Below are 110,871 nucleotides of genomic sequence, written 5' to 3' on the forward strand. Positions count from 1 at the left end.
CGGCCGCCGTGCTGGACGCGGTGAACGAAGGCAGCCGCAGCGTCGGCCGGCCGAGGCGACGGATCGCCTGGGACAGCGAGAGCACGCCGTCACCAGCCAGGTTGAAGGTCCCGGGAAGATCGTTGACGGTCGCGTGATGGATCGCCTCGACGCCGTCGTCCTCGTGCAGGAACTGCAGGCGGGCGTCGTACCCGAACACCGTCGGTACGACGGGCATCGCGAAGTAGCGCGTGATCGGCGAATCGGTCTTGGGGCCGATCCAGTTCGCCATCCGGAGCGTGCTGACGCAGACGTCGGGGCGGCGCCGGGCGAAGCCGCGCACGTAGCCCTCGACCTCGACCGCGTCCTTGCTCAGGCCGTGGTGATGGATCGCCCGCGGCGCCATCTCCTCGGTGAACATCGCCGGGTCCCGCGCGCCCGCGCCGTACACCGTGGTGGACGACTTCACCACCAGCTTGGCCACGCCGGGCGCCTTCTGGCACGCGGCGAGCAGCTGCATGGTGCCGATGACGTTGATCTCCTTCATCGACGACCGGCCGCCGGCGCTGCCTGGCGTGGCCACCACGCCGGTGTGCACGACTGTGTCCACGTCCTCGGCGGCGATCACCTTGGCGATCACCGGGTTGCGGATGTCGGCCCGGACGAACCGGACCCGTCCGAGCTCCGCGCGCGGCGGAACCACGTCGACACCGAGAACAGTGTCGATCGACGGGTCGTCAGCCAGTCTGCGGGCACAGCGAGCACCGGCGTCCCTTGAGACGCCGGTCACCATCACTACCTGTGCCACGAGCTACCCCCAGCCGGACCGGGCGCGGCAGAACGGACTACTTGCCGAGCTTGCGGCGCTGCACCCGCGTCTTCTTCAGCAGCTTGCGGTGCTTCTTCTTCGCCATACGCTTGCGGCGCTTCTTGATTACGGAACCCACGTCGGACCATCCAAACTCAAAGAGAACGTCGGCAAAGCTTACCCGTAGGTCACTGTCCCGACCTAAAGCAGGCTCCATCAGTAGACTGGGACCCTACCTGGGGAGGCTGGATGCGGGCTCGGTACGACGGACTGGCGGAGTGGTACGACGAACGGTTCGTCATCGGTTCCGACGATCATCAACCGGGTCTGCTGGAGCTGCTGGGCCCCGGATCCGGGCCGTGCCTGGACATCGGCTGCGGCACCGGGCGGAACTTCGAGACCATCCGGGCCAGCGGACGCAGCGTCGTCGGGCTGGACTTCTCCGGCGATCAACTGAGGCTCGCCCGGACCCGGACCGACAGTCCGCTGATGCGCGGTGACGCCGCGGCGCTGCCGTTCGCGGACGAGACGTTCGACACCGCGATCACGCTGTGGATCTCCACCGATGTGGACGACTTCGGCGCGGTCCTCCTCGAGGCAGCCCGGGTACTGCGTCCCGGCGGGGTGCTCGTCGCGTACGGCGTACACCCGTGCTTCAACGGACCGCATGTCCTGTACGCCGACGACGGCACACGTATCGTGCATCCGACGTACCGCCAATCCGGTTGGCACGAGGCGTCGCCCTGGTGGAGCGATGAGGGAATCCGGCGCCGGATCGGCATGCGGCACGTCCCGCTCCCCGAGTACCTGAACGCGATCGTCGCCACCGGCCTAGTCATCGACCGCTTCGAGGAACCCACCGGCCAAGACATCCCACACTCGCTGGCGGTCCGGGCGCGTAAAGCAGGCTGAGGTTGTCGGTAGTGCCTTTGCTAGGCGAGGTGTTCCCAGGTGAACAGCGTCAGCTCGCGCCCCTTGTCCACCACTTGCTCCGGCGGTAGATCGGTCAGCCGATAGCCAGCTGCCCGCGCCACCGCGGAACTCGCTGCGTTGTCCGGCTCGATCTCGAGAATCACCCGCGGCAGACCGGCCGTTTCGTGCGCGTAGGCGGTCAACAGCTTCAGCGCCCGCGCCCCGAGACGCTGCCCGCGATGCGCCGGCCCGATCGCGTACCCGAGCGAACCCGTTGTGAGGTTGAGCATGACTTCGCCCAGGGGCTGCACACCGTCCGTCGTGATCGCCAGCTGGAGCTTGTCCGTCGCCTTGCGCGCGTTCTCGACGTACTCCGTCGCGACGGCGAGGTCGAAGGGGGACTTCAGGGTGTCCAGTACGCGACCTCTGGGTCGTCGAACAGTTCGACCATCGCCGGCGCATCCGCCGACTCCCAGGGGCGTAGCACCAGTCCGTCGGCGACCACTCGTGCTGTCATGCGGTCAGGATCTCAGGCGGCCTTGCGGACGGCGACCGGGACGACTGGCTTGGTGAGGACGGCCAGGTGCGGGGTGGTCGTCTTGGTGGTGGTGCTCGCGTAGGCGGCGGGAGTGAAGGCGACGGCAGCGAGCCCCAGGGTCGCGATGGTGCCTACAGCAACGGTCTTGACGATTCGGATCGGCATCGGGAGCCTCCTTCAGGTTGGTGATTCCATCCTGATCGCACGGTCTGCGACGGCCCTGCCAGATTCCTGGGAGTCGGCTGGGAGCGCCAGGTAGCGTAGAGAAATGGCCTACGTGGTGTTTCTCGCTGGACTCGCCGTAGTGCTCGCGGGGCTGACCTGGTTCGCCTCGTGGGCGAAGCGGCGCGGTCGCGGGTCCGGGGTGGCCGGCGCTCTCGCGGCGTACGAAGAGGCGTACCGGACGACGGCGCACCAGTCACACTACGAGCTGCGGCAGCAGGCCGACCGGAAGTCCGAGAGCGGCTCTCCGGACGATCTCTAAGGCAGGTAGTCGGCTCCTTTAGCGCAGGTAGTCGGCGATCGGGCCGAGGGTGAGTAGGCCGCTGCCTGCGGCGTGTTCGTTGGCTGCCGGTGCTAGCGCGGCTTGGGCCTTCGCGAGTAGCTCGGGGTCCTGGGTGTTGTGGGCGGTCAGGGCCCAGTACGCCTCGAACAGCAGGCCGGGCGGCGGATCTGGTGCTCCGCGCACCCACGGGGCGTGCGGGCCGTAGTCAGCCGTCGGGATCGGTTCGCCATGGCGTACGGCGTGCGCTGCCAACGCCAGCGGGAGGAGCCCGGCGCTCAGACCGGGCATGCCCGCGTCGTCGAGTAGGGCGGCTGCGGCGCGGTACGACTCGGGGGTGTCGGTGCGGAGAGCGGCGTACCAGCGGGTGAAGACGGCGACGAGCGGGAGCTCGTGCCGGGCGGCCAAGGCGTCGGCGGCTGCGGCGTGTTCGTCGGCGGCGGTGTGGTCGGCTCTTGCGCAGGCGGATTGCAGCCGGATCAGGTGGCCGAGAACCTCGTAGGTCAAGAGGTTGTGGCGTTGCGAGAGGGTGATGAGTTCGGCGCCGATCGCGTCGCGTTCTGGGGCGAGGCCGGCGCGGTGGCAGGTTTGCATGAAGACGCCGTTGAGCGTGAACGCCAGGAGCGCGGGGTCGTCGAGACCACGCGCGAGTTGCTCGGCCTCGAGCGCTGCATCGCGTGCTCGCGGCGTACGGGAGCCTCGAGACTCGAGCGCGATCGTGGCGAGAAGTCGGGCGCGGATGCTTGGGTGATCCTGGGTCGGCAGTGCGCGTTCGGCGGCCGCGACGATGGCGGCTGCTTGCGCTTCGTCGTCGGAGCAGGTCCAGATCGCCGGTACGTCATACGCACCGATCACGCGGGCGGTGAGATCCGGGTCGCCGAGCTCTTCGGCTGCGGCGATCGCAGCGAGCCGGTGCCGACGAGCAGCCTCCAGACCCCCGCCACCGGTCACCGCAAGATTGCGAAGCAGCCCAACTGTCGATTCAATCCGAGCCCGCGTCCCCCCGACAACCCGGTCATACGCCACAGCCGTCTCCGCCCACAAACTCCCACTCGAGCCCAGGCGCTCCCCCGAGGCCAGATGCACGGCCGGGGTGGGATGTGCGGGTGGGGTTAGGTGTGGGGCCTGGTTGAGGATGTCGGTTTGTAGGCGGCTGAGTGTGGGGCCGGGGTCGACGCCTAGCTGGCCCACCAGGGTTTGCCGGGCGCGATGCAGTACGGCGAGAGCGTCGCCTTGCCGCTGGCTCCGGTACAGGGCGAGGGCCAGCAACCGCCACGCGTCCTCGCGCCACGGGTGCTCGGTGACATGCGCGTCGAGGTCCGGCACCGCCTCCGCCGCTAGGCCCAACTCCAGGCGCGTTTCCGCTACCTGTTCCACCGCGTGCAGTCGCAACTCGGTCAGTCGGGCACGTTCGGCCCGCGCCCACGGTTCGTCCACGAACTCGGCGTACGCCGGCCCACGCCACAACCCCAACCCAGCCAACAGCTCCGCCAACCGCTCCTCCGCCGACCCACTGCTCGGGGCAGGTGGTCGTACTGCTTTCTCGAAGTGGCAGGCGTCGATGTTTGTGGTTTTCAAGGCGTAGCCGGGGCCTGAGGTCACCAGGAGGCCGGCTGGTTCGCGCGGGGCGCGCTCCGGCTCGATCGCTCGACGGAGGGCGGCTACGAACGTCCGCAGCGCGCTGAGCGCACCCGCCGGCGGATCGATCCACAGGTCGTCCACCAGCACCTGCGCGGGCACGACCCGCCCCCGCGCCACGATCAGCCGCGCCAACACCGCCCGATGCCGCAGCCCCCGCAAATCAACCGGCGCGGCCCTCAGGTCAGCCGTCTCGCCCTCCCAGGCGATCACTGGTCCCAGTACGCCGAACTCCACTTGGTCACGGTAGCGCTCATTCGTTGCTCATCCGGGGCGGCGAGGCTGGGGGGTATGGAGATTGAAGGGTTTGAGTACCGGCGGATCGCGGGTGCGGAAGGGGTTGTGCTGAATGTTGCGGTTGGGGGCTCGGGGGCTCCGGTGGTGTTGTTGCACGGGTTCCCGCAGACGCATGTGATGTGGCGGCGGGTTGCGGCTGAGTTGGCGGGGGATCACACCGTGATCTGTCCGGATCTTCGGGGGTACGGCGCGAGCGACAAGCCGGTCGAGGGGTATTCGAAGCGGAGCATGGCTGCCGATGTTGTCGCGGTGGCGGGGGCGTTGGGGTACTCGCAGTTCGCGTTGGTTGGGCACGATCGGGGTGCGTTGGTGGCGTTTCGTGCTGGTCTCGATCACCCGGACGTGGTCACGCACCTGATGTGCTTGGACGTGCTGCCGACGCTCGACATGTGGGACGTGATGCAGGGGACGAGCGCCACGGTCGGGTTCCACCTGTATCTGATGGCGCAGCCCGTCGGGTTGCCGGAGCGGATGATCGCGGCCAGCTCGGATGAGTTCTTCGGGTACTTCCTCGATCTGTGGGCGAGTGATCCCGCGGCGATCCCTTCCGACGTCCGCGCGGCGTACCTGGAGGCCTGTCGCCAAGCGGTGCCGTCGATTGTCGCGGACTACCGTGCCTCGGCGACCGTCGACGTTACGCACGACCAGGAGGATCTTGCCCAGGGCAACAAGCTGCGGATGCCGGTGACGGTGATCCAGCAGGACTGGGGCGCCGCGCTCGGCTTCGACGCCGCGGCGCGCTGGAAGAGCTGGGCACCCGATATGCACCATCAAACCACCACCTCCGGACACTTCATGGCAGAACAGAACCCCACCGAAATCACCACCGCCATTCGCCAGCTCCTCAGGCGTTAGAGGGTGCGGCGAGGTAGGCCGTTGATTCGGCGAGGTCGGCGAGGGCCGCCGGTAGTAGCGGACTCAGAAGTCGGCCGTCTCGTTTGACCTGTGTGCCTCCGACCAGGACCGTGTCTACGTTGCCCGGGTGTGCGGCGGTCACCACCGTCGCGACCGGGTCGTGCAGGCCGCCGACCAGGTTGAGGTCCGTACTGCGGAGGAGCACGACGTCGGCCTTGTTACCGACGGCGAGCGACCCGACGTCAGGTAACCCGAGCGCTCGAGCTCCGCCGTACGTCGCCAACTGCAGCACGTCAGCGGCCGTGAAGGCCTGGTAGCCAAGGGAAAGCACCTCGTGCATCGCCCGGAACATGTCGCCGCCGGCCGTGGTCACCACGTCGATCCCGAGGCTGAACGGAACCCCGGCCTCGCGGAGCCGGCCGGACAGCGGAGGCCCCATCTGCATCCGCGCCTCGACCGTCGGCGTGACCGAAACGGCCGCGCCGGTCTCGGCGATCACCTTCAGCTCGGAGTCGGGCAGGTTGTTGCCGTGCACGTACAACGTGTTCGGCCGCGCCAGCCCAGCATCCCGCAGCCGCGTGATCGGATCGGAGGTCTGCGACGTGCTACTGACGTGGACGACCACCGGCACCCCGAGCGAATCGGCCAGCTCCCAGTCCTCGCGGACGGTCTCGAACGGCGCGTACGCCGGCCCGATCGCCGCGGCGGCCAACTCGAGCCGCTCGGACCGGCGCGCCATGATCCGGCGCATCTCCCCGGCGTCGACAGCGGCAGCACCCAGCGGCGACGGACCGTACCCGAAGACGGCCCGGAGGCCGCTGCGTTCCAACGCGTCCAACGCCGCATCGGCCTGCTCCGGGGAGCGTTGCACGTGGGAGTAGTCCTGGACCGTGGTGACGCCCGCGTCCAAGCACTCCAGCGCGCCGACAAGGTTGCCGACCGCAACATCTTCCGCTCGGAACCGCGATCCGTAGGCGCCCAGCACCCGCTCGAAATACACCCCGAGACCCACATCGAGGGTGATGCCGCGTAACGCGGTCTGCCACAGGTGCCGATGTGTGTCGACGAACCCGGGCAGCACGATCCGCTGCCGCGCGTCGATCACCTCGGCGTCCGCGGTCAGCCCGGCGCCGACCGCCGCGATCCGCCCGTCCTCGATCAGTACGTCGGTGTCGCGCCGTACGACGACCTCCGGGAAGGTGTCGATCACCGTCCCGCCCTTGAGCAACAGCCTCACGGCGATCTCCCTCAGTAGAAAGCTTTACAGAAAGCTATCATCAAAGACAGATAGGCTGTCAACCGTGACCGACGACCCTGTGGACCGGCTGATCTCGTCCTGGGAGCACGAGCTGCCCGAGGTGCTGTATCCGACCAGCGAGCTGACGAAGCGGATCATGCTGCTGGCCGGCGAGCTGAACGCGTCGACGCGGCGGGTGCTGCGCGATCTGGAGCTGACCATGGCCGAGTTCGACGTACTCGTCTCGCTGCGCCGGTCCGGTACGCCGTACCGCCAGAAGCCGTCCGACCTGGTCCGGAGCCTGCTGCTGTCGTCGGGCGGAACCAGCAACGTGACGAATCAGCTGGTCCGCCGCGGTCTGGCTGTCCGCGAATCCGATCCGGACGACGGGCGCGGGACGCAGATCCGCCTGACCCCGGAGGGGATCAGCCTCGCGGAGCAGGCCGTGAAGGCGAGCTCGGCCGCCCACCACGAGCTGTGGGCCGACGTGCCGGACGAGGCCGTCGCACAAGCAGCGAAGGCGCTACGGGCGCTGAACAGGCCCGGGACATGACGAAGGGGCCGGTCCTGATCGGATCCGGCCCCTCCGGCTTCTCGTGGTTATCCGGCCTGGAAGAAGGCGCCCTTGAGGTAGTCGTGCACGGCGTCCTCCGACACCCGGAACGAACGACCCACCCGCACCGCGGGCAGCTCACCGGAGTGCACCAACCGGTACACCGTCATCTTGGACACGCGCATGGCCGTGGCGACCTCCGCCACGGTCAGGAACTTCACCTCGGCGAGCGGCTGCTCACCACCGGACTTCTTTGATGCCATTTGCGCACCGCACTTCCAGCACGGATCGTGCGCCGGCTTCCCCTCCGGCACCTCCGTCCGTGCATAGAACGAGCGTAGTGGCTGTTGGTACGAATGGGAAAGAGGGGGACTCCTGTGACTCAGTAGGTCGGATCAAGACCTAACAAAGGAAAGCTGGCGTCGCGGGTGGCTTTGATGGAGCGGTCGAGCCAGGTGTCGGGGTTGTAGCCGCTCGACCAGTCGACGTACGACGCGTCGCGGCCGTCGGTCATGCGCACCGGCGCGACCCGGCCGAACCGCAGCTGGACCTCCTCGCGCCAGGCCTCCGGCACCGGCGCCGCGGGGTCGATCGGGTGGCCGGCGACGATCGCCAGCAGGTGCGTCCAGGCCCGCGGTACGACGTCGATGATCGCGTACCCGCCGCCGCCCGTGGCGACCCACTTCCCGCCGGTCAGCTCGTGCGCGAGATCGTGCAGGGCCACGTACGCCGCACGCTGCCCGTCGATCGTCTTCGTCAGATGCGCCAGCGGATCCTCGACGTGCGAGTCGCATCCGTGCTGCGTGACCAGGACGCTCGGACGGAACGCCTTCACGACGTCGGGGACGACTGCGTGGAACGCCCGCAACCAGCCCGCGTCCCCGGTCCCGGGCGGGAGCGCGACGTTGACCGACGTACCCTCGGCGTCCGGTCCACCCGTCTCGCCGGCGCTCCCGGTGCCCGGGAACAGCGTGGTCGGCGACTCGTGCAGGCTGACAGTCAGGACGCGCGGGTCGTTGTAGAAGACGGTCTGTACGCCGTCCCCGTGGTGAACGTCCACGTCGACGTACGCGACCCGCTCGGCGCCGTGGTCGAGCAGCCACTGGATCGCGATCGCCGGGTCGTTGTAGACACAGAAACCGCTGGCCTGGTTGGGCATCGCGTGATGCAGGCCGCCGGCGACGTTCGCGGCGTGCAGGACGTCGCCCTCCCAGACCGCGCGGGCCGCCTCGACCGAGGCGCCGGCGATCCGCGCGGAGACCTCGTGCATGTGCGGGAAGCAGTACGTGTCCGACGTACCGAGTCCGTGCGCGGGATCGGCGTCGTCGGGGTTCTCGCCCGCGCGTTTGACCGCCGCGACGTACTCGGCGGTGTGCACGGTCTCGAGCAGCGCGTCGTCGGCGGTCGGCGCGGGCACGACCTTGAGCTGGTCGAGGACTCCGAACTCCCGGGCGAGCTTGATCGTCAGCTCCACCCGGATCGGACTCATCGGGTGCCCACGACCGAAGTCGTACGCCGTCAACCCGTCGTCGAAGACCAGCAGCGCCTCACCACTCATGCCCTTGACCATAACCTTCGGCCGTCGGGTTGTGAGGGTCCAGCCTGGGCAGAACCGAACGGGCGGCGCGACACCCCTCCCAGGTCGCGCCGGCCCGTCAGTGGTCCAACAGTCGATTTATCGGTGGTGGACTGCAAAGCGTTACAGAATTTGCAGTCATTGACAGAAAAGCCGCAATTTCTGGCCCGATCGTGCCGTCGGCTGACTGCGGACAGTGAGATTCGGACTTGCGAGTACGGGCTCCGGCGGCCAGAGTTCTCCGGTGAGGCAAATGAAACCGAACCGGCGGCAGATCTTTACGGTAGGAGCCGCCGCAGCGGCTGCCGCCACGGTCGCCGCCTCCACCGAAACCGCATCCGCCACCACCGCGTCCACCACCGAGGCCGGGTCCACCGAGTTCGCGGTGACCACGTCGTCGTCCACCGGGCCGTACGGCTCCGGCCTGCTCGGCTCCTGGGCCGGTGCGCAGCGCGCCATCTCGACGCCGGCGCAGATCCAGCACACCCGCGAAACCAACGGCGTCTTCATGTTCGGCGACAGCATCTCCGTCCAGGACGGCAAGGCGCTGGCGATCCGGCTGCTGAACCGCAACGGCACCCAGCTCGCCGTCCACAACTGGTCCAGCCGGCCCACGTCCGGCGCCGTCGACGCGCTGCAGCAGTGGGCGTCGACGTACGGCCTGCCGCGACGGATCCTGATGGCGAGCGGGTCCAACGACATCTTCGACCCGCCGAAGTTCGCTGCCCAGGTCGCCCGGGCGATGAGCATCGTCGGCCAGAACCGGACGCTGTACTGGGTCAACATCCAGGTAGTCCGCAAGAGCGTGGCCTCGACCGTGCAGCTCGCCGACCAGCGCAACAGCTCGTGGCTCAACATGCAGCTGTACGACCAGCAGGAGAAGTACCCGAACCTCAAGATCATCCGCTGGGCCGAATGGCTCTGGGTCAAGCCGTACCGCCTGGTCAACTACCTGCGCGACGGCGTGCACCCGACGGTGCCGCTGGGCCAGGACGCCCGCAACGAGCTGATCGTCCAGTCGCTGGTATCCTGACCACGTGAACACGAACTTGCAGCTGTGGTGGGCCGCCTAGGGCGGTCCACCCGGCGTGTTCGCACGCAACCAGAGGCCGTCTCGCCGAGGCGGCCTTTTCTTATGCCCTCGGTGGGACCTCCACACCGAAAGGGCAAAATCATGACCTCGCTTTCCGGCATCACCCCGTCCGGCCGTCTGACGCTGGGCAACCACCTCGGCGCGCTGCGCCGGTTCACCGACCCGGACGGGTTCTACTTCGTCGCGAACCTGCACGCGATGACGACCAGGCACGATCCCCGAAGACTCGCCACGCTGACCCGCGAGTTCGCGACGCTGATGCTCGCGGCCGGTGTCCCCGAAGGCACGGTCTTCATCCAGTCCGACGTACCCACGCACGCGCAACTCGCGTACCTCCTGGAGTGCACGTCGTACGTCGGGGAGCTGTCCCGGATGATCCAGTACAAGGAGAAGGGCAATGGGCGCCCGATGACGCGGGCCTCGCTGTTCACGTACCCGTGCCTGATGGCCGCGGACATCCTGCTGTACGGCGCGGAACGCGTCCCCGTCGGCGGCGACCAGGACCAGCACGTCGAGCTGGCCCGGGATATCGCGATCCGGTTCAACCGCGAGTACGGCGATACGTTCGTCGTACCGCAGCTCAACAAGGCCGCGCTCGCGACCCGGGTCAAGGACCTGCAGAACCCGACCGCGAAGATGAGCAAGTCGAACGCCGACGACGCGGTCGGGACGATCCGGCTGCTCGACCCGCCGGACGTGATCCGCCGGCAGATCATGCGCGCCGTGACGGACTCGGACAACGAGGTCCGGCACGACGAGGCGGCCAAGCCGGGCGTCACCAACCTGCTGGAGATCCTCGCGGCGTGCACCGACGGCGACCCGGTCGAGCTTGCGACGTCCTACGCGTCGTACGGCGCGCTGAAGCAGGACGTCGCGGACGCGGTCCTGAGCGTCATCGAGCCGCTGCAGAAGGAGTACGCGCGCCTCGCGACCGACCCGGGCGCGATCGAGAACCTGCTCGCGCACGGGCGCGACCGGGCGCTCGAGGCGAGCACTCCCCGACTCCAGGCGGCGACCCGGGCGATGGGTTTGGCAGGATCTACTCTATGAGGATCCGCGCCGCCACGTTCAACATCCGCAATTCCTCCGCACCCGACGGCGACAACGCCTGGCCGGTACGGCGGAAGGCGACGGTGGCGGCGATCGAACAGCTGGACGCGGACGTGGTCGGGCTGCAGGAAGTGCTGCCCGACCAGCTCGAGTACCTGCGCTGGCGGTTCCCGAAGTACGAGATCGTCGGCGCCGGCCGGGACGACGGCATGAGCGCGGGTGAGCACGCGGCCGTCCTGGTCCGGCCCGGCGACTGGCGGGTCGAGCGGCAGGAGACGCGGTGGCTGTCCGACGACCCGGGGACGCCGGGATCGATCGGGTGGGACGCCGACCTGACCCGGGTCGCGACCCTGGTGTGGCTGCGGCACCGCAACGGTACGACGGTCGGCGTCGTCAACACGCACTACGACCACGCGGGCGAGGTCGCGCAACTGCAGTCGTCGCGGCTGATCGCGCGCTGGGTCACCGGATCGATCCCGTGGATCGTGATGGGCGACCTGAACGCGACGCCGGACTCTCCCCCGGTGAAGACACTGGTGGATTCCGGTCTGCGGATCGCCGTACCTCTGTCGGAAGGCGGCAGCTGGCACGACTTCACCGGCGCCGTCGACGACGACCGCATCGACCACATCCTCGTCACCTCGACGTGGACAGTGACCGACGCGGCCGTCTCGCACTACCGTCCCGACGGGCGGGTGCCCAGCGACCATTGGCCCGTCGTCGCGACCTTAGATCTTCGCTAGTACTTCTTCGCGCAACCGCTCGAGCGCGTCGAAGCGCCGGTCGCCGTCGCCGAGGAAGCCGTCCGGTACCAGCAGCTCGTCGATCCCGGCTGCCGGGTACTGCGCGACCACGTCGAGGACCTCCTGCGCCGATCCCATGATCACGTGCGCGCCCTGGCTCTCCAGGCGCTCCTTGCGCTCGATCGCCTCGGTGTCCCCCGGTACGACGACCTCCAGGAACGTCTGCGCGGAACGCCGTACGGACTTGGGATCGCGCCCCACTCGCTCGCAGTGCTGGGCGAACACCTCGCCCTTCTGCGCGGCCAGCTCAGGACGTCCCCAGTGGTTCCACTCGTCGGCGTACTTCGCGACGATGCCGAGAGCAACCTTTTCGCCGGAGGCGCCGATCAGGATCGGGAGGTTGGCCGGCTTCGGTTCACAGGGGGCGTCGGTGAGCTGGTAGTACTTGCCGTCGAACGTCGTCCGCTCCTGGGTGAGCAGGCGCTTGATCACCTGACAGGCCTCCTCGAAACGCTTGAGGCGCGGGCCGATCGGCGGCAGCTCGATGCCGTATGCCTCATGCTCGTTGACCTGCCAGCCGGCGCCGATCCCCAGCACGAACCGGCCGTTCGACATCTGGTCGATGGTCGCGGCCGCGTTCGCGACCACGGCCGGATGCCGGTACGTGTTCCCGAGCACCATCGTGCCGACCCGCACCCGCTCGGTCCGCGCGACGACGCCGGCGATCAGCGCCAGTACCTCGTTGACCGGGACGCTCAGGTCGTCCCCGTTCTTCATGAAATGGTCAGCCATCCATACGCCGTGCCATCCGGTCCGCTCGGCGTACTCAGCCCCTTCGAGCACACCCTGCCAGGTCCGAGCCGCCGCAGGCCACAAAGAAAAGTCCATGGCCTCATCCTCCCTCTTGGGCCGCGAGGACGGCGTCTCCGTTCTGCTCTGCCCACTCAGTGAGCATGCGGACCGGGCCCATCAGGGTGCGGCCGAGGTCGGTGAGGTCGTACTCGACGCGGGGTGGGACGCCGCCGTGGTCGGTGCGCGTGACCAGGCCGTTCGCCTGGAGCCGGCGGAGGGTCTGGGTGAGGACCTTCTTCGAGATCCCGCCGATCAGCTCGATCAACTCCGAGTGCCTGCGGGCGTGGTCGTTGAGACCCCACAGCACGACCACGGCCCACTTGTCCGCGATCACCTCGACCGCGAGCCGGGCCGGGCAATCGGCCAGGAAGACATCACCGGGTTCTACTCCGTGCACAGCGGTCAGGGTACCCAGAGGTTCCCACGGCGCTGTCTAGCGTCTGCTGCATGAACCTTCCCGAGAGCACTCATCGGCTCTTCGACGAGCCCAAGGACGCCACGCTGATCACCATCGACCCGGACGGGTCGCCGCACGCCGCGATGGTGTGGGTCGGGCGGGACGGTGACGACCTCCTGATCGGTGTCGAGGAGAAGCACCGCAAGACCCGGAACCTGCGCCGCGATCCACGGGTGACGCTCGTGGTGCAGGACGACCGGATCAGTCCCCGCGGGCTCACGCAGTACCTGGTCGTGAGAGGTACGGCGAAACTCGAACGGGATCCTCAGCGGTACAAGGAGTTGATGGACCGGCTGAGCAAGAAGTACCTCGGCCGCGACGAGTTCCCCTTCTGGAACGAAGACGTGTCCGCCGGTGCCACCGTCGTACGGGTGGTCGCCGATCGGGTGACGGGCGAAGGGCCGTGGACCGTCAGATAACTCAGATTACTCAGATGACGATGTGCCAGCGGAGGAGGAAGGCGCCGATGGAGAGGATGACGTAGAGCAGGACGAGCAGGGTGCCGATGCCGGGGCGCGGCCGGTGGCGCTGGACCTTGACCTCGAGGGACTGCTCGCGCAGCACCTCCATCACCGCGGCGACCTCGGCGGTGCGGTCCTTCGGGATGCCGTTGATCTCGTGCTCGTCCGGGCCGCGGGTGAGTACGACGTTGTCGTCGCCGACCTCGATCTTGCCGACGTCCTGCCAGGCAAGGCTGCGGATCAGCATGCTGGTGCGGGCCTTCAGGCCGCTCGGGAACAGCTCGACGCGGTACAGCACGACGCCGCCCGCGACGCGGACGACGGACGCTCCGATGATCGTCAGCAGACCGACCGCGAGCATGTCGCGGGCGCCCATCCAGAGCCACGAGTTCAGCGCCGGTACGACGACGAACGGCAGCACGAACAGCGCCCAGGCCCACCACGGCGCCGGGTCCAGCGGCACGCGCCACGGAAGCGGCGGCACTTCGCGTTGCTGAAGGTGCGCAGGCCGATCCTCATGCTGCGCAGGCGTCGTCGCCGGCTCGACCGAACCATTACCCATGGGCGGACTCATATCCCTCGAACATGGCAGGAAACCTCGGCGCCCAACCATAACGCCACCCACGCGACAGGTGTTATTCGGCCGCCAGGTCCCGCTGTTACTCGGCAGCCAGGTCGCGCGAACGGTTGCGGGCGGCCTCGATCGCGGACAGGAACGCGGCGCGGACCTTGTGGTCCTCGAGTTCCCGGACCGCGGCGGCCGTCGTACCGCCCGGGGACGTCACGCGCTCCCGCAGTACGGTCGGGTGTTCGCCGGTCTCCCGCAGCAGCTTCGCGGACCCGACCACGGTCTGTACGACGAGTTCGGTCGCCGTACCGCGCGGCAGGCCCATGTGGACGCCGGCCTCGATCATCGCCTCGACGACGAAGAACAGGTACGCCGGACCGGAGCCGGAGATCGCGGTGACCGCGTCCTGCTGCTTCTCCGGCACCCGGATCACGCGACCGGTCGCGGCGAGCAGGCTCTCGGCCAGCTCGAGGTGGCTCTCGTCGCAGTGCGCGCCGCGGGAAATCGCCGCCATGCCCTCGTCGACCAGAGCGGGGGTGTTCGGCATGACACGTACGACGGCAACGCCTTCAGGCAGCCGGGACTCGACGAAGCTGGTGGTGATACCGGCCGCGAGCGAGACGACGGTCTGGGTCGCCTGCACGGCCGGGGCGATCTCGGCGAGCAGATCCGGCATGTCCTGCGGCTTCACGACCAGGACGAGCGTGTCCGCCTGCTTCGCCGCCTCGATGTTGGACACGACGTCGACGCCGTACCGCTCGCGCAGTTCGGCGGCGCGTTCCTCCCGGCGCTCGGTGATCAGGAGGTCCTCCGGTCGCCATCCGGCCCGAATCAGCCCGGACAGCAACGTCTCCCCCATCACTCCGGCCCCTAGAACGGCCACCTTTGTACTCATGTCCACAGGTTAGCCGGGTCGGTCGATCCTATTTCTTGCTGATCAAGGAGCGGGCGAAGAACTGCAGGTTGGCGGGGCGCTCGGCGAGGCGTCGTACCAGGTAGCCGTACCAGTCCTCGCCGTACGGGATGTAGACGCGGACCGTGTGGCCCAGACCGGCCAGGCGGAGCTGCTCCTCGGGGCGGATGCCGAACAGCATCTGGTACTCGTAGCTGCCCGGTTTGCGGTTCGCACGGTCGGCCAGTGCGCCGGCGATCGAGATCAGCCGCGGGTCGTGCGACGCGATCATCGGGTAGCCGTCGCCGTTCATCAGGACCTTCATCGCGCGGACGTAGCCCTTGTCGACCTGGCGCTTCTCCTGGAACGCGACCGACTCGGGCTCCTTGTACGCGCCCTTGCACAGGCGGACGCGGGAGCCGGCGTACGCGAGGTCGCGGCAGTCGGACTCGGTACGGCGGAGGTACGCCTGCAGGACCGCACCCGTCTCCGGGAAGTCCTGGCGCAGCTCGCGCAGGATCCCCAGCGTGGAGTCGGTCGTGGTGTGGTCCTCCATGTCCAGCGTCACCGTCGTACCGGCGTTGCGGGCGGCGAGGCAGATGGTCCGCGCGTTCTCCAGCGCGATCTTCTCGCCGTCGCCCTGGAGCGCCTGGCCGACGGCGGACAGCTTCACCGAGACCTCGGCGTTCTTCGTCAGGCCGGCGGCGGAGAGCTTCCTCAGCAGGTCCAGGTACGCGTTGGCGGTCGCGGACGCCGCGGCCTGGTCTGTGACGTTCTCACCGAGGTGGTCGAGGGTGACGTTCAACCCGTTGCTGACCAGCTTCTCGGTGGCCAGGACGGCCTCCGGGGCGGTCTCACCGGCGACGAACCGCGCGACGATGCCGCTGGACACCGGCAGCGACGACACTGCCTTCTTGATCTGGGGGCTGCGGGACACGCCCAGCAGAACTCGCCGAAGCACTATGTGTTCCTCCTCAACCCAGGGTTACTGGTTCGATGGTCGCACCCCTGCTGGTGGAAGATGCGCCCATGCCCATCTTCAAGCGTCGCCGCCGGAACGCCGTGGAGGCGGACCCGATCGGCGCGTTCTGGTCCTGGTGGTCGAGCGCCGGCGCGGCGAGCGTCGCGGACGCCGTCGCCCGCCGGGAGCCGACCGACGCGAACGCGGAACTGAACGAGCGGGTCGCCCGCATCCACCCGGACCTCGAGTGGGAGCTCGGCCCCGGGCTGCACGCCCAGCACGTGCTGATCGTCACCGCCGCCGGCAACCCGGCGCAGCGCGCGGTCGCTCGCCGCTGGCTGCGCGCTGCCCCGCCGTCGGACCAGGTCTGGGAGTACGCCGACCTCCGCCGGCCCGGGCCCCCGGTGACGATCCAGTTCGAAGGGCTCCCGCCTGTCGCGGTCGACGAGTCGGTGGTGTCGATCGAGCCGGATTCGGCCTCGGTGCACGTCGGCGTACACCATCCTGTTTTCTCGTCGCTGTCGGTGGATGTGCAGCGGCGGGTGACGTTCCTGATCCTCGATCTGGTGCTCGGCGAGGAGATGGTGGAGACGTGGGTCGGCGCGATCGACACGCTGGACGCTGCGCCTGTCGACGCCGTACCGGTGATGGAGTTGTTGCCTGCGGTGGCTGGGTTTGCTGCGGAGCACACGCTCGAGGACGGTAGTCCGGCGTGGAAGATGCTGGAGGGTACGCGCGACGGGCAGCGGGTGATCGCGACGGCGGAGTACCCGCTGCGCTCGATCCGGCGGCCGCACCTCGATACGCATGTTGCGGTCGCGATCCACTATCCCGTGGTGCGTGACGACGGCCTGCCCGAGTCCGAGATGCTCGACGAGCTCCGGGCGTTCGAGGACCACCTCACCGACCGCCTAGGCGGCTCCGGCAACCTCCTCGCCCACGAAACCTCCGCCGGCACCCGCATCCTGCACTACTACACCGACGGCACCACCCCCGCCGACGCCCAACTCCAAGCCGCCACCACCGGCTGGCCCCACGGCAAAGTAACCCTCACCGCCACCCCAGACCCCGCCTGGCACAACGTCGCCCATCTGTCGGGCTGATGTGATCGACCCGGCTGCACTGTCGGGCAGTACGCACCATACTGCCGACATCGGTAGAATTGTGCTGACATCGGCACTATAGTGTTACGATGGATATGTCTCGCCCCATCAGCACCGTGATACCGACGCTCGATGGTCCAGTGCTGGCAGTGCTGGCCCGGACCTCCAAGCCGCTTACCGGCCGGAAGGTCCACCAGTTGGCGGCCACCGGGAGCGAGACCGGGACGCGCAACGTCCTGCGCCGCCTGGCCAGCACTGGGCTGGTGACCGCGTCGGAGGTCGGTAGTGCAGTCCAATACGCACTGAACCGCGAGCACCTGGCTGCGGCCGCTGTGCTGGAGTTGACCGCGCTGCGGCAGCGATTGTTCCAGCAGATCGGCGAGGTGATCGAGCAATGGTCGCAGCAGCCCGTCCATGCGAGCGTCTTCGGCTCGACGGCCCGCGGTGACGGGGATTTGCGCAGTGACGTCGATCTGCTCCTCGTTCACCAGTTCACCGATGACCCGCCAGACAACTGGGCCGCCGATGTCGACGCACTCGGCGACCAGGTCTTCGCATGGACTGGCAATCACCTGCAGATCTACGAGCTCAGCGAGAGCGAACTCGCCGATCACCTCCGTGTCGGCGAGCCCATCGTCGACGACTGGCTGCGCGATGCCTTTGCGGTCTACGGGCCAGATTTCCGCAACCTGCGCAACCGGATCGTTCAGGCCGTGATGCCGCGATGAACCCATCGACATCAAAGACGGCGCACACTACGGGATGATTTACGTCGGAGCCACCAAGGCCAAGGCCGCGATCCGGAACGCGAGGACGCTGGTCGACGGCGCCGCAAAGCTACTCGTGTAAGCCCGAACCGCGTGAACCCGGGCTGGATGCAACCTGGGCGTTCAGGGCTTCCGTCTTGAGGGGGAGATGGAGAGTGGAGGCTCGGATGGTGGAGCGGGACCGGGAGTTCGTCGAGTTCGTCGAGGGGGCGGGGGCGGCTCTGCGGCGGACGGCGTTTCTGGTGTCGGGGGATCGGCATCGGGCGGACGACGTCGTCCAGGACGCGCTGTACAAGCTGTACCTGGCCTGGCCGAAGGTACGGCGGGTCAGCAACCCGTTCGCCTACGCGCGCCGGATGGTGGTGAACGCGGCGTACGACGGGAAACGCCGGCCGTGGCGGCGGGAGGTGACGATCGCCGACGTACCGGACCAGGTCGGGTACGACGACTTCGCGGCGGGGCATGCCGAGCGGGACGAGGTGCTGGCGGCGCTGCAGTCGCTCGGGCCGCGGCAACGCGCGTGCGTCGTACTGCGGTACTACGAGGACCTGTCCGTCGAGCAGACCGCGGAGATCCTCGGCTGTTCCACGGGCACCGTGAAGAGTCAGGCGGCACGTGGTCTCGACACTCTCCGACGAGCCATTGACCAGCGGCGGGCGAGCCGGGCGCTGTGAAGGAGAACGAGATGGAAGACGTACGAGAGGTCAGCGCCGAACTCCACCGACTCGCCGAGTCCGAGGAGCTGGAACCCTTCGACACCGGCGCACTGCTCGCCCGGGGGCACCGCGGACGACGCCGGCGGAAGATCGTCGCCGTGGGCGGGGCAGTTACCGGAGTCGCAGCCATCGCGTTGGCCGCGACCCTGCTGCCCGGGCTCATCCAGGCCGGCGGGAAACCACCGGTGGCCGGCGATCAGAGCAGTACCGCGCTGTTCGAGTCCGTGCAGGGGATTCCGCGCGGGGAAGAGGGTGTCGGTCAGCGGATGACGATGGCGGAGGCCCAGCGGCGGTGTGCCTTGCGGTTCCCGGACGAGAAGCGCGGGTTCGAGAAGCCGTACGACGGACCCTTCGTCGGGCAACGACTGTCCTACACGATCACGATCGGCCAGCGGATGCGGATGTGCACAGTCCCCGGCGGTGACAAGCCCACGGCGGCCCTCCTGGCACAAGTCGCGAAGGATCCGCTGCCGACGACCCCGGCCGGCCAGTTGCGGCACTGCTCGGTGCAGACCTGGGTGGACGTCACCGGGTGGCGGGTGACGGCGTCGGCCCGGTCGAGCGAAACCGGGGCCTCGTTGCTGACCGCTGTCTCGCCGAGCGGCAAGACCGCGATCGCCTGCGAGATCGACAAGAGCACGCTGGACGGCGGAATGATCACCCAGGGCACGACGCTGATCCCGCTCGACCATCTGCGCTACGACAGCAACGTCTACACGCACGCGACAGCGACCGCCCCGGCCCAGCTGTGGACCGGGGTCAACATCGGCGGCAACAAGTCGGGATACACGACCTTGGCCTGGGGCCGGATCAACGGCAACGCGACCCGGATCCAGCTGCGGATGGACGCGAAGACGAAGACCGACGTACCGGTCACGGACGGCTGGTTCGCCTATTACTGGAAGACTCCCCCCACGCCGGCGAAGATCGCGGACCTCCGGATCACGGCGTACGACCGGAACGGAAGGATCGTCAAGGTCCTCCGCTGACCCGAATCGTTATCAACCAAAGGGCTGTGTCTCATGTCTCACCCATCGAGCTTCGAAGGGGGAGAGATGAGAAAACTGCGGACAACATTGACCTTGCTCGCGGCGGCCGGCCTGGCCGCCGCGGGCGCGACGACCGCCACCACGGCAACCGCGAGCCCATCCGGTACGACGGCAGCCTGCGGACTGAACCTCGGCTCGGTAACAGCCGGCGGCGACCAGACACTGCAACGCCTGACGGCATCGACTCCGCCGGCCGCCGGCGCGCGGAGCGTCGTACCGAATGTGTACTCCGACGGCGCGGTCCGGATGATCGGGTCGCTCGTCAACACGGCGACACCGACCGGCAGTTCGCGGTACGGGCGGGTCGTGCTCGGGGACACGATGTACCAGCACTGGCTCGAGCTCGACAAGGCCGGCAAGGTGACGTCGTCGCAACTGGCCCGGATCGGCGGCGGTTGGAGCAAGTTCGTCGACCACGAGACGTCGACGTTCAACAACGACCCGACGCATCCGCGGACCTACGAGTACGGGCTGCGTTCGGACGGCGTGCTGTTCCGGTGGGTCGTCGGCGACACGGGCAGCTGGAAGGCGTACGGATCAGCACCCGGGTTCGCGTCGGTCAAGTCGATGACGCTGATCAGCAAGGCCGCGGCGTACGACACGTTCCTCGCGAACACCCGCGGCGGCGCGCTCTACACCATCCGGATCCCGGTCAACACCCAGATGCGGCCGATCGTTACGAAGGTGCGGTCCGCGACCTGGCAGGGGTTCGAGTCGCTGGTCGCCGCCCAGTGCGGCAACTACGGGACCGTTGTCGTCGGCATCGACAAGGACACCAAGTCGGCGTACCTCTACACCTTCGGGCACGCCGACGGCGCGAAGACGTCGATCACCGGTCACGGCAAGGTGCCCGGAACCTTCGCCGATCCCAGCTACTTCCGCTGGGCCCCACCGGTGAAGTCCGACTGGCTGTTCGGCGAGTAGAAGATCCGGCGCGCGCCCAGCACGGCGCGCGCCGGACTCCCGCTCAGATCGGTCAACGGCGCACCTGATAGCGCAGGTGAAGCACCCGGTTGCCCTGAATCACGTCAGGATCCTCCAACAGGTGCTGCGCGTCGACCGACCCGAAGTAGCGCTTGCCGGACCCGAAGACGACGGGTACGACGTCCATGCGCACCTCGTCGACCAGGCCTGCGGCAAGCGCCTGGCCAGCGACGTCGCCGGCGGCGACCTCGACTATGCGGTCACCGGCCAGCTCCTGCGCCTTGGCCACGGCTGCCTCGACGCCGTCGACGAAGTGGAACGGAGCCTCGGGGTCCCAGCCCTCGGGCGCCGGCCGGTGCGTCACGACGACCACGTGGTCGACCCCGGCCGGAGGCTTCCCGTCCCAGCCGTCCGTCAGGTCGAAGACGTGGCGGCCGGCGATTGTCGCCCCGATCTGGTCCCAGTATGCCCGGGTGTAATCGTAGGAGATCTGCGACACCTTCACGTAGCCACTCTCGTCCAACGGGACGTCACCGCTGGTCAACCAGTCGAACAGCGGTCCGGGCTGGTCGTTCTCGTCCGCGACGAAGCCGTCCGCCGATACCGAGCCGTACATGACCACCTTGCCCACGGGGCTCTCCTTTGATTCGGGGTGCCCCCAAGTTAGCGTGTCGTGAGCTGTCGCTCTTGTAAGAAATCAATCGGCCGGCAGCGGCCAGTTGTCCAGCGTGTGGCCGGGGTGCTCGCGCAGGAACCGCCGCCGGACTTCGATGTACCGGGTCGGCGTGAGCCCGGTGAACGCCCGGAACTCGTGGCCGAAGTGGGCCTGGTCGAAGTAGCCTGCGCGAGCGGCGAGGTCGCCCCAGTCGATCGGTTCGGCGGGGTTGATCGCGAGCAGGGTGGCGGTGAAGCGGTAGCTGCGGGCCAGCCGCTTCGGCGTGACGCCGATGAGCTCCTTGAACCGCTGCGCCAGATGGGTGGTGCTGACACCGGCTGCCACGCTCAGGTCGCCGATCGACACCGCTCCGCTGGTCGCGGCGATGACGCTGCCCGTACGGCGGACCAGTCCCAATCCGGCGGTCTCGCCCAGCCGTCGCATCAGCTCGTCCTCGAGAAGCGTCAGCATCTCGTGCGGTCCGGACGCCGTGGCCAGCCGGTCTCGCAACTCGGCAACGGCGGGCCGGCCCCAAACCTGTTCTACAGTCACCGGCCGGTCACACAGCTCGGCCACGGGCATCGGCACGAACGGCGCCGCCCCCCACGGCTTGAAGTGCACCCCGACGGACCGGGTCCAGAGCGGGTAGCCGAAATCCAGCGCGCGGGTGGGCATGGTCACCACGCAGCCGTCGGCGTACTCGGCCGTCTCGAGGTCGGTGCCGCCGCGGATGCGGAACGGCGCCCCGAGGTTGACGATGAGCAACGCCGACGGACTCGGCGGCAGCATCAGCCGGGCGTACGGCGACGCACCCTCCAGGTAGTAGAGGTCGTCGATCAGCCCGTCCAGCGGCGGTCGCGGCACTCTGGACACGTACTCCATACCCACAGCATCACCGACGCCCCCGGGATGGTCCAGCCGCGCCACCGCCCTCCCTCATGCGGTACGGCGTTTGAGGGTTGCTGCGCCGAGTCCGAGGGCCGCGAGGATGAAGCCGAGGACGACCAGTGTGTCGCCGCCCGTGCCGGTGGTGAATCCGTTGCCTTTGGCAACTCCTAGGACGGCGTCGACCGCGTAGGACAACGGGAGTACGTCGCTCAGCGCGTGGAGGACCGTGGGGAGTTGATCGCGCGGGACCAGCAGCCCGCACAGCAGGATCTGCGGGATCATGACGGCCGGCATCATCTGCACGGCCTGGAACTCGGTCGCCGCGAAGGCGCTCGCGAACAGGCCCAGCGCCGTACCGAGAACGCCGTCGAGGACCGCGACCACGCCGAGCTGCCAGGCGGCGCCCTGGATATCCAGATCCAGGAGATACAAGGCGATCGAGACCACGGCGAGTGCCTGGACGACGGCGATCAGTGCGAACGCGAGCGCGTACCCGAGCAGGAAGTCCAGTTTGCCCATCGGCATCGTGAACAGCCGCGACAGCGTCCCGCTCGACCGTTCGCGCAAGGTCGCGACCGACGTGACGACGAACATGATGATCGACGGGAAGACCGCGAGCAGCGGACCACCGACCCGGTCGAAGACCATCGGGGAATCGGTGAACATCCACCACATCAGGCTGACCAGCAGAGCCGGCAGCACGATCAGCATCGCCACCGTTCGGTGGTCCCGCCGCAGCTGGGCCAGGACTCGGGCAGCTACGGCAAACGTCACACGCGGGGTCATCGCGCACCAGCTTTCCGGTCGATCAGGGTGAGGAACGCCTGCTCGATGTCGCTGGTCCCCGCCGACAGGAGCAGGTCCTGAGGCGTGTCGTCGGCGAGCAGGTCGCCGTCGCGCATCAGCAGGAGACGATCACATCGCGAGGCCTCGTCCATGACGTGACTCGACACGAGCAGCGTCGAACCGGCGTCGGCGAGTTCGTGGAAGAGGTTCCAGAGATCGCGCCGTAGAACGGGATCCAGGCCGACCGTTGGCTCGTCCAACACCAGGAGTTCCGGGCTGCCGAGCAGTGCGGCCGCCAGCGAGGCGCGTGATCGTTGGCCGCCGGACAGCTGGTCGACCCGGGCGTCCGCGTGCGACGTGAGATCGACCGCCTCGACGACCCGTTCCACATCGGACGACGGGACCCCGAGGACCGCCGCGAAGAAGCGCAGGTTCTCGGTGACGGTCAGATCGCCGTACACACTGGGCTCCTGCGTCACATAGCCGATCCGTCCGCGCAGCTTCGGCGCGCCGGCCGGCAGCCCGAGGACCGACACGTCCCCGGTCACCCGCGCCTGCAGGCCGACGATCGCACGGATCAGCGTCGTCTTGCCGCAGCCGGACGGCCCGAGCAGCCCGGTCACCGACCCGGCCCGGAGGTCGAACCCGACCCCGTGCAGAACCTCCCGGTCGCCACGCACCACGACGACGTCACGGCAACTCACCGCGTTTTTCATCATGTGATGAATTTAGCGCGTACGTCGCTCCTTGGCAACAGGTCGTCAGACGACGGCGTACCCCGTGTCCGCACTCAGCCCGGCCAGCACCGGGTCGCCGTAACGCGACCGCAGCGCAGCGAACCTCTGCACCTTGTCCGCCCCGAATCGGCCGACCTCGACGGCATACGTGGTGCCGGTGAGGAACACCGGCGGGCGCCGCTTGCTATGGAACTTGTCGGCGTACATGACCAGTTCCTCCTCCGGCGTCCGCGGAAGATAGTCGTCCACCGGGATCGGCAACGACTGCCGCACCACGTCGTCGCGCGTGATCCCCACCCCGGTGTGACACGAGGCGAACCGGCAGAGCTCGACCGGGAACCCCAGGGACGACAACAACGAGTGCCCCAGTACGCCGTGCTGGACGTACGCCGTCGACTCCAGGCGATACACCCCGATGTCGTGGAGCAACGCGCCCGCACGCACCAGGTCGGTGTCGACGTCCACGCCGGCAAAGAACTGCTCCGCGATCGAGCACACCAAACGGCAATGCTCATGGACCAGTTCGAACGCCTCCCGACTCGGCGCGTACTCCCGATGCAGCGCGCGGATCTCGCCGTCGGTCGGGATCTCCATCAGCCTGAGACGTACTGCTGGATCGCGGGCGCGATCCGGTCGACGAGGGTCTCCAGGTCGGCGGACGCGACCGGCTCGAGCTCGACCACGTAGCGGGTCAGCGCCATCCCGATCAGGTGGCTGGCGATCAACGCGACCCGCAGCTTCGCGTCCGGGACGTCGATGAACTGCGAGACCGGCTCGAGGATCATCCTGGTCATGCCCTCGCGCATCAGCCGGGCGACGTCGTCACTGGTGACCACACTGCGCAGCATCGCCTTCATCCGCTGCTGTCCCTCGTCCGACTCCCAGACGCCGAGGAAGACGGTCACGATCCGCCGGCCGAGGTCCTCGCGGGAGCCGTCCAGGATCGCTGCAGCCACCTGCCGCGGATCCAGCGGCAGCGCCATCGCCTCGATGAACAGCTCGTCCTTGCTGTCGAAGTAGTGGTGCACGAGGGCCGCGTCGACGCCGGCCTGGCGCGCGACGGCGCGGATCGAGGTGGCCGCGAAACCCTTGTCCGCAAAGGATTCCCGGGCGGCCCGCACGATCTCTCCCCGGGTATCCGGTCCCCCTGGACGGCGTCCCGGCGTACGGCCGGTAGCTGTCACGGAGTCAGCTCCGAGATCTCACCCTCCGGGGTGACCGCGAACGACGTACGCCGGGACCGGGAGGCTCCAGACCGGACGAAGTGCTTGCGGGTGAACTCCAGCGACTCGACCAGGTCGACCTCACGCTCGGAGCGGCTGGTCGCGCGGCGGGTGTTGATCTCGATGATGATGTGGCCGCGGAAGTCCTGCTGCGCGAGGACGCCCAGCAAGTCCGCGGCGCGCTGGGTGCCGCGGCCCGGGACCAGGTGCTCGTCCTTCGCGGAGCCGGTGCCGTCGGTCAGGTGCACGTGAGTCAGGCTCTTGCCCATCGTCGCGGCCAGCTCGACGCAGTCCTGCTCGGCGGTGGACGCGTGCGACAGGTCGAGGGTGGTGTGCGCGTACTCCTGCTCGGTCGGGTCCCAGCTCGGCGCGTACGCCTGCAGGTCGCGGCCGGGTGCGCGCCACGGGTACATGTTCTCCACCGCCAACTGCACGCCCGTCTCGGCCTCCAGCCGGGCGATCCCCTCGACGAACCCGCGCGCGTAGTCCCGCTGCCAGCGGAACGGCGGGTGTACGACGACCACGTCGGCGCCGAGCTCTCTCGCTGCCTCGGCGCTTCGCTCGAGCTTGGTCCACGGGTCGGTCCCCCAGACGCGCTGCATGATCAGCAGGGTCGGGGCGTGGATCGCGAGCACCGGCAGCTGGTGGTAGTCGATCAGCCGCTGGATCGCGTCGATCTGCGTGCTCAGCGGATCGATCCCGACCATCACCTCGACACCGTCGTACCCGAGCCGGGCGGCCAGCTCGAAGCCGCTCGCGGTGGACTCCGGATAGACAGAGGCGGTGGACAGGCCGATCTTGGCGGTCGTACGGGGGTTCATTCGTTCACCGAGGTTGCAGCTGGTCGAGCCGGGACAGGATGACGCCTTCGCGCAGGGCCCACGGGCAGACCTCGAGCGCGGGCAGGTCGAAGAGGTCCATCACGGCGTCGGCGACCAGTGCGCCGGCGGTCAGCTGGGACGCGCGACCGGCCGAGACGCCGGGCAGGGCGGCCCGCTCGGCGGCCGTCATCTTGGTCAGCTTCGGGATCCACTCGTTCAGGTCGGCCCGGTTCAGCGTGCGCGGCACGTACGGTCCGTCGGCGGACGGGGCCGCGCCGGCGATCCGGGCCAGCGAACGGAACGTCTTGCTGGTGGCAACCGAACGCTGCGGCTTACCCGCCCGCAGTACCGGACCGGCGACCGCGGCCAGCTCCATCCGGATCCGGCGACGCAGCGCCCGCACCTCGTCCTTGTCCGGCGGGTCCGCGGTCAGCCCCTCGCGGGTCATCCGGCCCGCGCCGAGCGGCACCGACTCCGCCACGGTCGGCTGCTCGTCCGACCCGGCCGCGATCTCCAGCGAGCCGCCGCCGATGTCGAACACCGCCAGGCGCCCGGAGGACCAGCCGAACCAACGCCGTACCGCCAGGAAGGTCAGCCGTGCCTCGACTTCGCCGCTCAGCACCTCGAGGTCCACGCCGGTCTCGTCACGGACCCGGCTCAGCACCTTCTCGCCGTTCGGCGCCTCACGCAGCGCCGAGGTGGCGAAGGCGAGCACCGACTCGCAGCCCTTGTCCTCGGCCAGCTCGACCGCCTGCTTGGTGAAATCGACCAGGCCGTCGGCGCCGGACTGGTCGATCTTGCCGTCCTGGTCCAGGTGCTCGGCCAGCCGCAGCTCGATCTTGTGCGAGTACGCCGGCAGCGGCGCGGCACCGCGATGCGCGTCCACCACGAGCAGATGGACGGTGTTGGATCCCACGTCGAGTACGCCGAGCCGCATACCCTCACGCTACTGGACAACCGGAGTAATCACGGTTCTGGAGTCGTCGTTCACAGATCACCGCGTCCTGCGCGTACGCTTTCCAGGTGCCTGAGGTTTCTCTCGATTTCCCCCGTGCCTGGGTCGAGTTCACCGACCCCGCCGACCCCGACCAGGTCTTCCGCTGCGACCTGACCTGGCTGACCTCCAACTGGTCCTGCATCTTCGGCGGTGGCTGCCAGGGGATCTACAAGGGCCGTCCGAACGACGGCTGCTGCACCCTCGGTGCGCACTTCTCCGACGCCGACGACGAGAAGCGGGTCAAGAAGTACGTCAAGGAGCTCGGCAAGGACGACTGGCAGTTCCGCAAGGAAGGCCGGAGCACCGGCTGGGTCGAGACCGACGACGAGGGCGAGCGCAAGACGCGGGTCTGGGAGGGTGCGTGCATCTTCCTGAACCGGCCGGGGTTCGAGGGCGGCGCCGGGTGCGCGCTGCACGGGCTGGCGCTGAAGCGCGGCGTGCATTTCGTCGAGACCAAGCCGGACGTGTGCTGGCAGCTGCCGATCCGGCGGACCTTCCGCGAGGTGGAGCGGCCGGACGGGACGACGTACACCGAGGTCGGGATCGGGGAGTACGACCGGCGCGGCTGGGGACCGGGCGGGCACGACCTCGACTGGTACTGCACGGGTAACACCGAGGCGCACATCGCGGTCGAGCCGGTGTTCGAGTCCAGCAAGGTCGAGCTGCAGACGCTGATGGGTCTCAAGGCGTACGACGTACTCGCCGACCTGTGCCGCCAGCGCCTGGAGTCCGCGCGGCCGCTACTGCCGCATCCCGCCTCTAAGTAGCGATCTTTCCGTTGTCGACGAGCCAGCTGATGCCGGACAGGGCTGCCTCGAACGCCGAGTAGCGCGGACGGAAGTCGAGCAGTCTGGCGGCCTTCTCCATTGAGCAGTTCGGGCTGCGGGCGATGTGGTCCCAGGTCGCTGCGGCCTGCTCCTTCGGCCAGGTGGTTCGCAGCTGGCCGATCGGCAGGAAGCCGAGGTTCGCCGGCTGCCCGAACCAGTCGGCGAGAGCGTGGGCGTACCCGCGGAGCGTCAAAGCGTCGGCGGCGACCGCGTGGAAGCTCTCGCCGATCGCGGTCGAGCGGCTCGCGATCGCGGCCAGGAACACGCCCGCGACATCGTCGGCGTGGACCGGGTTGAGCGTCTCCAGGCCGAGGTTCGGCAGCAGGACGTCAGCACCCTGGGCGAGCTTCTCGTAGACGGCGAGGTCGAAGTTGCCTGCCGGGTTGACCGGCGTCCAGCCGGGGCCGCAGATGTGACCGGGGTGGACGATCGTGACCGGGAAGCCGTCGCGGCGGGCCTTGGCGAGCAGGTACGCCTCGATCGCGGCCTTCTGCGTGCCGTAGTCGCCGAACGGCTTGCGCGGCGCGTCCTCGCGGGTCGGGACGCTCATGCTCGGGCCGTGGACCCAGATCGTGCCGCAGTGCAGCAGGTGCTGGATCTTCCCTTCGACCGCCTCGGTGAGCCGCCGGGCGCTGTCCTCGGTGAAACAGATCAGGTCGATGACGACGTCCGGATTCAGGTCCGCGACCCGTCGTCCGAAGGTCCCCGCGGCATCTTCCGCGGCCCGGTCGACCTGGACGAACTCCACGTCCTTCCAGGTCCCGTCCGAGTGGTACGGCGTACGCTCGCCGCGACTCAGCACCGTGACGTCGTGTCCGAGCCGGATCAGCCGCGGGACGAGATAGGTTCCGATATGACCGGTACCGCCGATGACGACTGTGCGCATGACACCTGAGCGTAGTCCGACACACCCCGGAGGCCGCGAGTGTCGGTGGAGGGCGTAAGAATGACTGGCATGCGTTTGGATCATCTGTCGTACGCGTGCGGGCCTGATGGGTGCCGGGCGACCGTCGAGCGGCTGTCGGCAGCGCTCGGCGCGGAGTTCGTCGACGGTGGGGTGCATCCGCGTTTCGGCACGGTGAACCACATCCTCCCGCTGGAGAACGACCGTTATATCGAGGTGGTCGACGTGCTCGACCACCCGGCGTCCGACAAGGCGCCGTTCGGTCAGGCGGTCCGTGCCCGCAAGGAGCTCGGCGGCGGCTGGCTGGGCTGGGTGGTGGCGGTCCGCGACATGGAGCGGATGGAGAAGCGCCTCGGCCGGCAGGCGGTCCCCGGCAACCGGCACCGCCCGGACGGGCTGAACCTGACCTGGCGGCAGATCGGCGTGAAGGGCCTGATGGCCGACCCGCAGCTCCCGTTCTTCATCCACTGGGACGACCTCGCCGAGCACCCGTCCATCGGCGGCAAGGACATCAAGCTCTCCGGCCTGGAGATTGCCGGCGACCCGACCCGGGTCACCGACTGGATCGGTCACCCCGCCGACCACCTCCTCGACGACCTCGACGTCGCCTGGGTCGGCCCGAACGGTCAGCCGGGGCTGGTCGCTGCAGTCTTCACGACACCGAACGGGATCGTTCGCCTGTAATCCGCCGTACCGCTTGACCTGTGGTTCACGTCGGCCTAACGTACAACCAAATGGTTGTAGATGAACACGTGGTCGATCGACTTCTCCACGCACTGGCCGACACCACGCGGCGCGACATCGTGCGGCGGTGCCTGGCCGGCGAGGCGTCGGTGTCGCGGCTCGCCGAGGCGTACCCGATGAGCTTCGCGGCCGTGCAGAAACACGTCGCCGTACTGGAACGGGCCGGGCTGGTGAGCAAGGAACGCAGTGGCCGCGAGCAACTCGTGCGGACCGACGTCGACGCCGTACGGCGGGCTCGGGACGCCCTCGACCAGCTCGAGGCGACCTGGCGCGGACGCGTGGACCGGATGTCGGACCTGTTGACCGAGAGGAATGAGAACGATGAGCGTGACCAGCCTTGACAAGGATCTCGACGCACTGAGCCTGACCCTGATCGCCGACTTCGACGCGCCTGCCGAGCGGGTGTGGGACCTGTGGGCCGACCCGCGCAAGCTCGAACGCTGGTGGGGACCGCCGACGCATCCCGCGACGATGGTCGATCACGACCTGACGCCAGGCGGTGCGGTCACGTACTACATGACCAGCCCGGAAGGCGAGAAGTACCACGGGCGGTGGAACATCACGGCTGTCGACGCACCGACGTCGCTGGAGTTCATCGACACCTTCGCGGACTCCGACGGGAAGCCGGTCGACAACATGCCGGTGAGTACGACGCGCATGCGGCTCAGCTCGTACGACGGGAAGACCCGGATGGAACTGCAGGCGGTGTTCGACTCGCGGGAGCAGATGGATCAGTTGCTCCGTATGGGGATGGACGAAGGGCTGAAGCAAGCCGTCGGGCAGATGGACGCGTTGCTCGTTTAATGAATGTTCTCGAGGTCGGCGAGTGAGGTCTCGAGGTGGGCGAGCAGGCGTTGCAGGTGCGGGACGGCGCGGCGGCAGCCGGTCAGGCCGAAGTGGAGCTCGTGGGCGTAGCTGGTGACGCTGATGTTCAGGGCCTGGCCGTTGAGGACGATGCTCGCGGGGTAGAGGCCGAGGAGGCGGGAGCGGTTCCAGTAGAGCGGGCTGTCGGCGGGGCCGGGCACGTTCGAGATGACCACGTTGTACGGCGGTGCCGTACGACCGGCGACACCGGGCAGGACCGCGGCGGGGCCGGCGACGCCGAAGCCGAGCGCGCCGACGATCAGGTTCTGCAGCGGACTGAGATCGGACAGGACGCGTTTGCCGTGCGCGGTCGACGCCATGATCCGGCGGATCCGGCGCTCGGGATCCGCCTGGTCGGTGGCCAGGTCCGCGATCAGTGTGGCGAGCGAGTTCCCACCTCCGGGCGCGTCATCCGACGTACGCAACGAGACCGGCACCATCGCCGTCAGCGCCTTGTCCGGCAGGGCGTCCAGCTCGAGCAGATAGTTGCGCAGGGCCCCTGAACACATCGCCAGCAGTACGTCGTTCAGCGTCGCGCCGGTGATCGCCCGGACCTTCTCCAGCCGTTCGATCGGCCACGACTGCGCGGCGAACCGCCGCGCACCGGTGACCGGCTGGTTGAAGATCGTCCGCGGCGCCTGGAACGGCATCGTCGAGTGCAGCAGGCTCTTCACGCCGGCCAGCGGGAGACCGGCCAGCCCGGCGGCCGTCTTCAGCGCGTCACCCGGCACCTTGGCCATCGCCTGCAGCAGACCGGTCTCCAGGCGCGGCTGGGCGACCTTCGGCGGCAGCGCGTACGTGGCCGGCATACCGGTGCGGGTCGGGTCGGTGGTCAGGGTGTCCTGCATCCATCGCAACGCGGTGACGCCGTCGATCATCGAGTGGTGGATCTTGCTGTAGATCGCGAACCGGCGGCCCTCGACGCCCTCGATCAGGTGCATCTCCCACAGCGGCCGGTGCCGGTCGAGCAGCGTCCCGTGCAGGCGGCTGGTGAGCTCGAACAGCTCGCGGTACCGGCCGGGACGGGGCAGCGCGGACAGCCGGACGTGGTACTCCAGGTCGATCTCGTCGTCCTGTTCCCAGGACCAGTAGCCGAGGTCCACCGGCCGGTTCCGCACCCGGCGTGCGAACACCGGATTCACCTCCGGCGCGGTCACCATCTCGTGGTACAGCCGCGACACGAAGTCCCGCGACGACTCCGGGAACACGTGATCCCGCCCGGCGCCTTCGGGGAGCTCGAACAACATCAGCCCACCGACGTGCATCGGCTGCTCCCGAGTCTCCCCACCCAAGAACATCGCATCCAGCGGGCCCACCACGGTCATGGTCCTCACCTCCCGGCAAACCATCGTGGTCGTCGTACGAAAGCGCGTCTACACCCGCACAACAGCCTTCACCGAGAATTGGTTACCCCGGCAGCAACTGAGGTATCAACTATCGGACGCGGGTCAGTCGAGGGGGCGGTAGTTGACGCCTAGCGCTTCGATGCGGGCCAGGTGCGGGCGGAGGCGGGTGAGGAACTCGTCGTACGACGTCTTCGGGGAGCCCCAGGCGCGCTCGGCGAACGCGGACAGGCGCGGCAGCAGCATGTAGCCGACCTGCTCCGGGCCTTCCATGTACTCGGTCCAGATCTGGCACTGCGTCCCGACGATCAGCGCCTTCTCTTCGTCGGACAGCGCGGACGGAATCACCTCGAAGTCGTACACCTTCTCCAGCGGAATGTTGCCGCCGATGGCGAGCGGCTCGGTCTTCGGGTCGCCCTGGTAGTAGTCGAAGTACACCGACTCGCACGGCGCCATCACGGTCTGGTGGCCGGCCTTCACGGCGACCTCACCGCGCTGCGCGCTCCGCCACGCCATGATCACCGCATCGCTAGGGCAGTCGGTGTCGACCATCTCGTCCCAGCCGACCAGCCGGCGCCCTTCCTCGGCCAGCACCTCCGCGACCTGCGCGGTGAACCAGCCCTGCAGCTGCCCCGGCTCGTCCAGCCCGAGCTCCGCCTGCCGCTTCTGCGCCGCCTCCGACTCGGCCCACTGGACCGACGGGCACTCGTCGCCGCCGAGGTGGATGTACGGCGACGGGAAGATCTCCAGCACCTCACGCAGCACGGTCTTCACGAACTCGACGGTCGCGTCGTTCACGTTCAGCACGTCGTCGCTGATGCCCCAGTACTGCCGGACCGTCAGCTGCTGGTCCGGGTGGTTCCCGAGCTCCGGGTACGCCGTGATCGCGGCCTGCATGTGACCGGGCAGGTCGATCTCGGGTACGACGGTGATCCCACGCTCCGCGGCGTACGCGACGATCTCGCGCAGGTCGTCCTTGGTGTAGAACCCGCCGTGCGGCGTGCCGTCGTACTCGAACTCGGTCTGGCCGCGCGACATCTTGCCGACCATGGTCTCGGCCCGCCACGCGCCGACCTCGGTGAGCCGCGGGTACGCCTCGATCTCGACCCGCCAGCCCTGGTCGTCGGTGAGGTGGAAGTGCAGCACGTTGAGCCGGTGCAGCGCGAGCACGTCGATGATCTTGAGGACGAACTCCTTCGGCATGAAGTGCCGCGCGACGTCGAGCATCATCCCGCGCCAGCCGAACCGCGGCGCGTCCGCGATGTGCGCCAGCGGTACGGCGACCTTCCCGTCGTCAGCCGGCTCCGCCGACTCGACCAGCTGGGCGTACGTCGTCTCCGCGTGCCGGAGCGCATCCTCGGAGCCGGCGGTCAACCGGGCTCCTTCACCGGTCACCTCGATGCGGTACTCCGTCTCGCCGAGGTTCTCGACCACGTCCCGGACGGCCTCGCCGACCGGATCGGCGGTGACCCACCGGCCTTCGTGGACAGTGAGTTCTCGCGGGGCAGGGACGATCGCGATGTCGGACATCGGGACTCCAGGGGAAGCGCAGTCGATTTATGTCAGGACCATCCTATAAGCGGCTTCCCTGTCAGGTTCATGAGAGGGTTTGCGCGTGACGAGCGAGCGGCAGCGGACGACCCTGAGGGTGCTGGTGGCGAGCAACGCGCTCGGAGGGGTCGCAACGGCGAGCGGATTCGCTGTCGCCGCACTGCTCGCGGAGAACGTCTCCGGGTCTACCTCCATGGCCGGTCTGGTCGCCACGTCGACCACACTGGGCGCTGCCGTTCTCGCCGTACCGCTGGCGAGTCTGGCGCGCTCCCACGGTCGACGGGTCTCGTTGAGCATCGGCTATCTGATCGCCTTCGTGGGCGCTGCGCTGACGATCGTCGCCGCCCAGATCGGCTCGCTGGCGCTGCTGCTGGCCGCGGGCTGTTTCTTCGGCAGCGGCTCGGCCTCCAACCTCCAGTCGCGGTACGCCGCCACGGACTCCGCAGAGCCCAGCCGCATCGCCCGTTCGCTCGGACTGGTCGTCTGGGCCACCACGATCGGCGTGATCGTCGGACCGAACCTGACCGGTGTCGGCGGCTCGGTCGGCACGTCACTCGGCATCCTGGCCCTGGCGGGTCCGTACGTGTTCTCGGTCGTCGCCTTCGGTCTCAGCGCGGCCACGGTGTGGGTGGGCATGCGCAGCCAGGTGCGACCGGGCAAGGTGGAGCGCCAACCACTGGCGGAGACGTTCCGGCAGGTCATCCGGATCCCGCACGCGCGTCTCGGTCTGCTGGCGATCGCGACGGCGCACGCGGTGATGGTCGGCGTGATGTCGATGACCTCGGTCCACCTGCGCCACCACGGCGCCTCGCTGACCATCGTCGGCTTCGTCATCAGCGGTCATGTGGCCGGCATGTACGCCCTGTCCCCGCTGACCGGCTGGCTGGCTGACCGGCTCGGCCGCATCCCCACGATCGGCATCGGCCTCGGCGTGCTCGCCGTCGCGATGACACTGGCCGCTGTCGCGCCGGACGACGCGCACGCGCTGACTGGACTGGCACTGTTCACACTGGGCCTCGGCTGGTCCGCCTGTCTGGTCGCCGGCTCTACCCTGCTGTCGCGGTCCGTGCCGGACGGCATTCGTACGTCGGCGCAGGGCCTGTCGGACCTGACCATGGGCGTCCTCGCTTCCCTTTCGGGCACAGCTGCCGGTCCGGTCCTCGCGTACCTCGGCTTCCACTGGCTGGCGGTCTTCTGCGGCATCCTCCTCATCCCGGCCGCCCTGCTCGCCGCAACGACCAAACAAGCTGTGGCTAGGGTCTAGCGGTGTGAGCATCGCGGAGGGCGGTATCCCGAGTCCGAACATCTGGCACCACCCGAAGGTGTACGAGGTCGAGAACCGGGCGGTCGACCCGAACGGCGTGATCGAGCCGGCGATGCGAGCGATCCGCGACTGGACCGGCGCGACGGTGCTCGACATCGGCTGCGGCACCGGCTTCCACTTGCCGACGTTCGCCGCGACGGCAGCACAGGTGATCGGGGTCGAGCCGCACGGAGCACTGGCGGACGCGGCCCGTCGACGTACGCAGGCGTTGCCGAACGTCGACGTACGGCAAGGTACGGCGCAACGCCTGCCGGTACCGGACGCGTCGGTCGACGTGATGCACGCGCGCTGGGCGTACTTCTTCGGGCCGGGGTGCGAGCCCGGGCTGGCCGAGTTGGACCGGGTGATGCGCCGCGGCGGGACCGCGTTCGTGATCGACAACGACGGGAGCCGGTCGACGTTCGGTGAGTGGTTCAGTACGTCGTACCCGGTGATCAAGCCGCCTGTGGTGGAACGGTTCTGGGCCGATCGCGGTTGGCACCGGACGCCGCTGGACATGGGTTGGCGGTTCGAGACCCGCGCCGATCTGGAGGCGGTGGTGAAGATCGAGTTCACCCCGAAGGACGCGCGCCGGATCCTCGCGTCGCACACGGGCGTCGAGGTCGACTACGCGATCAACCTGTGGAGCAGGACCTTCTGACGACACTCTGTGGTCTGCGGACAGACCTCCGGTCCTCATAGGGTTGACGGACCACTCGACGGGGCATTCCTGGGGAGGCACCAGCCACGGATGGACGGACTGCTGCTCGATCACGTGCCGGGGTTGCCGGGGCGGCTCCGGATCGACGTAGGTGAGCAGCGTGCGGTGGTGGTGCCTCAGGCAGCCGACCGCCGCAGGCTGGCCGACATCGTGACCGGACTGGATGATCCACCGCCCGGTGCGCTCGTTTTGGCCAGCGGAAGGGTCCGCCTGGTCCCTGCGGAAGGCGGTCTGCTCCCCCACCTCACTGTGCTTGGCAACGTGATGCACGGGCACCGCACGTCGCAGTCGATTACCAGACAGGCAGCCCGGGAAGCGAGCGTGGTCAAGGCGTTCGGCTGTGGGCTGGAAGACGTGCTGGACCGCTACCCGTACGAGATCACCGCAGGCCGTCGCCGCCTGGCCGGAGTGGCCCGGGCACTCGGCTCCTACCCGCGAGCGATCGTGCTGGAGGATGCGAACGGCCTACCTACCTGGGGATCACTCCTCTCGCTCCGGCCCAACCCCGACCTCGCGTCAGCCGCTCTGCTGCTCATCACGACCAGCGCGTCACGCACTGCGGGGTTTGTCGATGCTGAGTAGCCGCAGAGCGTTCCTGGGGACCGCAGCGACACTTCTGCTCGCCGGCTGTTCGAGTGACGTACTGGGACTGCGGCGTGCGGTCCGCGTGGCCGTGAGCTGGAGCGGCGAGGAGCTGCGTGCGTTCCACAAGGTCCTGGGCGGCCTGGGCACGTTGGACTACCCGGTCGAGGTCGTACCGCTCGGTGACGCCATCTCGACCGCCTTCGGCACCCGCTCCACCCGCAGACCGGACATCGTCATGCTGCCGCAGCCAGGTCTCGTCCCGCGCCATCTGGCTGACCTGGAGCCGATCCCCGACGACATCGCACCTCTCGGTCAGGCCCGCCTCTGGAAAGAGCTCCTGGTCCACGAAGGAACGACGTACGGCGTGCCGTTCAAGACAGCGCACAAGTCCGCGGTTTGGTACCGCCCCTCGGTGTTCCGGCAGGTCGGCGTACAACCGCCGCGGCTGTGGAGCGAATGGCTGACGCTGAACCAGACGTTGACACGGGCCGGCGTCACGCCGTTGGCGTTGGCCGCAGGGGACGGCTGGGTGCTCACTGACTTCCTGGAGAACGTCCTGCTGGGCATCGCACCGTCTGTGTACTTGGGTCTTGCGACGGCGACAGACCCGCGGCCGTCGCAGCAGCCACAGTTCGGGGCCGCTCTGCGATTGCTGGGCACTATGTGGTCGACACCTGGCCTTCTGGCGGGCGGAGTGAAGGAGTCCCTCGTCCAGCAGTTCCCGGATGCGCTGGTGGAGGTTTTCGGCCATCGCAAAGCCGCCATGGTGCTCGCGTCCGACTTCGCCGAACCAGTGGTGCGCTCCTTTGCCGCAGACCCCAACGACATAGGGCTTTTCACGTTTCCGCCGATGACTGCAGGCGCTGCTGCGCCCGTAGTTGTCGGAGGCGATGTGATGGTGCTGCAGAAGCCCACCTCGGACGACGCACGCGACCTGGTACGCCGCTTGTCCGCGCCGACCGCAGTAGACCCGTGGATCGCCGAAGGCGGGTTCCTGGTCGACGGACGGACCAGCGGGTACTCCCCCGAGCTCACCCGGCTGGCCGAGCAGCTGACCCGGCCTGGAGAGCAACTGCAGTTCGACCTGTCCGACCGGCTCGGTCGCATCGGAGACACCAACGGACTGTGGCGGGTGCTGACCGACTTCCTGATCGCGGTCGGCCGCTTTGACACCGCTCTACAGGATGCGGTGGACGACGCGATGACCGAGCTGCGGAAGGTGGAGGAGGGCTGATGGGCCTGCAGACCAACGGCCTGTCACTCGAGGTCGTCGGCCGGGAGATCACCGGCCGTCCGGTGCAGGGCAAACCACGCCGACCCGCTGGACCGTACCTGTTGGGGCTGCCGGCGTTGCTGTTGAGCTGTCTGCTGCTGGTACCGATCGGTGTGACCGTGGTGGCGGCGTTCCGGACGCGTAGCGGTTTCGGGTTCGGCAACTTCGCGGTGATGGGCGATCCGTCCGCGCTGCATGCCGTGGGCAACAGTCTGTTGTGGGTGATGGTCGCGTTCGGAACCGTGGTCGTCGGGTTCTTCCTTGCCCTGTTGAGTTATCGACTCCCGGCGGTCACGACGTTCCTGCAGCCCGCACTGGTCATTCCGTTCGCTGTGTCGGTGCTGGCGTCCGGTGCGACGTTCCGGCTGATCTTCGACCCGACACCGGAGCGCGGGACGATCACTGCTGTCTGGACGCGGCTGTTCGGCACCAGCCCGGTGTGGCTGGGTCCTGGTCTGTTCTGGCTGGTGCTGGTGTCCGCGTTCGGCTGGACCTGGCTCGGGTACGTCGTGTCGCTCTTCCGCGCCGGGCTGGACGCGATACCAGACGACGTGTCGCGGACGATCACAGCTGAGGGTGTGAAGGGCTGGAGACGCCTGCGGGCGTTGGAGATCCCGCTGCTGCGTCCGGTGACCGGTGTGGTCACGCTGACGTTGGTCATTGCAGCAGTGCGGGTTTTCGACCTGGTGCTGATCGTCGTACCAGGGTCGATGCAGCGGTCGGCCGACGTACTGGGGCTGAACTGGTGGCGGGCTACCACGACAGGTGATGACTCAGGACGTACGGCGGCGCTCGGTGTGGTGCTGTTCGCGATCGTGGCGGCGGTCGGGCTGATCGGCGTACGCGGACTGCGCCGGCGGCGGTGGGCGATGCCGGTGACCGTCGTACGGCCGGATCCGTCACTAGGGCGACCGAAGCCCGGCCGGGTGGTACGGCGGTTCGGCTGGCTCATCGGGCTCGCTGTCGCGCTGGTGTGGATCTTCCCGGCCGTAGTACTCGTCGCCACGGCGCTGCACTCGCCACGGGAAGCCGGTCTCCGCGGGTGGTGGTCGCTGTCCGGTCTGGGGTTCTCGTCGTTCGCGGCCGCGGCGAACGTCGGGTTGTTCCGAGCGCTGCTGTCCACGCTGGTGATCGCGGCCGCCGCCACAGCTGTCCTGCTCGTCATCGCCGTACCAACGGCCTACCTGGTCGCCTGGGGCGGTCTGCCGACGCGGGTCGGGCGGATCGCGATGGGTGTGTTCGTAGTGCTGGCCGTGACACCAGTGCAGATGTACGCCGCTCCGCTGCGGGATGCGATCGACACGGCCGGCTTGGCCGGGTCCCGGGTCGCACTGGCACTAGTACACGCGGCTGCCGGTCTACCGTTCGCCGTACTGCTACTGCGATCCGCTTTCGCATCTGCACCACCAGCGCTGGTGTCCGAGGCGTTGCAGGGCCCAGCGCGGCAGAGCGCCGTACTGGCAACTGTGCAGCGGACCTACCGGCCCGCACTGGTTGCTGTTGCGGTGCTGGAGTTCGCGCTGGTGTGGAACGACTTCATCGTCGGGTTTCTGATCAGTGGTCCGGGTACGACGCCGTTGTCGCTGGTGCTGTGGGGTGAGGCGCGGCAGTTCTCCACGTCGAGCGGACCCGTCGCTGCTGCGGCTGTAGTCGCGTCGGTAGTACCTGTGGTGCTGATGCTGTCGTTCTGGCGGACCGTCGTCCGCGGACTGACGACAGGGAGCCGGCCATGAGCGAGGAAAAGCCGAAGCCGGCGCAGGAGCCACCAGAGGAGCAGTCGCGGATCCAGGAGTTCTCCCTGGTCGTCGGCGGTGTCGCGTCCGCGTTGCTCACCGACCTCACCTCCCAGCTGCTCAACCAGAGCCTCGGCCAACGCGGCATCGTGCAGTGGGTCGGGTACTCCGTGGCCGCTCTGCTTGTAGTCATCTCCTACCTTCGGCTGCGTGCTCGGCGCCGACGTGCGCGCGACCGCCGCCTGCAGGGTGCGAGCGAACTCCACGCGGCCGCCGAGGAAGCCGAGCAGTGGATGATCTCGCTCGGATCGGACGCCGGCGGGATGGCGGCGGCCGAGTGGTTCACGGTCAACGAGGACTGGCTCCGCGACCTGGTCGCGACCGAGAACCCACAGAACGCGGCCGTCGACGACTTCGCCCGGATCTGCGACGCACTCGAGGCCTGGTACGTACGCCGTCCCGATCCCGACGCGCTCCTCCAACTGAGCGAGCTCCTGAACGCCACAGCCGAGGCCAGCGGGCGCCGCGGTCTCGCCGAGCTCGCAGCGGCCCGCGCGGCAACGGCGTACCGGATGCTGGGCGACCTGGACACCGCCAGCACTCGTCTGGGCCTCTCGGACAACATCGCGACCCACGGCCGTACGGCGACTGCGCTGAAGATGAGGCGCCAGGTCGAACGCGCCCTGCTGCACCTGGCCCGCGCCGAACGCGCACCGGCCGGCAACGATCGCGACGAGGCCGTCCTGAACGCACGCGACCGGCTGGACGACGCACGACTCGCCCGTCCCGGTCCGGACCTCGCAGCCGAGGTAGCGATCTCCATCAACCTCGCAGTCGTGCACCTCTACCAGCACGACGACGAAGGCGCTCTGGAGCAGCTGCGACCCGCCCTCGCCCGTGCGACGGCGGCCGGCGACCTGAGCGGACAGGCCCACGCGCTGGAGCTCATGGGCGTCGCCGCGTGGATGCGGCGCAACCAGCACGAGGCCGGCAGCCGGTGGGAGCACGCCGCCCACCTGTACGCCGAGATCGACGAACGCGAAGGCCACGCCCGCTGCCTGCAGCACCTCGGCTCCGCAGCCGTCATCGCCAACGACCTGGACACCGCACTCGAACTGCTCGAACGGAGCGCCTCGCTGCGGACCTCGGAGAGCGAGATCCTCACGAAGTACCTCGACGCGGCCCGCCGTACCTCGGACCTTCCCGTCGTCGCCGACGACCCACCACGCCGTACGGCAGGCACCCGACTGAAACGTGCCTTGAGACGTTTTGTCGGCGGGCTCAAATAGGTTGTCCTCATGGCGAAGGCGGCGACTCAGGCAAAGGGCAAGGCGGCGTACGCGTGCTCCGAGTGTGGTTGGACCGCGGCGCGGTGGATCGGGCGATGCGGCGAGTGCCAGGCCTGGGGCACGGTCGTCGAGGTCGGTGCGCCGAAGGCCGCGCGGATCACCGCCGGCCCGGTGACGTCGCCGGCGATGCCGATCGCCAAGGTGTCCGCGATCGAGGCCGAGTCCCGCCCGACCGGCATCGGCGAACTCGACCGCGTGCTCGGCGGCGGTGTCGTGCCGGGCGCGGTGATCCTGCTCGCGGGTGAGCCGGGCGTCGGCAAGTCCACGCTGCTGCTGGAGGTCGCGGCGCAGTCCGCCCGCGGCGGTCAGCGGACGCTCTACGTGTCCGGTGAGGAGTCGGCCGCGCAGGTGCGGCTCCGGGCCGGGCGGACCGACGCGCTCGTCGACGAACTCTTCCTGGCAGCCGAGACCGATCTGGGCGCGGTGGTCGGTCAGGTCGACGCGGTCGAGCCGTCGTTCCTGGTGATCGACTCGGTGCAGACGATGGCGCACCCCGAGGTCGACGGCGCGCCGGGCGGAGTGACGCAGGTTCGCGAGGTGACCGGCGCACTGGTCCGGCTCGCGAAGGAGCGGCACATCGCGGTCGTGTTGGTCGGTCACGTGACGAAGGACGGCGCGATCGCCGGTCCGCGGATGCTCGAGCACCTGGTCGACGTCGTGCTCGCGTTCGACGGCGACCGGCACTCGGGGTTCCGGATGGTGCGCGCGACCAAGAACCGGTTCGGCCCGTCCGACGAGGTCGGTTGTTTCGACATGGTCGACACCGGGATCGTCGAGGTCACCGATCCGACCGGACTGTTCGTCTCCGAGCACGCCGAGCCGGTCGCCGGCACCTGCGTGACGGTGATGATGGAGGGCCGCCGCCCGCTGCTGGCCGAGGTGCAGGCGCTGGTCGGTCCGTCCGCCGCACCACAGCCGCGCCGCACCACATCAGGACTGGAGTCGTCCCGGGTCGCAATGGTCCTCGCCGTACTGGGCAACCGCGCCGGCCTGAAGTTGGCCGACCAAGAGGTGTACGTCGCCACCGTCGGCGGCGTGAAGATCACCGAGCCGGTCGCGGACCTGGCGGTCGCGATCGCGGTAGCGTCCTCGGTGATGGACAAGCCGATCCACCCCGGGCTGGTCGCGATCGGCGAGGTCGGCCTGGCCGGCGAGGTCCGGCGGGTCGGCGGCCTGGAGAAACGGCTCGCGGAAGCCGCCCGGCTCGGGTTCACCAAGGCGATCGTCCCCGCCGACATCCCGAACCGGAGCAAGGACGTGAAGCCGATGGACATCCAGAAGAAGTACGGCCTCCGCACCTTCGCCGCCCCCGACCTCCGCTCCGCATTGCTGGCCGCAGGTCTCGCATAACGACCTGTGGCCAACGCCACAGGTGAGACGGGGCATCCACAGGCACGGGGTCGGGAACGTACCCTGGGTGCGCCCCCGCCGGGCTCATTGTGGAGCCCGGGTGTACGCCGATGACTGCAGGAGCACCCTGATGACCGGATCAAGAGTTGTCGCGCTCGGCCATTACCAGCCGGAACGGGTGCTCACCAACGACGAGCTCGCCACTATGGTCGAGACCAACGACGAATGGATCCAGAGCCGGGTCGGCATCCGGGAGCGCCGGATCGCGGCGCCCGACGAGCAGGTCGACGAGATGGCCTGGCGGGCCGCCGACAAGGCCCTCGCGAACGCGGGGATCGACACCTCGGAGATCGACTACGTCGTGGTCGCCACCTGCACCGCGATCGACCGGTCGCCGAACATGGCCGCCCGGGTCGCCGCGCGCCTCGGCCTCGGCACCCCGGCCGCGATCGACCTGAACACCGCGTGCTCCGGCTTCGCCTACGCACTCGCGACCGCCGACCAGGCCATCCGGGCCGGCGCCGCGACGAAGGCGCTGGTCATCGGCGTCGAGAAGCTCAGCGACTGGACGGACTGGACCGACCGCACCACCTGCGTGCTGATCGGTGACGGCGCCGGCGCGGCCGTACTGGTCGCGAGCGACGAGCCCGAGGTCGGTCCGGTGGTGTGGGGTTCGGTGCCGGAGATGTCGGACGCGGTCCGGATCGAGGGACGCGACGGACCGTTCGCCCAGGAGGGCCTGAGCGTCTTCCGCTGGGCCACCACGCAACTGCCGGAGATCGCCAAGCAGGTGTGCGCGAAGGCCGGCCTGAAGCCCGAGGATCTCGGCGGCGTCGTCCTGCACCAGGCCAACCTGCGCATCATCGAGCCGCTCGCGAAGCGGCTCGGCGCGGTCAACGCGGTCGTCGCCAAGGACGTCGTGGAGTCCGGCAACACCTCGGCCGCGAGCATCCCGATCGCCCTGTCGAAACTGGTCGAGAAGCGCGAGATTCCATCCGGCGCGCCGGTGCTGCTGTTCGGATTCGGCGGCGGTCTTTCGTACGCCGGTCAGGTCATCCGCTGCCCCTGACGCGGCAGGCGTCGTACCTTCACGTACCTCGTCCACGCGGGAAATCTGAACTGCACAGTCCGATGCACGGGCGAGTGCACGCGCATGCGCCGGTGCGGGCCGATCCGCGAGCTCCGTAGCGGGCGCTGCGGCAGATATCCGCACAACGGCTGGCGGCTGACCGCATAGACTCAGGTTCCGTGGCGGCGAACACGGACAAGAACAGCACCGGCGCCCGGCTCCGCGCGACGCTCGCGGCGGTGGCGCCCGGTACCGAACTACGCGAAGGACTCGAACGGATCCTGCGCGGGCGGACCGGCGCACTGATCGTGCTCGGTCACGACAAGGCGGTGGACGCGATCTCCACCGGTGGCTTCGAGATCGATATCGAGTTCACCGCGACCGGGTTGCGGGAACTCAGCAAGATGGACGGCGCGATCGTCCTCGACCGAGACGCCACCCGGCTGATCCAGGCCGCCGTGCACCTGATGCCGGACCCGTCGATCGTCACCCAGGAGACCGGCACCCGGCACCGCACCGCGGACCGCGTCGCGCGGCAGACCGGGTTCCCGGTGATCTCGGTGTCGCAGTCGATGCACATCATCGCGCTGTACGTCGACGACCAGCGCTACGTGCTCGAGGACTCGGGCGCGATCCTGTCCCGCGCCAACCAGGCCCTCGCCACGCTCGAGCGCTACAAGCTGCGGCTGGACGAGGTGTCCGGCACGCTGTCCGCCCTCGAGATCGAGGACCTGGTCACCGTCCGGGACGTGGCCGCGGTCGCGCAGCGGCTGGAAATGGTACGGCGGATCGCGACCGAGATCGACGGGTACGTCGTCGAGCTCGGCACCGACGGCCGGCTGCTCACGCTGCAGCTCAACGAGCTCGTCGCGGGCGTGGCCGGCGAACGAGAACTGGTCGTCCGTGACTACCTCCCGCCGGCCACGGGTCGCCGGCCCAAGACCGCGGACGACGTACTGCTCGAGCTGGACGCTGTCAGCCCGACGGACCTGCTGGACATCGGTCAGGTCGCCCGGGCCCTGCAGCTCGGAGGCGCCGAGCAGCTGGACGCAGCGGTCACGCCGCGCGGCTACCGGCTGCTGGCCAAGGTGCCGCGACTGCCGGGTGCCGTGATCGACCGGCTGATCGACCACTTCGGCCACCTGCAGAAGTTGCTCGCGGCAAGCATCGACGACCTGCAGACGGTCGAGGGCGTCGGCGAGAACCGGGCCCGCACGGTCCGCGAAGGCCTCTCCCGGCTGGCCGAGTCCAGCATCCTGGAACGCTACGTCTGACCACCTGCAGTAACTAGACGCCTCCGGTTCGTGAAAGAGCCGGAGGCGTCTTGCATTTCCTCACGCATCGACAAATACTCCATGTGGAACATTTCGCACGGAACAATCCAGGTGGAGGATCATGGCGGCCGAACTGACCCCGTTGGCGATCTCGGTCCTGGCGTTGCTCAAAGAGGAACCGATGCACGCCTACGAGATGTACCAACTGCTGGTCAAGCGACACCACCACTGGCTGGTCAAGGTCCGGCCCGGCTCGCTCTATCACACGGTCGAGCGGCTGGCACGGCAGAACTACCTCCGCGCCACCGGCACCGAGCGCGCCGGGAACCGCCCGGAGCGCACGACGTACGAGCTCACTCCGGAAGGGGACGCCGCCCTGACCCGGCGGGTGGAGACGGGCATCGAGGAGTACGTCCACGAGTACCCGCTCTTCCCCGTCGTGCTGAGCGAGGCGCACAACCTCGAGTCCGACGACGCCGTACTGCGGTTCCGCCGCCGGGTCGCGGACCTGGACAACTGGATCACCGAGATCGACGAGGCGCTCGCCGACGCCCGGGCGCGGCAGGTGCCGGAGGTGTACTGGATCGGCGGCGTCTACCTCCGGACCCAGCTGACCGCCGAGCGCGACTGGCTCGCCACCACCATCGAACGCATCGAGAGCAAGGACCTGGAATGGCAACCCAAGACACAGTGAGGCCGGAGATCCGGCCCTGGCCGGCATTGTGGGCCCTGGTGCTCGGCTTCTTCATGATCCTGGTCGACTCGACCATCGTCTCGGTCGCCACCCCGGCGATCCTCGAGGACCTCGGCGCCGACGTCGGCACGGTCGTCTGGGTGACCAGCGCATACCTGCTCGCGTACGCCGTACCGCTGCTGATCACCGGCCGCCTCGGCGACCGGATCGGCCCGAAGAAGCTCTACCTGACCGGACTGGCGTTGTTCACGCTGGCGTCGGTGTGGTGCGGGCTCACCAACTCGATCGAGATGCTGATCGTGGCCCGGGTGTTCCAGGGTCTCGGCGCCTCGATGATGACGCCGCAGACGATGGCGGTCATCACCCGGATCTTCCCGCCGAACCAGCGCGGCCGGGCGATGAGCCTGTGGGGCGCGACCGCCGGCGTGGCCACGCTGGTCGGCCCGATCCTCGGCGGTGTGCTGGTCGACGGGCTCGGCTGGCAGTGGATCTTCTTCATCAACGCGCCGGTCGGCGTGGTCGGGTTCGTCCTGGCGATGCGCCTGGTGCCGGACCTGCCGACGCACGAGCACAAGTTCGACCTGGTCGGTGTCGTGCTGAGCGCGGTCGGCTTGTTCCTGCTGGTGTTCGGGATCCAGGAGGGGCAGAAGTACGACTGGGGTCAGATCAAGGGCCCGATCTCGGTCTGGTCGCTGATCATCACCGGCCTCGTCGTCCTCGCGCTCTTCGTCTTCTGGCAGTCCCGCAACCGGGGCGAGCCGCTGCTGCCGCTGGGCCTGTTCAAGGACCGCAACTTCTCGCTGGCGAACGTCGCGATCACCACGGTCGGGTTCGCGATCACCGCGATGGCGTTCCCGCTGATGCTGTGGGCGCAGGCGGTCCGCGGGCTGACGCCCACGCGATCGGCGCTGCTGCTGGTGCCGATGGCGGTGATCGCGGGTGCGCTGTCGCCGTTCGTCGGGCGGCTGGTCGACCGGACGCCGCCGCGGTTCATCGCCGGGTTCGGGCTGCTGTGCTGCGCGGTCTCGATGTTCTGGATGAGTCAGGTGATCGAGCCCGATGTACCGATCTGGCAACTGCTGCTGCCGATCGCCTTGCTGGGTGTCGCGAACGGGTTCATGTGGGCGCCGATCGGTACGACGGCGACGCGGAACCTCCCGATGCACCAGGCCGGCGCCGGGGCCGGCGTCTACAACACGACGCGACAGGTCGGCGCGGTGCTCGGCAGTGCGAGCATCGCCGTACTGATGGAGTCGCGGCTGGCGCACAACCTGCCGGGGTCAGGTGGCGCCCCGGCGGGCGAAGGATTCTCCAGCGGCCGCCTGCCCGAGATGGTCCGGCAGGGGTTCAGTGATGCGATGGCGCAGTCGCTGATGCTGCCGGCGCTGGTGCTCCTGGTCGGGCTGATCGCCGCGCTGTTGTTCACGGCACCTAGCCACTTGCAGAAGCATCAGGTCGACGCTGTGCAGCCGGCTGATCAGACGACCTGAAAGGCCTGGGCGCCCGACAGACGGCCGTCGTACTCGGCCTTGACGACATAGGTTCCAGGCTTGGCGATCGGTTGACCCGGAAGGCAGCCTGGCCTGGACCGATGTCCGTTCCAGGGCACCGTGACCGCCGCTTGTTTGCCCTTGGCAACGACGAGGGTGGCGGTCTGGATCACCTTGTCGCACTGGGTCGTGCTCCAGATCTGGTCCGTGCCGGACGTCACGGTGACGGTCAGCTTGTCGGCGTTGACGGTCGCCTTGCAGCCGTCGCCGACCGGGTCGAACTGGATGACGAAGTTCAGCATCGAGCCGGAGACGATCTTCCGGTTCGCGGGCAGCGCGTCGATGCTGAGGTCCGAGCCCTTGCAGGTCAGGTCCGCGGGTGGCGTGGTCTTCGTCGGCTTCGGGGTCGGCGTCTGCGTCGTACTCGCCTTGGTGCTCGGCGTCGTGGACGGTGTGACCGGCGCGGCGCCGGTCGGGTTCGGCTGCGGGTCCGACGCGGCGGCGTTCTTCGTGTCGTCGCCACCGCCCGCGAACAGTCGCGAGATCAGGCTGACCAGCACCACTACGACCGCGAGCACCAGTCCACGCCGGAACCAGTACACGCTGGCGGGCAGGTGCCCGACCGGACGGAGCAGACTGCTCATGAAGCGCACTCTAATATCGGCTCCGTGCAGGACCACACAGGCTCGCCGCTAGCTCTCCATGACCCAGTACTGCGCTGGTACGACGCCAACGCGCGAGAGTTGCCGTGGCGGGAGCCGGGTGCCGGGGCGTGGGCTGTGATGGTCAGTGAGTTCATGCTGCAGCAGACACCGGTGAATCGGGTGCTGCCGGCGTACCGGAGCTGGCTGGAGAGGTGGCCGAAGCCGGTGGACCTGGCCGCAGAGGCTCCTGGTGAGGCTGTGCGGGCCTGGGACCGGCTCGGGTACCCCAGGCGCGCCCTCCGACTGCACGCGGCCGCTCAGGCGATTGTGGAGCGTCACGGCGGCGAGGTGCCGGACGACCACGCGGCTCTGCTCGCACTGCCCGGCGTCGGGACGTACACGGCCGCCGCGATCGCATCGTTCGCGTTCGGCCAGCGGCACGCGGTCGTCGACACGAACGTACGTCGCGTCCTCGCGCGCTCCCTCACCGGTGTCGCGCAGCCGAGCATCTCCCCCACCGCGGCCGACCAGCGTCTCGCCGTCAGCGCACTGCCCGTCGAAGAGCGCACCGCCGCCCGCTGGGCCGTGGCCTCGATGGAACTCGGCGCCCTCGTCTGCACCGCCCGTACGCCGCGCTGCACCGACTGCCCCATCCAGTCCCAGTGCGCGTGGGTCCTGGCCGGAAGCCCGCCGTACGACGGCCCGCCGCGCCGCGGCCAGACCTACGAAGGCACGGACCGCCAAGCCCGTGGCCGCCTTCTGGCCGTACTGCGAGCCGCATCGGCGCCAGTGCCGAAGACCGAGCTGGACACCTGCTGGCCGGACCCCGTCCAACGCGAGCGCGCCCTGGACGGGCTGGTGGCCGACGGCCTCGTCGAACCTCTCAGCCGCGGCCGCTACCGCCTGCCTGCGTGACACATCAAGAGGCCGGCTCGAAGAGTTCGAGCCGGCCTCTTCGACGTGGTGCTTCAGTTCTTCTTGCTACCGGCGGCTTGTTCTTCGTCGTCGGCCAGCAGGTCGAGCGGCATCGCCGGCTGGCCGGACAGCGTCGCCAGCATCTGGCGGACGTTGGTCAGCTGCGCGTTGATGCTGTCCCGGCGCTGCGTCGCGGCCGCGAGCTCGCGCTCGGACTCGGCACGGATCCGCTCGGACTTGTCCTTCGCGGCGGCGACGATCTCCTGGGCCTGCCGGTTCGCGTCGGCCAGCTGCTGCTGGGACAACCGCTCGGCCTCGGAACGCGACCGGTCGGCCTCCCGCTGCACCTGCGCGGCGCGGTCGGTGACGGCGGCCAACTGCTGCTCGGCGAGCGCCGTACGGGCAGCGAACTCCTGCTCGACCTTGCCCCGGCGCTCGGCCAGGGTGGTCTCGAAGGCGGCCGCGGCCTGCGCGGACTTGGCCCGCTCCTGCTCGTACAGCGCCTGGGCCTCGCTGCGGCGCGCGGTGGCGTCGCGCTCGGCCTCGTCACGCATGTCGTCGGCCTGGGTCCGGGCCTCCTCGAGGATCCGGGCGGCCTCGGCGTCGACCTCGCTCTTCCAGTCCAGGGAGTACTGCTCGGCCTCCTTGCGGACCTTCTTCGCGTGCGCCTCACCGTCGGCGACGATCGCCTCCGCATCGGTGCGGGCGCGGGTCACCAGGTCACGGGCCTCGTCGTCGGCCAGCGACAGGATCTTCGCGACCCGCTCACCGAACTCGGTGAAGGTGGGCGCGCGGTCCTTGGAGTCCTCCTGGGCGGAGATGACGGCCGCTTCCGCCGCGTCCGTGCGGGACTGCAGCTCCTGCACATGACGCTGCAGCTGCTCGGACTGCTGCTGCAGCGCGGTCAGCGAAGTGGTCAGCTCACGGATGTGCTGATCCACCTGGGCAGGCTCGTAGCCACGCAGAACGGTACGGAACGGGGTTGGGCTTTCACTGCTCATGTTTTCCGATGCTCACTTCGATGGGTGGGTGGATCACACATTGTCACTGACAAGGATCTGACTGTCACGTCCTCATCCTGATTCCCCCGTGGAACCCTCACTGGAGGACATTCCACCACCTGGGCGGAACCCCGGTACAGCGAGTGCCTCGATCACACCCGAAAGCTGGGTGAGCTCCTTGGTGATCTCATCACGGCGCTGGTTCAGCGCAGCGACCCTCGCCTCGGCGTCGGCGAGAAGTTTTCGGGCCTGCGCGCGCAGGGTATCGGCGTGCTCGCGGGCCTGAGCCTCGAGCTGCTGGGCCTCCGCGCGGGACTTGCGAATCAGCTCGTGCGACTGGCGCTGCGCCTCGGACAGGTCGTTGGCCGCGCGCTCCCGCAGTACCTGGGTGCTCTGCTCGGCCTCGGCCTCGCGGCGGTTGGCGCGCTCGATGATCTCCCGCGCGTCCTCGGCGGCCGAGGCCTTCAGCCGGTCGGCCCGGGTCTGCGCCTGGGCGGTGACCCGCTCGGCCTCCTGCTTGGCCGCGGCCAGGGTCGACTCCGCCTGCTCGCCGGCCGAGTACAGCGTGGTCTCGGCGAGCTGGGTCAGCTCGGCGTTCTCCTTGGCGATCGCGTCCTGGGTCTGCTTGAGCCGGGTGGTCGACCGGCCGACCACGCGACGCAGGTGCGCGCGCTTCTGCTTGAGCAGCTCGGCCGCGTCGACGGCGGCCTGGTCGCGGATCGCCTGCGCCTCGGACTCCGCGGCGCCGATCAGGTCGTCGACGGTCTTCTTGCTCCACAGCGTCTGCTTCTCGGCCTCGGCCATCGCCGCCTCGGCCGCCTTGTTCGCGTCCTCGACGATCCGCTGCGCCTCGCCCGACGCCGTCCGGCGGTCGGCCTCGATCGAGTCCACGACCAGCTTGGCCTGGGCCCGGGCGTCCGCCATCAGGCGCTCGTTGCCGGCCTCGGTCTCGGCCTTCCGCTCGGCGATCTCCGCGACCGCCTCGGCGCGCAGCTTGTCGATCTCCAGCGAGATCGCGGCCAGCTTGGCGCGCTCGGTCTCCTCGAGCTCCGCCGTACGGCGTTCCAGCTCGGTCCGGTTCTCGCCGCGCAGCCGCTCGATCTCGGCGTGCGCCTCGGCGATCTCGACGCGGGACCGCTCGCGGGCCGCCTCGACCTCGCGCTCGACCGCGGCGCGCAGATCGCCCGCCTCGGACTCGGCGCGAGAGATCAGGTCGGCCTCATTGCGGCTGGCCGCCTGCGATACCAGCGCGGCCTGCTCGCCGGCGTCGGCGACCAGCTGCTGCGCCTCCCGGCTGGCCCGCTCCACCATGGCCTGGGCCGACTCGCGGGCCATCCGCGCCCCTTCGAGCAGCTCGTCGGCCTCGTCCTTCACCCGGCGCGCTTCGACCTCGGCCGCCGCAACCCGCCGATCCGCCGCCGCCTGCGACTCGACCCGCAACTTCTCGGCGGCCGCCTCGCTCTCGACCCTTAGTCGCTCGGCGGTCGCCTCCGAGTCCGCCCGGCGCTTGGCCACCTCGTCGGCAACCACAGCCCGGAGCAGCTCGGCAGCGGACTCCGACTCGAACTTCAGCCGCTCGGCGATGACGGTCGCCTCGGCGCGGACGCGGTCGGCCTCGGCCGTGGACTCGGCGGTCAGTTTCTCGGCTGCGGCGGCAGCGTCCCGGCGTACCCGCTCGGCCTCGGCAGTCGACTCGGCGCGCAGCCTGTCTGCCGTCTCCTCGGCCTCGGAGCGGACGCGCTCGGCGTCGGCCTCGGACTCGGTGCGGAGTTGCTCCGCGGCGCGCTCGGCGTCGTTGAGCACCCGCTGGGCGGCCGTCATCGCGTCCGACCGGAGCTTCTTCGCGGCGGTCTCGGCGTCGGCCTTCAGGCGCTCGTTCGCGGCCCGGATCCGGCCGGCCTCGTCGCGGGCCAGGTCGTTCTCGTGCTCGGCCTGCTCGCGGAGCGTGTCGGCGATCCGCTGGGCCCGCTCGAGCACTCCACCAGCCTGCCGCACGCCAAAGGAACCGGTGTCGGCGACCGGTTCCTGGGTCAGCGGCAGACGCGGAGCGTCCATGCGACGAGATGATTCCATCCTCGGCCCCCTTTCCGACAGTCCGGGTCCGAACAGCGTGGTCACAGGGTTACAACGCGGCAGACGGGTGGTAAGTAACTGCTTCGTCAGCGGTCGCGCGATCTTCCCATCGATCCGTCGGCGGACGGAAGCCGTCTCCGTACCGAAGTGATCACGCTCCGCAGGACGATACGACCAATCAGTAGCCTTCGCATAAATCAGGCGTGTTTCCGGTACGCCGAGCCGCCTCGCAGTACTCGCACACCGGCCTGGACCAGTCCTCGGGCTGAATGCGCGAACGCCCGCCAACCCCGGAGGGCTGACGGGCGCTGTTGGCACGACCTGGATTACTTGCCGTTCCAGCTGGCGAGGACGCGCAAGTGTCAGCTCACTTGATGGCGGCGGGCGGCGCCTCCGGGGTGTCGTTGGTCCAGCCGGAGAGCAAGATCGAGCTGTCGCCGTTCTTCCCGCCGGTGTGGCTGCTGCTCAGGAGCTTGCCGGTCTTCGGGTCGACGATCAGCCGGAGCTTCAACTGGTACGCCGGGAACGAGAACCCGACCGCCGTACCCGTCCTGCCTCCCAGGTCCGTGACGTTCTGCTGGACCGTGGCGCCCTGCAGCCCCGCCAGTAGCCGGAACGCGGCTCCGCGGACCTTCGGCAGTGCCGGAGTGTCGCTGAGCAGACCGGCCGACAACTGCGCGAGGGCCGACACGTCGGTGGCGTCAGGAGCGGTCGCCGCCTTCACCTCGAGCAGCCGGGCGCGCAACTGCTCCGGGTCGGTCGGCAGCGCCAGCACGTCTTGCAGGGTGCCGTTCATCCCCAGAGCGGTGTAGCGGTCCGCGTCGTCCTTCAGCTCGAAGAAGGTGGCCTTTCCCGGCTTGGACGAGATGACCTGGTCGTGCTTGCCCGCGGTGTCGGTCGGACCGGCGTTCCAGGTCGCCGGCGCGCCCGCCTTTCGCCAAGCCGCCTCGTCGGCCGTCGTGGCCGGATGCGCACCCAGTGAGCGGGCTCCGAGCCAGGCGGTGCCGCCCTTCAGGCCGGTCCACGTCTCGGTCACCGTCAGCTCACGCAGTTTGTAGCCACCCGGACCGGCCGGGATCGACCCACAGCAGACGATCTTGCCGCCGGCCATGACGGTCCACTCCCTGCTCTGGACCTTCCTGACCCGGAAGTACTTGCCCGTCGTCGGTTCGGCCTGCTCCTCGTGGGCCGCCGCGACCAGGAGCACCTGGCCGGCCGACATCGCCGTCGCAGGGCCGGTCGCGGGAGGCGCAGCGAGGGCGGAGTCCGAGCCGCCGGAGTGCGGGCCTGGTGCGGACGCCAGCGGCACCGCGAGGGCGCCGATGACGACGGCCGCCGCGACTGTGGTGAGTCCGGCGCCGGCGAACCGGCGGCGACGGGCGGCACGCCGGCCACGGCTGAGGTCGGCCGCGACGTCGACGTAGGTGACGACCGGGTCGGTTCCGGCTGCGCGCTCGAGAAGGCTCTTCAGATCAGTCATCGCACATGCTCCAGTGTGTTCAGGGGTTCGACGATGAGGTCGCGCAGCTTGTCCAGCCCACGAGCGGTCTGGCTTTTGACGGTGCCCTGGCTGCTGCCCATCACCTCGGCGGCAGCGGCCACGTCCAGATCGCAGAAGTACCGCAGGACGACAGCGGCCCGTTGGCGCCTGGGCAGCCGTTCGAGCGCGGCCAGTACGGTCAGCCGGTCCTCCGGTCCGGAGCCGGCCTGCGGCCCGGGCTCGGAGACCTCGCCGGTCAACGTCTCGCGATGACGCCAGAACCGGCGCTTCTCGTCCAGGAACACGTTGACCAGGATCTTGTCGGCGTACCGCGCCGCTCCGATCTCGGGCCGGACCGCGCCCCACTTCACATAGAGCTTGGTCAGGGCGGTCTGCACCAGATCCTCGGCCCAGTGCGCATCCCCACTCGTGAGCAGACGTGCGATCCGCATCATCCGCCCGCGGTGGGCACTCACGTACTCGGTGAAGTCCTGATCTCGGTTGCTCGCCACGCGTCCTCCGGTCTTGGTTGGGCGCTTCCTCACCGTTAACTACCGGGTGAGGCGAGCACCCGGTTGCATCCCGGAACTGGCAGGCGTACGACGAGGGCCCCGCGGACATGGTGTCCGCGGGGCCCTCGTTACCGGCTACTGGCTCAGGTGTCCTGGAGACCTGTGGTGCCGGTCGTGCCGCCGGTGGTGAGGTCGGTGAGCTCCAGGTCGGAGGTCGTCGACTTCTGGTTACCGGTGAAGGTGAAGTACTCGGTCACTCCTTCGGAGTCGACCGTGCCTTCCGGTGCGGCGTCGACCAGGACGATCTGGCCGGGACGCAGTTCCCCGAACAGGATCTTCTCGGCCAGCACGTCCTCGATGTCGCGCTGCAGTGCGCGACGGAGCGGACGGGCGCCGAGGACCGGGTCGAAGCCACGCTTCGCGGCGAGTTCCTTCGCCGCCGCCGTGAGCTCGATGCCCATGTCCTTGTCCTTCAGCCGCTGCTCGATCTGGGCCACCATCAGGTCCACGATCTGGACGATGTCCGCCATCGTGTGCTGGTGGAAGACCACGATCTCGTCGACGCGGTTCAGGAACTCCGGCCGGAAGTGCTGCTTCAGCTCCTCGGTGACCTTCGCCTTCATCTTCTCGTACGACGACGTAGTGTCGCTCGCCTGCGAGAAGCCCAGGCTCACCGCCTTGGCGATGTCCTTCGTGCCCAGGTTCGTGGTCATGATGATCACGGTGTTCTTGAAGTCGACCACGCGGCCCTGGGCGTCGGTCAGACGACCCTCGTCCAGGATCTGCAGCAGCGAGTTGAAGATGTCCGGGTGGGCCTTCTCCACCTCGTCGAACAGCACCACGCTGAACGGCTTGCGGCGCACCTTCTCGGTCAGCTGGCCACCCTCTTCGTAGCCGACGTACCCAGGGGGCGAACCGAACAGCCGGGACGCGGTGTGCTTCTCCGAGTACTCCGACATGTCGAGGCTGATCAGCGCGTTCTCGTCGCCGAACAGGAACTCGGTCAGCGCCTTGGACAGCTCGGTCTTACCGACACCGGACGGGCCGGCGAAGATGAACGAGCCGCTCGGGCGGCGCGGGTCCTTCAGGCCGGCGCGGGTACGCCGGATCGAGCGGGACAGCGCCTTGACCGCGTCGGTCTGGCCGATGTACCGCTTGGCCAGCTCCTTCTCCATGTCGAGCAGCCGCGAGGACTCCTCCTCGGTCAGCTTGAAGACCGGGATGCCGGTCGCGGTGCTGAGCACCTCGGCGATCAGCTCCTCGTCGACCTCGGCGACCACGTCCATGTCGCCGGCCTTCCACTGCTTCTCACGCTCGGACTTCGCGTTGATCAGCTTCTTCTCGTCGTCCCGCAACCGGGCGGCGCGCTCGAAGTCCTGCGCGTCGATCGCGGACTCCTTCTCCCGGCGCACGGTGGCGATCTTCTCGTCGAACTCGCGCAGGTCCGGCGGAGCGGTCATCCGGCGGATCCGGAGCCGGGCGCCGGCCTCGTCGATCAGGTCGATCGCCTTGTCCGGCAGGAACCGGTCCGAGATGTACCGGTCGGCCATCTGCGCGGCGTTCACCAGCGCGGCGTCGGTGATGGTCACCCGGTGGTGCGCCTCGTACCGGTCGCGGAGGCCCTTGAGGATCTCGATCGTGTGCGCGATCGAGGGCTCGGCCACCTGGATCGGCTGGAAGCGGCGCTCCAGCGCGGCGTCCTTCTCGACGTACTTGCGGTACTCGTCGAGGGTGGTGGCGCCGATCGTCTGCAGCTCACCGCGAGCCAGCATCGGCTTCAGGATGCTCGCCGCGTCGATCGCGCCCTCGGCCGCGCCGGCCCCGACGAGGGTGTGGATCTCGTCGATGAACAGCACGATGTCACCGCGGGTGCGGATCTCCTTGAGCACCTTCTTCAGGCGTTCCTCGAAATCACCGCGGTAGCGCGAACCGGCCACCAGGGCGCCCAGGTCGAGAGAGTAGATCTGCTTGTCCTTCAGCGTCTCCGGGACGTCACCACGGACGATCTGCTGGGCCAGACCTTCCACGATGGCGGTCTTGCCGACACCCGGCTCACCGATCAGGACAGGGTTGTTCTTGGTCCGCCGGGACAGCACCTGCATGACCCGCTCGATCTCGGTCTCGCGCCCGATCACCGGGTCGAGCTTCGCCTCACGAGCGGACTGGGTGTAGTTCCGGCCGAACTGGTCGAGCACCAGGGAGCTGCTGGGTGCACCCTCCGGAGCCGTGCCCTGCGGCGACGACTCCTTCCCCTGGTAACCGCTCAGCAGCTGGATGACCTGCTGCCGGACCTTGTTCAGGTCCGCACCGAGCTTGACCAGGACCTGCGCTGCGACACCCTCACCCTCGCGGATGAGGCCGAGCAGGATGTGCTCGGTGCCGATGTAGTTGTGGCCCAGTTGCAGGGCCTCGCGCAGGGAGAGCTCCAGCACCTTCTTGGCGCGGGGAGTGAACGGGATGTGCCCGCTCGGTGCCTGCTGCCCCTGGCCGATGATCTCCTCGACCTGGGACCGGACGGCTTCGAGCGAGATACCCAGGCTCTCGAGAGCCTTGGCGGCGACCCCTTCACCCTCGTGGATCAGGCCGAGCAGGATGTGCTCGGTCCCGATGTAGTTGTGACTGAGCATCCTGGCTTCTTCCTGTGCCAGGACGACTACCCGACGGGCGCGGTCCGTAAATCGTTCAAACATCGCCAAAGCGCTCCTTGCCTCAGAGGAGTCGGACGTGCCGTGTTGGCCGACCCCCGTACATGCATGCTAGTCCCCGGCACCGACAGCCTCGCTCTCGGCGAACACCCGATCACGGGTCCATCGGCCGTCCGGGCGGCATCACAAGGGAACAACCGCACTGGTAACCAGCGTGTTCCCGGTGCACCGCGATCCGACAGCGTGTTCGCCACCAGCGAATTCCCAGAACTGCCTGCCGGGTCAGCCATCAGATCCGACACGCCGTGTCCCACTCTGTGAAACAACCGGAATGCGGACGGTCCCGGCACCCAATGCGGGTGCCGGGACCGGCGACAGCTGAAAACCCACACCACCCCGCCGAGCGGAGCGAGGCGGGACGTTACTTCGCTTCGTTGTACGCCGCGCGCACCTCGGCGGAGATCCGGCCGCGCTCGCTGACCTCGTAGCCGTTCTCCTTGGCCCAGGCCCGGATGTCCGCGGAGTCCGAGGCCGACCGGCCCCGGCCGCGCGCCCGGCCCGCCGCACCCCGGCGGCCGGCCACCCGGCGGCCCGAGCCGACATACGCGGCGAGTGCGTCGCGCAGTTTCGCGGCGTTCTTCTTGGACAGGTCGATCTCGTAGGTCGTTCCGTCCAGCCCGAAAGTGACAGTCTCGTCGGCCTTACCGCCGTCGAGATCGTCCTCGAGAACCACCTGCACCCTTTGCGCCATCGATGACAACCTTTCCGCGCCCGCCATCGGGCACAATCCCCCTGCTGAATTGTTAGCACCTGATTTGTACCGCACAAACCAGGTGCTTGTCATTCATCGACGCAGTGCAGTCATGGTGACCTTGCGTATTCATCCGGTTCGAACCGGCCGGTCCGGAATAAATTCGGCCCCTGGATTTGCGAAGGCCGTCCGTTGTGCTATGCAACGACCTGGAAAATCACTCCGGACGCAGCAACGGGAACAGAATCGTCTCCCGGATACCGGTCCCGGTGAGCAACATCACCAAGCGGTCCAGGCCCATCCCCATCCCGCCGGCCGGCGGCATCCCGAATTCCATCGCGCGCAGGAAGTCCTCGTCGAGATCCATCGCCTCCGGGTCGCCCGCGGCGGCCAGCAACGACTGCTCCACCAGGCGATCGCGCTGGATCACCGGGTCGTTCAGCTCCGAGTACGCGACCCCGAGTTCGACACCGTTGAAGAACAGGTCCCAGGCCTCCACCAGCCCCGGAATTTCCCGGTGCGGCTTCGCCAGCGGTCGCGCCGACTCCGGATAGTCGCGGACAAAGGTGGGCTGGATCAGGGTGTGCTCGCAGAGCTTCTCGAACAAGTCGACGGCGATCTCGCCGGCATTCCGGCCCGGCTGCAGCTCGACGTCGTGCTGCTCGGCCAACTTGGTCAGACTGGCCAGGTCGGTGCTCGCGTCGACACTCTCACCGACCGCTTCCGAGAGCAGCCCGAAAAGCGTCGCGTGCTGGAACGGCTGCTCGACGTCGATCGTCGAACCGTCGCGCCCGGTGATCGTCGTACGACCGATCGCACGGCCCGCGTTCCGGATCAGCTCCTGGATCAGCTCGGCCATCGTGTCGTAATCGCCGTACGCCTGGTACGCCTCGATCATCGAGAATTCCGCCGAGTGGGTGGAGTCCAGCCCCTCGTTACGGAACGTCCGGCCGATCTCGTAGACCCGGTCGACGCCGCCGATCATCGCCCGCTTGAGGTCGAGCTCGAGCGCGATCCGGAGCTTCATCTCCTGGTCGAACGCGTTCAGGTGGGTCGAGAACGGCCGGGCCGCGGCGCCGCCGTTGGTCAGCTGCAGCACCGGCGTCTCGACCTCGACGAAGCCGTGACCGTCGTACGTCGCGCGCAGCGACTTCAGGACAGCTGCCTTCGCGCGAACCATCTCGCGCGCCTCGGGACGCACGATCAGGTCGACGTACCGCATCCGGACCCGGGCCTCTTCGCTGAGCGGCTTGTGCTCGTTCGGGAGCGGGCGGAGCGTCTTCGCGGCCATCTGCCACGCGGTCGCCTGCACGGACAGCTCACCGCGGCGGCTGGTGATCACCTCGCCCTGGACGGACAGCAGGTCGCCGATGTCGACGAGTTGCTTGAACCGGGCCAGCTCCTCCTCGCCGAGGTCGGCGAGCGAGAACATCACCTGCAGCTCGGTCCCGTTCCCCTCGCGGAGCCGGACGAAGCAGAGCTTGCCGGTGTTGCGCAGGAAGATCACCCGGCCGGCCACGGAGACCTGCTCGCCGGTCCGGGTGTCGGGCTCCAGGTCCTGGGCGTCGTACTTCGCCCGCAGGTCCTTGAGCAGGTGCGTCCGGGGCACCGAGATCGGGTACGGCGGCACTCCTTCCGCCAGCAGGCGGTCACGCTTCTCCCGGCGAACCCGCATCTGCTCAGGCAGGTCGTCCTGCCCGCTGTCGGGGTTCACCGGGTCCACGTGTGCATCAGTCATGCCTAAAGGCTAGAGGCTGTCGTCCAACTACTTTTGGTCGACTCGTGTGGAGAAGTGTGCAACCGGAACAACGGGGCCACCGTGTACTGCAACGTCGACGCCGTGGACCAAACTGTCGGCGGCTTCGTAGAGCATGAGCGGCGATGACTCGGCACACGACCTTCCGCTTCTGCCTCGACCCGACGGCCGAGCAGCGGGCCGCGCTCGTCCGACACGCAGGAGCCGCGCGATTCGCGTTCAACGAGTGCCTCAGCCTCCACCTACGAGCCCGTGCCGGCCGGCGGCGCGATGCCTCCGAGACGGTCCCCTGGACCGGCTTCGATCTGGTCAACCTCTTCAACGCATGGAAGAAGACCGAGGCTGCCGGTCGTGTGATCGCTGTCGACGGCAGCAACACGGCGGCAATCGTGGTGACCGGGCTCACATGGCGGGCGAAGGTGTGTCAGCAGGTGTTCGAAGAGGCCGCCGTCGATCTCGGCAAGGCACTCCGGGCGTGGAGCGATTCGCGCCAGGGCAAGCGCCCGGGCCGAAGGGTCGGGCACCCGCAGTTCAAGAAGAAGAGCCAGAACGCCGGGTCATTCCGGCTTCGGAACAAGCATCCCAAGGGCGGTCGACCAGCGATCCGCGTGGGCGACAGCGTCCCTCGATCAGTGACCTTGCCCGGCATCGGGACTATGCGGGTGCACGACGACACCCGCCGCCTCCGCCGACTGTTGGCCAAAGGCCGAGGGAAAGTGCTGTTCGCCACCATCAACTGTCGAGCGGGGCGATGGTGGGTCTCGTTGAACGTCGAGGCCGCCGACCTCCACCCCAGCCAGCGGCACTCGGCTCGCGCTGCGGACGACGAAGGCGGCTGGGTCGGTGTGGACCGAGGTCTGTCGGCGCTCGTAGTGGCCGCCACAAGTGAAGGCGCCGAAGTTGCGCGGGTCGCCAACCCGCCGAAGGCCTTTGCGACCGGGATGCGACGGCAGCGACGGCTCGCGCGGGCCGTGTCCCGGAAATCCAGAGGTTCGAAGAACAGGAGGAAGGCCGCCGCTCGGCTCGGGCGGCACCACCGCCGCGTCGCGAACGTCCGCAAGCACTTCCTGCACCAGGTCTCGAACGAGTTGGTCAAGACCCACGACCGTCTCGTCATCGAAGACCTGAACGTGGCAGGGATGCTCCGCAACCACCGGCTCGCACGCGCTATCTCTGATGCCGGGTGGGCCGAGCTTGCCCGACTGCTCGCCTACAAGCAGTCGTGGCGGCACGGCGCGCTGATCAAGGCGGACCGCTGGTTCGCCTCATCGAAGACCTGCTCAGCGTGCGGGACAGTGGCACCAGCCCTGACCCTCGCTCAACGGACCTTCGAGTGCGCTCCCTGCGGGCACACCCTCGACCGCGACCTCAACGCCGCGATCAACCTCGCGATCTGGGCCGAGAAGACTCACGCCCGGACCCGGGACCCCCAAGCAGGAGGCCCGGTCACCAATGCCCATCGACAGGAAGGCACTGGCTCTCATCCGGATGAGAGTGAAACCGGCCTGGAAGACGTGGGAACCGACGCTCAGACAGTACCTGCTGCCTGAACAGAAGACGCCCGAGAAGGGCGGTGTCTCACGGCCTCTACCTGGTTGTTCGACACACGCTTCAGTGACTGAGTGCCTCCAGCTCCGAATCCTTTGTTCGGTCCTTGCTCCGGGCGACCAGGGCGCCGACGATCGCCGCGGCCGCCACGCAGGCCACTCCGCAGGTCACGAACGTCCCGCGCGGACCGATGAGCGCACCCGCCAGACCGCCGAGCAGCATCGCGAGAATGCTGAACGAGCGGACCGTGCCGTTCAGGGCCGCGATCACCCGGCCACGGACAGCTTCGGCAGACCTGGTCACTACCAGTGAACTCGTCGCCGCGTTCAGCATCCCGCTGCCGACGCCGATCGTGGTGGCCCCGATCAGCAGTGTCACGAGGTTCCCTGCCAGGCCCATCAGCACGCTCGACCCACCGATCGCCGCCATTCCGACGACGACTCCCACGGCCCGGGCCCGATCGCCGTTCAGCCGGCCGCTGTACCAGGCGCCGAAGATCGCCCCGCCCCCGGTCGCCGCACCCGCCGCGCCGTACAGAGCAGGCCCGAGGCCGAGCTCGCCGGTGATCAGGAAGACCTCCACGACGTTGACCGCCTCGCCCGCGACCACGAACAGCCAGAGCGCCGGAACCAGGATCTTCAGGATGTCGTCACCGAAGATCGCGCGCAGTCCCGCCGACACCCCGCCACGCTCGCGGGCGGCCCCAGGCTCCGGCCGACGACGGGTGCGGACCAGCTGGGCGACGACCACCAGAGCGAGGAAGGTCGCGGCGTCGACGAGCAGGGCGCCACGGCTGCCGACCCAACCGACCAGCACACCGCCGGCTGCCGAGCCCGCGAGCGTCGCGACCCCGATCAGCGCCTGACTGGTCCCGGTGGTGCGCCCGACGAGTTCCTCGCCGACGATCCGCGGGATCAGCGCACCCCACGCGGGCCCGGCGACGGCCTGGCCGATCTGAAGCACGCACACCAGAGCCAGCGTGTTGACCAGGTCGTGCACGAACGCGAGCCCGACGCCGGCGACCACTTGCAGCAGCCCTGACCAGACCAGGACTTTCCGCGAGTCGAACCCGTCCACGATCCGCCCGGCGAACGGGATCATCAGCACGGTCGGTACGGCGAACGCGAGCAGCAGCGCCGTGACGGCCGCCGGCCCATGCCCGTCGGAGACCCGCAGCATCAGGGCGATCAGGGCGATCGAGTCGCCCGCGTACGACAGCGCGCGAGCGGGCAGGACCAGCCGGATGTCCCGGGACGACCAGATCGAGGTCTGAAGTGTTTGCTTCATAGTTGTGAAGTAAACACTTCAGATTTCGCGGCGTCAAGCGGTTCGCTACGCTGACCTCGTGGCGAAGAAGAAGCGGCTGGTGATCACGGATCCGAAGGCGATCCGCGCCCTCGCGCACCCGGCCCGGCAGCGGGTCATCGACGAACTGTTCAACGGCAAGGTGCTGACCGCGACCGAGTGCGCGGAGCTGGCCGGGCTGACGCCGTCCGCGATGAGCTACCACCTGCGCGCGCTGGAGAAGTGGGGCATCATCCAGCGCGCCGACGAATCCGCCGACGGCCGCGAGCGGCCCTGGCAGGCGCCGGCCGCCAGCCTGGTGATCTCGTCGCAGTCCACCGGCGCCGGGCGGCTGGCCAGCCAGGCGATGATCAAGACCGCGATGGACGCGGTCCTCGACCAGTTCGTGGACATGGACGCGGACGATCCCTGGGACGGCGTCAGCTCGATGAGCCGGTCCCGGTTGTGGCTGACCCGTGACGAGGCAGAGCAGTTCAACCAGGACCTGAGCGACCTGGTCGACCGCTACAAGAAGACCCGGACGGCGGCGAGTCATCCGGCCGGGACGCGTGAGGTGACGTCGCTGATAGCCGTCGTACCGACCGGGGATCCGCCGGAAGGCAGCTGAACCGTTAGCTACGGATCTGCGTATGTCGGAGTACCGTCGAAGGTAGAGGTACTTTCCGCCGTCGGGTGGTCGCCATGCAGTCCTGGATCCTGTGGTTGATCGTCGCCGCCGTCCTCGGCACGGCCGAGTTGATGACGGCGACCTTGGACCTGCTCCTGCTCGCCGTCGCCGCGCTCGCCGCGGCCGGGATCGGCGCGCTCGGACTCGGTATCGCGTTCCAAGTGGTGGCCTTCGCGATCACCGCCGCGGCCATGGTCACGCTGGTCCGCCCGGTCGCGCGCCGGCACTTGACCGGGCACCCGAAGCTGCGGACCGGTGTCGCCGCACTGATCGGCCGGGAGGCCGTCGTACTCGCACCGTGTGACCGGGACGCCGGCCGCGTCCGGATCGGCGGCGAGGAGTGGAGCGCCCGCTCCTACGACCCCGATCTGCAGATCCCCGCGGGCACCCGGGTCGACGTGTTCGCCATCGAGGGGGCTACCGCCCTCGTCCATCCTCAGGAGGAACCATGGCCGAACTGATCATCGGAATCGTCGTCGCGTTGCTCGCCGTCGTGCTGGTACTGCGGACCGTGCGGATCGTGCCGCAGGCGCGGGCCAGCAACGTCGAGCGCCTCGGCCGGTACCTGCGCACGCTGGAGCCCGGGCTGAACGTCGTGATCCCGTTCATCGACCGGCCCCGGCAGCTGATCGACCTGCGCGAGCAGGTGGTGTCGTTCCAGCCGAACTCGGTGATCACCGAGGACAACCTGGTCGTGCACATCGACACGGTGCTGTACTTCCAGGTCACCGATCCGCGCGCGGCGGCGTACGAGATCCAGAACTACATCCAGGCGATCGAGCAACTGACCGTGACCACGCTGCGGAACGTGATCGGCGCCCTGGACCTGGAGAAGACGTTGACGTCGCGCGAGCACATCAACTCGATCCTCCGCGGGGTCCTCGACGAGGCGTCCGGCAAGTGGGGCATCCGGGTCAACCGGGTCGAGCTCAAGGCGATCGAGCCGCCGGCGTCGATCAAGGAGTCGATGGAGAAGCAGATGCGGGCCGAGCGGGAGAAGCGGGCCGCGATCCTGAACGCCGAAGGTCAGCGGCAGTCCCGGATCCTGACGGCCGAGGGTGACCGGCAGGCCGCGATCCTGCGCGCCGAGGGTCAGGCGAAGGCGATCGACACCGTCTTCGAGGCGATCCACCGCAACGACCCGGACCCGAAGCTGCTCGCGTACCAGTACCTGCAGATGCTCCCCGAGCTGGCCAAAGGACCCGGCAACACGTTCTGGGTCATCCCGTCCGAAGTCACCACCGCACTCCAGAACGTCACCAAGGCCTTCAGCGGCGAGACGACGACCCCAGCGACTCCGGCGATCCCGTCCGGCAACGGCCACGACCCTGAGATTTCCCGGAGTTAAGTCGTGGCTGGTCGTCCCACGCCGTAGCGAGGAGGTGCTCGGTGCGGTGCATCGGCGCGCGGGGGCGAAGGTCTCGATGCGGATCATCGTGGCCTTTGCCCCCGTGCGGCGAGGTGCCGTGCCGAGTGCCCCGCAGTAGGCGTGGGACGACCAGCCACGACTTCTAGTTGCCTGGTCACCAAATCGGTTGTCTGACGATGTCACTATGGGTGCATGGGGGAACCTCTGCTGATCGCGCAAGCGATCGCCATCCCGTCGGGGGTGGCCGTGCTGGCGTATCTGGTGGTCGGACTTGTTATCGGCGTGGAGAGCATGGGTGTGCCGCTGCCCGGTGAGACCACGCTCATCGCGGCCGCGCTGCTCGCGTCGCAGCAGCATCATCTGAAGATCGAGTTCGTGATCCTGGCCGCCGCCGCGGGCGCGATCATCGGCGACTCGATCGGGTACTTCATCGGCCGCAAGGCCGGCCGCCGGTTGTTCGAGCGGCTGGGCAAGCGGTTCCATCACTTCTCCGAGGACCGGATCGTCCGGGCCGAGAAGTACTTCCACAAGTACGGCGTCTGGACGGTGTTCTTCGGCCGCTTCGTCGCACTGCTGCGGATCTTCGCGGGCCCGATGGCAGGCATGCTGCGGATGCACTACCCGCGCTTCCTGGTCGCGAACGCCGCCGGCGGCATCGCCTGGGCGACCACGATCGGTGTCGTCGCGTACAAGATCGGCGACAACGCCGACAAGATCTTCGGCCGGGTGTCGGTGTTCGCGCTGATCGCCGTCGCGGTCGTGGCGGTCGCGCTGTACGTCGTCCACAAGGTCCGCAAACGCCGCCGCGAACAGGTTCCCGAGCCGGTACCGGCCGAGTCAGCGGACGTGTAGCTCAAGCCCCGGCGTGGTGATCCCGTCGATCGGCCGGCCGAACATCATCGCGCCGGGGATCACGAACCGGTAGACGAAGTCGCCCGGCTGCGCGGCCTTGAACGCCAGCGCGGCCGCGCCGTTGCGCATCGGCAGCGCCTTGGAGTCCACCCACCGCCGGGTCTGCCGGTTCCAGGCCTGCAGCATCACGGTCGTGTTCATGCCCGGCTTCACGGCGACGGACACGGTCACCGTCGAGCCCTTCGCCGTCGCCGTGTTCCCGTTGGCGAATCCGGCCGACGCGACCCGGACGATGCTCTTCGTGTACGCCGGCTTGCTGGTCGACGTACCCGTCTGGGTCCCGCCCTTGGTGTTCTCCGGCACGGTGATCTTGTACGGGCGACTGCCACCGGTCGGCACCGCGATGTCGTAGTACCCGCCGGCCGTCGTCGACCCGCGCGCCGCCGGCGTCCACCGCGCGCCCGGGGTGACCTGGGTCAGCACCACGACCGGTACGCCGGCCGGGGTCGCGCGCTTGCTCGTGCACGGCGCGTCGAGGTCGCAGCCGACCTGGTGCAGGATGACCCGCCCGCGGACCCGGATCGGCACACTGAACTGGGCCAGCCTCGGTACGGCCGCGTTGATCGAGCTGGTCAGCCCGAGCACCTGCCCGCCGATGCTGGTGCTCCACTCGTTCTGGGTGCGCAGCTGGAACGTGTACGGCGGTTTGACGCTCTTGATCACCTGGCGGTTCGAGGTCGTCGCCGGGCCGATCACCTTCAGCATCTGACCCGGCCGCCCGATCATCGGCACGTACCGCTGGGTCTTCTTGCCCTTCACGTCCAGCGGGTCGTTCGGCGTGAAGTCCTGCGGAGCGACCGGCACCGACCATCTGATCAGCACCCCGCGCCCCTGCTTCGCCACCGCCGCCGCGCTCGGCCGCACCGGACCGTCGGTGTCGAACACCGGCGACTTGGTGAGCTTGCTGGTCACGCCGCCCTGTGAGGTTCCGGTCCCGACGGCGACCTTGTAGTTCCCGTCCGGCGGGAACGCCGAGGTCGGGATCTCCCACCGGTTCGGCTCACCGGCCGGGATGTACTTCACGTACGACGGGCTCTCGCTGAGCACACCCTCGATCGTGACCCGGTTCGGCTGCCCGTTGTCCTTCCAGGTCACCAGCACCGCAGGACGCCCCTTCGGCGCCCACGCGACGGCGACCTCGGTCGGCGCCGGATCGGAGGCACAAGCAGTCAGCGAGGCAGCGCCCGCAACCACCGCCAGCGCTACGGCGAGCACGCGCCGCATTCCGACCACCCCTCGTCTCCTCACGACCAACCGGGTGAACCATACCCAGTCGCGGGTGCCCTTTCCCCATGGCCGTTGCCGGATCGGTATCGCGCACCTACCGTGAGGTAAGCCACTGAGGGGGGAACCACGATGGCATTCATCGGTACGCCGAACGACCCGGAGCTGTTCGCGGCGAATCGGGCGCCGGCCGGGCATGTGCCCAACTTCGTCCACACGTTCGCCGCGCGACCGGCCGTCTACGAGGCGTGGAAGCAGCTGAACGGCGCGATCAAGGAGTCCATGGACCTGCGCCGATACGAGCTCGCGACGCTGGCCGCGGCGACCGCGCTGAAGTCGAGCTACTGCAGCCTCGCGCACGGGCAGATCCTGGCCGACAAGTTCTACACCGCGGAGGAAGTCGCGGCGCTCGTCGACGAACCGGCGAACGACCCGGTCGACCGTGCCGTGATGGCCTTTGCGCGCCAGATCGCACTCGCTGCCGACACCGTGACCCAGGCGGACGTCGACGCACTGAAAGCAGTCGGCCTGACGGATGCCGACGTACTCGACGTAGCCCTGGCCGCCGCGGCCCGGGCCTTCTTCTCCAAGACCCTCGACGCCACCGGCACGCAACCCGACGAGGCGTTCAACGGCCTGCCCGAAACCCTCCGCAAAGCCCTCACGGTCGGCCGCCCGATCTACTCAGGCTGATTCTTCGGGGTGCCGCCGAGGTGGTGCTTCGTGGTGACGCCCGTGTACATCAGGTGGGTCACGAGGCCTTGCGCGGCGTGCGGAAGGTTGTGGCAGTGGTCCATCCAGATGCCCGGGTTGTCGGCCACGAAGGCGACCTCGTAGGTCTCCTTGTCCTCGACGTTGAGGGAGTCCGTCCGCCACGGACTCCCGGTCGCGCGCACCCCGTCGCGGCTCAGGACGACGACGTGGTGGCCGTGCAGGTGCATCGGATGGACCTGCCCTGAGGTGTTCTTGATCGTCATCCGGACGATGTCGCCCTCGCTCACCACGAACATCGGCACGTCCGGGTACTGATGCCCGTTGATCGTCCACCACAGCCCGGGTTTCCCGTCGAAGAACCCGATCCGCCGGCCGATGTCGTACCGGAACACCCGGGTCGCCTTCGCGGGATCGAACCCGAGCGGCTTCGGCTCCCCGTAACTCAGCAGGTCGACCCGGTCTCGCGGCTCGGTCCCGGTCGGCGCGTCACCGTCGCCGATCACCAGGGTCGTCGGTCCCCCACCGAGTCCGATCCGCACCGGCTTCGCCGTGGGGATCTCGAGGTCCACCCGGCCGCCCGCGGTGACGAGCACCGCTTTCCCACTCACCTCGGTCGGCGCGTTCACCTCGGTCCCGTCGACCGCGACCACCTTGTACGACGCCCCGTCGACCCAGACCGCCATCGGTCCGTTGTCCGTGTTGATCAACCGCACGCGTGCGATCGGACCGGGTGCCTTCAGGCGACGTTCGCCGTACTCGCCGTTGACCGTGCGGACCTTGTCGTACGTGTGCACCGCCGCGATCACGTCCGTCGTGGTCGGCTGGACGATCAGTACGCCGTACAGACCCTTCTGAACCTGCTCGTGCGAGACCTGGTGCGAGTGGTACCAGTACGTGCCGGCGTCCTTCGCGACGAAGCGGTACACGGACGACTTGCCCGGCGGAATCGCGTCCTGCGTGACGCCCGCGACACCGTCCTCGGCATTCGGTACGTCGACACCGTGCCAGTGCAGTGTGATGCCGTCGGCAACGTTCTCGTTGCGCAGTGTGACCTGGACGAGATCGCCTTGTTTCGCGACGATTCGCGGCCCCGGCGACGTGTGGTTCAACGTGTAGCCGTCCATCGATCCGCGGCCGGGGATCTCGAAGCGCTCCTTGCGCGCGACGAGGTCCACCGCGACGTCAGGCTTCTGATCGGTAGGACCGGTCAGCTGGCTGACGTCCGTACCGTGGTGGTCATGCGCCGACGCCGGTCCACCACCGTAGTCGGCGTACCCCATCGCCATCGGCGACAGGTCGCCAGGAACCAGGCTCCGCTGCCAGAAGAAACCGATCGGCGCCAGCACGACGATCGTTGCGACGATCGCGATCAGCACCCGACGAGGCGGCGGCCGCATCGTCACGACCGCCGCCTGTCAGTTGCCAAGGGCATCTAGGTGGTCGCCTCGGTCGTCGTGGCCGGGGACTCTACGGCCGCCGGACCGGCCGCTCGGCGCGACGCCATACCCGCGACTGCGAGCAGTGCGAAGGCGTTCAGGCCGTGCAGCGCGCCGATCACCGGCGCACCGAACGCCGCGGCAGCCAGGCCGAACTGCAACGCGACCAGGCCGAAGACGTACAGCGCCCACCTGACCCCGCCGTCGACCTTCGCGAAGAACGAGATGATCAGCAGCAGGATCGCGAGCAGCGGGATGACCCCGCTCCCGACGATGGTGTGGATCGTATGGCCGACGTTGGCGCCGGAGTCCTCGGTGAAGACCGAGCCGCCGTCGACGTCCTTGATGACCGTGAACCAGGCGAGTGCGATCGCCGCCGCCTGGACCAGGACACCGATCGCGATGAGCCCGGCCAAGGCACGATAAACAGACCTCATATTTCCCCCAACCCCTGAAGTCACCCCTTGGGGCTCATAGTGAGGCAGGTCACCTCAAGCGCACAAGAGGTTAACTCTCAGCCGTGGTTGCGGGCGAAGGCCTGATACAGACCGCGCAGGGTCAGCAACGGTTCGTCGCGGACCGGGGTGTTCAGCTGGCCGGCGAGGAGCGGTGCGAGGGCGCCGGTGAGGACGACCGCGACGTCGTCGTTCAGAGACTGTTCGGTCCGGATTCGCGCGACCAAACCGTCGACCAGGGCCGCGAAGCCGTGGATCGCGCCGGACTGCAGCGCCTCGACAGTGTTCTTCGCGACCACCGATCGCGGCCGGACCAGCTCGACCCGACGCAGTTGCGCGGCCGCCTGCCCGAGCGCGTCGGTCGCGGTTTCGATGCCCGGGGCAATCACTCCGCCGATGAAGGCGCCGGCCGGGTTGACCACGTCGATCGTGATCGCCGTACCGACATCGACGACCAAGCATGGCGCGCCGTGCAGCGTCACCGCGGCGAGCGCGTTCGCGATCCGGTCCGTGCCGACCTCTCGCGGGTTGTCGACCAGCACCGGCAGCCCGGTCTTCACACCGGGCTCGACGACGACACTCGGCACGCCTTGGTAGTAGCGCGACACGACATCCCGTAACTCGTGCAGCACATGCGGTACGGCGGAACACACAGCAATCCCGGACACCGGCGACTCACCGGTAAGCAGGCCTTGCAGCAGCACCGCCCACTCGTCCGCAGTACGACGTGGATCGGTCCCGACCCACCAGTGCCGCTTGACCGTGCCTTCGAACACCAGGCCGACCAGCGTCCTGGTGTTCTCGACGGCGACGGTGAGCAGCATCAGGCCTCTCGCAGGTCCAAGGCGATGTCGAGGACCGGCGCGGAGTGCGTGAGCGCACCGACCGCGAGGAAGTCGACACCGGTCTCGGCGACCTCTCGCGCCTTGTCCAGCGTCAGCCCGCCGGAGGCCTCCAGCCGGGCCCGGCCCGCGACCTTCTCGACAGCTTCACGCAGCAACGGGACGTCCATGTTGTCCAGCAGGATCAGCTCGGCGCCGGACTCGACCGCGATCACCGCGTCCTCGACCGAGTCCACCTCGACCTCGATCCCGATCTCCGGATACGCCTTGCGCACCAGGCGGAACGCCTCCGCGACACCACCGGCCGCGATCACGTGGTTGTCCTTGATCAGCGCGGCGTCCGAGAGACCCATCCGGTGGTTCTTCCCGCCACCGCAGCGTACGGCGTACTTCTCCAGGGACCTGAGCAGCGGCATGGTCTTGCGGGTGTCGCGGATGACCGCGCCGGTGCCGTCGACCGCGTCCACCCAGCGCCGGGTCAGCGTGGCGACGCCACTCAGGTGGCAGAGCAGGTTCAGCGTGGTGCGCTCGGCCGTCAGGAGCTGCCGCGTCTTGCCGCGGACGGTCATCAGGATGTCGCCCCGCTGCACGGCGTCGCCGTCGCGGACGGTGTGCTCGATCTCGATCTCGTCCTTCGCCGCGACCTGCCGCAGCACCAGCTCCGCGATCTCCAGGCCCGCCACCACGCCGTCGGCGCGGGCGACCAGCTCGGCGACCGACACCTGGTCCGGGTCGACCGTGGCGGTGGTCGTCACGTCGACGCCTCCGGCCAGGTCCTCCTCGATGGTCGCCCGCACGAGGTCCCCGACCCACTGCCGGTCGACTGTCTCATCCATGCCGGTCATTCTCCTCGGATTCGCGCGAAACAAACGTGGTCTGCGGCACAGCCTGGTGATCAAGTGTCACGTCCAGGCTTCCGAACCAGTGCAGATCATCGCGGTCCGGGTGGTCCTCGCGCCAGTGCGCGCCACGGCTTTCTTCGCGGGCGGTCGCCGCGGCGATCAGCGCGGAGGCGACCGTCACCAGGTTCGTCGCCTCCCAGCCCGGCGTCCCCGGCTCGTCGTACGGCTGCTCGATCAGCTTGGCGATCGCCGCACCCGCCTCCGACAGCCCGGTCGCGCTCCGGATCACGCCGGCGCCGACGGTCATCGCCCGCTGCAGCTCGGGTACGACGTCCGCGTCCACGAGTCCCGGCGTACGGCGGTCCACGACCGGCTCCCGCCGTTCGGGCAGCCCGTTCGCGAGGTGCGCGGCGATCCTGCGGGCGAACACGAGCCCTTCGAGCAACGAGTTCGAGGCGAGCCGGTTGGCCCCGTGTACGCCGGTGCACGCAACCTCACCGCACGCGTACAGGCCGGGCACCGAGGTCTGGCCGTTCAGGTCCGTCCACACGCCGCCCGACGAGTAGTGGCAGGCGGGGGCGACCGGGATCAGTTCGCGGACCGGGTCGATACCGTGCGAGCGGCAGGACGCCAGGATGGTCGGGAACCGTACCCGCCACTTCTCGTCGCCGAAGTGCCGGGCGTCGAGGTAGACGTGGTCCTTGCCGGTAGCAATCATCTGGCGCATGATCGCCTTCGCCACGATGTCCCGCGGCGCGAGGTCGGCGAGCTCGTGCCGGCCCTGCATGAACCGCTTGCCGGTGTGGTCGACCAGGAACGCGCCTTCGCCGCGGACTGCCTCGGAAACCAACGGCTGCTGGCCTTTCGCGCTCTTGCCCAGCCAGAGCACCGTCGGGTGGAACTGCACGAACTCCAGGTCCCGCACCTTCGCACCGGCCCGCAGCGCGAGCGCCATTCCGTCGCCGGTCGACACGCTCGGGTTGGTCGTTGCCGCATACAACTGTCCCAGGCCGCCGGACGCCAGGATCACCGCCCGGGCACGGATCGCACCGACGCCGTCCAGCTGACCCTCGCCCATCACGTGCAGCGTCACGCCGGCGATGGAGCCGTCGGAGGCGGTGAGCAGGTCGAGGACGAGGGCGTGCTCGATCAGCCGGATGTCCTTGGCCCGCTTGACTGCGGCAACCAGGGCACGCTCGATCTCGGCGCCGGTCGCGTCGCCGCCGGCGTGCGCGATCCGGTTGCGGTGGTGCCCGCCCTCACGACCGAGCGAGATCTCGCCATCGGCCATGGTGTCGAAGCGCGCGCCGAGGTCGATCAGGTCGCGGACGGCGTCCGGGCCTTCGGTGACGAGCACCCGGACGGCCTCCGGGTCGCTCAGTCCGGCGCCGGCGACGAGCGTGTCCTGCAGGTGCTCCTCGGGGGAGTCCTCCGGGTCGAGGGCAGCGGCGACGCCGCCTTGCGCCCACTGCGTGGAGCCCGAGGCGACGACGTCCTTCGTCACCACCAGGACGGTGCCCAGCTCGCGGGCCTTGAGCGCGGCGCTCAGCCCGGCGACGCCCGAGCCGATCACCACCACGTCAACTGTGTCGGTCCAGCCGGCCTCCGGCGCGGCCAGCCGTTGCGGGACTGCGGATCCGGTCACGGGGCCTCCCGTCCTGGACTGAGGAGCGGAGGGAGCGAAGCGACCGGAGCGACGAGGGAAGGACGGGAGTTACAGCCCCGTGGCCCGCCGCGCCGGAGGCGTGGCATCAGCACTGTCATTCGGTGACCGTATCAACCGATTTCATCTGAGCGTGATGGAAATGTTGTCAATGAGACGGGTCAGGCCGACGCGGGCGGCGATCAGCATCCGGGCCTCGCCGGGGCCGATCACCGGGCCGAGATCGGGTGCTCGCAGGGCGAGATAGTCGATCTTCACCGACGGCACCGCCTCGAGCTCGGCCTGCGCCGCGGCCAGCACCGCGTCCGGCCCGTTCATCCCGGCCTTCGCACCGGCGCTCAGCGCGCGGTACAGCACCAGCGCCTCGTCACGTTCGGTCTCGCTCAGGTACCGGTTGCGTGAGGACAGTGCGAGACCGTCCGCCTCCCGCACGGTCGGCACCGGCACGATGTCGACGTCCATGTCGAGGTCGCAGACCATCTCGCGGATCAGCGTCAACTGCTGGTAGTCCTTCTCGCCGAACAACGCCAGGTCGGGCGCGGTCAGGTGCAGCAGCTTCGACACCACGGTCAGTACACCGGAGAAGTGGCCGGGCCGGAACACGCCCTCGAGCTCGTCGGCCAGCGGGCCCGGATGCACGGTGATCGACGGCTCGTTCGGGTACAGCTCGTCCCGGGACGGGTTGAAGACCAGGTCGACGCCCTCGTTCTTCGCGATCGCCAGGTCGCTGGCCAGCGTCCGCGGATACCGGTCGAAGTCCTCGGTCGGCCCGAACTGCAACGGGTTCACGAAGATCGTCAGGACCACGCTGCCGTCCGGTCCGACGCGTTCGCGGGCCTCGGCCAGCAGCGCGGCATGGCCGTCGTGCAGGGCGCCCATCGTCATCACGACCGCCCGCGGCCGGATCGCGGCCGCTGCTCGCAGTTCGGCCTTGGTCTGGGTGAGTCTCATCGCGGTGCCTCCCCTGTCCGGTCTGCCCGGTGCCCGTCCAGTACGTCGGTCAAGCGGCGGATCGTCTCCGCGTCCAGCCGCCCGTCCGTCGCCAGTTCCACAGTCGCCCGGGCCAGTTCGGCGTACGTGCGCCGCGTGCTGCCCCGAAGTACTGCCAGATGTGCTGCCACCGTGTCGACATCGCCCCGGGCGATCGGCCCGGTGAGCGCATGATGACCGGATCGCAGCGTGTTGTCGAGGGTTGCGACGAGCAACGGCCGGAGTGTCGCCACCGGATCCGCTACGCCCGCCTCCCGCAGTACGGCGACTGCTTGCGAGACCAGTGTGGTGAGGTGGTTCGCGCCGTGGACCAGACCGGCGTGGTAGCGCGCACGCTGGTCGTCGGCGACCCACTGCACCTGTGCGCCCAGCGCCTTCACCATCCGCTCGACGATCGACCGTGCCGCATCCGGAGCGGTCGCGGTGAACATGACCCCGTCCAGGCTGACCGGACCGCCCGGAAAGGTCATTGACGGGTGCAGCGCGACAGGTGTCGCAGCAAGCCCGGTCAGCGGGGCCAGACCGTGTGCCCCGGACAGGTGCACGACGTACTGCGCACTCGTCAACGGCAGCGTCTGCGCGACCTCGTGAATCAGGTCGTCCGGTACGGCGACCAGTACGACGTCGGCGCGCCTCGTGACCTCGTCAGCGGTCAGCACGGGCACAGCGGGCAGAAGGCGGGCGGCGCGGTCCAGGGACGCGTCCGAGCGCGCGGTGACTCCGACCAGGGGATGTCCGGCTGCCGCCAAGGCTGCTCCCAGGGCGGTCCCGGCCCGGCCGGCTCCGATCAAGCCGATCCGTTCCATCACTCACTCTCTTCTCGTTCCAGTCCCGCTTCCGGGTACCAGACGATCTACCTATGAGCGTAGGTGATGAGAGCATGTGTGAGTGAGTGATGCGTGGGCAGCTGGTGCCGAATTGACCGCGATCCTGATCACAGTTCCCGAGCTGGCGGAGTACACAGAGCGTTGGCGTTCGGTGTCACGGTCGACTGCGCGACCACAGGTCCCGTTGACCGAGCTCATCCCGCCGCACGTGACTGTGCTGGTCCCCTGGGTTGCCGAACCCACCGACACCGACCTGGCCCGGCTACAGGCGGCAGTGGCGTCGATCGAGCCGTTCGAGCTCAGCTTCCCGACCGCGGGCCAGTTCCCGAACGGTACGGTGTGGCTGAAGCCGGAGCCGTTCGACAAGGTCCGCTCGGTGCTCCTGTCCGTCTTCGACGCTTTCCCCGAGTGCCCGCCGTACGGCGGTGAGTTCCCGGACCCGCATCCGCACCTGACGATCTCGTCGTCCGCCCAAGGCGGTCCGGCTGTTGTGGCCGAGGCGGACGCCGCCCTGACCGCGGCACCGGCTCCGACCGTCCAGCTGACCGAGCTCGAGCTGTGGCGCGAGGACGCAGAGGGCGTGTGGCACCAGCTCGGCGGCGTACCGCTGGGGTCCGCTACTTCCTGATCTGGAAGCCCACCGCGCCGGCAGCCTTCTTGGCCTGCCAGTCCGCCGGTACGTCGGCCGGTGTCAGCTCACGCAACTGGTCGACGCTCGGGTCGGTGAGCGCACCGATCCGGACGGCCTGCTCGGACACCGTGGCCTCGAACAGGTTCCGCACGTCCCGTCCGTTGCCGAACTCCGCCATGTGCCGGATCCGGTCCAGCAACGAGCCGACCCGCTCCACGATCCCGTCTGCCAGCAGATACCCGGCCTTGCCGCTCAGGTACTGGAAGATCTCCTGCAGCTCCGGCAACGAGTAGTCCGGGAACTCCAAGGTCGTGGGCACCCGCGAACGCAGCCCGGGGTTCTGCAGGAACAGGCCCTCCATCGGTTCGGTGTACCCGGCCAGCACCACGACCAGGTCCTCGCGGTGCTCCTCCATCAGCTTGATCAGCGTGGCGAGCGCATCAGCCCCGTAGCCGCGCGCGTCCGCCAGCGTGTACGCCTCGTCGATGAACAGCACCCCGCCCAGGGCCTGCTCCACCAGGCGTTTCACCTTCGGCGCGGTCTGGCCGACGTACTGTCCCATCAGCTCGTTGCCGCTCGTCTCCACCAGGTGGCCGACGCCGAGCAGGCCGAGGTCGCGGTAGATCTCGGCGAGCAGCCGGGCCACCGTGGTCTTGCCGGTGCCCGGGTTGCCGCTGAACACCATGTGCCGCGATCGCTCGGTCGGCGGCATCCCGGCCTTGGACCGCAGTACGTCGGCCTGCGCCTCCGCGGCCAGCCTTTCCACGGTCGCCTTGACCTCAATGAGCCCGGTCATCGCCGCGAGTTCGGACCGCGGGTCGTCGTGGCGTGGCAGATCACCCAGGTTCTCGTCGGCCAGGTCGGCGACATCGGACCGTTCGATCGTCCGGACCTGCTCCATGGTCGGGGACTCCAGCGTGGACAGCCGGACCGCCTGCAGCGTCGCGATCCGCTCCAGCAACGTCCGTACCGTCCGCGCGTTGCCGAACCCGGGTGCCCGCGGCGCCTTGTGCAGTGCGGCGAGCGCCTGCTCGGACACCCCGTCACCCAGCACGAACCCGGCCTGCTCGGCCGCCTGCAGGAAGATCTGGTGCAGCTCGGCGTCGGTGTAGTCCGGGAAGTTCACGAACGTCCGGATCCGCGACTTGAGGCCCGGGTTGCTGTCCACCAGCGAGTACATCTCGTTCGGGTAGCCGGCCATGACCACGACCAGGTTGTCGCGGTGCGTCTCCATCAGCTGGATCAGGGTGGCGACGGCCTCGCGGCCGAAATCCCGCCCGGAGGTGTTGAACAACGAGTACGCCTCGTCGATCAACAGCACGCCGCCCAGCGAACGCTCGACCACCTCGGTCACCCGCGGCGCCGTCTGGCCGATGTACGACGCGATCAGGTCGGCCCGCCCCACCTCGACCAGATGGCCCGACGAGAGCATGCCCAGGTCCCGGTAGACCTCGGCGAGAATCCGGGCGACCGTGGTCTTGCCGGTGCCCGGGTTGCCGCTGAAGACCAGGTGCCCCATCGGTTTCGGCAGCCGCAGCCCGGCTTCCGCTCGCAGCTTGGCGACCTTCGCCTCCGCGACCAGCTCGTGCACGCGGGCCTTCACCACGCCCAGACCGGTCATCTCGTTCAGGTCGGCGATCGGGTCGCCGGCCGCCGGCACATCCGCCCGCAGCTTGTCCGGCGCCTCCGCCTCGACCACGGCCTTCGGCGGCCGGAACGAGTGCAGGTCGCGCAGGCCCCGGAAGAAACCGGCGACCATGTACAGCTCCTTCGACGCCTTCGCCTTGTCCGGAAGCCCGTTGAGGCTGGCGCCGACCTGGTACATCGCGGCCAGGTACTCGCGGGCGTCGTACGGCGCTCCGGCCTCGACCGCCCGGATCATCCAGGCCTGCCGCCGGCGTCGCCATTCGGCCGGATCCGGCCGCGTCTTCGCCTTGTCGAGCGCCGCTTGGACCTCGGCCGTCCCGGACGGGCCCAGTGCCGAGAACGAGAGCCCAGCAGGCAGGTCGGTACGTCCGATCTGCTGGAGCAGGCCGGCGATCTCCTCCGCGAACGGCTTCTCCGCCTCGGGCGTCACCGCCGCGATCCGCGCGTACGCCGCCTGCAGCCGGTTCACGCCGTACACCATCAGGTCGAGCGGGTTGCCGGACAGGTTCGGGTAGACCTGGCGGGTGTCGTCGTCGCCGAACTCCTCGATCCAGCGCCTCAGCACCGCCTGCCGGGACTGGGTGAGGTGCAGGCCGAGCAGCTCCGGACTGGCCAGGACGTGGTCCAGCATGGACGCCATCGCCTTCCGGCGGGCCTCCAGTCCCGGGATGCCGATCAGCAGGTCCAGCATCTCCCGGCAGGCCCGGATGACCTCCTCCTGCGAATCCCGGTCCCGCCGGAGCGGGTACGGAATGTCGAAGGACGCGCCGGTCTCGCGCCAGTTGGCGATGTCAGTGTCGATCTCCTGCGGCTCCTCGCGCCACTGGTTGAGCAGCAGGAAGTGCAGGTTCCGCGCACCGCCGACGAGGATGCCGAGCGCCGGCCACAGGCTCTTGAACACGAAGTAGAACGTGTCCACCAGCAACGGTGAGCCTTCGATGAAGTACTTGTTGCTGGCCGACACCTTGCCCAGCGTTGGGCGGTCCACCAGATCCGCGACCTTGGCCTTCGTCGCGTCGAGCCACTCCGGAGTGACGACGTACGGCGGTTCGGCGCCGACCACATCGAACGCCGGGTCACCCTCGAACAGGACCCCGAGCTCCTCCGGAAGTTTCGCCACGATGCCTGATCCTAGGATCGTGGCGGTCCAATCCTCTCCGAACGGCACCTGATGACCGAGACCTTCCGAGACGCCTGGCAACAGGCTCTGTACGGCCCTGGCGGTTTCTACCGCCGGGAGCGCCCGTCTGCGCATTTCCGTACGTCGGTGCACGCATCCGCCCTGTTCGGGCAGGCCATCGCGCGCCTGGCCGGTGAGCTCGGTATGTCCACGGTGGTCGATATCGGCGCCGGGTCCGGCGAACTGGGCAAGGTCCTGCGCGGCGAAGGTCTCTCGGTGCTGGACATCGAACTCGACGACGAGCTACCCGCTGAGTTGACCGGGCTGGTGATCGCCAACGAGTGGCTCGACAACGTCCCGTGCGAGGTGGTCGAGTGGGACGACGACGGCATTCCTCGCTACCTCCTCGCCGACCTCACCCCAGGACCGGTTGTGGAAGGCAACGATCTGCTGTGGCTCGAGCAATGGTGGCCTGGCGAGCCCGGTGACCGGGCGGAGGTCGGAACCTCTCGCGATCAGTCCTGGGCCGACGTGGTGAGTCGGCTGACACGCGGGAGTCTCGCCATCGCCATCGACTACGGGCACGTGAAGTCGAGCCGACCGCCGTACGGGACTCTGACTGGCTTCCGCGACGGCCGTGAGTGTTCACCTGAACCCGACGGCAGCTGCGACATCACTGCTCATGTGGCCCTCGACTCGCTAGGCGGCACCATCCTGAGACAGCGGGACGCCCTGCGAGCTCTGGGCGTCAGTGGAGCCCGGCCGAGCCTGGAGCTGGCTCAGACCGAACCGCTGCGCTACCTGTCCGAGCTGTCGTCAGCCGGGGAGGCAGCCGAGTTGCTGGACCCGTCCGGACTCGGCGGGTTCGGCTGGGTCTGGACGGCGACCGACGCGGCCACCGTACGGCGGGCCTCGCGCGCCCTGTCCGCCTGAGCTTCCACCAGCGCCGCAGCCTCCGCCTGGTCGCGGTGCAGCGCGGTGGCGTCTGTCGGACCCAGTGGGGTGTCCACATGCACGTTGGCGAGCCCCAGGCGCCGCTGGATCGGCCCCTGCTCCAGCCGGACCGACTGCGTCTTGTGATGCAGCACGATCGACGTACGGCGGCTCACCCAGCCGCGCGTGGTGACCATGACCTGGTCGTCGACGCCGTACGTCAGGTACCGCCAGCCGATCGGACGCAGCCACTTGGCGCGCTCCGGTGCCGGATGCATCTGGATGCGGCTCAGGTCGAAGCCGGGCAGCACCCGCGCGAGGACATAGGCCACCTCGGCACGCTCGCCGACCGGCAGCAGCTGTGCGCCCTCCAGCGCGTCGTCGCCGTCCTCCTTCTGACCGGCCACGCCCGCGATGTCCAGCTCGACCCGGGACCAGCCGAGCAGTCGCCAGATCAGCGGCTCGGTGATCAGCAGGCCCTGCACGCGGCCAGGCGGTACGGTCTGGCGCTGGACGTCGAACAGTCCCCGTTTGGTCCGTAGACCGTGGCTGGTCTCGGACAGCGTGAACCCGTGGTTCCCCACGACCTGCTTCCAGATCGGCTGCACCACACCGAGCAACAGCGGCAGACCGGCGAACAGACCGATGTGGAAGTCCAGCACCATGGTCGCGACGATCAGCCAGATCAGTGCGCCGGCACTGGCGACGACCGTGGACGACAGCAGCGTCGCACCGAGCAGCCGGTTCGTCGGGACCGTCAGCAGCGGCGGAGCCAGCGCCTCGGCCTGCTGATCGTGCTCCTGCTGCTCAGCAGCCTTCTCGCCCTTGGCGCGGACCAACAACGTGGTGCGGAGCTGCTGCGCCTCCTCGTACCGGAAGTAGCTCAGCTTGCCGTCGCTCTTGCCGCCGCCGGCCACGTCCATCCGCAGCTCGGCCATGCCGAACAGCCGCGCGACGAACGGCTGCGCCACGTCGATCGCCTGGATCCGGTCGAACCGGATGATCCGGGTCCGGCGGAACAGGAACCCGCTGTCCACCCGGATCGCGTCGGCAGTCAACTGCCACTTGGTGAACCACCAGGACAGTGCGCCGAGCAGGATGCCGCCGACGAGCACACCGGCCAGGCCGATGCCGGCGACCGTCAGGTTGCTCCGCAGGCCCTCGTTGTTGACCAGGGCGACAGCCGCGACGACGAAGTACCCCCAGCCTTTGACGAAGGGGGTGAGTGGGTGAAGCCGTTGGCCGACGACCTCCCCCGTCTGCTCAATCTGCTCGGTCACAGGCCCCACGCCTGCGCCTGACCGAGGGCGGACAACCGGTCGCGGAGCCGGCCGGCCTCGTCCGGATGCAGCCCCGGGATCTTCGCGTCGGTGGCCGGTGTCGCCGTGTGCAGCTCCACGGTGGCCATCCCGTACGCGCGCTCCAGCGGCCCGGCGGTCACGTCCACGAACTGCATCCGGCCGTACGGTACGACGACCAACTCGCGGAACATGACCCCGTGGCTGACCAGCAGTTCGTCCTCGCGCTCGGCGTACTTCCAGGAGCGCTGGTTGCGTCCGATCAGCACCCAGGCCCAGCCGAAGACCAGCGCGATCAGTACGACCGCGAGTACGCTGTACAGCCAGCTCAGCGTGAGCCCGAGCGCGACCAGCGCCACGATCGCGGCCAGCCCGGCAACGATCGCCGCGTTCAGCCGCCGCAGCGTGGCGAGCTTGGGCGAGACCGGCGTCCAACTGACATCCGAGGGTGCGAAGAGGTCGTCCACGGGTAAAGCCTGTCACGAAAGTGTGCCGTGAGCGGCGCAGGTTGAGTGCTGGTGGCGTCCAGGTGCGTGCATCGCAAGGCGGAGGAGCGTCCTCGATGCGGGTTTCATCGTGGACGCTCCTCCAACGCAGCGAGGTGCGTGCCTGGGCGTCACCAGCGCCAAGCTGCGCCGCTCACGGCACACTAGGGTCATGAGTACCGAAAGAGTGGTCGGAGTCGGCGCGGGAGCGGCTGGATTCGACCCGGCGTACGAGCGGGGTGGGACCGGCGCGGGCTCGGAGCTGGCGACTTCCGACATGGTGCTCAACATCGGCCCCCAGCACCCGGCGACCCACGGCGTACTGCGGCTGCGGCTGACCCTGGACGGCGAGCGGATCGTCGGCTGCGAGCCGATCATCGGCTACATGCACCGCGGCGCGGAGAAGCTGTTCGAGGTCCGCGACTACCGGCAGATCATCGTCCTGGCGAACCGGCACGACTGGCTGTCCGCGTTCTCGAACGAGCTCGGCGTCGTGCACGCGGTCGAGCGGATGATGGGCCTCGAAGTCCCCGTCCGGGCGGTGTGGCTGCGGACGCTGCTGGCCGAGCTGAACCGGATCCTGAACCACCTGATGTTCCTCGGCTCCTACCCGCTCGAGCTCGGCGCGATCACGCCGGTGTTCTACGCGTTCCGCGAGCGCGAGACGATCCAGGCGGTGATGGAGGAGCTGTCCGGCGGCCGGATGCACTACATGTTCAACCGGGTCGGCGGCCTGAAGGAGGACCTGCCGTACGGCTGGCTCGGCCGCGCCGCCGCCGCCTCCGCCGCGGTCCGGACCCGGCTGCCCGACATCGAGGACCTCATCCTCGGCAACGAGATCTTCCGCGCCCGCACGGTCGGCGTCGGCAAGCTCTCCCCCGAACTGGTCGCGCAGTACGGCGTCTCCGGGCCGATCGCCCGCGCCTCCGGAGTGGACGCCGACCTCCGCCGCGACGAGCCGTACCTCGCGTACGACGAACTGCAGGACGTGCTGCGGGTTGTCACCCGTCCCGAAGGCGACTGCTTCGCCCGCTTCGCCGTACTGCTCGACCAGGTCAAGGTCTCGCTCGACCTGGTCGACGCCTGCCTCGACAAGCTGTCCACACTGCCGGCCGGCCCCGTCAACGTCCGGCTGCCGAAGATCCTCAAGGTCCCCGAAGGCCAGACCTACGCCTGGACCGAGAGCCCGCTCGGCATCAACGGCTACTACCTGGTGTCCCGCGGCGACAAGACCCCGTGGCGGCTGAAGCTCCGCTCAGCAAGCTTCAACAACATCTCCGCGCTGCCCGCCCTGCTCCCCGGCACGATGATCCCCGACATGATCGCCATCCTCGGCAGCATGTTCTTCGTCGTCGGCGACATCGACAAGTAGGGATCGGCGGGGAAACAAGTTTGAAGATATCGACGACTTCTTACCCCACCACCTGACACCACGAGGGTTATCCACAGGGGGCGCGCGGGCTGGCCGCGGAATCCGGCACCCTGGGGCGGATGGACTGGTGGTGGCGGCGACAACTCGATGACGAGGGTCTCGAGGTACTGATCCACGAGCAGCAGCGGATCGTCTCCCGCACCCAACTGCTCGCGGCGGGACGGTCGGACTCCGAGATTCGGCGCCGGCTGCGGGGCAGGCGATGGCAGATCGTTCATCCCGGGGTCTACGCGACCCATACCGGCCCGCTGGGGTACGACGAACGGATCGTAGCCGCGCTGCTCTACGCCGGGCCTGAAGTTGCCTGGAGCCACTACACCGCCGCGGAACAGTTCGGCCTGATCAAACACGACAGGCACCGTCCGGTGTACGTGACGATTCCCTGGCGCCGACGCGTTCGTCCACGGCCGGGGCTCGTCATCACCCGCGACAAGCACTGGGAAGACCGTTTGGCCACGGTCGTCCCACCGCGAACCCGACCCGCGGAGGCCGTCCTGGAGATCGTGGGAGTCTCCCGTTCACTGGACGAGGCGGCCGCGATCGTCGCCGAGGCCTGCCAGAGCGGCCGAGTCAGACCGGCCGAGATACTCAACGCACTCGACGGTCGTCGGCAGCTTCGTCATCGCGCGGCGCTGCGGTCGATTCTCGCCGATGTCGCCCAGGGAACACATTCGCTGCTGGAACTGCGCTACCTACGAGACGTCGAGCGAGCACACGGGCTACCGACCGGGCGTCGGCAGCGTGCTGTGGATCAGGAATTCACCGACGTCGCGTACGAGCCGGTCGGACTCGTCGTCGAACTCGACGGACGCTTCCACTTCGCGCCTGGCCAACGGTGGCGGGACCTCGCGCGGGACAACCGTGCGGCACTGCGATCTGAGGTCACCTTGCGCTACGGCTGGCTCGACATCATCAGTCGCCCGTGCAGCGCCGCCGTGCAGGTCCTGCAGGTGAGCCGCCGCAAAGACCCAACCATCCCCGCCCGCCCCTGCCGCCCCACCTGCCCGGTCCGCTAACCGATCGCGGCGGGGAAAGAAGTTGTCGCAGTATGCAAACTTGTTTCCCCGCCTCTGCCGGGATCGGCGGCTATGCCGTGCCGAGTGATCTTGCTCTTCGGCGCCAGGCGGCGGCTGCGGCGGCTCCTCCGATGACCAGGAGTCCGGCGCCTGCCGCCTGGGCGAGCTTGATCGGGCAGCCGCTCGCGCAGTCCGGGATCGGGTACGGCTGGCCGGGGTTCAGCTCGTGGGTCTCGTCGGCGCCGACATACGCCTCGTCCGCCGGGAACGGGAAGCCCTCGGGGTTCAGCAGGCGGTACCAGTACAGGTCGTCCCACGCCTTGCGCCGGCAGGTCACGTTCACTGACGGCGACTCGTACGGCGACGGCCCCAGCTGCCCGATCGGCAGGTGATCCTCGTTGTAGACCGTGACGTGGCCGTTCGGATCGTTCATCGTCACGGCCGGGTAGTTCGCATCCAGCCCCATCTCCGCAGTATGGACCGAGAAGACCTACTGAGCGACGGCCTGCTGGATCAGCGGCAGGAGTTCCCCGGCGACACCCGGCGCCAGCGCGATCGTGGCCCCCGACGCCACGTCGTGCGGCGTACCGTCGAGGTCCACCACAACGGCCCCGGCCTCGCGGGCGATGATCGCGCCGGCGCTGGTGTCCCACGGCTTGTTGCTGAACATGATCGCGGCGTCGAGGCTGCCGTCCGCCACCAGCGCCAGGTGCAGCGCCGCCGAGCCGAGCATCCGCAGCCGCTGCACCCGCGGCACCAGCAGGTCGATCAGTGCGAACCTCGGCCGGTTCTTCTCCGCGGCGTCCGCGCCGACCGCGAAGTCCCCGGCCATCACCAGCGCCTCGGACAGCTCCGTGCACTTGCTGACCTGGATCGGCTCGCCGTTGCGCGTGACCCCGGCTCCTTCCGCCGCCAGGTACCGCGTCCCCAGCATCGGGAAGTCGAGTACGCCGGCCACCTGGCGGTTCCCGTCGACGAGACCCAACGAGATCCCCCACAGCGCCACCCCGTGCACGTAGTTCACCGTCCCGTCGATCGGGTCGAGGACCCACGACAGCTCCCCCTCGCCCGGGTGCGCCCCCTCCTCCTCGCCCAGGAACGCGATCTGCGGCGTCACTTTCGCCAGGTGCTCGCGGACCGCCTGCTCCACCGCGATGTCGGTGTCGGAGGCCATGTCCCGATCACCCTTCGAATGCAGAGCCCCGGGCTCCCGCGACTCGACCAGGTCAGCGGCGACCGCCACCGCCCCTTCGGCAATCTCCAGCAAACGGGGCAGCTCGGTCACGTCGTCTCCTCAGCCGTGGACAGTCCTGTCGACCCTAGTCGACCGGATGAACGGCTGATCAGGACGCGGCCAGGCCTCGGAGCTTGAGGTCGACGACGGTTGGCGCGTCGGCCTGCGAATGCTTGTCGCCGGCGGCAACGACGGTCGCGACCTCCTCGTCGATCTTGTCGAGGCGCTGGTCGATCTTGTCCAGCCGGCGCTGCATCAGGTCGACGAACTCGGCGTTCTCGACGACCCGGGCGCTGGTGATCCGCGAGTACTCCTGCGCGACCTGCGCGCGCTCGTCGGAGTGCGCCAGCCGCTCGACCAGCAACTGGTGGCGGAACAGGAAGGCAGCGGCGATCGCGACCAGAACGGCCCCACCTGCGGCGGCCCGGAGAATCCAGGCATTCTGCGAGAAGAGCGCGATACTCACGCCCAGGCAGACAACGATCAGCAAACCGTTGGCGACGGTGAGAACTGTGGTCCTGGTTCGACGGCGGCTACCCCTGGAACCCATGGACCGCATGTTAAGGGGTTTTGTCGGGGTCCTCGGGAATACGACACGCGCGTTCGAGCAACAATCCGGCCGTGACAACCAGCACGGAGACCACCGCCGCGGCGCCGGCCATGATCACCCGGTTCCGAGGCCCGGAGGAGCCCATCGCCTGCAGGAAGCTTAACGCGAACCCTGCGTAAACACCGGCACACAACGCGCCGACGAAGGCGCTCGCCTTCCCGATCATCAACAGGAAGACCGCGCGCGACGGTTCGATCCGTTCCCGCCGTACCTGGACCCGCTGGTGGGTGTTGCGGGCCGCGGCGAACAGTAGCGCGGCCAGGAACGCCCAGGCGATCAACGTCAGCCAGGACACCGCCGGCGCGACCCCGCCGCCGGCCTCGATCGCCTTCACCATCGTCAGGCCGACGGCGACTCCGAGGACGGCGATCGCGACCAGCAACCGCCGTGACGTCGGCCGCACCGAGCCCGGACGCGGCGGCTCCTGCTTGTCGCCGTGGTGATCGTTGGGCGCCCGATCGGGCTCGGTACCGCCGGACACCACTACTGCAGCTCGATGTCGAGCTTGGTCACACCGTCGGTCCCGACCTTGGCGAGCAGCTCCGCGACCGGACCGTGGCCCGGCAGTACGGCGTCCCGCTCGATGTCGAGCCACGGCGCCAGCACGAACGCGCGCTCGTGCGCGCGCGGGTGCGGAATCGTCAGCTCCTCGGACTCGATCGTCTTCTGCCCGTAGGTGATCAGGTCGACGTCGAGGGTCCGCGGCGCGCCCGGCACGCTGCGCTCCCGGCCGAACGCCTGCTCGACCGCGTGCGCCCGCTCCAGCAACAGGTCGACGCCCAGCGTGGAGTCGGCGAGCAGGACGATGTTCAGGTACGGACCGGACTCGTCCGGGCCGCCGACGGGTTGGGTCTCGTAGACCGGCGAGACATCGACCACCACGACGTCCGGGGTGTCCCGCAGTGCGTCGACCGCGCCCTGCAGATTCGCCTCACGGTCGCCGAGATTGCTGCCGAGCGACAGGATCACCTGGCGGATCGGCTTCAGCCCTCCGCTCAGGGTGTCCGCGTCGATGACGTGGGGACTAGGGGTCTCAGTCACGAGGATTCTCCGGCTCTGCGCTGCACGGTCAGGACAACGTCGTCGAACGGCACCGTGATCGGCGCCGAGGGTTTGTGGATGGTGACCGCCGTCGCTGTCACCCGCTTGTCGGCGAGGCAGAGATCGGCGATGCGCTGGGCGAGGGTCTCGATCAGATCCACCGGGTCGGTCTCGATCGCCTGGTGCACCTGCTCGGCCACCACCCCGTAGTTCACGGTGTCGGCCAGGTCGTCGGAAGCCGCGGCGGCCCGGGTGTCCAGCTCCAGCCGGACGTCCACGACGAACTCCTGTCCGTCGGCCCGCTCGTGCTCGAACACCCCGTGGCGCCCGAAACCGCGGATGCCCCGGATCTCGATCACATCAGGAGAGGTTGTCACGGGACCGCTCATTCCGCCTCCTCCTGTCGGCCCCCAGACGACAGTACCGGTGAGGCATGGTGGATCCACAACCGCCAGCCGGAGGAAGTTCTGCGGAAAACGTTCGTGGCGAGCGCCTTTCCGCCCGCGAACCCGTCCTCCGGGGCACCCTCACCCGACGACAGGACATTCTCCGTACACGTGACGTATGCCACGTCTTCATCCACCCGCACCTGCACGTCGGTGAGGAAGAACTGGATGTACGGCGTGTTCGCGAAGATCATCGCCCAGGCCCGCATCATCTCGGCGTACCCGGAGATCGCCGCGTTCCCCGGATGGATGCAGACCGGATCGGGTTCCGGCAGCCAGACGGCGGCCATCAGGTCCAGGTCCCCGGCCTCGAACGCGTTGTAGAACGCGGTGTTGGCATTCAGTACGACGTCCTGCACCGTGGCGCCGGCCTGCCGCTTGGGAGCACCCTCCTGCCGCGGTCCATCCGTCATACAGTTCCCCATCTCTTAGCCACCCGGACCGCGTCCGCGCTCGGTGCCACCGCGTGCGCCCGGACACACCAGGCACCTGCGGCGGCGGCCAGGGTGGATACGGCCACGCTCGCATCGTCTCGTCGTACGGCCGGTCTGGGTTCACCGGTCTGCTCGTCGGCGAGCAGCCTACCGAGGAACGTCTTCCGGGACGCACCGATCAGTAACGGTCTTTCCAGTACGGCGAATTCCCGCAACCGGCGCAGAATCTCCCAGTTGTGGTCCGCGTTCTTCGCGAATCCGAGGCCGGGATCGAGAGCGACCCGGTTCAGGTCGATGCCCGCCTGGCGGATCGCCTCGAGGCGTTCACCGAGCTCGGCGATGACCTCGGCCACCACGTCGCCGTACTCCGCCTTGTTCTGCATGTCGACCGAGTGCCCGCGCCAGTGCATGCACAGGTACGGCGTTCCGCGCTCGGCGATCAGCGGGAGCATGTCCGGATCGGCCAGCCCACCGGACACGTCGTTGATCATCGTGGCGCCGGCGTCGAGCACGAGCTCCGCGACCTGGGACCGCATGGTGTCGACCGAGATGATCGCGCCTTCCGCGGCGAGGGTCTCGACCACCGGGATCACCCGGCGGATCTCCTCCTCCTGCGACGGCCGCACGGCCCGCGGACGGGTCGACTCACCACCCACGTCCAGCAGATCGGCGCCCTCGGCCAGCAGCTCCCGGCCGTGCTTGATCGCGGCGCTCGGCTCGAACCACTCGCCGCCGTCCGAGAACGAGTCCGGCGTCACGTTCACGACACCCATGACGAGACACCGGTCCACCACCGGCAAACCGTCCACGTGACCCCACGGCTCAGATCTCACCCACACACCGTAGTAGCCCCCACCCCCCAGTGGGCGGTTGGGATCAGTTCGCGAGGATCAGGCGGGACTTGGTCGACTGGAGCGCCGGGGCGATGGGTTGCGCGTACGACTCGTTGGTCTGGCCGTACTTCTCCAGGCACTGCCCGTCGATGAGCGCCGCCCCGCTGGTGATGCCCTGGGCGTAGTTCCCGGTCATACTGGCGCCGCCGGAGTCACCCGACTCGACGCACGCGGTGTGCTGGAACAGCCCGCGGACCACGCGGTTGCTCCCGTAGTTGACCGTCACGTTCCGGGCGACGATCCGCCCACAGGTCCAGCCGGTGCTCTTGCCCGACTTGCACAGCGTGGAGCCGACGGTGGCGTCCGCGATCCCCTTGACCGCGACGTTCCCGTTGCCCCAGCCCTCGACGTACCCCTGCTGGTCCCAGCCCTCGATCACGCCGACCGACCCGAAGTCGTGCCCCGGGAAACTCGAGGTGGACGTATTGCCGAGGATGTACCCGTTGCGGGAGAACGACGGCCTGCCGGACGTGCAGTGCCCCGCGGTCAGGAAGATCCGGTTGCCCTTGCGGGTCTTGGCGTTGAACCCGAGCGAGCACACGTACCCGGTGTTCTTGTCGACCTGTACGCCGCCGCGCAGGCCGAAGTCGTCCGCGGTCAGCCGGACCGTGCCGGACACCTGGCGCAGGGTCACCCGCTCGCCGTTCGCGAGCGCGCGGGACAGGAACCGGTCGGTGATCGAGTCGTGCGCGCCACTCGGCACCGAGACCACCACGGTCCCCGACACCGGGTCGACGTACCAGGACCGCACCTTGCCGGCGCTCGACGAGACGGCCAGCTGGTTCAGCTCGCCCTGTACGGCGTTCAGCTGCTTGAGGGTGAACTTGACCAGGCGCGGGACCGCGCCGATCCGGCGGACGAGAGCCGCCGTCGACAGGTCGGACACCGCGACGATCAGCTCGCCGGAGTCGTCGTAGTAGCTGCCCACGACACCCGAGTCGGAGCCGAGCTCCGACTCCAGGGTCTCGGCGACCAGCGGGTCCACTGCGGTCTTCGCGGCCTGCTTCTGAGGCGCGGTCTGAGGTCCGGTCCTGGTCCGCATGTCCGCGGTGGCCCAGTTCGCCGCGACCAGCCCGCCCGCCGTCAGGACGACGACCCCGGCAAGTGCGGCGCCGACCCGGAAACGCCCCGACATCCTGTCCTCCTCACACCGGCACTTGGTCCCCGTTGGCCAAGCACCACTACGGAAAGTAAACGCTCAGCGACAGAATGTCCATAGTCCCAGACTCTCAAACTTCAACGACCACAGCCCGCCCCGGGCTACGGGGTGGGTCAGCCAACGATTCAGCCAACGATCAGGCTCATCGCCTCGGCGCGGGTGACCGGGTTGCGGAGCTGGCCGCGGACGGCGGAGGTGATCGTCTTGGCGCCCGGTTTCCGGACGCCGCGCATGGTCATGCACAGGTGCTCGCACTCGATCACCACGATCACGCCGCGCGGCTGCAGGATCTCGACCAGGGACTCGGCGATCTGAGTGGTCAGCCGTTCCTGGACCTGCGGGCGTTTCGCGTACACGTCGACCAGCCGGGCGAGCTTCGACAACCCGGTCACGCGGCCGTCCCGGCTCGGGATGTAGCCGACGTGCGCGACGCCCGTGAACGGGACCAGGTGGTGCTCGCACAGGCTCCAGACCTCGATGTCCTTCACCAGGATCATCTCGTCGTGCTCGAGCGCGAACGTGGTCGTCAGCACGTCTTCGGCGCGCTGACCCAGGCCGGCCGTCATCTCGGAGTACGAGCGGGCCACCCGGGCCGGGGTGTCGTGCAGCCCCTCGCGCTCCGGGTCCTCGCCGATCGCGTACAGCAGCTCGCGCACGGCCCGCTCGGCGCGCTCGTGGTCGAAATTCGGTGACACCATCCCGGCTCCTCCTGCCAACGGAACTTCGCACGCTACCCCGCAGGCAAACGAAAACGCCGCCACCCGACCGGGTGGCGGCGTTCGTTCGAGCTGGGTCAGCTCACTGGTGGCTCGGCGGCGTCGGGCCGCTGCCGTAGTCCGGCGGGCGGATCGCCTCGTCCGGGCCGACGGAACCGCCCGGCAGCACGTCATGCAGCGAACCGTTCTGCTCGGCGCGGCCGGGAACCGGCATCACCGGCGGCTGGTCGGACGGGATCCGGGTCGACGACCCGGTCCAGGCCGGCCGGCGCTCCTTCATGATCACCGGCTCGAAGACCCGGGCGATCTGGTGCTTGTCCAGGGTCTCCTTCTCCAGCAGCTCCTCGACCAGGTGGTCCAGGACGGCCCGGTTCTCGACCAGGATGTCGAAGGCCTCCTGGTGCGCGTTCAGGATCAGCTTGCCGACCTCCTCGTCGACCGCGGCCGCGATCTCCTCGGAGTAGTTCCGCTGGCTGCCGATGTCGCGGCCCAGGAACGGCTCACCGTTGTCCTGGCCGAACTTGATCGCCCCGAGCCGCTCGGTCATGCCGTACTGCGTGACCATCGCGCGGGCCAGTGCGGTCGCCTTCTCGATGTCGTTGCTGGCGCCCGTGGTCGGGTCGTGGAAGACCATCTCCTCGGCCGCGCGGCCGCCGAGCATGTAGGCGAGCTTGTCGAGCATCTCGGACCGGGTGGTCGAGTACTTGTCCTCGTCCGGCATCACCATCGTGTAGCCGAGCGCACGGCCACGCGGGAGGATCGTCACCTTCTGCACCGGGTCGGAGTGCGGCAGCGCCGCGGCGACCAGCGCGTGACCACCTTCGTGGTACGCGGTGAGCACCTTCTCCTTGTCCGACATCAGCCGGGTCCGGCGCTGCGGACCGGCGATCACGCGGTCGATTGCCTCGTCCAGCATGCTGTTGTCGATCATCTGCAAGTTCGACCGGGCGGTCAGCAGGGCCGCCTCGTTCAGCACGTTGGCCAGGTCGGCACCGGTCATACCCGGCGTCCGGCGGGCGACCGCGGTGAGGTCCACGTCCTGCGCCATCGGCTTGCCGCGCGCGTGCACCTTGAGGATCTTCTGCCGGCCGGGCATGTCCGGCGCGTCGACGGCGATCTGCCGGTCGAAGCGGCCGGGCCGCAGCAGCGCCGGGTCGAGCACGTCGGGCCGGTTGGTGGCCGCGATCAGGATCACGCCGCCGCGGACGTCGAAGCCGTCCATCTCGACCAGCAGCTGGTTCAGCGTCTGCTCGCGCTCGTCGTGACCGCCGCCGAGGCCCGCGCCGCGGTGCCGGCCGACGGCGTCGATCTCGTCGATGAACACGATCGCCGGGGCGTTCGTCTTGGCCTGCTCGAACAGGTCCCGGACCCGGGAGGCGCCGACACCGACGAACATCTCGACGAAGTCCGAACCGGAGATCGAGTAGAACGGCACGCCGGCCTCACCCGCGACCGCACGGGCCAGCAGGGTCTTACCGGTACCGGGCTGGCCGTAGAGCAGCACGCCCTTCGGGATCTTGGCGCCGACCGCCTGGAACTTGCCCGGTTCCTGCAGGAACTCCTTGATCTCCTGCAGCTCCTCGATCGCCTCGTCGACGCCGGCGACGTCGGCGAACGTGGTCTTCGGGGTGTCCTTGGTGACCAGCTTGGCCTTCGACTTGGCGAAGCTCATCACCCGGGAGCCGCCGCCCTGCATGGAGTTCATCAGGAAGATGAACACCACCGCGATCAGCAGGAACGGGATCAGCGTGGAGAACACCTGGCCGATGAAGCTCGGCTTCGGGTTCTCGACGTCGTACCGCTCGATCTTGCCGTCCTGGAACAGGGACTGCAGGTCGTTGCCGAGGTTCTCGGCCTGGCCGTCCACCCAGTGCGCCCGGAGCTTGGTGCCGTCGGTCTTCTCGACCCGGATCTCCTGATCCGGATCGATCAGCGTCACCGTCTTGATCGTCTTGTCGCTCGACGACTTGGCCTGCTGGATCAGCTGGACGACCTGGCCGGTGGGCTCGGTCTTGTACCCGGTCGAGCCGGTCAGGAGCTGCCCGATCACCAGGACGCCCAGGAAGGCGACGACGATCCAGAACAGGGGTCCGCGGAAGATGCGCTTCACGTCCATGATCGAGGCCTAGGCCCCGTCCCTCCTAGCTCGGCAGGCCCGGGTATGACGGGCTTGTGACGGTAATACCAGTCCAAGTGTCTCGTGTCGCACAAGACAACACAGCACGAGGGTCACCAATGGACAGTACGACCCGTTGTACAGGCCGTCACCAAGTCTGCCCTGAAGCGTGGATCAGGAGTAGACGTGCGGGGCCAGTGTGGCGACGCAGCGCAGGTTCCGGTACTTCTCGGCGTAGTCCAGCCCGTACCCGACGACGAACTCGTCCGGCAGCTCCAGGCCGACGTACTTCACCGGGACCTGCATCTTCGCGGCGTCCGGCTTCACGAAGGCCGTGCACAGCTCCAGCGAGGCGGGCTTGCGTGACTCCAGGTTGCTGACCAGCCAGCTCAGCGTGAGGCCGGTGTCGATGATGTCCTCGACGATCAGCACGTGCCGGTTGGTGATGTCGGTGTCCAGGTCCTTCTGGATCCGCACCACACCCGACGACTTGGTCCCGGAGCCGTACGACGAGATGGCCATCCAGTCCATCTCCACGTGCCGACTGAACGACCTGGCCAGGTCGGCCATCACCATCACCGCGCCGCGCAGGACGCCGACCAGCAGCAGGTCCTTGCCCTCGTAGTCGGCCTCGATCCGCGCTGCCAGCTCCCGCAGCTTCGCGAGGATCTCGTCCTCGGTGTAATGGATCTTGCTCAGGTCCTTCTCGATGTCCGCCGCATCCACGGCCCTCAGCCTGTCACATCAGGGCCGAGGATGATGAATCCGCCGTTCCGGACTGCCCGGATGCCCTGCGGGAGATCGATCCAGCGTTGCCCGCGCCAGTCGGTCACCAGCGCGTCGACAGACGCCACGTGACCGGCAGTGAGGTCGGTGGCCCGGCAACCGGCTTCCAGCGCGGCCTGTCGCAGGACTCGTGTGCGGATCGCTGCGGGCTGCTCCACGAGTACGCCGACGTCGCTGCGGACCTGTCCCTCGGCGCGGCTCAGTGCGGTCTCAGCAACGTCCGCAGCGAGCTGATCGAGCGCATCCGCGTCCGCTCGGAGCAGCCCCGCCGTACGGGCCAGCGCCTCGACCACACCGGGCCCCAGCGCCTCCTCCAGCACCGGCAGTACTTCGTGCCGTACGCGGACCCGGGTGTACTGCGGATCGTCGTTGTGCGGGTCGTGCCACGGCCGCAACCCGGACGCGATACACGCAGCAGCCGTAGTGGCCCGCGGCACCTCCAGGAACGGTCTGCGCAGCCGCCCGACGGCCGGAGCCATCCCAGCCAACGACCTGGCCCCCGACCCACGCCCCAGCCCAAGGAGGACAGTCTCCGCTTGATCATCACGAGTGTGGGCCAACAGCACGATGTCTGCCGCTAGCTCATCCGCCGCCTCCCGCAGAGCGTCGTACCGAGCCGTACGGGCAGCCCCCTCCGGACCGCCCTCCGTACCGACCTCCACCTCACGCACCAGGACAGGGTCCAGCCCGAGCCCCCGGCACTGCTCAGCAGCAGTCGCCGCGACATGCCCCGAGTCCGCCTGCAGACCGTGATCCACGACGACCGCACCGGCCCGTAGACCGAGCTTCGGCGCCTCGAAGGCGGTAGCGGCCGCCAGCGCGAGCGAGTCCGTTCCGCCGGAACAGGCGACCAGAACGGTGGTGCCCTTCGGTAGCTCGCTCAGCGTCGACCGGACCGCTTCCCGGGTGCGAGCGACGGCGGGGTGGAGTTTCCCTCGCCGCTCTCCCACCAGGCGCTCAGCCGTGGAGTCGGGCGACCCAGGCATCGGGGTTCGCGATCTCGTTCTTGGTCGGCAGCGTGTTCGGACCGGTCCAGACCCGGTTGAAGCCCTCCATGCCGACCTGGTCGACCACCCGGCGTACGAACGCGGCACCGTCCTTGTACTGCCGCAGCTTCGCGTCCAGCCCGAGCAGCCGCTTGAGCAGCTGGTCCACCGGGTTGCCGCTCGCCCGCCGCGACGAGAACTTGGACCGGATGGTGTCCACCGTCGGAATGACCGACGGCCCGACCCCGTCCATCACGAAGTCGGCATGACCCTCCAGCAACGACATGACCGCGGTCAGCCGGTCCAGCACAGCACGCTGCTCCGGGGACTGCATCAGGTCCACCAGACTCAGCTCGGCCTCACCACGCACCGACCGCCCCAGCCGCTGCACGGCCTCGCGGAACATCGCGGCGTACGCCGAAGCGTCCAGCTCGGCCTGGTCCAGGAACAGGGCGATCTCCGACCGCAGGTGGTCCCGCAGCCACGGGACCGCGGTGAACTGCACCCGGTGCGTCTCCTCGTGCAGGCACACCCACAGCCGGAAGTCCCGCGGTACGACGCCCAGCTCGGACTCCACCTGCACCACGTTGGGCGCCACCAGCAGCAGGCGGCCGGTGAGACCGGGACGGTCCGGGTCAGGCTGTGCCGGGAAGAACGGGTCGAACTGACCGAGCACCCGCGACGACATGAAGGCCAGCAGCGCACCGGCCTCGATGCCTGTCACCCGGGAGCCGACCGCGGAGGACAGGCCGGCAGTCCGGTCGGCCTTCTCGCGCAACTTTTCCGCCAGCGGCTGCAGCACGGTCCGGAAGCCGTCCGCGTTCGCCTGAACCCAGCCGGGCCGGTCGACGATCAGCACCGGAGCGGTGGCCGACGTGGCCTTCAGCCCGGTGAACTCGCGCACGTGTACCTCGGACTCGTCCGCGAACTGACGCAGCTCGGCGACCACCTGGTCCGCCTCCGCACGGCTGACCGCCGGGCCGGGTCGCAGCAGCTTCCGCGCCACGCCGGTCGCCAGCTGCCAGTCGACCATCTCGGTCGTGGTCCCGCCTTCCGCCGTACTCATATAACGACCCTAGTGGTATGTCCCAACATTCAGCAGCCGCAGTTGGCGAGCGCGGCGGTGGCGCGGTCGAGCGCGGCGCGCGCGTCCAGGGTCTTCGGCACCGGAACGCTGTCACTGGCGATCGCAAAGACCAGCAGCGTGCCGGAGCGGTCACGGGCATACCCAGCCAGGCTGTGGACCCCGGTGAGCGTTCCGGTCTTCGCACGAACCAGTCCGGTCCCGGTGCCGGTACCAGCTGAGGTGAAGCGCTCCCTGAGGCTCCCGTTGAAGCCCGCCACCGGCAGGCCGGACAGCAGGTGCCGCAGCTCCGGGTGGTCCTTCGACACGGCCACTCGCACCGCACCAGCGAGCAGGTCGAGCGGGACCTTGTTGGCGCGGGTCAGACCGCTGCCGTCGTAGATGCGGGCCTTGCTGACGTCCAGGCCGAGCTTGGTCAGCGTGGCCCGGAGACCCTTGACGCCACCGGCGTACGAGCCGCCGTTGCCGGTCGCGATGCCGACGTGCCGCAGGAGCACCTCGGCGCCGTCGTTGTCGCTGTGCAGATTCACGTACTCGACGATCTGACCCAGTGTCGGCGACTTGACCTGCGCGAGCGGCGTGGCGGCAGCCGGCGCCTTCGTCGCCTTGGCGGTGGCGGCGACCTTGATGCCGTACTGCGTCAGCAGCTTCTGAAATGACGTGGCAGCAGCCAGCGCCGGAGAGGTGGCGCGCTTGGCCATGCCCGGAGACAGCCGACCCTCGTTGACCCAGAGCGACGAGGTGGGGGCGGCGATGCCTTCAGGGACGTAGTTCGCTTCCCAGTTCGCGTTGACGGCCGGGCCGCTGAACAGCGACGCGTCGTACCCGAGGGTCACGGAGGCGACGCCCTGTGCCTTCAAAGCCTTCGCCGTACTCTGAGCGAGCGTCTGGAGGGTCGCGCGGGCCGGGTAGTCGCTCGCCTGCTGTACGGCAAGCAGCGGGTCGCCGCCGCCGACCAGGACGATCGACCCCTTGGCGGTGCTCACGACCTTGGTGGCGAACGTGTGGTCCGGACCGAGCGTGGCGAGCGCGGAGACCGTGGTGAGCAGCTTCAGCGTGGAGGCAGGCGTGTACGGCGTGGCGGCGCCGACCGAGAACACCGGTTTGTCGCGCGAGGCGTCGTACACGTAGATGCCGTGGTGCGGGCCGAGTGACGGGTCCTTGAGGATCGCCGCGAGCGCCGTGCCGACGCCGGCCGCGGTCGGGGCGACGCCCTCGGTCGTCGCCGGCGCCAGGACGGCCGGAGCCTGCTGGGTGCTCCGGTCAGCTGTCTGCACTGAACCGGGTACGGCGCGTGCGCTGCTCACCAGGCCGGCAAAGAGCGCCGTGGTGAGGAGCGTGACGAATGCCGCACGGGCAGGTCGGGCCACCGGGCTGCTCCTGTCATTCGGTCGGTCGGAACCGTGACAGTATCTGCCGTATGGAGTTCGACGTCTTCATCGAGATCCCCAAGGGCACTCGCAACAAGTACGAGCTGGACCACAAGACGAACCGTCTACGGCTGGACCGGACGCTGTTCACCGCGACTCAGTATCCGTCCGACTACGGGTTCATCGAGGACACCCTGGGCCAGGACGGCGACCCGCTGGACGCGCTCGTACTGCTGCCGGAGCCGACGTTCCCCGGCTGCCTGATCCGCGCTCGCGCGATCGGCATGTTCCGGATGACCGACGAGAAGGGTCCGGACGACAAGGTCCTGTGCGTCCCGGCCGGCGACCCGCGGCAGGAGCACCTGCGCGACATCCACCACGTGCCGGAGTTCGACCGGCTGGAGATCCAGCACTTCTTCGAGGTCTACAAGGACCTCGAGCCCGGCAAGTCGGTCGAGGGCGCCACCTGGGTCGGCCGTGCCGACGCCGAGGCCGAGATCACCGCCTCCTTCGCCCGCCTGAAGACCGAAGGTCACTGATCGCCTGACACGCGGCGGAGTAACGCGAGCAGCGTCTTGCGCTCCGCCGCGGTCAGCGGCTCCAGCAGTTCCGCCTCCGCGGCGCGGATCAGCTCGTCCATCGCGTCGACCTGCCGCTCGCCCGCCAGGGTGATCGCGACGATCTTCCGTCGCCGGTCGGCGGGATCGACCCGCCGCGCCAGGAACTTCAGCTCCTCGAGCTCGTCCAGCAACGTGACCAGATCGCTGCGGTCGAACCCGATCCGGTCCGCGAGCGTCGCCTGCACCGCCTCGCCTTCGTCGGAGAGACTCGCGAGCACGTGATAGTGCTGCGTCCGGACGCCACCGTCGGTCATGTGCTGCCGGACCAGCCGCTGGGCGTGCTGACTCGACCGCCCGAGCGCGAACAGCACGTGGTCGGACAGCCGGTGGTTCGGCGACTTCTTCACCGCACCAACTCTATTGGCAACGCCGACCTGTCGAGTTATCGTGGGGATCTCCCATTATTTATCTACCCCACAATATGGAGAACCCACTATGCGCGCAGTGCGCTTCCACCGCCACGGCGGTCCCGACGTACTCCAGCTCGACGAGATCGCCGTCCCCGAACCCGCCGCCGGCCAGGTCCTGATCCAGGCCGAGGCGATCGGTGCCAACGCGATCGACACCGTCCTCCGCCGCGGCGGCTCCCCCTGGGACGGCTCGCTGCCCGGCACCCTGACCGGCGACGTCGTCGGCCGAATCGTCAAGCTCGGCCCGGAAACCCCGCCCGGCATCGCCGTCGGCCAGCGCGTCTCCGCCCTCACCGTGGACGCCTTCGCCGAGTACGCCGTGGCGGACACCGGCTTCCTCGCCTCGATCCCGGACGACGCGGACGCGGGTGAGGCCACGATGATGTCGCTGACCGCCCCGCTCGCCTATCGACTGCTCGAAACCGGCCGGGTCGCACCCGGAAGCACCGTCCTGATCCAGTCCGCCGCCGGCACCGTCGGCCACCTGGCCGTCCAGCTCGCCCGCGGCTACGACCCGAAGACGATCATCGGTACGGCGTCCTCGGCGAAGCGGCTCGACTTCATCCGCGAACTCGGTGCCGAGCCCGTCGACCTGACCGACCCCGACTGGCCCGCCCGCGTCCGCGAGCTCGCGCCCGACGGCGTCGACACCGTCCTCGACTCGGTCGGCGGCACCGTCTTCGACCAGGGTCTCGACCTGCTCGCACCACTCGGCCGGATGATCACGTACGGCGCGATCACCACCGAGGTCCCGGTCGTCTCCGTACTCAAGCTGTTCGGCCTCAAGTCGGTCACCGGCGTCTCCATCTCCGGCTGGCAGCAGGCTCGCCCCGATGAGGCCCGCGCCGACATCACCGAGGTCACGCGCCGCTGGCAGTCCGGCGACCTCCGCCCGATCGTCCACGCCACCCACCCGCTCGCCGACGTCGCCCGGATCCACGAAACCCTCGACGCCCGCACCAACCTCGGCCGTCTCGTCGCGACTCCCGAATAGAATCACCAGGTGGAGCTTCGGCAGCTGCGGTACTTCGTGGGCGTCGCCGAGGAACTGCATTTCGGCAAGGCCGCCGAGCGCCTGTACATCTCCACCCCGACGCTCAGCCAGCAGATCAAACAGCTCGAGCGCGAGATCGGCACCGCCCTGCTGATCCGGCACAGCCGCGGCGTCGAGCTCACCCCGGCCGGGCAGGTCCTGCTCGCCCGCGCCCGGGAAACCCTCCAGGCGGCCGGCCTGGCGCTGAAGGACACGCGCCGGGCCGCCGGCCTGGACGAGCCGGTGCTCCGCCTCGGCCTGCTGAACGGGATCCCCGGCCATCTCCCGGCCGCCCTCGAACAACTCGCCACCGAACGCTTCCCGAACAGCACCGTCACGCTCGAAGCAGGCACCACCACCGACCAGCTCCGGATGCTCGACGCCGGCGAGATCGACCTCGGCCTCGTCCGCACCCCGCTGATGTTGCCTCCGGCAATCACCTCCGAACAGCTCGCCGACGAGGAGCTCGGCGTACTGGTGACCGCGACCCACCCGCTCGCAGCTCGGCCGGTTCTCACGCTCGACGACCTGACCGGCCTCGAACTCATCTGGATCCCCCGCGCCGCCGCACCCGAGTTCTACGACGACATGATCCGCCGGATCGGCACCGGCGTACGGCTGAGCGATATCAGCATGAGCCACTCACAACTCCGGTCGGCACTCCTCGTACGACGCTCCGCGTTCAGCCTCGGCTCCCGCCGTGCCGCCACGCCGGACATCGTCTGGCGCCCGCTCGCGGGCCGCCCGCTGATCGCCCGGTACGCCGCCGTGTGGCGCACCGACTCGCACAACCCGGTGCTCCAGGCGATGACCGTTAGCCCCGGCCTAACGGTCATTAGGCAACAAGTCGTGGTGGACTGACGCACCCGGTGGTTGGCTCGAAACGTCAACCACCGAAGGAGAAACCGTTGCAGGAACACGTCGTCATCGTCGGCGGCAGCTCAGGGATGGGCCGTGCCCTGGCCGCCGAACTCGTTGCCCAAGGCAGCGAGGTCACCGTCGCCGGCCGGACCCAGTCCAAGCTCGACGCAGCACGCCGGGAGCTCGGCGTACGCACCGTTGCCGTGGACCTCGGAAGTGAGCAGGACATCGCACGCCTCTTCGCGACCACCGGCAAGGTCAGCCACATCGTCACCACAGCCGCCGACGTCGGCGGCGCCTACCAGCCGATCGCCGAGTACGACGTGGGCTCGGCGCGCGGCGCGGTCGACTCCAAGCTGCTCGGCCCGTTGCTGCTCGCCAAGCACGGCGCTCCGATGCTCGAACCCGGCGGCTCGATCGTGTTCACCTCGGGTATCGCGGCGTACCGGCCAGGTCCGCGGGCCTCGTTGCTCGCGGCACTCAACGGCGCACTCGCCTCGCTGGCCGCGGCGCTCGCGGTCGAGCTGGCGCCGCTGCGGGTCAACGTCGTCTCACCCGGCTGGGTCGACACCCCGATCTGGCAGGACGTCGCCGGCGACGCGGCACCCGAGACGCTGTCCGCGATGGCGGCCCGCCTCCCGGTCGGCCGGATCGGCCGCACCCAGGACATCGCCGCGGCGATCATCGCCTTGCTCCGCAACGGTTTCATCACCGGCACCGTTCTGCACGCCGACGGCGGACACCGGCTGGCGTAGAAGAGAAACGTCCCCGGCAACAAACCGTTGCCGGGGACAACTGCATCAGGGGCGACCGAAGAAGTCCGGCGGTTCCCAGTAGTAGACGCTGTCGATCTGCACCGGCTTGCCGGTCCGCGGCGCGTGGATCATCCGGCCGTTGCCGAGGTACATCGCGACGTGGTGGATAGTACCCGGGTCGCTCGGGTTCAGCGACCAGAAGATCAGGTCGCCGGGCCGCAGCTCGTCCTCGTCGATGTGCTGGATCTGCTCGTACTGCGCGACGCTGTAGTGCGGCAGCTGCACACCGGCCTTCTCCCAGGCGCCCTGGGTCAGCCCGGAGCAGTCCCAGCGGCTCGGGCCGGTCGCACCCCACAGGTACATGTCGCCGAGCTGGCGCATCGCGAACTCGATCGCCGCCGACGCGCCCTTCCGCGAGCTGTGGTTGCCCCCGTTGTTGTTGTCGTTGTCGTCGTTGTCACGGCTCGGCGTCGACGGCTTGTGCCGCTTCGGCGGGTTCTTCTTGCCGTTGTTCTGCTCGCGTTCTTCCTTCTCCTCACGAGCCTGCTCCGCGGCCTCCCGGGCCCGCTCGGCCGCCTCTGCGCGGCGCTCCGCGGCCTCCCGGGCGGCGATCCGGCGCTTCAGCTCGGCGGCCTTCTTCGCAGCGATCGCAGCGGCGCGCTGCCGCGCAAGCTCCTCGAGCCCCTGCTGTCGCTGGGCGGCCACCTGCACCGAGATGTTCTGCAGGACGGCGAGCTGCGCGATCGACTGCTTGCGCTGCACGCCGATGGCGGTCACGGCCGCCGACTGCGCAGCCTCCGCGTCCTCGGCCGCCTTCTTCGCCTTGGCCGCCTCGTCGGCCGCCTTCTTCACCTTCACGACCGCCTGGTCGGCCTGCACCTTGAACAGGTTCGTCATCACCTCGGTCGCCGTGAACCGCAGGTACGAACCCTGCATCGCAGCCGACACCGAATACGCCGCACCGGCCGAGTCGAGCAGCTGCTGCGGACCCTCCGCGGTGAACAGCGGCGCGATCTTCGCGACGTCGCCACCACCTTGGTACGACGCGGCAGCGAAGCGGCCGATCTGCTGCCGCTGAGCGGCCAGCGTCTTCTGCGCCTCGGCGGCCCGGGCCGCGGCGGCGGCCGCCTCGGCCTTGGCCTGCTGCAGGCGGTAGACGGCTCCGTTGTACGCCTCGTCGGCGATCCCGGACGCGATGCCGAGCTGCTCGAGCCGCGCACCGGCGGCGGCGAGCTGACGCTCGATCGCGGCGACCTGGCCGGCCTTCGAGGCGGCGGCCTGCTTGGCGCGCTCGACCGCGGCCTTGGACGGAATCACCGGCGGCTTCGGCTTCGCGGCCTCAGCCGGAAGGGTAGGCATGGCCATGGTGCCGGCCAAGCAGATCGCGAGCACCCCGGAGAGCAGGGCCTTGCCTGCTCGACCGGTCTTCCCAGCACTCGTGATCCGCCTGCCGGACGTGGCCCTGGGGGGCGTCCGCATCGGGATCGTTCCTTCCGCCGGTCACGAACCCCTTCCCCAGGGTTCGTGAACTTTTGGTCCTCCTGGACCACATACGTGACACTAGTTGCCTACAGCCCCATTGGGAACAGCTTTCACACAAGTATCTTTGTTTCACCCGTGTGTCGACTTGACAAACTACAAGCTTGTAATTCCGCGAAGCCGCAGGTCGGCGCACGAAAACGCCCCTCCGGCCGGAGCCGGAGGGGCGTGGGAGCGCTCGGTGATTCAGCTGAGGACGAACGAGGCGACCACCGGCAGGTGGTCCGAGGCCGGCGTCACCGGTACGGCGGCATCCGTCGGGCGCAGGCCCGCGCTGTGCAGCTGGAAATCGATGCGTTTGGTCGGGTTGTCCGCCTCGATCGTGTAGCCCGGACCGACGCCGACCTCGGTCCAGGTGTCGTCGTACACCGCGGTCAGCGTCTTGATCTCCGGCTTCTCCGGCGTCGCGTTGAGGTCGCCGACGAGCAGTGTCGGCGTCCGCGATCCGCTGAGCAGCTCGACCACCTTCTGCGCCTGCTCCAGCCGCTCGGCGTTGTTGTTGCTGGTCAGGTGCGTGTTCGCGAAGCGCAGTTTGGCGCCGCGCACTGTGAGGTTTGCCACCGCCAGGCCGCGCTGTTCACCGGTCGGGTAGAGCGGCAGCAGCGTGTTCTTGAAGTCCTGGATCGGGTACTTCGAGAGGATCGCGGTCCCGTACTGGCGACGCGGCTCCCCCGGATTCACGGGCGGGAGGTCGAGGTTGGCGGCGTACGCGTAATGCATCTTCAGCCGCTGGGCGAACCAGGCCGGCTGGTCCACCCAGTTGCTCCGCACGGCCCAGTGCCGGTCGACCTCCTGCAGGCCGATCACGTCCGCCCCGGACTGCTCGATCAGGACGGCGATCCGCTCGAGATCGAGCACGCCGTCGATCCCCGCGCCGTGGTGGATGTTGTACGACATGACGGTCAGCGGCCGGCCCGGACGACCCGCGTCGGGCTGAGCCGCGGCAACGGTAGGAACCACCATCAGCAACCCCACGAGGACGGTCAGCAATTTACGCATGCACTCATCTTTCCGGAAAACCGGCGACACCCGCACAACGAGCGAGTGTCGCCGGTCTGAACGTCAGTGCACCAGGCGGCCGACGGCGCCCTTGGCGCCGGAGGCCCAGCAGCCTGCTTGGCTGCCGTGGCCGGCGCATTCGACGCTGTCGAAGCTTCCGTCGTAGAACTGCTTCCAGCTGCGGCCGCCGTCGAAGCTGACGTCGCTCCCGGACGGACCGACCGCAACAACAGTCGTGGGCGACCACGGGACGAAGTGCGAGCCGCTCCGGTAGCCCTTTGGCGCCTTGTCGGCCGGCACCAGCTTCCACGTGCGACCACCGTCATACGTGACCGACGCGGCCTTCACTGCCTCGGTCGGCTTCAGGAAGTCACCGCCGACCGCGACACCGAACAAACTGTTCCGGAACGCGAGGCTGAAGATTCCGGCCGCTTCTCCACTCGCCATCGGAGAGTCCGCGACGGTCCAGCGCCGTCCGCCGTCGACGGTCCGGAACACCCGCGGACGATCGCCGCCACCGGTCGCGAACCACGCCGTACGACCGTGGCCGGCGACCAGGCATGTGCCGCTCGCCGCGAACGCGAACTCGCCGGCGAGCGCGGCCGGCATGCCGCCGGTCGGCTGCACTTTCCAGGACTTTCCGCCGTCGGACGTCGCCGCGATCCGGAACTTTCCGTCCACCGGGTCACTCAGCGCCAGGCCGTGCTTGTCGTCGTTGAAGGCGATGCAGTCGTAGAACGCGTTCGCATCCGTGTTCCGGAACGTTTCCGACCAGGTTTTTCCGCCGTCGGCGGTCCGGTAGACCCGCGAGTCCTCGCCGTTCCCGATCGTCAGCGCGACCGCACGCCGCGCGTCGAACGCCTCGACATCGCGGAACTGCAGCGCCTCCGCACCGGCCGGACTGACGTTCTGCCAGTGCTTCCCGCCGTCGACCGTCCGCAGCACGGTTCCGCCGGTCCCGCCCACCCAGGCGACGTCCTTGCTGACCGCCGCGAGCCCACGGAACTGCGCCGTGGTCCCTGTCGGCGTCAGCTCCCACCGGTACGACGATCCGCCGTGAGCCTGGGCGGGCACGACCTGACCCATCAACAACAGACCTCCTGCCGCCAAAGCGGCCACACGCAGGATTCTCATGCGCCGCAATCTACGTCAGCTTGAAGGACTGAGCCGTGCCTCCGTTGCAGGCGAGTTGGACGAGTTGGGTGCTGTCGGCGACCGAGCCGTTCGGGACGGTCAGGCACTTGTTGCTGAAGCGGCTGACGAAGTGGAAGTAGCCACTGCCTTCGGAAACTGCCTGCCACTGCTGGTTGTTTCCGTTGCTGTACGTCCACAACTGGAGGCCGGCGTTGTCCGCGGCGGACACACCGGTCACGTCGATCACCTTCGTCGCGTCGTTCCGGTTGTTGACCCGGGTGAAACCGCCGGACGTCGGCTGGAACTGGAACTGCTGCGCCTGCGTGCCGTTGCAGCTGTACTGCTGGATCACGGTCCCGTTCGCGGTCCCGGCCGCGCGGGCGTCGATGCACTTCCCGTTGGCCTTGTTCGCGACGGCGTACCAGGTGGTCGGCGACGGCTGCTCGGCCGGCGGCGTCGTACCGGCACCGCCCAGCCACTTCAGCGCGTCCATCATGAACTGGTTCTGCGCCGGGCTGTCGAAGGTCGACGAGAGCCGCGTGTTGGTCTCGTAGTTCATCGCGTTGTGGCCGAAGTTCGCGTAGATCATCTTGTAGCTCTTGTTGGTCCAGATGATCGGGTAGTAGCCGCTGTACCAGGTCTGGTTCGGGTCGGTGCCGACCGGGAAGCTGGAGTTGTCGATCGACGCCAGGATCTGGATGTCGGGGTTGTTCCGCAGGTCGTTCTGCCAGCTGTACCACTCACTGACCGACGACCGGAACGTCGCGCCGGTGTTCACCAGGGCCGGGTGCGAACGGTTCTCGGTCCGCAAGGTCACCGCGGTCGGACCCCAGGTGTTGGACTGGAACCTCCCGGTGCCGAGCAGCGTGTTGTTGAACCACGGCCAGCCGCCACTGGCGTCGTTGTACGCCGCGACGTGGAAGCCGAAGAATGCGCCGCCGTTGTCCATGTAGTTCTTGAACCCGTTGCGCTGGGCGTCGGTGTGCGGCGAGTCGTCGAGGAACATCACCACCTGGTACTGCGAGGCAGTCAGGTTGTTGAGCTGGTCCCAGTTGTTCGTGGCCGTGTAGGTGAAACCGTTCTGCGCACCGAACTCCGGGAAACGCTGGTTGGCTTCTTTCTCGAAGTCGATGTGGGCGGCGTCCCAGGTCCCGCTGTAGAACGCGAGAACCTTGAAGGTGGCTTGAACCTGAGCCGCCGCGGTGCCGGTCAGGCAGCCGACCAGGAGGACGAGGGCGAGCAGCAATGCGGGCAAACGAAATCGATCGGAAAGCATGGGGGCGGACCTTTCCGTAAGAACGCTTTATAAATTTCAGAACTTAAATTAACCCATGATCTAAAGGCGGTAAAGACTCCACCGGTCCCGGAACCGAGCTCGAGATCTTGCCGCCGCCCCGCGCCGCTGTCACCCTGAGCCACCGACGTCCGAAGGAGCCGCCGATGAACGACTCCGTGCTCACCTCCGTCCTGCTGCCGGTCGCGCTCGCGATCATCATGTTCGGCCTCGGCCTGACCCTGACGGTCGCCGACTTCAGCCGGGTGCTCCGGATGCCCAAGGCCGTCCTGGTCGCGCTCGGGACCCAGGTGATCCTGCTGCCGGTGATCTGCTTCGGGCTGGTGAAGGTGTTCGACCTGGAGCCCGCGCACGCCGCCGGCATGATGCTGCTGGCCGCCTCCCCCGGCGGCACCACGGCGAACCTGTTCAGTCACCTGGCCGGCGGCGACGTCGCGCTCAACGTCTCGCTGACCGCGGTGAACTCGGTCCTCGCCGTGGTCACGTTGCCGATCGTGGTCAACCTGTCCCTCGCCCACTTTCTCGGCGATGGCCAGATCGGCCTGCAGCCGCTGAAGATGCTGCAGGTGTTCGCGATCGTGCTGGTCCCGGTGGCCCTCGGGATGCTGGTGCGGAGCCGGCGGGCCGGGTTCGCGGAGCGGATGACGCGGCCGGTCAAGCTCGGCTCGATCATCGTCCTGGCCCTGGTGATCTTCGCCGCGATCTACACCGAGCGCGCCAACGTCCTCGACTACATCGCCGCCGTCGGCGCGGTCGCCGTACTGCTGAACGTCCTCAGCCTGTTCTTCGGGTACGTCGTACCGAAGCTGGCCCGATTGGGTGAGCGGCAGTCGATCGCCTGCTCGATGGAGATCGGCATCCACAACGCCACGCTCGCCCTCACGATCGCGCTCAGCCCGGCGCTGCTCGGCAACAGCGAGATGTCGATCCCGGTCGCGGTCTACGGCATCGTGATGTTCTTTCCGACCGCCGCGTTCGCCTTCTACCTCAGCCGTCGGACGACGGGTCAGCGCGCCGGATCGAGTGTCTGACTTCCCAGCACAGCCAGCAACTCCAGCTTCTCCGCGCTCTCGCTGCCCGGCGTGGCGGTGAAGACGATCAGGGTCTGCTGCTGGTCGCGGTTGTCGATCAGTTCGCAGTACAGCTCCAGCTCGCCGACCACCGGATGCCGGAAGCGTTTGGTCCGGCTGTGCGCGGCCACGACCTCATGCGCGTCCCAGATCGCGTTGAACTCGGGGCTCAGCTTCTGCAACGCCCGCACGAGCGAGGCGGCGTACGACCTCGGGCCGTCGATGGTGGCGACCGTACGCAGCATCGAGACCTGCAACCGGCTGTGGGTGCTCAGCTCAGGCTCCGCGTAGAGGGCCCGCGACTCCGGGTGCGCGAACCAGCGGTAGACCTCGCTGCGCTCCATGCCTTCGAAGTTGGTCAGCTCGCCGGCGAACGCGACGTGCGCCGGCGTCTGCGCGAGCACCTCGCCGCACCGGTTGAGCAGCATCGCGGGGGTGTCGTGCAGCCGGTCCAGGATCCGCAGCATGCCGGGGTCGACGTGGCACGCCCGCGTCGTGCGCGGCGGCGTACCGTGGCCGGCCAGCAGGAACAGGTGGTCGCGCTCCTCGAGCGTCAACCGGAGCGCCCGGGCGATCGCGCCCAGCATGTCGACCGACGGCTGCGGTCCGCGGCCGCCCTCGAGCCGGCTGTAGTAGTCGGCCGACATCGACGCGAGCGCCGCGACCTCCTCACGGCGCAGACCCGGCGTACGGCGTCGGCGGCCGCGCGGCATCCCGACGTCCTCGGGCTGCAGGGCCTCGCGGCGTTTGCGCAGGAAGTCGGACAGGTCGGAGTACTCCATGACTCCAGTGTCCACGGGCTGCGCCGGTTAACCACTGCTTGCCGAGCAGTGGCTGAGCGCAGCCTGGTTGCCCGGGGCATCCGGTCTCACGCTGGAGACATGAAAACCACAGGCAACACGATCTTCATGACCGGCGGTACGTCGGGTATCGGCCTCGAACTCGCCCGCCGCTTCCGCGACCTCGGCAACACGGTGATCATCAGCGGGCGCCGCAAGGACCTGCTCGACCGGATCGCCGACGAGGACGGCATCGAAGGCGTCGTCCTGGACGTCGCCGACCCGGCCTCGATCGCGGCCGCGTTCGAGCAGGTGACCAGCACCCACGACGTCAACGTGCTGGTCACGATGGCCGGCATCATGCAGGTCGAGGACCTTCGCGATCCCGGTCACGTCGCCACCGCGGAGCAGACCATCGAGATCAACCTGCTCGGCACGATCCGCACGGTCGCCACGTTCACGCCGTACCTGCTGAAGCAGCGCGATCCGGCGATCCTCACGGTCTCCTCCGGCCTCGCGTCGGTGCCGTTGACGATCACGCCGACGTACAGCGCGACGAAGGCCGCGATCCACAGCTACACGCAGAGCCTGCGGATCCAGCTCGCGGACACCGGGATCCAGGTGATCGAGGTCGTCCCGCCCGCCGTCCAGACCACGCTGATGAACCAGGAGAACGACGAGCGCGCGATGCCGCTGGACGAGTACCTCGACGAGACGGTGACCATCCTCCAGCAGCAGCCGGACGCCGCCGAGATCCTCGTCGACCGAGTCCACTTCCTCCGCCACGCCGAACGCGAGAACCGCTACGACGACGTGATCGGCGTCCTGAACTCAGTCCACTAACGCCTGCTCGATGCGCTCGACCTTAGCGGCGAGCTGGCCGGTGTAGCCGGGGCGGATGTCGGCCTTCAGGACGAGGCTGACCCGGGGCGAGACGGCGGCGACGGCCTCCACGGCCTGTTTCACGACGGCCATCACCTCGTCCCACTCGCCCTCGAGGTTGGTGAACATCGCGTTGGTCTCGTTGGGAAGACCGGAGGCGCGGACGACGCGGACGGCCTCGGCCACCGCTTCGCTCACGCCGCCGGTCTCGTCACCGGCCGACGGGCTGATGCTGAATGCGACGATCATGCATCCAGTTTGTCAGGCTCCGCTTCTTCGGCGCGACGCTCGGCGCCGGAGGTGGTGAGGAGGGGCTTCTCCTTGATGAAGAGGACGGCGATCAGGGCGAGGACCGCGAACGGGACCGACATCATGAACAGGTCCGCGGTCGCCGCGCCGTACGCGTTCTCGACGATCGTCCGCACCTCCGGAGGCAGCTCCGCGATGTTCGGCACCGCGTTGCCGCCGCCGGACGACGCGCCGCCCGGGTTCAGCGTCTCGGCGACGTTGTTCGCCAGGATCGCGCCCAGCACGCTGACGCCGATCGTGCCGCCCATGCTCCGGAAGAAGCTGACCGCGGACGTCGCCGCCCCCAGCTCCCGGGCCGGTACGTCGTTCTGCGCGGCGAGGACCAGGTTCTGCATCACCAGGCCGATGCCGACGCCGAGGACGACCATGAAGCTCCACAGCAGGTACTTCGAGGTGTGCGCGTCGATCGTGCCGAACAGCGCCAGCCCGATCGGCAGCAGGACGCTGCCGACGACCAGATAGATCTTCCAGCGGCCGTACTTCGTGATCAGCCCGCCCGCGATCGTGGACGCGACCATCATGCCGAGGATCAGCGGCAGGCTCATCAGGCCGGCCTTGGTCGGCGTGTAGCCCTGCGCGATCTGGAAGAACTGCGCCAGGAACACCGAGCCGCCGAACATCGCGACGCCGACCAGCGCGCTGGCGATGATCGACAGCGTCACCGTGCGGTTGCGGAACAGGTCCATCGGGATGATCGGCTCGGGGTGCCGGCGCTCGACCAGTACCGCGGCGACCAGCGCGGCCAGGGCGACCGCGACCAGCGCGAAGCTCCAGCCGGAGACCCACTCGAACTTGTTGCCGGCGAACGAGGACCAGACCAGCAGCGTGCTCACGCCGCCCATGATCAGGACCGCGCCCCACCAGTCGATCTTCACCTCGCGACGGACGGTCGGCAGGTTCAGCGTGCGCTGCAGCAGGATCATCGCCGCGATCACGAACGGTACGCCGATCAGGAAGCAGGCCCGCCAGCCGAGCGGCGAGTCGACCAGGAAGCCGCCGAGCAGCGGGCCGCCGACGGTCGCCGACGCGAAGATCGCGCCGAAGACACCGGAGTACCGGCCGAGCTCGCGCGGCGGGATGATCGCCGCCATCACGATCTGCACGAGCGCGGTCAGACCGCCGCCGCCGAGGCCCTGGAGCACCCGGCTCCCGAGCAGCACCTCGATGTTCGGCGCGAAACCGGCGACGAGCGAGCCGACCACGAAGAAGCTCAGCGACAGCTGGATCAGCAGCTTGTTGTTGTAGAGGTCGGCGAGCTTGCCCCACAGCGGCACGGTGGCCGTCATCGTCAGCAGCTCGAGCGTGACGACCCAGGTGTACGACGACTGGCTCGCCCCCAGGTCGTGAATGATACGCGGCAGCGCGGTGCTCACCACGGTGCCGGCCAGGATCGCCACGAACAGGCCCATCATCAGGCCGGACATGGCCTGGATGGTCTGGCGGGGGGTCAGTGTCGCTGTATCGGTAGCGGTGACCTCACCCACGGGTTCCGGAGTGGGTGACGAGGTCGTCGTCATGAGGTGCCTTTCGTCTGGTGGTCCGGCCCGAAGGCGGTATCGATGCCTTGGGCAAGTAAATGGAAGGCTTCGTCGAGCAGGTCGGGGATCGGCCGTTCGGGCGCGGTCTTGTGCAGCTCCATCACCACCCGGCAGGCGGCGCCTGCCGTGCTGACGATCAGCGCCGGCCGGACCGATCCGGCCGGTACGCCCATCCGTTCGGAGAGGGCGGCGGTCAGCTGCCGCTCGTCGTCGAGGCTCGACAGCATCAGCTGGTACAGCAGGCTCGGCGAGCTCATGATCAGCTCGCCGCGGCGCGACAGGTGGCCGTCGCTCTCCAGCTCCCGCAGTACGTCGTGCACGATGACCCACATCGTGGTCAGCGGCGACTCCTCGGGCGGCGCCGTCCGCATCCGCTCGAGCGCCCGCTCGAGGTGCTCGGGGTTGCGCGCGAGGATCGCGTGTTCCTTGTGCGGGAAGTAGTTGAAGAAGGTCCGCACCGAGACGTCGGCCGCCTCGGCGATCTCCTCGACCGTGACGTGGTCGGGCCCCTTCTCCAGCGCCAGCCGCAACGCCGCGTCGGCCAGCGCCGCCCGCGTCTGCAGTTTCTTGCGTTCCCGCAACCCACCCTCAACCTGCCTCACCGCAGCAGCGTAGGCAGATTCTTGCAGTCACTGCAAACTATTATCCGTGCAATTTTGCACCCTCTGCACGAAAGGGCAGCTACCGCCCGGGCCGACGGACGAACTGCGGCATCGCCAGGATGTTGTGCGGGTAGGGCAACGGGCCGTCCCCGGCCTCGGTGAGCCGGATCATCTGGTCGTCGGTGAGCGCCCAGCCGGTGGCACCGAGGTTGTCGGCGAGCTGCTCCGGCGTCCGCGCCCCGATGATCGGCGCGGTCAGCCCGGGCCGCTGCACCACCCACCGCAGCGCGACCTGAGCCGGCGTCTTCCCGACCTCCTCGGCCACAGCACGCAGTACGTCGAGCACTCGCCAGGTGCGGTCGTTGTCGTGCGCGTCCCAATCCGCCTGATTGCTCCGGCTGCCGGCCGGCGGACCACCCGCGTCCTTGCTGTACTTCCCGGACAGCCAGCCGCCCGCGAGCGGACTCCAGGCGATGACACCGACGCCTTCGTTCTGCGCGACCGGGATCAGGTCGTGCTCGGCATCGCGGTCGAGCAGGTTGTAGAGCGGCTGCAAGCTGACATACGGCTCCAGACCGCGGTGGTTCGAGAGGTCGATCGCCTTCTGTAGCTGCCAGCCGGTGAGGTTGCTGGCGCCGATGAAGCGAACCTTTCCGCTGGCCACCAGCGCATCGAGCGTCGTCAGTGTCTCTTCCAGTGGCGTCGCGTCGTCGAAGACGTGGATTTGATAGAGGTCGATGAAGTCGGTCTGCAGGCGCCGCAGACTGGCTTCGACTCCGGCCAGGATGTGCTTGCGGCCGGCGCCGCGGACCGGCAGTCCGGGCCCGGCCTCGCCGTACACCTTGGTCGCGATCACCAGGTCGTCGCGGTTCTGGTTCTTCAGCCAACTGCCGATGATCTCCTCGGAAACCCCGCCGGAGTAGGTGTCGGCGGTGTCGACGAACGTGCCGCCCGCGGCCACGAACTCATCCAGGATGCGATGAGCAGTCGGTTCGTCGGTCCCGGGCCCGAACGTCATCGTGCCGAGGCACAGTTCACTGACTTCCAGCCCGGTCCGTCCCAGAAAACGCTTGTCCATGCCGTAAAACTATCCGCCGGACAGGCCGACATGCCGAGTCGGCTGCGGCGAGGTAATCGGTCGACTACGGTGCGTCAGGTGACTTACGAGACCGCCCCGTCCGCAATGACTCGCCGCCGGTTCGCCGGCCTGACCGCCCTCACCGCCGCCGCCGCGACCGACCTCACCCGGATCGGCCCGGCGCACGCGACGCCGTACACGCCGGCCCTGGTCGTCGGCACCGGGTACGGCGCGGCCGTCACCGCGCTCCGGCTCGGAGAGGCTGGGATCCGCACCACGATGATCGAGATGGGTCAGCAGTGGAACACCCCCGGCCCGGACGGGAAGGTGTTCTGTTCGACCTTGAACCCGGATCGCCGGTCGATGTGGTTTCACCGCCGTACTGAGGCGCCGCTCGACACGTTCCTTTGGCTCGACGTCGTGAACCGCGACCTCGGCACGCCGTACGCCGGGGTGCTGGACCGGATCGACTACCCGAACATGGGTGTGTACGTCGGCCGCGGGGTCGGTGGCGGTTCGTTGGTGAACGGCGGGATGGCGCCGACGCCGCAGCGCGCGTACTTCGAGAAGGTGCTGCCGCAGGTCGACGCGGACGCGATGTACCGGCGGTACTTCCCGCTCGCCCGCCGGATGCTCGGGGTGAACACGATCGACCCGCGGTACCTGGAGGGGACGCCGGTGTACCAGTACGCGCGGGTGTCGCGGAAACACGCGCATCAGGCCGGTTTCCGGACTGCCGTCGTACCGAACGTGTACTCCTTCGACTACCTGCAGAAGGAGGAACGCCGGGCGGTGCCGCGGTCGGCGCTGGCCGGTGAGGTGATCTACGGAAACAACCACGGAAAACAGTCGCTGGACAAGACGTACCTCGCCGACGCGGTCGGAACGGGGAACGTGACGATCCGGACCCTCACCCGGGTGACGACGATCCACCGGCAGGGCAACGGCTATCTCGTCGGGCTCGAGCAGATCGATCCGGCCGGGAAGGTGCTGAAGCGCAGTGAGCTCGCCTGTCGGTACCTGTTCCTCGGCGCCGGGAGCGTCGGCACGACGGAATTGTTGCTGCGAGCAAGGGAAACCGGAACGCTGCCGGACCTGCCCGCCGCGATCGGAAACGGCTGGGGCGGAAACGGAAACGTGATGACCGCCCGGGCGAATCACCTGTGGGATCCGACCGGTTCGTTGCAGTCCACGATTCCGACACTCGCGATCGACAACTGGAACGACCCGGTGCACCCGGCGTTCGCCGAGATCGCTCCGCTACCGGTCGGACTGGAGACGTGGGCGAGCCTTTACCTGGCGATCACCGTCAATCCCGAGCGCGGCCATTTCACCTACAACCACAGCACGGACCGCGCCGACCTGCACTGGTCCGCCGACCAGAGCACACCGTCCGTCCGGTCGGCCCAGGCGCTCTTCGACCGGATCAACAAGGCTGTCGGTACGACGTACCGTCGCGACCTGTTCTCCGGAAACCGTCCGTTTGCCGCGGATTTCTGCTACCACCCGCTGGGCGGTTGTCTCCTCGGCGAGGCCACTGACACGTACGGGCGAGTCGTTGGCCATCCCAACCTCTACGTCACCGACGGCTCACTCATCCCCGGCTCGCTCGGCGTCAACCCGTTCGTCACCATCACCGCACTGGCCGAACGCAACGTCGCCCGCCTCCTCGCTACCGACGTGAAAGCCTAGGAATCCACGCCGGCACGGCCCGGCAGTACTCCTCGTACTGCCGGCCGTACCGCTCCCGCAACACCGGCTCCTCGTACCAGCGCACGAACGACGCCATCACGGCCCACGCGATCACGCCGTACCCGAGCACTCGCCAGTCGAGGAAAACGAGTGCCTGCCCGAAGATCGCTGCGACCACGCCGACGTACATCGGATTCCGCACGAAGCGGTAGTCGCCGCCGACCACAAGCCCCTCGGTCGGTGCGACCGGCGCCGGCGTACCGCGTCCTTCGCGGACGAACCGGACGAAGGCACGCAGTACGACGAACGCTCCAGCCGCCACGATCACGAAGCCCGGCCAGAACCGTGGCGCGGCCCAGCCGCTGACCCACCACGGGAGCACGCCGGCGACCACGCAGGGCGCGGCGAAGAAGAATGCTGCGCTTCCGAGGATGGCTTTGACCATGGGGATTCCTGTAGAATTAATAGGCAGCCTCCGGCACGGTTCTCGTGTTCGGAGGCTTTTGTGTATGACGACTCTTCTCTACAAAGCTGCCGGCGACGTCCGTGGTGACGA

General features: G+C 68.6%; 116 protein-coding genes and 1 pseudogene (2 of these 117 cut by a window edge). 47 read left to right on the forward strand and 70 right to left on the reverse strand.

Going from position 1 to position 110,871, the window contains the following annotated elements:
* Together ACLJOO_RS07350 and ACLJOO_RS07355 are read right to left on the reverse strand one after the other, a co-directional pair.
* Window positions 1-772, reverse strand: the 5' portion of a protein-coding gene (locus ACLJOO_RS07350) for an NAD-dependent epimerase/dehydratase family protein (protein WP_410787128.1). It extends 224 nt beyond the left edge of the window; the window shows 772 of its 996 coding nt (coding positions 1-772); its start codon is at window positions 770-772; its stop codon lies off the left edge, out of view.
* Window positions 773-824: 52 nt separating this feature from the next.
* Window positions 825-926 carry a 30S ribosomal protein bS22 gene (locus ACLJOO_RS07355; protein WP_008356322.1) on the reverse strand — a complete coding sequence of 34 codons (102 nt, stop codon included), beginning with the start codon at window positions 924-926 and terminating at the stop codon, window positions 825-827.
* Between the two features lie 110 nt (window positions 927-1,036).
* Between ACLJOO_RS07355 and ACLJOO_RS07360 the strand changes: the two genes are divergently transcribed.
* Entirely contained in the window at window positions 1,037-1,699 is a 663-nt protein-coding gene (locus tag ACLJOO_RS07360) for a class I SAM-dependent methyltransferase (RefSeq protein WP_410786053.1), read from the forward strand.
* Window positions 1,700-1,719: 20 nt separating this feature from the next.
* On the opposite strand, the gene ACLJOO_RS07365 is transcribed toward ACLJOO_RS07360, so the two are convergent.
* Entirely contained in the window at window positions 1,720-2,115 is a 396-nt protein-coding gene (locus tag ACLJOO_RS07365; protein WP_410787129.1) for a GNAT family N-acetyltransferase, read from the reverse strand.
* A 113-nt stretch (window positions 2,116-2,228) separates the two neighbouring features.
* The gene (locus ACLJOO_RS07370) at window positions 2,229-2,402 is read right to left on the reverse strand and encodes a hypothetical protein (RefSeq protein ID WP_410786055.1); all 174 of its coding nucleotides are present in this window, start codon (window positions 2,400-2,402) and stop codon (window positions 2,229-2,231) included.
* Between the two features lie 103 nt (window positions 2,403-2,505).
* Here ACLJOO_RS07370 and ACLJOO_RS07375 point away from each other — a divergent pair, with 103 nt between their 5' ends.
* The gene (locus tag ACLJOO_RS07375; protein WP_410786056.1) at window positions 2,506-2,721 is read left to right on the forward strand and encodes a hypothetical protein; all 216 of its coding nucleotides are present in this window, start codon (window positions 2,506-2,508) and stop codon (window positions 2,719-2,721) included.
* A gap of 18 nt (window positions 2,722-2,739) precedes the next feature.
* On the opposite strand, the gene ACLJOO_RS07380 is transcribed toward ACLJOO_RS07375, so the two are convergent.
* Window positions 2,740-4,614, reverse strand: a complete 1,875-nt coding sequence (locus ACLJOO_RS07380) for an AfsR/SARP family transcriptional regulator (protein WP_410786057.1) — start codon at window positions 4,612-4,614, stop codon at window positions 2,740-2,742.
* A 54-nt stretch (window positions 4,615-4,668) separates the two neighbouring features.
* On the opposite strand from ACLJOO_RS07380, the gene ACLJOO_RS07385 reads away from it, so the two are divergent.
* A complete protein-coding gene (locus ACLJOO_RS07385) occupies window positions 4,669-5,529 on the forward strand; it encodes an alpha/beta fold hydrolase (RefSeq protein WP_410786058.1) in 861 nt (286 codons plus the stop codon).
* Here ACLJOO_RS07385 and ACLJOO_RS07390 read toward each other — a convergent pair.
* On the reverse strand, window positions 5,519-6,766 hold the full coding sequence (locus ACLJOO_RS07390; RefSeq protein WP_410786059.1) for an amidohydrolase family protein: 1,248 nt from the start codon (window positions 6,764-6,766) through the stop codon (window positions 5,519-5,521). The genes ACLJOO_RS07385 and ACLJOO_RS07390 overlap by 11 nt on opposite strands.
* 64 nt (window positions 6,767-6,830) lie before the next feature.
* Between ACLJOO_RS07390 and ACLJOO_RS07395 the strand changes: the two genes are divergently transcribed.
* Window positions 6,831-7,319 (forward strand): MarR family winged helix-turn-helix transcriptional regulator, encoded by a 489-nt coding sequence (locus ACLJOO_RS07395; RefSeq protein ID WP_410786060.1) that lies wholly within the window; start codon window positions 6,831-6,833, stop codon window positions 7,317-7,319.
* 47 nt (window positions 7,320-7,366) lie between these two features.
* On the opposite strand, the gene ACLJOO_RS07400 is transcribed toward ACLJOO_RS07395, so the two are convergent.
* Window positions 7,367-7,582 (reverse strand): helix-turn-helix domain-containing protein, encoded by a 216-nt coding sequence (locus tag ACLJOO_RS07400; protein WP_012923942.1) that lies wholly within the window; start codon window positions 7,580-7,582, stop codon window positions 7,367-7,369.
* Between the two features lie 119 nt (window positions 7,583-7,701).
* Window positions 7,702-8,877: an acetoin utilization protein AcuC gene (locus tag ACLJOO_RS07405; protein ID WP_410786061.1), complete on the reverse strand. Its 1,176-nt coding sequence runs from the start codon at window positions 8,875-8,877 to the stop codon at window positions 7,702-7,704.
* Between the two features lie 271 nt (window positions 8,878-9,148).
* On the opposite strand from ACLJOO_RS07405, the gene ACLJOO_RS07410 reads away from it, so the two are divergent.
* The 3 genes from ACLJOO_RS07410 (at window position 9,149) to ACLJOO_RS07420 (ending at window position 11,781) form a co-directional block, all read left to right on the forward strand.
* Window positions 9,149-9,928 (forward strand): hypothetical protein, encoded by a 780-nt coding sequence (locus ACLJOO_RS07410; RefSeq protein WP_410786062.1) that lies wholly within the window; start codon window positions 9,149-9,151, stop codon window positions 9,926-9,928.
* A 141-nt stretch (window positions 9,929-10,069) separates the two neighbouring features.
* Window positions 10,070-11,038 carry a tryptophan--tRNA ligase gene (gene trpS, locus ACLJOO_RS07415; protein ID WP_410786063.1) on the forward strand — a complete coding sequence of 323 codons (969 nt, stop codon included), beginning with the start codon at window positions 10,070-10,072 and terminating at the stop codon, window positions 11,036-11,038.
* Entirely contained in the window at window positions 11,035-11,781 is a 747-nt protein-coding gene (locus tag ACLJOO_RS07420) for an endonuclease/exonuclease/phosphatase family protein (RefSeq protein WP_410786064.1), read from the forward strand. The genes trpS and ACLJOO_RS07420 overlap by 4 nt, the downstream gene beginning before the upstream one ends.
* On the opposite strand, the gene ACLJOO_RS07425 is transcribed toward ACLJOO_RS07420, so the two are convergent.
* Together ACLJOO_RS07425 and ACLJOO_RS07430 are read right to left on the reverse strand one after the other, a co-directional pair.
* Window positions 11,767-12,669, reverse strand: a complete 903-nt coding sequence (locus ACLJOO_RS07425) for a TIGR03560 family F420-dependent LLM class oxidoreductase (protein ID WP_410786065.1) — start codon at window positions 12,667-12,669, stop codon at window positions 11,767-11,769. The two genes, ACLJOO_RS07420 and ACLJOO_RS07425, sit on opposite strands and share 15 nt — an antisense overlap.
* Before the next feature lie 4 nt (window positions 12,670-12,673).
* A complete protein-coding gene (locus ACLJOO_RS07430) occupies window positions 12,674-13,030 on the reverse strand; it encodes a winged helix-turn-helix transcriptional regulator (RefSeq protein ID WP_410786066.1) in 357 nt (118 codons plus the stop codon).
* Window positions 13,031-13,080: 50 nt separating this feature from the next.
* Here ACLJOO_RS07430 and ACLJOO_RS07435 point away from each other — a divergent pair, with 50 nt between their 5' ends.
* Complete coding sequence (locus ACLJOO_RS07435; protein WP_410786067.1) at window positions 13,081-13,509, forward strand: PPOX class F420-dependent oxidoreductase; 429 nt, start codon at window positions 13,081-13,083, stop codon at window positions 13,507-13,509.
* Window positions 13,510-13,519: 10 nt separating this feature from the next.
* Here the strand turns inward: ACLJOO_RS07435 and ACLJOO_RS07440 are convergent, their stop codons facing one another.
* From ACLJOO_RS07440 to ACLJOO_RS07450, 3 genes are all read right to left on the reverse strand, one after another.
* On the reverse strand, window positions 13,520-14,113 hold the full coding sequence (locus ACLJOO_RS07440; RefSeq protein ID WP_410786068.1) for a hypothetical protein: 594 nt from the start codon (window positions 14,111-14,113) through the stop codon (window positions 13,520-13,522).
* 97 nt (window positions 14,114-14,210) lie between these two features.
* Window positions 14,211-15,014 carry a pyrroline-5-carboxylate reductase gene (proC, locus tag ACLJOO_RS07445; RefSeq protein ID WP_410786069.1) on the reverse strand — a complete coding sequence of 268 codons (804 nt, stop codon included), beginning with the start codon at window positions 15,012-15,014 and terminating at the stop codon, window positions 14,211-14,213.
* A 28-nt stretch (window positions 15,015-15,042) separates the two neighbouring features.
* Window positions 15,043-15,972: a proline dehydrogenase family protein gene (locus ACLJOO_RS07450; RefSeq protein WP_410786070.1), complete on the reverse strand. Its 930-nt coding sequence runs from the start codon at window positions 15,970-15,972 to the stop codon at window positions 15,043-15,045.
* A gap of 68 nt (window positions 15,973-16,040) precedes the next feature.
* On the opposite strand from ACLJOO_RS07450, the gene ACLJOO_RS07455 reads away from it, so the two are divergent.
* The 5 genes from ACLJOO_RS07455 (at window position 16,041) to ACLJOO_RS07475 (ending at window position 20,531) form a co-directional block, all read left to right on the forward strand.
* Window positions 16,041-17,075, forward strand: a complete 1,035-nt coding sequence (locus ACLJOO_RS07455) for a DUF695 domain-containing protein (protein WP_410786071.1) — start codon at window positions 16,041-16,043, stop codon at window positions 17,073-17,075.
* 89 nt (window positions 17,076-17,164) lie between these two features.
* Window positions 17,165-17,803, forward strand: coding sequence for a nucleotidyltransferase domain-containing protein (locus tag ACLJOO_RS07460; protein WP_410786072.1), 639 nt, complete (start codon window positions 17,165-17,167; stop codon window positions 17,801-17,803).
* Window positions 17,804-18,009: 206 nt separating this feature from the next.
* On the forward strand, window positions 18,010-18,516 hold the full coding sequence (locus ACLJOO_RS07465; protein ID WP_130384901.1) for a SigE family RNA polymerase sigma factor: 507 nt from the start codon (window positions 18,010-18,012) through the stop codon (window positions 18,514-18,516).
* A gap of 11 nt (window positions 18,517-18,527) precedes the next feature.
* The gene (locus ACLJOO_RS07470; RefSeq protein WP_410786073.1) at window positions 18,528-19,547 is read left to right on the forward strand and encodes a hypothetical protein; all 1,020 of its coding nucleotides are present in this window, start codon (window positions 18,528-18,530) and stop codon (window positions 19,545-19,547) included.
* Between the two features lie 66 nt (window positions 19,548-19,613).
* Window positions 19,614-20,531, forward strand: a complete 918-nt coding sequence (locus tag ACLJOO_RS07475; RefSeq protein ID WP_410786074.1) for a hypothetical protein — start codon at window positions 19,614-19,616, stop codon at window positions 20,529-20,531.
* Window positions 20,532-20,583: 52 nt separating this feature from the next.
* On the opposite strand, the gene ACLJOO_RS07480 is transcribed toward ACLJOO_RS07475, so the two are convergent.
* From ACLJOO_RS07480 to ACLJOO_RS07515, 8 genes are all read right to left on the reverse strand, one after another.
* Window positions 20,584-21,162, reverse strand: coding sequence for a dihydrofolate reductase family protein (locus tag ACLJOO_RS07480; protein ID WP_410786075.1), 579 nt, complete (start codon window positions 21,160-21,162; stop codon window positions 20,584-20,586).
* A gap of 66 nt (window positions 21,163-21,228) precedes the next feature.
* Complete coding sequence (locus ACLJOO_RS07485; RefSeq protein ID WP_410786076.1) at window positions 21,229-22,068, reverse strand: AraC family transcriptional regulator; 840 nt, start codon at window positions 22,066-22,068, stop codon at window positions 21,229-21,231.
* Between the two features lie 54 nt (window positions 22,069-22,122).
* On the reverse strand, window positions 22,123-22,860 hold the full coding sequence (locus ACLJOO_RS07490) for an ABC transporter permease (protein ID WP_410786078.1): 738 nt from the start codon (window positions 22,858-22,860) through the stop codon (window positions 22,123-22,125).
* A complete protein-coding gene (locus ACLJOO_RS07495) occupies window positions 22,857-23,579 on the reverse strand; it encodes an ABC transporter ATP-binding protein (protein ID WP_410786079.1) in 723 nt (240 codons plus the stop codon). The genes ACLJOO_RS07490 and ACLJOO_RS07495 overlap by 4 nt, the downstream gene beginning before the upstream one ends.
* 42 nt (window positions 23,580-23,621) lie before the next feature.
* Complete coding sequence (locus tag ACLJOO_RS07500) at window positions 23,622-24,191, reverse strand: HD domain-containing protein (protein WP_410786080.1); 570 nt, start codon at window positions 24,189-24,191, stop codon at window positions 23,622-23,624.
* Window positions 24,191-24,718, reverse strand: coding sequence for a TetR family transcriptional regulator (locus tag ACLJOO_RS07505; protein ID WP_410786081.1), 528 nt, complete (start codon window positions 24,716-24,718; stop codon window positions 24,191-24,193). Before ACLJOO_RS07505 ends, ACLJOO_RS07500 begins: the two co-directional genes overlap by 1 nt.
* A gap of 59 nt (window positions 24,719-24,777) precedes the next feature.
* A complete protein-coding gene (locus ACLJOO_RS07510) occupies window positions 24,778-25,641 on the reverse strand; it encodes a sugar phosphate isomerase/epimerase family protein (RefSeq protein WP_410786082.1) in 864 nt (287 codons plus the stop codon).
* Between the two features lie 4 nt (window positions 25,642-25,645).
* The gene (locus ACLJOO_RS07515) at window positions 25,646-26,578 is read right to left on the reverse strand and encodes a Ppx/GppA family phosphatase (RefSeq protein WP_410786083.1); all 933 of its coding nucleotides are present in this window, start codon (window positions 26,576-26,578) and stop codon (window positions 25,646-25,648) included.
* An 86-nt stretch (window positions 26,579-26,664) separates the two neighbouring features.
* On the opposite strand from ACLJOO_RS07515, the gene ACLJOO_RS07520 reads away from it, so the two are divergent.
* Window positions 26,665-27,405 carry a hypothetical protein gene (locus ACLJOO_RS07520; protein ID WP_410786084.1) on the forward strand — a complete coding sequence of 247 codons (741 nt, stop codon included), beginning with the start codon at window positions 26,665-26,667 and terminating at the stop codon, window positions 27,403-27,405.
* On the opposite strand, the gene ACLJOO_RS07525 is transcribed toward ACLJOO_RS07520, so the two are convergent.
* Window positions 27,398-28,351, reverse strand: coding sequence for an NAD-dependent epimerase/dehydratase family protein (locus ACLJOO_RS07525; RefSeq protein WP_410786085.1), 954 nt, complete (start codon window positions 28,349-28,351; stop codon window positions 27,398-27,400). The genes ACLJOO_RS07520 and ACLJOO_RS07525 overlap by 8 nt on opposite strands.
* 69 nt (window positions 28,352-28,420) lie before the next feature.
* Between ACLJOO_RS07525 and ACLJOO_RS07530 the strand changes: the two genes are divergently transcribed.
* Genes ACLJOO_RS07530 through ACLJOO_RS07540 form a run of 3 tightly spaced genes read left to right on the forward strand, consistent with a single transcriptional unit; the run spans window position 28,421 to window position 29,917 of the window.
* A complete protein-coding gene (locus ACLJOO_RS07530) occupies window positions 28,421-29,053 on the forward strand; it encodes a VOC family protein (protein WP_410786086.1) in 633 nt (210 codons plus the stop codon).
* 50 nt (window positions 29,054-29,103) lie between these two features.
* On the forward strand, window positions 29,104-29,454 hold the full coding sequence (locus ACLJOO_RS07535) for an ArsR/SmtB family transcription factor (RefSeq protein ID WP_410786087.1): 351 nt from the start codon (window positions 29,104-29,106) through the stop codon (window positions 29,452-29,454).
* Window positions 29,441-29,917 carry an SRPBCC family protein gene (locus tag ACLJOO_RS07540; protein WP_410786088.1) on the forward strand — a complete coding sequence of 159 codons (477 nt, stop codon included), beginning with the start codon at window positions 29,441-29,443 and terminating at the stop codon, window positions 29,915-29,917. Before ACLJOO_RS07535 ends, ACLJOO_RS07540 begins: the two co-directional genes overlap by 14 nt.
* On the opposite strand, the gene ACLJOO_RS07545 is transcribed toward ACLJOO_RS07540, so the two are convergent.
* Both ACLJOO_RS07545 and ACLJOO_RS07550 read right to left on the reverse strand, forming a co-directional pair.
* Entirely contained in the window at window positions 29,914-31,302 is a 1,389-nt protein-coding gene (locus tag ACLJOO_RS07545; protein ID WP_410786089.1) for a WS/DGAT/MGAT family O-acyltransferase, read from the reverse strand. The two genes, ACLJOO_RS07540 and ACLJOO_RS07545, sit on opposite strands and share 4 nt — an antisense overlap.
* A 123-nt stretch (window positions 31,303-31,425) precedes the next feature.
* A complete protein-coding gene (locus ACLJOO_RS07550; RefSeq protein ID WP_410786090.1) occupies window positions 31,426-32,850 on the reverse strand; it encodes a beta-N-acetylhexosaminidase in 1,425 nt (474 codons plus the stop codon).
* Between the two features lie 85 nt (window positions 32,851-32,935).
* Here ACLJOO_RS07550 and ACLJOO_RS07555 point away from each other — a divergent pair, with 85 nt between their 5' ends.
* The 11 genes from ACLJOO_RS07555 to ACLJOO_RS07605 all read left to right on the forward strand — a co-directional run bounded on the left by ACLJOO_RS07555 (window position 32,936) and on the right by ACLJOO_RS07605 (window position 45,712).
* Window positions 32,936-34,135, forward strand: a complete 1,200-nt coding sequence (locus ACLJOO_RS07555) for an MFS transporter (RefSeq protein WP_410786091.1) — start codon at window positions 32,936-32,938, stop codon at window positions 34,133-34,135.
* 4 nt (window positions 34,136-34,139) lie between these two features.
* Complete coding sequence (locus ACLJOO_RS07560; protein ID WP_410786092.1) at window positions 34,140-34,835, forward strand: class I SAM-dependent methyltransferase; 696 nt, start codon at window positions 34,140-34,142, stop codon at window positions 34,833-34,835.
* Window positions 34,836-34,925: 90 nt separating this feature from the next.
* Window positions 34,926-35,477 (forward strand): hypothetical protein, encoded by a 552-nt coding sequence (locus ACLJOO_RS07565; RefSeq protein WP_410786093.1) that lies wholly within the window; start codon window positions 34,926-34,928, stop codon window positions 35,475-35,477.
* Complete coding sequence (locus ACLJOO_RS07570) at window positions 35,467-36,714, forward strand: ABC transporter substrate-binding protein (protein ID WP_410786094.1); 1,248 nt, start codon at window positions 35,467-35,469, stop codon at window positions 36,712-36,714. Before ACLJOO_RS07565 ends, ACLJOO_RS07570 begins: the two co-directional genes overlap by 11 nt.
* Window positions 36,714-38,486, forward strand: a complete 1,773-nt coding sequence (locus tag ACLJOO_RS07575) for an ABC transporter permease subunit (RefSeq protein ID WP_410786095.1) — start codon at window positions 36,714-36,716, stop codon at window positions 38,484-38,486. Before ACLJOO_RS07570 ends, ACLJOO_RS07575 begins: the two co-directional genes overlap by 1 nt.
* Window positions 38,483-39,775, forward strand: coding sequence for a hypothetical protein (locus tag ACLJOO_RS07580; RefSeq protein WP_410786096.1), 1,293 nt, complete (start codon window positions 38,483-38,485; stop codon window positions 39,773-39,775). Before ACLJOO_RS07575 ends, ACLJOO_RS07580 begins: the two co-directional genes overlap by 4 nt.
* A gap of 9 nt (window positions 39,776-39,784) precedes the next feature.
* Window positions 39,785-41,185, forward strand: a complete 1,401-nt coding sequence (radA, locus tag ACLJOO_RS07585) for a DNA repair protein RadA (protein ID WP_410786097.1) — start codon at window positions 39,785-39,787, stop codon at window positions 41,183-41,185.
* A gap of 130 nt (window positions 41,186-41,315) precedes the next feature.
* Entirely contained in the window at window positions 41,316-42,254 is a 939-nt protein-coding gene (locus tag ACLJOO_RS07590) for a beta-ketoacyl-ACP synthase III (RefSeq protein ID WP_410786099.1), read from the forward strand.
* A gap of 179 nt (window positions 42,255-42,433) precedes the next feature.
* A complete protein-coding gene (gene disA, locus ACLJOO_RS07595; RefSeq protein ID WP_130384924.1) occupies window positions 42,434-43,528 on the forward strand; it encodes a DNA integrity scanning diadenylate cyclase DisA in 1,095 nt (364 codons plus the stop codon).
* 121 nt (window positions 43,529-43,649) lie between these two features.
* Entirely contained in the window at window positions 43,650-44,222 is a 573-nt protein-coding gene (locus ACLJOO_RS07600; protein WP_410786101.1) for a PadR family transcriptional regulator, read from the forward strand.
* Complete coding sequence (locus ACLJOO_RS07605; RefSeq protein WP_410786102.1) at window positions 44,201-45,712, forward strand: DHA2 family efflux MFS transporter permease subunit; 1,512 nt, start codon at window positions 44,201-44,203, stop codon at window positions 45,710-45,712. Before ACLJOO_RS07600 ends, ACLJOO_RS07605 begins: the two co-directional genes overlap by 22 nt.
* Here ACLJOO_RS07605 and ACLJOO_RS07610 read toward each other — a convergent pair.
* A complete protein-coding gene (locus ACLJOO_RS07610) occupies window positions 45,700-46,356 on the reverse strand; it encodes a hypothetical protein (protein ID WP_410786103.1) in 657 nt (218 codons plus the stop codon). The genes ACLJOO_RS07605 and ACLJOO_RS07610 overlap by 13 nt on opposite strands.
* Window positions 46,357-46,380: 24 nt before the next feature.
* On the opposite strand from ACLJOO_RS07610, the gene ACLJOO_RS07615 reads away from it, so the two are divergent.
* Window positions 46,381-47,271 carry an A/G-specific adenine glycosylase gene (locus ACLJOO_RS07615; protein ID WP_410786105.1) on the forward strand — a complete coding sequence of 297 codons (891 nt, stop codon included), beginning with the start codon at window positions 46,381-46,383 and terminating at the stop codon, window positions 47,269-47,271.
* 53 nt (window positions 47,272-47,324) lie between these two features.
* Here ACLJOO_RS07615 and ACLJOO_RS07620 read toward each other — a convergent pair whose 3' ends face one another.
* The 7 genes from ACLJOO_RS07620 to lysS form a co-directional block, all read right to left on the reverse strand.
* On the reverse strand, window positions 47,325-48,272 hold the full coding sequence (locus ACLJOO_RS07620; protein WP_355481965.1) for a DivIVA domain-containing protein: 948 nt from the start codon (window positions 48,270-48,272) through the stop codon (window positions 47,325-47,327).
* Window positions 48,273-48,344: 72 nt separating this feature from the next.
* Window positions 48,345-50,327, reverse strand: a complete 1,983-nt coding sequence (locus tag ACLJOO_RS07625) for a kinetoplast-associated-like protein (protein ID WP_410786106.1) — start codon at window positions 50,325-50,327, stop codon at window positions 48,345-48,347.
* 385 nt (window positions 50,328-50,712) lie between these two features.
* Window positions 50,713-51,825 (reverse strand): CU044_5270 family protein, encoded by a 1,113-nt coding sequence (locus ACLJOO_RS07630; protein WP_410786107.1) that lies wholly within the window; start codon window positions 51,823-51,825, stop codon window positions 50,713-50,715.
* Window positions 51,822-52,337, reverse strand: a complete 516-nt coding sequence (locus ACLJOO_RS07635; protein WP_410786108.1) for a SigE family RNA polymerase sigma factor — start codon at window positions 52,335-52,337, stop codon at window positions 51,822-51,824. Before ACLJOO_RS07635 ends, ACLJOO_RS07630 begins: the two co-directional genes overlap by 4 nt.
* Before the next feature lie 143 nt (window positions 52,338-52,480).
* Window positions 52,481-55,027, reverse strand: a complete 2,547-nt coding sequence (locus tag ACLJOO_RS07640) for an ATP-dependent Clp protease ATP-binding subunit (RefSeq protein ID WP_410786110.1) — start codon at window positions 55,025-55,027, stop codon at window positions 52,481-52,483.
* Between the two features lie 376 nt (window positions 55,028-55,403).
* Window positions 55,404-55,733 (reverse strand): histone-like nucleoid-structuring protein Lsr2, encoded by a 330-nt coding sequence (locus tag ACLJOO_RS07645; RefSeq protein ID WP_410786111.1) that lies wholly within the window; start codon window positions 55,731-55,733, stop codon window positions 55,404-55,406.
* Between the two features lie 217 nt (window positions 55,734-55,950).
* Window positions 55,951-57,471 carry a lysine--tRNA ligase gene (gene lysS, locus ACLJOO_RS07650; protein WP_410786112.1) on the reverse strand — a complete coding sequence of 507 codons (1,521 nt, stop codon included), beginning with the start codon at window positions 57,469-57,471 and terminating at the stop codon, window positions 55,951-55,953.
* A gap of 143 nt (window positions 57,472-57,614) precedes the next feature.
* On the opposite strand from lysS, the gene ACLJOO_RS07655 reads away from it, so the two are divergent.
* Window positions 57,615-59,039: an RNA-guided endonuclease TnpB family protein gene (locus ACLJOO_RS07655; RefSeq protein ID WP_410786113.1), complete on the forward strand. Its 1,425-nt coding sequence runs from the start codon at window positions 57,615-57,617 to the stop codon at window positions 59,037-59,039.
* 61 nt (window positions 59,040-59,100) lie between these two features.
* On the opposite strand, the gene ACLJOO_RS07660 is transcribed toward ACLJOO_RS07655, so the two are convergent.
* A complete protein-coding gene (locus ACLJOO_RS07660; RefSeq protein ID WP_410786114.1) occupies window positions 59,101-60,324 on the reverse strand; it encodes an MFS transporter in 1,224 nt (407 codons plus the stop codon).
* A 58-nt stretch (window positions 60,325-60,382) separates the two neighbouring features.
* Between ACLJOO_RS07660 and ACLJOO_RS07665 the strand changes: the two genes are divergently transcribed.
* The 4 genes from ACLJOO_RS07665 to ACLJOO_RS07680 all read left to right on the forward strand — a co-directional run bounded on the left by ACLJOO_RS07665 (window position 60,383) and on the right by ACLJOO_RS07680 (window position 63,230).
* On the forward strand, window positions 60,383-60,949 hold the full coding sequence (locus ACLJOO_RS07665) for an ArsR/SmtB family transcription factor (RefSeq protein WP_410786116.1): 567 nt from the start codon (window positions 60,383-60,385) through the stop codon (window positions 60,947-60,949).
* Between the two features lie 74 nt (window positions 60,950-61,023).
* A complete protein-coding gene (locus tag ACLJOO_RS07670) occupies window positions 61,024-61,470 on the forward strand; it encodes an NfeD family protein (RefSeq protein ID WP_410786117.1) in 447 nt (148 codons plus the stop codon).
* A complete protein-coding gene (locus ACLJOO_RS07675) occupies window positions 61,458-62,357 on the forward strand; it encodes an SPFH domain-containing protein (RefSeq protein ID WP_410786118.1) in 900 nt (299 codons plus the stop codon). Before ACLJOO_RS07670 ends, ACLJOO_RS07675 begins: the two co-directional genes overlap by 13 nt.
* A gap of 213 nt (window positions 62,358-62,570) precedes the next feature.
* A complete protein-coding gene (locus tag ACLJOO_RS07680) occupies window positions 62,571-63,230 on the forward strand; it encodes a DedA family protein (RefSeq protein WP_410786119.1) in 660 nt (219 codons plus the stop codon).
* On the opposite strand, the gene ACLJOO_RS07685 is transcribed toward ACLJOO_RS07680, so the two are convergent.
* Window positions 63,216-64,514 (reverse strand): hypothetical protein, encoded by a 1,299-nt coding sequence (locus ACLJOO_RS07685; protein ID WP_410786120.1) that lies wholly within the window; start codon window positions 64,512-64,514, stop codon window positions 63,216-63,218. The two genes, ACLJOO_RS07680 and ACLJOO_RS07685, sit on opposite strands and share 15 nt — an antisense overlap.
* Before the next feature lie 132 nt (window positions 64,515-64,646).
* Here ACLJOO_RS07685 and ACLJOO_RS07690 point away from each other — a divergent pair, with 132 nt between their 5' ends.
* A complete protein-coding gene (locus tag ACLJOO_RS07690; protein ID WP_410786121.1) occupies window positions 64,647-65,207 on the forward strand; it encodes a carboxymuconolactone decarboxylase family protein in 561 nt (186 codons plus the stop codon).
* Here the strand turns inward: ACLJOO_RS07690 and ACLJOO_RS07695 are convergent.
* The 7 genes from ACLJOO_RS07695 to ACLJOO_RS07725 form a co-directional block, all read right to left on the reverse strand.
* Window positions 65,195-66,625, reverse strand: a complete 1,431-nt coding sequence (locus ACLJOO_RS07695; protein ID WP_410787130.1) for a multicopper oxidase family protein — start codon at window positions 66,623-66,625, stop codon at window positions 65,195-65,197. The two genes, ACLJOO_RS07690 and ACLJOO_RS07695, sit on opposite strands and share 13 nt — an antisense overlap.
* Before the next feature lie 35 nt (window positions 66,626-66,660).
* Window positions 66,661-67,101, reverse strand: coding sequence for a hypothetical protein (locus tag ACLJOO_RS07700; protein WP_410786123.1), 441 nt, complete (start codon window positions 67,099-67,101; stop codon window positions 66,661-66,663).
* Window positions 67,102-67,178: 77 nt separating this feature from the next.
* Window positions 67,179-67,943, reverse strand: a complete 765-nt coding sequence (locus ACLJOO_RS07705; RefSeq protein ID WP_410786124.1) for a type III pantothenate kinase — start codon at window positions 67,941-67,943, stop codon at window positions 67,179-67,181.
* Entirely contained in the window at window positions 67,943-68,797 is an 855-nt protein-coding gene (gene nadC / locus ACLJOO_RS07710; RefSeq protein WP_410786125.1) for a carboxylating nicotinate-nucleotide diphosphorylase, read from the reverse strand. Before nadC ends, ACLJOO_RS07705 begins: the two co-directional genes overlap by 1 nt.
* Window positions 68,790-70,448: an L-aspartate oxidase gene (locus tag ACLJOO_RS07715; protein ID WP_410786127.1), complete on the reverse strand. Its 1,659-nt coding sequence runs from the start codon at window positions 70,446-70,448 to the stop codon at window positions 68,790-68,792. The genes nadC and ACLJOO_RS07715 overlap by 8 nt, the downstream gene beginning before the upstream one ends.
* Before the next feature lie 141 nt (window positions 70,449-70,589).
* Window positions 70,590-71,417 carry a pantoate--beta-alanine ligase gene (gene panC / locus ACLJOO_RS07720; RefSeq protein ID WP_133785767.1) on the reverse strand — a complete coding sequence of 276 codons (828 nt, stop codon included), beginning with the start codon at window positions 71,415-71,417 and terminating at the stop codon, window positions 70,590-70,592.
* Window positions 71,414-72,262 carry a Rossmann-like and DUF2520 domain-containing protein gene (locus ACLJOO_RS07725; RefSeq protein WP_410786128.1) on the reverse strand — a complete coding sequence of 283 codons (849 nt, stop codon included), beginning with the start codon at window positions 72,260-72,262 and terminating at the stop codon, window positions 71,414-71,416. The genes panC and ACLJOO_RS07725 overlap by 4 nt, the downstream gene beginning before the upstream one ends.
* Window positions 72,263-72,344: 82 nt before the next feature.
* Here ACLJOO_RS07725 and ACLJOO_RS07730 point away from each other — a divergent pair, with 82 nt between their 5' ends.
* Window positions 72,345-72,911, forward strand: a complete 567-nt coding sequence (locus ACLJOO_RS07730; RefSeq protein ID WP_410786130.1) for a 2'-5' RNA ligase family protein — start codon at window positions 72,345-72,347, stop codon at window positions 72,909-72,911.
* On the opposite strand, the gene ACLJOO_RS07735 is transcribed toward ACLJOO_RS07730, so the two are convergent.
* Entirely contained in the window at window positions 72,901-75,681 is a 2,781-nt protein-coding gene (locus ACLJOO_RS07735) for an AAA family ATPase (protein ID WP_410786131.1), read from the reverse strand. The genes ACLJOO_RS07730 and ACLJOO_RS07735 overlap by 11 nt on opposite strands.
* A gap of 204 nt (window positions 75,682-75,885) precedes the next feature.
* Here ACLJOO_RS07735 and ACLJOO_RS07740 point away from each other — a divergent pair.
* Window positions 75,886-76,374: pseudogene (locus tag ACLJOO_RS07740) on the forward strand (SAM-dependent methyltransferase); the annotation flags it as partial.
* A 104-nt stretch (window positions 76,375-76,478) separates the two neighbouring features.
* On the opposite strand, the gene ACLJOO_RS07745 reads toward ACLJOO_RS07740, so the two are convergent.
* Window positions 76,479-77,894: a PH domain-containing protein gene (locus ACLJOO_RS07745; RefSeq protein ID WP_410786133.1), complete on the reverse strand. Its 1,416-nt coding sequence runs from the start codon at window positions 77,892-77,894 to the stop codon at window positions 76,479-76,481.
* Window positions 77,891-78,379, reverse strand: coding sequence for a PH domain-containing protein (locus ACLJOO_RS07750; protein ID WP_410786135.1), 489 nt, complete (start codon window positions 78,377-78,379; stop codon window positions 77,891-77,893). The genes ACLJOO_RS07745 and ACLJOO_RS07750 overlap by 4 nt, the downstream gene beginning before the upstream one ends.
* 190 nt (window positions 78,380-78,569) lie before the next feature.
* Here ACLJOO_RS07750 and ACLJOO_RS07755 point away from each other — a divergent pair, with 190 nt between their 5' ends.
* Window positions 78,570-79,769 (forward strand): NADH-quinone oxidoreductase subunit D, encoded by a 1,200-nt coding sequence (locus ACLJOO_RS07755; protein ID WP_410786137.1) that lies wholly within the window; start codon window positions 78,570-78,572, stop codon window positions 79,767-79,769.
* Window positions 79,770-79,888: 119 nt separating this feature from the next.
* On the forward strand, window positions 79,889-80,845 hold the full coding sequence (locus tag ACLJOO_RS07760) for a hypothetical protein (protein ID WP_410786138.1): 957 nt from the start codon (window positions 79,889-79,891) through the stop codon (window positions 80,843-80,845).
* A 70-nt stretch (window positions 80,846-80,915) separates the two neighbouring features.
* Here ACLJOO_RS07760 and ACLJOO_RS07765 read toward each other — a convergent pair whose 3' ends face one another.
* From ACLJOO_RS07765 to dacB, 15 genes are all read right to left on the reverse strand, one after another.
* Window positions 80,916-81,311 (reverse strand): hypothetical protein, encoded by a 396-nt coding sequence (locus ACLJOO_RS07765; RefSeq protein ID WP_410786140.1) that lies wholly within the window; start codon window positions 81,309-81,311, stop codon window positions 80,916-80,918.
* Window positions 81,312-81,335: 24 nt separating this feature from the next.
* Window positions 81,336-82,130 (reverse strand): inositol monophosphatase family protein, encoded by a 795-nt coding sequence (locus ACLJOO_RS07770; RefSeq protein ID WP_410786142.1) that lies wholly within the window; start codon window positions 82,128-82,130, stop codon window positions 81,336-81,338.
* A gap of 58 nt (window positions 82,131-82,188) precedes the next feature.
* On the reverse strand, window positions 82,189-82,629 hold the full coding sequence (locus ACLJOO_RS07775) for a hypothetical protein (protein ID WP_133785777.1): 441 nt from the start codon (window positions 82,627-82,629) through the stop codon (window positions 82,189-82,191).
* A 10-nt stretch (window positions 82,630-82,639) separates the two neighbouring features.
* Entirely contained in the window at window positions 82,640-83,170 is a 531-nt protein-coding gene (locus ACLJOO_RS07780; protein WP_410786144.1) for a DUF3180 domain-containing protein, read from the reverse strand.
* A 2-nt stretch (window positions 83,171-83,172) separates the two neighbouring features.
* Window positions 83,173-83,730 carry a 2-amino-4-hydroxy-6-hydroxymethyldihydropteridine diphosphokinase gene (gene folK, locus ACLJOO_RS07785; RefSeq protein ID WP_410786146.1) on the reverse strand — a complete coding sequence of 186 codons (558 nt, stop codon included), beginning with the start codon at window positions 83,728-83,730 and terminating at the stop codon, window positions 83,173-83,175.
* Window positions 83,727-84,119, reverse strand: a complete 393-nt coding sequence (folB, locus tag ACLJOO_RS07790) for a dihydroneopterin aldolase (protein WP_410786148.1) — start codon at window positions 84,117-84,119, stop codon at window positions 83,727-83,729. The genes folK and folB overlap by 4 nt, the downstream gene beginning before the upstream one ends.
* The gene (locus tag ACLJOO_RS07795; RefSeq protein ID WP_410786149.1) at window positions 84,116-84,589 is read right to left on the reverse strand and encodes a nuclear transport factor 2 family protein; all 474 of its coding nucleotides are present in this window, start codon (window positions 84,587-84,589) and stop codon (window positions 84,116-84,118) included. Before ACLJOO_RS07795 ends, folB begins: the two co-directional genes overlap by 4 nt.
* The gene (folP, locus tag ACLJOO_RS07800) at window positions 84,586-85,383 is read right to left on the reverse strand and encodes a dihydropteroate synthase (RefSeq protein WP_410787131.1); all 798 of its coding nucleotides are present in this window, start codon (window positions 85,381-85,383) and stop codon (window positions 84,586-84,588) included. The genes ACLJOO_RS07795 and folP overlap by 4 nt, the downstream gene beginning before the upstream one ends.
* Before the next feature lie 103 nt (window positions 85,384-85,486).
* Window positions 85,487-86,638 (reverse strand): S1 family peptidase, encoded by a 1,152-nt coding sequence (locus ACLJOO_RS07805; RefSeq protein ID WP_410786151.1) that lies wholly within the window; start codon window positions 86,636-86,638, stop codon window positions 85,487-85,489.
* A 149-nt stretch (window positions 86,639-86,787) separates the two neighbouring features.
* Window positions 86,788-87,360, reverse strand: coding sequence for a GTP cyclohydrolase I FolE (gene folE / locus ACLJOO_RS07810; RefSeq protein WP_410786153.1), 573 nt, complete (start codon window positions 87,358-87,360; stop codon window positions 86,788-86,790).
* Between the two features lie 100 nt (window positions 87,361-87,460).
* On the reverse strand, window positions 87,461-89,497 hold the full coding sequence (ftsH, locus tag ACLJOO_RS07815) for an ATP-dependent zinc metalloprotease FtsH (protein ID WP_238154983.1): 2,037 nt from the start codon (window positions 89,495-89,497) through the stop codon (window positions 87,461-87,463).
* A gap of 171 nt (window positions 89,498-89,668) precedes the next feature.
* Window positions 89,669-90,220, reverse strand: coding sequence for a hypoxanthine phosphoribosyltransferase (gene hpt, locus ACLJOO_RS07820; RefSeq protein WP_130384962.1), 552 nt, complete (start codon window positions 90,218-90,220; stop codon window positions 89,669-89,671).
* A gap of 5 nt (window positions 90,221-90,225) precedes the next feature.
* On the reverse strand, window positions 90,226-91,230 hold the full coding sequence (tilS, locus tag ACLJOO_RS07825; protein WP_410786155.1) for a tRNA lysidine(34) synthetase TilS: 1,005 nt from the start codon (window positions 91,228-91,230) through the stop codon (window positions 90,226-90,228).
* Between the two features lie 7 nt (window positions 91,231-91,237).
* The gene (locus tag ACLJOO_RS07830; RefSeq protein ID WP_410786156.1) at window positions 91,238-92,332 is read right to left on the reverse strand and encodes a zinc-dependent metalloprotease; all 1,095 of its coding nucleotides are present in this window, start codon (window positions 92,330-92,332) and stop codon (window positions 91,238-91,240) included.
* Window positions 92,333-92,361: 29 nt separating this feature from the next.
* Window positions 92,362-93,720 (reverse strand): D-alanyl-D-alanine carboxypeptidase/D-alanyl-D-alanine-endopeptidase, encoded by a 1,359-nt coding sequence (gene dacB, locus ACLJOO_RS07835; RefSeq protein ID WP_410786157.1) that lies wholly within the window; start codon window positions 93,718-93,720, stop codon window positions 92,362-92,364.
* 50 nt (window positions 93,721-93,770) lie between these two features.
* On the opposite strand from dacB, the gene ACLJOO_RS07840 reads away from it, so the two are divergent.
* Window positions 93,771-94,259: an inorganic diphosphatase gene (locus tag ACLJOO_RS07840; RefSeq protein WP_328525793.1), complete on the forward strand. Its 489-nt coding sequence runs from the start codon at window positions 93,771-93,773 to the stop codon at window positions 94,257-94,259.
* Here the strand turns inward: ACLJOO_RS07840 and ACLJOO_RS07845 are convergent.
* The gene (locus ACLJOO_RS07845) at window positions 94,253-94,687 is read right to left on the reverse strand and encodes a MarR family winged helix-turn-helix transcriptional regulator (protein ID WP_410786158.1); all 435 of its coding nucleotides are present in this window, start codon (window positions 94,685-94,687) and stop codon (window positions 94,253-94,255) included. The genes ACLJOO_RS07840 and ACLJOO_RS07845 overlap by 7 nt on opposite strands.
* Window positions 94,688-94,775: 88 nt before the next feature.
* Here ACLJOO_RS07845 and ACLJOO_RS07850 point away from each other — a divergent pair, with 88 nt between their 5' ends.
* The 3 genes from ACLJOO_RS07850 to ACLJOO_RS07860 are packed head-to-tail and all read left to right on the forward strand — an operon-like array spanning window position 94,776 to window position 97,399.
* Window positions 94,776-95,744: a quinone oxidoreductase family protein gene (locus tag ACLJOO_RS07850; protein ID WP_410786160.1), complete on the forward strand. Its 969-nt coding sequence runs from the start codon at window positions 94,776-94,778 to the stop codon at window positions 95,742-95,744.
* A gap of 9 nt (window positions 95,745-95,753) precedes the next feature.
* Window positions 95,754-96,644, forward strand: a complete 891-nt coding sequence (locus ACLJOO_RS07855; RefSeq protein ID WP_410786162.1) for a LysR family transcriptional regulator — start codon at window positions 95,754-95,756, stop codon at window positions 96,642-96,644.
* Window positions 96,645-96,691: 47 nt separating this feature from the next.
* On the forward strand, window positions 96,692-97,399 hold the full coding sequence (locus tag ACLJOO_RS07860) for an SDR family oxidoreductase (RefSeq protein WP_410786163.1): 708 nt from the start codon (window positions 96,692-96,694) through the stop codon (window positions 97,397-97,399).
* Between the two features lie 45 nt (window positions 97,400-97,444).
* On the opposite strand, the gene ACLJOO_RS07865 is transcribed toward ACLJOO_RS07860, so the two are convergent.
* From ACLJOO_RS07865 to ACLJOO_RS07880, 4 genes are all read right to left on the reverse strand, one after another.
* Window positions 97,445-98,878, reverse strand: a complete 1,434-nt coding sequence (locus ACLJOO_RS07865; RefSeq protein ID WP_410786164.1) for an NlpC/P60 family protein — start codon at window positions 98,876-98,878, stop codon at window positions 97,445-97,447.
* Window positions 98,879-99,124: 246 nt separating this feature from the next.
* Entirely contained in the window at window positions 99,125-99,937 is an 813-nt protein-coding gene (locus ACLJOO_RS07870) for an endonuclease/exonuclease/phosphatase family protein (RefSeq protein ID WP_410786165.1), read from the reverse strand.
* Between the two features lie 63 nt (window positions 99,938-100,000).
* The gene (locus ACLJOO_RS07875) at window positions 100,001-101,071 is read right to left on the reverse strand and encodes a WD40/YVTN/BNR-like repeat-containing protein (protein ID WP_410786166.1); all 1,071 of its coding nucleotides are present in this window, start codon (window positions 101,069-101,071) and stop codon (window positions 100,001-100,003) included.
* A 10-nt stretch (window positions 101,072-101,081) separates the two neighbouring features.
* The gene (locus ACLJOO_RS07880) at window positions 101,082-102,347 is read right to left on the reverse strand and encodes a ThuA domain-containing protein (RefSeq protein ID WP_410786167.1); all 1,266 of its coding nucleotides are present in this window, start codon (window positions 102,345-102,347) and stop codon (window positions 101,082-101,084) included.
* Between the two features lie 164 nt (window positions 102,348-102,511).
* Here ACLJOO_RS07880 and ACLJOO_RS07885 point away from each other — a divergent pair, with 164 nt between their 5' ends.
* Window positions 102,512-103,396, forward strand: coding sequence for a bile acid:sodium symporter family protein (locus ACLJOO_RS07885; protein ID WP_410786168.1), 885 nt, complete (start codon window positions 102,512-102,514; stop codon window positions 103,394-103,396).
* Here the strand turns inward: ACLJOO_RS07885 and ACLJOO_RS07890 are convergent.
* On the reverse strand, window positions 103,372-104,217 hold the full coding sequence (locus ACLJOO_RS07890) for a helix-turn-helix transcriptional regulator (protein WP_410786169.1): 846 nt from the start codon (window positions 104,215-104,217) through the stop codon (window positions 103,372-103,374). The genes ACLJOO_RS07885 and ACLJOO_RS07890 overlap by 25 nt on opposite strands.
* 99 nt (window positions 104,218-104,316) lie before the next feature.
* On the opposite strand from ACLJOO_RS07890, the gene ACLJOO_RS07895 reads away from it, so the two are divergent.
* Complete coding sequence (locus tag ACLJOO_RS07895) at window positions 104,317-105,057, forward strand: SDR family oxidoreductase (RefSeq protein ID WP_410786170.1); 741 nt, start codon at window positions 104,317-104,319, stop codon at window positions 105,055-105,057.
* On the opposite strand, the gene ACLJOO_RS07900 is transcribed toward ACLJOO_RS07895, so the two are convergent.
* From ACLJOO_RS07900 to ACLJOO_RS07915, 4 genes are all read right to left on the reverse strand, one after another.
* Window positions 105,046-105,345 (reverse strand): MTH1187 family thiamine-binding protein, encoded by a 300-nt coding sequence (locus ACLJOO_RS07900; RefSeq protein WP_410786171.1) that lies wholly within the window; start codon window positions 105,343-105,345, stop codon window positions 105,046-105,048. The two genes, ACLJOO_RS07895 and ACLJOO_RS07900, sit on opposite strands and share 12 nt — an antisense overlap.
* A complete protein-coding gene (locus ACLJOO_RS07905; protein WP_410786172.1) occupies window positions 105,342-106,829 on the reverse strand; it encodes an MFS transporter in 1,488 nt (495 codons plus the stop codon). Before ACLJOO_RS07905 ends, ACLJOO_RS07900 begins: the two co-directional genes overlap by 4 nt.
* A gap of 89 nt (window positions 106,830-106,918) precedes the next feature.
* The gene (locus tag ACLJOO_RS07910; protein ID WP_410786174.1) at window positions 106,919-107,545 is read right to left on the reverse strand and encodes a TetR family transcriptional regulator; all 627 of its coding nucleotides are present in this window, start codon (window positions 107,543-107,545) and stop codon (window positions 106,919-106,921) included.
* A 79-nt stretch (window positions 107,546-107,624) separates the two neighbouring features.
* Complete coding sequence (locus ACLJOO_RS07915) at window positions 107,625-108,623, reverse strand: aldo/keto reductase (protein ID WP_410786175.1); 999 nt, start codon at window positions 108,621-108,623, stop codon at window positions 107,625-107,627.
* A gap of 78 nt (window positions 108,624-108,701) precedes the next feature.
* Between ACLJOO_RS07915 and ACLJOO_RS07920 the strand changes: the two genes are divergently transcribed.
* Window positions 108,702-110,315 (forward strand): GMC oxidoreductase, encoded by a 1,614-nt coding sequence (locus tag ACLJOO_RS07920; protein ID WP_410786176.1) that lies wholly within the window; start codon window positions 108,702-108,704, stop codon window positions 110,313-110,315.
* Here the strand turns inward: ACLJOO_RS07920 and ACLJOO_RS07925 are convergent.
* Window positions 110,296-110,760, reverse strand: a complete 465-nt coding sequence (locus ACLJOO_RS07925; protein WP_410786177.1) for a methyltransferase family protein — start codon at window positions 110,758-110,760, stop codon at window positions 110,296-110,298. The two genes, ACLJOO_RS07920 and ACLJOO_RS07925, sit on opposite strands and share 20 nt — an antisense overlap.
* Window positions 110,761-110,824: 64 nt before the next feature.
* Between ACLJOO_RS07925 and ACLJOO_RS07930 the strand changes: the two genes are divergently transcribed.
* Window positions 110,825-110,871 carry the 5' end (the start) of a hypothetical protein gene (locus ACLJOO_RS07930; protein ID WP_410786178.1) on the forward strand. The gene runs 496 nt beyond the window's last position, so 47 of the gene's 543 nt are visible here — the first part of the coding sequence; the start codon lies at window positions 110,825-110,827; its stop codon lies beyond the right edge, outside the window.

Source organism: Kribbella sp. C-35 (genome assembly GCF_046549195.1).
In the GTDB taxonomy this organism is placed as follows: domain Bacteria; phylum Actinomycetota; class Actinomycetes; order Propionibacteriales; family Kribbellaceae; genus Kribbella.

Coding starts and splice junctions, on each gene's coding strand:
- ACLJOO_RS07360 (WP_410786053.1), top strand. CDS start 1,037: ATGCGGGCTCGGTACGACGGACTGGCGGAGTGGTACGACGAACGGTTC.
- ACLJOO_RS07370 (WP_410786055.1), bottom strand. CDS start 2,402: ATGCCGATCCGAATCGTCAAGACCGTTGCTGTAGGCACCATCGCGACC.
- ACLJOO_RS07375 (WP_410786056.1), top strand. CDS start 2,506: ATGGCCTACGTGGTGTTTCTCGCTGGACTCGCCGTAGTGCTCGCGGGG.
- ACLJOO_RS07385 (WP_410786058.1), top strand. CDS start 4,669: ATGGAGATTGAAGGGTTTGAGTACCGGCGGATCGCGGGTGCGGAAGGG.
- ACLJOO_RS07400 (WP_012923942.1), bottom strand. CDS start 7,582: ATGGCATCAAAGAAGTCCGGTGGTGAGCAGCCGCTCGCCGAGGTGAAG.
- ACLJOO_RS07405 (WP_410786061.1), bottom strand. CDS start 8,877: ATGAGTGGTGAGGCGCTGCTGGTCTTCGACGACGGGTTGACGGCGTAC.
- ACLJOO_RS07410 (WP_410786062.1), top strand. CDS start 9,149: ATGAAACCGAACCGGCGGCAGATCTTTACGGTAGGAGCCGCCGCAGCG.
- trpS (WP_410786063.1), top strand. CDS start 10,070: ATGACCTCGCTTTCCGGCATCACCCCGTCCGGCCGTCTGACGCTGGGC.
- ACLJOO_RS07420 (WP_410786064.1), top strand. CDS start 11,035: ATGAGGATCCGCGCCGCCACGTTCAACATCCGCAATTCCTCCGCACCC.
- ACLJOO_RS07425 (WP_410786065.1), bottom strand. CDS start 12,669: ATGGACTTTTCTTTGTGGCCTGCGGCGGCTCGGACCTGGCAGGGTGTG.
- ACLJOO_RS07435 (WP_410786067.1), top strand. CDS start 13,081: ATGAACCTTCCCGAGAGCACTCATCGGCTCTTCGACGAGCCCAAGGAC.
- ACLJOO_RS07440 (WP_410786068.1), bottom strand. CDS start 14,113: ATGGGTAATGGTTCGGTCGAGCCGGCGACGACGCCTGCGCAGCATGAG.
- proC (WP_410786069.1), bottom strand. CDS start 15,014: ATGAGTACAAAGGTGGCCGTTCTAGGGGCCGGAGTGATGGGGGAGACG.
- ACLJOO_RS07455 (WP_410786071.1), top strand. CDS start 16,041: ATGCCCATCTTCAAGCGTCGCCGCCGGAACGCCGTGGAGGCGGACCCG.
- ACLJOO_RS07460 (WP_410786072.1), top strand. CDS start 17,165: ATGGATATGTCTCGCCCCATCAGCACCGTGATACCGACGCTCGATGGT.
- ACLJOO_RS07465 (WP_130384901.1), top strand. CDS start 18,010: ATGGTGGAGCGGGACCGGGAGTTCGTCGAGTTCGTCGAGGGGGCGGGG.
- ACLJOO_RS07470 (WP_410786073.1), top strand. CDS start 18,528: ATGGAAGACGTACGAGAGGTCAGCGCCGAACTCCACCGACTCGCCGAG.
- ACLJOO_RS07475 (WP_410786074.1), top strand. CDS start 19,614: ATGAGAAAACTGCGGACAACATTGACCTTGCTCGCGGCGGCCGGCCTG.
- ACLJOO_RS07485 (WP_410786076.1), bottom strand. CDS start 22,068: ATGGAGTACGTGTCCAGAGTGCCGCGACCGCCGCTGGACGGGCTGATC.
- ACLJOO_RS07490 (WP_410786078.1), bottom strand. CDS start 22,860: ATGACCCCGCGTGTGACGTTTGCCGTAGCTGCCCGAGTCCTGGCCCAG.
- ACLJOO_RS07495 (WP_410786079.1), bottom strand. CDS start 23,579: ATGATGAAAAACGCGGTGAGTTGCCGTGACGTCGTCGTGGTGCGTGGC.
- ACLJOO_RS07500 (WP_410786080.1), bottom strand. CDS start 24,191: ATGGAGATCCCGACCGACGGCGAGATCCGCGCGCTGCATCGGGAGTAC.
- ACLJOO_RS07510 (WP_410786082.1), bottom strand. CDS start 25,641: ATGAACCCCCGTACGACCGCCAAGATCGGCCTGTCCACCGCCTCTGTC.
- ACLJOO_RS07515 (WP_410786083.1), bottom strand. CDS start 26,578: ATGCGGCTCGGCGTACTCGACGTGGGATCCAACACCGTCCATCTGCTC.
- ACLJOO_RS07525 (WP_410786085.1), bottom strand. CDS start 28,351: ATGCGCACAGTCGTCATCGGCGGTACCGGTCATATCGGAACCTATCTC.
- ACLJOO_RS07530 (WP_410786086.1), top strand. CDS start 28,421: ATGCGTTTGGATCATCTGTCGTACGCGTGCGGGCCTGATGGGTGCCGG.
- ACLJOO_RS07535 (WP_410786087.1), top strand. CDS start 29,104: ATGGTTGTAGATGAACACGTGGTCGATCGACTTCTCCACGCACTGGCC.
- ACLJOO_RS07545 (WP_410786089.1), bottom strand. CDS start 31,302: ATGACCGTGGTGGGCCCGCTGGATGCGATGTTCTTGGGTGGGGAGACT.
- ACLJOO_RS07550 (WP_410786090.1), bottom strand. CDS start 32,850: ATGTCCGACATCGCGATCGTCCCTGCCCCGCGAGAACTCACTGTCCAC.
- ACLJOO_RS07565 (WP_410786093.1), top strand. CDS start 34,926: ATGGACGGACTGCTGCTCGATCACGTGCCGGGGTTGCCGGGGCGGCTC.
- ACLJOO_RS07570 (WP_410786094.1), top strand. CDS start 35,467: ATGCTGAGTAGCCGCAGAGCGTTCCTGGGGACCGCAGCGACACTTCTG.
- ACLJOO_RS07575 (WP_410786095.1), top strand. CDS start 36,714: ATGGGCCTGCAGACCAACGGCCTGTCACTCGAGGTCGTCGGCCGGGAG.
- ACLJOO_RS07580 (WP_410786096.1), top strand. CDS start 38,483: ATGAGCGAGGAAAAGCCGAAGCCGGCGCAGGAGCCACCAGAGGAGCAG.
- radA (WP_410786097.1), top strand. CDS start 39,785: ATGGCGAAGGCGGCGACTCAGGCAAAGGGCAAGGCGGCGTACGCGTGC.
- ACLJOO_RS07590 (WP_410786099.1), top strand. CDS start 41,316: ATGACCGGATCAAGAGTTGTCGCGCTCGGCCATTACCAGCCGGAACGG.
- ACLJOO_RS07600 (WP_410786101.1), top strand. CDS start 43,650: ATGGCGGCCGAACTGACCCCGTTGGCGATCTCGGTCCTGGCGTTGCTC.
- ACLJOO_RS07605 (WP_410786102.1), top strand. CDS start 44,201: ATGGCAACCCAAGACACAGTGAGGCCGGAGATCCGGCCCTGGCCGGCA.
- ACLJOO_RS07610 (WP_410786103.1), bottom strand. CDS start 46,356: ATGAGCAGTCTGCTCCGTCCGGTCGGGCACCTGCCCGCCAGCGTGTAC.
- ACLJOO_RS07620 (WP_355481965.1), bottom strand. CDS start 48,272: ATGAGCAGTGAAAGCCCAACCCCGTTCCGTACCGTTCTGCGTGGCTAC.
- ACLJOO_RS07625 (WP_410786106.1), bottom strand. CDS start 50,327: ATGGACGCTCCGCGTCTGCCGCTGACCCAGGAACCGGTCGCCGACACC.
- ACLJOO_RS07630 (WP_410786107.1), bottom strand. CDS start 51,825: ATGACTGATCTGAAGAGCCTTCTCGAGCGCGCAGCCGGAACCGACCCG.
- ACLJOO_RS07640 (WP_410786110.1), bottom strand. CDS start 55,027: ATGTTTGAACGATTTACGGACCGCGCCCGTCGGGTAGTCGTCCTGGCA.
- ACLJOO_RS07645 (WP_410786111.1), bottom strand. CDS start 55,733: ATGGCGCAAAGGGTGCAGGTGGTTCTCGAGGACGATCTCGACGGCGGT.
- lysS (WP_410786112.1), bottom strand. CDS start 57,471: ATGACTGATGCACACGTGGACCCGGTGAACCCCGACAGCGGGCAGGAC.
- ACLJOO_RS07655 (WP_410786113.1), top strand. CDS start 57,615: ATGACTCGGCACACGACCTTCCGCTTCTGCCTCGACCCGACGGCCGAG.
- ACLJOO_RS07660 (WP_410786114.1), bottom strand. CDS start 60,324: ATGAAGCAAACACTTCAGACCTCGATCTGGTCGTCCCGGGACATCCGG.
- ACLJOO_RS07670 (WP_410786117.1), top strand. CDS start 61,024: ATGCAGTCCTGGATCCTGTGGTTGATCGTCGCCGCCGTCCTCGGCACG.
- ACLJOO_RS07675 (WP_410786118.1), top strand. CDS start 61,458: ATGGCCGAACTGATCATCGGAATCGTCGTCGCGTTGCTCGCCGTCGTG.
- ACLJOO_RS07680 (WP_410786119.1), top strand. CDS start 62,571: ATGGGGGAACCTCTGCTGATCGCGCAAGCGATCGCCATCCCGTCGGGG.
- ACLJOO_RS07685 (WP_410786120.1), bottom strand. CDS start 64,514: ATGCGGCGCGTGCTCGCCGTAGCGCTGGCGGTGGTTGCGGGCGCTGCC.
- ACLJOO_RS07690 (WP_410786121.1), top strand. CDS start 64,647: ATGGCATTCATCGGTACGCCGAACGACCCGGAGCTGTTCGCGGCGAAT.
- ACLJOO_RS07695 (WP_410787130.1), bottom strand. CDS start 66,625: ATGCGGCCGCCGCCTCGTCGGGTGCTGATCGCGATCGTCGCAACGATC.
- ACLJOO_RS07700 (WP_410786123.1), bottom strand. CDS start 67,101: ATGAGGTCTGTTTATCGTGCCTTGGCCGGGCTCATCGCGATCGGTGTC.
- ACLJOO_RS07705 (WP_410786124.1), bottom strand. CDS start 67,943: ATGCTGCTCACCGTCGCCGTCGAGAACACCAGGACGCTGGTCGGCCTG.
- nadC (WP_410786125.1), bottom strand. CDS start 68,797: ATGGATGAGACAGTCGACCGGCAGTGGGTCGGGGACCTCGTGCGGGCG.
- panC (WP_133785767.1), bottom strand. CDS start 71,417: ATGAGACTCACCCAGACCAAGGCCGAACTGCGAGCAGCGGCCGCGATC.
- ACLJOO_RS07725 (WP_410786128.1), bottom strand. CDS start 72,262: ATGGAACGGATCGGCTTGATCGGAGCCGGCCGGGCCGGGACCGCCCTG.
- ACLJOO_RS07755 (WP_410786137.1), top strand. CDS start 78,570: ATGAGTACCGAAAGAGTGGTCGGAGTCGGCGCGGGAGCGGCTGGATTC.
- ACLJOO_RS07760 (WP_410786138.1), top strand. CDS start 79,889: ATGGACTGGTGGTGGCGGCGACAACTCGATGACGAGGGTCTCGAGGTA.
- ACLJOO_RS07765 (WP_410786140.1), bottom strand. CDS start 81,311: ATGGGGCTGGATGCGAACTACCCGGCCGTGACGATGAACGATCCGAAC.
- ACLJOO_RS07775 (WP_133785777.1), bottom strand. CDS start 82,629: ATGGGTTCCAGGGGTAGCCGCCGTCGAACCAGGACCACAGTTCTCACC.
- folB (WP_410786148.1), bottom strand. CDS start 84,119: ATGAGCGGTCCCGTGACAACCTCTCCTGATGTGATCGAGATCCGGGGC.
- ACLJOO_RS07795 (WP_410786149.1), bottom strand. CDS start 84,589: ATGACGGATGGACCGCGGCAGGAGGGTGCTCCCAAGCGGCAGGCCGGC.
- folP (WP_410787131.1), bottom strand. CDS start 85,383: ATGGGTGTCGTGAACGTGACGCCGGACTCGTTCTCGGACGGCGGCGAG.
- ACLJOO_RS07805 (WP_410786151.1), bottom strand. CDS start 86,638: ATGTCGGGGCGTTTCCGGGTCGGCGCCGCACTTGCCGGGGTCGTCGTC.
- folE (WP_410786153.1), bottom strand. CDS start 87,360: ATGGTGTCACCGAATTTCGACCACGAGCGCGCCGAGCGGGCCGTGCGC.
- ACLJOO_RS07830 (WP_410786156.1), bottom strand. CDS start 92,332: ATGAGTACGGCGGAAGGCGGGACCACGACCGAGATGGTCGACTGGCAG.
- ACLJOO_RS07840 (WP_328525793.1), top strand. CDS start 93,771: ATGGAGTTCGACGTCTTCATCGAGATCCCCAAGGGCACTCGCAACAAG.
- ACLJOO_RS07850 (WP_410786160.1), top strand. CDS start 94,776: ATGCGCGCAGTGCGCTTCCACCGCCACGGCGGTCCCGACGTACTCCAG.
- ACLJOO_RS07865 (WP_410786164.1), bottom strand. CDS start 98,878: ATGCGGACGCCCCCCAGGGCCACGTCCGGCAGGCGGATCACGAGTGCT.
- ACLJOO_RS07870 (WP_410786165.1), bottom strand. CDS start 99,937: ATGCGTAAATTGCTGACCGTCCTCGTGGGGTTGCTGATGGTGGTTCCT.
- ACLJOO_RS07875 (WP_410786166.1), bottom strand. CDS start 101,071: ATGAGAATCCTGCGTGTGGCCGCTTTGGCGGCAGGAGGTCTGTTGTTG.
- ACLJOO_RS07880 (WP_410786167.1), bottom strand. CDS start 102,347: ATGCTTTCCGATCGATTTCGTTTGCCCGCATTGCTGCTCGCCCTCGTC.
- ACLJOO_RS07885 (WP_410786168.1), top strand. CDS start 102,512: ATGAACGACTCCGTGCTCACCTCCGTCCTGCTGCCGGTCGCGCTCGCG.
- ACLJOO_RS07890 (WP_410786169.1), bottom strand. CDS start 104,217: ATGGAGTACTCCGACCTGTCCGACTTCCTGCGCAAACGCCGCGAGGCC.
- ACLJOO_RS07895 (WP_410786170.1), top strand. CDS start 104,317: ATGAAAACCACAGGCAACACGATCTTCATGACCGGCGGTACGTCGGGT.
- ACLJOO_RS07900 (WP_410786171.1), bottom strand. CDS start 105,345: ATGATCGTCGCATTCAGCATCAGCCCGTCGGCCGGTGACGAGACCGGC.
- ACLJOO_RS07905 (WP_410786172.1), bottom strand. CDS start 106,829: ATGTCCGGCCTGATGATGGGCCTGTTCGTGGCGATCCTGGCCGGCACC.
- ACLJOO_RS07915 (WP_410786175.1), bottom strand. CDS start 108,623: ATGGACAAGCGTTTTCTGGGACGGACCGGGCTGGAAGTCAGTGAACTG.
- ACLJOO_RS07925 (WP_410786177.1), bottom strand. CDS start 110,760: ATGGTCAAAGCCATCCTCGGAAGCGCAGCATTCTTCTTCGCCGCGCCC.